This window comes from Streptomyces sp. NPDC015032 (genome assembly GCF_043080425.1).
Classification (GTDB): domain Bacteria; phylum Actinomycetota; class Actinomycetes; order Streptomycetales; family Streptomycetaceae; genus Streptomyces.
In genome coordinates this window covers 115,344-226,526 of the sequence record NZ_JBIBVN010000009.1, presented here as the reverse complement: position 1 = coordinate 226,526, position 111,183 = coordinate 115,344, and the positions used below count along the sequence as shown (strand labels likewise).

General features: G+C 71.2%; 100 protein-coding genes and 3 pseudogenes (2 of these 103 running past the window's edge). 47 read left to right on the top strand and 56 right to left on the bottom strand.

Features of this window, described 5'->3' with window-relative positions; genetic code table 11:
- Together ACF08M_RS16385 and ACF08M_RS16380 are read left to right on the top strand one after the other, a co-directional pair.
- On the top strand, positions 1-494 hold the 3' portion of the coding sequence (locus tag ACF08M_RS16385) for a DedA family protein (protein ID WP_392185929.1). Its footprint begins 175 nt before the window's first position; 494 of the gene's 669 nt are visible here — the last part of the coding sequence; the start codon falls outside the window, past its left edge; the stop codon is at positions 492-494.
- Complete coding sequence (locus ACF08M_RS16380; protein WP_392185928.1) at positions 494-1,096, top strand: phosphatase PAP2 family protein; 603 nt, start codon at positions 494-496, stop codon at positions 1,094-1,096. The genes ACF08M_RS16385 and ACF08M_RS16380 overlap by 1 nt, the downstream gene beginning before the upstream one ends.
- Positions 1,097-1,463: 367 nt before the next feature.
- On the opposite strand, the gene ACF08M_RS16375 is transcribed toward ACF08M_RS16380, so the two are convergent.
- From ACF08M_RS16375 to ACF08M_RS16345, 7 genes are all read right to left on the bottom strand, one after another.
- A complete protein-coding gene (locus tag ACF08M_RS16375; protein ID WP_392185927.1) occupies positions 1,464-2,504 on the bottom strand; it encodes an NAD(P)-dependent alcohol dehydrogenase in 1,041 nt (346 codons plus the stop codon).
- A gap of 56 nt (positions 2,505-2,560) precedes the next feature.
- Positions 2,561-3,334, bottom strand: a complete 774-nt coding sequence (locus ACF08M_RS16370) for an SDR family NAD(P)-dependent oxidoreductase (RefSeq protein ID WP_392185926.1) — start codon at positions 3,332-3,334, stop codon at positions 2,561-2,563.
- Positions 3,331-4,002, bottom strand: a complete 672-nt coding sequence (locus tag ACF08M_RS16365; RefSeq protein WP_392185925.1) for a TetR family transcriptional regulator — start codon at positions 4,000-4,002, stop codon at positions 3,331-3,333. Before ACF08M_RS16365 ends, ACF08M_RS16370 begins: the two co-directional genes overlap by 4 nt.
- Before the next feature lie 89 nt (positions 4,003-4,091).
- Positions 4,092-5,306 carry a PP2C family protein-serine/threonine phosphatase gene (locus ACF08M_RS16360; protein ID WP_392185924.1) on the bottom strand — a complete coding sequence of 405 codons (1,215 nt, stop codon included), beginning with the start codon at positions 5,304-5,306 and terminating at the stop codon, positions 4,092-4,094.
- A 179-nt stretch (positions 5,307-5,485) separates the two neighbouring features.
- Entirely contained in the window at positions 5,486-6,244 is a 759-nt protein-coding gene (locus ACF08M_RS16355) for a GNAT family N-acetyltransferase (protein WP_392185923.1), read from the bottom strand.
- A complete protein-coding gene (locus ACF08M_RS16350; protein ID WP_392185922.1) occupies positions 6,241-7,161 on the bottom strand; it encodes an NADP-dependent oxidoreductase in 921 nt (306 codons plus the stop codon). The genes ACF08M_RS16355 and ACF08M_RS16350 overlap by 4 nt, the downstream gene beginning before the upstream one ends.
- Before the next feature lie 200 nt (positions 7,162-7,361).
- The gene (locus ACF08M_RS16345; protein ID WP_392185921.1) at positions 7,362-8,273 is read right to left on the bottom strand and encodes a TIGR03619 family F420-dependent LLM class oxidoreductase; all 912 of its coding nucleotides are present in this window, start codon (positions 8,271-8,273) and stop codon (positions 7,362-7,364) included.
- Positions 8,274-8,750: 477 nt separating this feature from the next.
- On the opposite strand from ACF08M_RS16345, the gene ACF08M_RS16340 reads away from it, so the two are divergent.
- The gene (locus tag ACF08M_RS16340; protein ID WP_392185920.1) at positions 8,751-9,656 is read left to right on the top strand and encodes an RNA polymerase sigma factor SigF; all 906 of its coding nucleotides are present in this window, start codon (positions 8,751-8,753) and stop codon (positions 9,654-9,656) included.
- Positions 9,657-9,831: 175 nt separating this feature from the next.
- A complete protein-coding gene (locus ACF08M_RS16335) occupies positions 9,832-9,978 on the top strand; it encodes a hypothetical protein (RefSeq protein WP_392185919.1) in 147 nt (48 codons plus the stop codon).
- A gap of 86 nt (positions 9,979-10,064) precedes the next feature.
- Here ACF08M_RS16335 and ACF08M_RS16330 read toward each other — a convergent pair whose 3' ends face one another.
- Entirely contained in the window at positions 10,065-10,973 is a 909-nt protein-coding gene (locus tag ACF08M_RS16330; RefSeq protein ID WP_392185918.1) for an NAD(P)-dependent oxidoreductase, read from the bottom strand.
- 53 nt (positions 10,974-11,026) lie between these two features.
- Positions 11,027-11,611: an adenosylcobinamide amidohydrolase gene (locus tag ACF08M_RS16325; RefSeq protein WP_392185952.1), complete on the bottom strand. Its 585-nt coding sequence runs from the start codon at positions 11,609-11,611 to the stop codon at positions 11,027-11,029.
- Between the two features lie 723 nt (positions 11,612-12,334).
- Here ACF08M_RS16325 and ACF08M_RS16320 point away from each other — a divergent pair.
- On the top strand, positions 12,335-13,423 hold the full coding sequence (locus ACF08M_RS16320) for a PRC and DUF2382 domain-containing protein (RefSeq protein ID WP_392185917.1): 1,089 nt from the start codon (positions 12,335-12,337) through the stop codon (positions 13,421-13,423).
- 93 nt (positions 13,424-13,516) lie between these two features.
- On the opposite strand, the gene ACF08M_RS16315 is transcribed toward ACF08M_RS16320, so the two are convergent.
- The 4 genes from ACF08M_RS16315 to ACF08M_RS16300 form a co-directional block, all read right to left on the bottom strand.
- Positions 13,517-14,740: a beta-ketoacyl-[acyl-carrier-protein] synthase family protein gene (locus ACF08M_RS16315; protein WP_392185916.1), complete on the bottom strand. Its 1,224-nt coding sequence runs from the start codon at positions 14,738-14,740 to the stop codon at positions 13,517-13,519.
- Positions 14,737-15,012, bottom strand: a complete 276-nt coding sequence (locus ACF08M_RS16310; RefSeq protein ID WP_392185915.1) for an acyl carrier protein — start codon at positions 15,010-15,012, stop codon at positions 14,737-14,739. Before ACF08M_RS16310 ends, ACF08M_RS16315 begins: the two co-directional genes overlap by 4 nt.
- A 259-nt stretch (positions 15,013-15,271) precedes the next feature.
- Positions 15,272-17,143 (bottom strand): acyl-CoA dehydrogenase, encoded by a 1,872-nt coding sequence (locus ACF08M_RS16305; protein ID WP_392185914.1) that lies wholly within the window; start codon positions 17,141-17,143, stop codon positions 15,272-15,274.
- Positions 17,144-17,189: 46 nt separating this feature from the next.
- Positions 17,190-18,434 (bottom strand): beta-ketoacyl-[acyl-carrier-protein] synthase family protein, encoded by a 1,245-nt coding sequence (locus ACF08M_RS16300; protein ID WP_392185913.1) that lies wholly within the window; start codon positions 18,432-18,434, stop codon positions 17,190-17,192.
- A gap of 198 nt (positions 18,435-18,632) precedes the next feature.
- On the opposite strand from ACF08M_RS16300, the gene ACF08M_RS16295 reads away from it, so the two are divergent.
- On the top strand, positions 18,633-19,925 hold the full coding sequence (locus ACF08M_RS16295; protein WP_392185912.1) for a hypothetical protein: 1,293 nt from the start codon (positions 18,633-18,635) through the stop codon (positions 19,923-19,925).
- Positions 19,926-20,050: 125 nt separating this feature from the next.
- Here the strand turns inward: ACF08M_RS16295 and ACF08M_RS16290 are convergent, their stop codons facing one another.
- The 4 genes from ACF08M_RS16290 to ACF08M_RS16275 form a co-directional block, all read right to left on the bottom strand.
- Positions 20,051-20,983 (bottom strand): carbohydrate kinase, encoded by a 933-nt coding sequence (locus ACF08M_RS16290; protein WP_392185951.1) that lies wholly within the window; start codon positions 20,981-20,983, stop codon positions 20,051-20,053.
- Between the two features lie 596 nt (positions 20,984-21,579).
- Positions 21,580-21,843 carry a type B 50S ribosomal protein L31 gene (locus tag ACF08M_RS16285; protein ID WP_392185911.1) on the bottom strand — a complete coding sequence of 88 codons (264 nt, stop codon included), beginning with the start codon at positions 21,841-21,843 and terminating at the stop codon, positions 21,580-21,582.
- A gap of 150 nt (positions 21,844-21,993) precedes the next feature.
- Complete coding sequence (locus ACF08M_RS16280) at positions 21,994-22,881, bottom strand: ABC transporter substrate-binding protein (RefSeq protein ID WP_392185910.1); 888 nt, start codon at positions 22,879-22,881, stop codon at positions 21,994-21,996.
- Between the two features lie 240 nt (positions 22,882-23,121).
- A complete protein-coding gene (locus tag ACF08M_RS16275; RefSeq protein WP_392185909.1) occupies positions 23,122-23,997 on the bottom strand; it encodes a LysR family transcriptional regulator in 876 nt (291 codons plus the stop codon).
- 80 nt (positions 23,998-24,077) lie between these two features.
- Here ACF08M_RS16275 and ACF08M_RS16270 point away from each other — a divergent pair, with 80 nt between their 5' ends.
- On the top strand, positions 24,078-25,343 hold the full coding sequence (locus tag ACF08M_RS16270) for an MFS transporter (protein ID WP_392185908.1): 1,266 nt from the start codon (positions 24,078-24,080) through the stop codon (positions 25,341-25,343).
- On the opposite strand, the gene ACF08M_RS16265 is transcribed toward ACF08M_RS16270, so the two are convergent.
- The 3 genes and pseudogenes from ACF08M_RS16265 to ACF08M_RS16255 form a co-directional block, all read right to left on the bottom strand.
- Positions 25,333-25,650 carry a cupin gene (locus ACF08M_RS16265; protein ID WP_392185907.1) on the bottom strand — a complete coding sequence of 106 codons (318 nt, stop codon included), beginning with the start codon at positions 25,648-25,650 and terminating at the stop codon, positions 25,333-25,335. The genes ACF08M_RS16270 and ACF08M_RS16265 overlap by 11 nt on opposite strands.
- Before the next feature lie 90 nt (positions 25,651-25,740).
- Positions 25,741-26,368: pseudogene (locus tag ACF08M_RS16260) on the bottom strand (DUF3459 domain-containing protein); the annotation flags it as partial.
- A 20-nt stretch (positions 26,369-26,388) separates the two neighbouring features.
- A pseudogene (locus ACF08M_RS16255) lies at positions 26,389-26,876 on the bottom strand (GNAT family N-acetyltransferase).
- A 244-nt stretch (positions 26,877-27,120) separates the two neighbouring features.
- On the opposite strand from ACF08M_RS16255, the gene pgm reads away from it, so the two are divergent.
- Positions 27,121-28,761, top strand: coding sequence for a phosphoglucomutase (alpha-D-glucose-1,6-bisphosphate-dependent) (gene pgm / locus ACF08M_RS16250; RefSeq protein ID WP_392185906.1), 1,641 nt, complete (start codon positions 27,121-27,123; stop codon positions 28,759-28,761).
- Positions 28,762-28,867: 106 nt separating this feature from the next.
- Here pgm and ACF08M_RS16245 read toward each other — a convergent pair whose 3' ends face one another.
- Positions 28,868-30,559: a PHP domain-containing protein gene (locus ACF08M_RS16245; RefSeq protein WP_392185905.1), complete on the bottom strand. Its 1,692-nt coding sequence runs from the start codon at positions 30,557-30,559 to the stop codon at positions 28,868-28,870.
- A 380-nt stretch (positions 30,560-30,939) separates the two neighbouring features.
- Between ACF08M_RS16245 and ACF08M_RS16240 the strand changes: the two genes are divergently transcribed.
- Entirely contained in the window at positions 30,940-31,551 is a 612-nt protein-coding gene (locus ACF08M_RS16240; protein WP_392185904.1) for a TetR/AcrR family transcriptional regulator, read from the top strand.
- Positions 31,552-31,635: 84 nt separating this feature from the next.
- Positions 31,636-33,339: an acyl-CoA dehydrogenase family protein gene (locus tag ACF08M_RS16235; RefSeq protein WP_392185903.1), complete on the top strand. Its 1,704-nt coding sequence runs from the start codon at positions 31,636-31,638 to the stop codon at positions 33,337-33,339.
- 304 nt (positions 33,340-33,643) lie between these two features.
- On the opposite strand, the gene ACF08M_RS16230 is transcribed toward ACF08M_RS16235, so the two are convergent.
- Positions 33,644-34,756 carry an XdhC family protein gene (locus ACF08M_RS16230; RefSeq protein ID WP_392185902.1) on the bottom strand — a complete coding sequence of 371 codons (1,113 nt, stop codon included), beginning with the start codon at positions 34,754-34,756 and terminating at the stop codon, positions 33,644-33,646.
- 136 nt (positions 34,757-34,892) lie between these two features.
- Complete coding sequence (locus ACF08M_RS16225) at positions 34,893-35,192, bottom strand: DUF1876 domain-containing protein (protein ID WP_392185901.1); 300 nt, start codon at positions 35,190-35,192, stop codon at positions 34,893-34,895.
- A 196-nt stretch (positions 35,193-35,388) separates the two neighbouring features.
- Here ACF08M_RS16225 and ACF08M_RS16220 point away from each other — a divergent pair, with 196 nt between their 5' ends.
- From ACF08M_RS16220 to ACF08M_RS16210, 3 genes are all read left to right on the top strand, one after another.
- Positions 35,389-36,219 (top strand): PP2C family protein-serine/threonine phosphatase, encoded by an 831-nt coding sequence (locus tag ACF08M_RS16220; RefSeq protein WP_392185900.1) that lies wholly within the window; start codon positions 35,389-35,391, stop codon positions 36,217-36,219.
- 57 nt (positions 36,220-36,276) lie between these two features.
- Positions 36,277-37,296 carry an MASE1 domain-containing protein gene (locus tag ACF08M_RS16215; RefSeq protein ID WP_392185899.1) on the top strand — a complete coding sequence of 340 codons (1,020 nt, stop codon included), beginning with the start codon at positions 36,277-36,279 and terminating at the stop codon, positions 37,294-37,296.
- A gap of 596 nt (positions 37,297-37,892) precedes the next feature.
- Positions 37,893-39,440 carry an exopolysaccharide biosynthesis polyprenyl glycosylphosphotransferase gene (locus ACF08M_RS16210; RefSeq protein ID WP_392185898.1) on the top strand — a complete coding sequence of 516 codons (1,548 nt, stop codon included), beginning with the start codon at positions 37,893-37,895 and terminating at the stop codon, positions 39,438-39,440.
- 114 nt (positions 39,441-39,554) lie between these two features.
- Here ACF08M_RS16210 and ACF08M_RS16205 read toward each other — a convergent pair whose 3' ends face one another.
- Positions 39,555-40,538: a GDP-L-fucose synthase family protein gene (locus tag ACF08M_RS16205; protein ID WP_392185897.1), complete on the bottom strand. Its 984-nt coding sequence runs from the start codon at positions 40,536-40,538 to the stop codon at positions 39,555-39,557.
- A gap of 114 nt (positions 40,539-40,652) precedes the next feature.
- Between ACF08M_RS16205 and gmd the strand changes: the two genes are divergently transcribed.
- From gmd to ACF08M_RS16185, 4 genes are all read left to right on the top strand, one after another.
- Positions 40,653-41,666, top strand: a complete 1,014-nt coding sequence (gene gmd, locus ACF08M_RS16200) for a GDP-mannose 4,6-dehydratase (RefSeq protein ID WP_392185896.1) — start codon at positions 40,653-40,655, stop codon at positions 41,664-41,666.
- 289 nt (positions 41,667-41,955) lie between these two features.
- Positions 41,956-44,217: a LamG-like jellyroll fold domain-containing protein gene (locus tag ACF08M_RS16195; protein ID WP_392185895.1), complete on the top strand. Its 2,262-nt coding sequence runs from the start codon at positions 41,956-41,958 to the stop codon at positions 44,215-44,217.
- Positions 44,214-44,909 carry a hypothetical protein gene (locus ACF08M_RS16190; RefSeq protein ID WP_392185894.1) on the top strand — a complete coding sequence of 232 codons (696 nt, stop codon included), beginning with the start codon at positions 44,214-44,216 and terminating at the stop codon, positions 44,907-44,909. The genes ACF08M_RS16195 and ACF08M_RS16190 overlap by 4 nt, the downstream gene beginning before the upstream one ends.
- Positions 44,906-45,733 carry a glycosyltransferase family 2 protein gene (locus ACF08M_RS16185; RefSeq protein WP_392185893.1) on the top strand — a complete coding sequence of 276 codons (828 nt, stop codon included), beginning with the start codon at positions 44,906-44,908 and terminating at the stop codon, positions 45,731-45,733. The genes ACF08M_RS16190 and ACF08M_RS16185 overlap by 4 nt, the downstream gene beginning before the upstream one ends.
- Here ACF08M_RS16185 and ACF08M_RS16180 read toward each other — a convergent pair.
- A complete protein-coding gene (locus ACF08M_RS16180; RefSeq protein WP_392185892.1) occupies positions 45,705-46,895 on the bottom strand; it encodes a glycosyltransferase in 1,191 nt (396 codons plus the stop codon). The genes ACF08M_RS16185 and ACF08M_RS16180 overlap by 29 nt on opposite strands.
- A 105-nt stretch (positions 46,896-47,000) precedes the next feature.
- Between ACF08M_RS16180 and ACF08M_RS16175 the strand changes: the two genes are divergently transcribed.
- Positions 47,001-48,509: a hypothetical protein gene (locus tag ACF08M_RS16175; protein WP_392185891.1), complete on the top strand. Its 1,509-nt coding sequence runs from the start codon at positions 47,001-47,003 to the stop codon at positions 48,507-48,509.
- Here ACF08M_RS16175 and ACF08M_RS16170 read toward each other — a convergent pair.
- From ACF08M_RS16170 to ACF08M_RS16160, 3 genes are read right to left on the bottom strand one after another with little or no spacing between them, the layout of a single operon-like run.
- Positions 48,478-49,722 (bottom strand): hypothetical protein, encoded by a 1,245-nt coding sequence (locus ACF08M_RS16170; protein ID WP_392185890.1) that lies wholly within the window; start codon positions 49,720-49,722, stop codon positions 48,478-48,480. The genes ACF08M_RS16175 and ACF08M_RS16170 overlap by 32 nt on opposite strands.
- Positions 49,719-51,392 (bottom strand): lipopolysaccharide biosynthesis protein, encoded by a 1,674-nt coding sequence (locus ACF08M_RS16165; RefSeq protein ID WP_392185889.1) that lies wholly within the window; start codon positions 51,390-51,392, stop codon positions 49,719-49,721. Before ACF08M_RS16165 ends, ACF08M_RS16170 begins: the two co-directional genes overlap by 4 nt.
- Entirely contained in the window at positions 51,389-52,654 is a 1,266-nt protein-coding gene (locus ACF08M_RS16160) for a glycosyltransferase (protein WP_392185888.1), read from the bottom strand. The genes ACF08M_RS16165 and ACF08M_RS16160 overlap by 4 nt, the downstream gene beginning before the upstream one ends.
- Before the next feature lie 207 nt (positions 52,655-52,861).
- Between ACF08M_RS16160 and ACF08M_RS16155 the strand changes: the two genes are divergently transcribed.
- Entirely contained in the window at positions 52,862-53,311 is a 450-nt protein-coding gene (locus tag ACF08M_RS16155; protein WP_392185887.1) for an adenylyltransferase/cytidyltransferase family protein, read from the top strand.
- Here the strand turns inward: ACF08M_RS16155 and ACF08M_RS16150 are convergent.
- The gene (locus tag ACF08M_RS16150; protein ID WP_392185886.1) at positions 53,277-54,008 is read right to left on the bottom strand and encodes a CDP-alcohol phosphatidyltransferase family protein; all 732 of its coding nucleotides are present in this window, start codon (positions 54,006-54,008) and stop codon (positions 53,277-53,279) included. The genes ACF08M_RS16155 and ACF08M_RS16150 overlap by 35 nt on opposite strands.
- A gap of 175 nt (positions 54,009-54,183) precedes the next feature.
- Positions 54,184-54,876, bottom strand: coding sequence for a ribonuclease H (locus ACF08M_RS16145; RefSeq protein ID WP_392185885.1), 693 nt, complete (start codon positions 54,874-54,876; stop codon positions 54,184-54,186).
- A gap of 132 nt (positions 54,877-55,008) precedes the next feature.
- Between ACF08M_RS16145 and ACF08M_RS16140 the strand changes: the two genes are divergently transcribed.
- Positions 55,009-55,200, top strand: coding sequence for a DUF6381 family protein (locus ACF08M_RS16140; RefSeq protein WP_392185884.1), 192 nt, complete (start codon positions 55,009-55,011; stop codon positions 55,198-55,200).
- Positions 55,201-55,346: 146 nt separating this feature from the next.
- Here ACF08M_RS16140 and ACF08M_RS16135 read toward each other — a convergent pair whose 3' ends face one another.
- Positions 55,347-55,913 carry a nucleoside deaminase gene (locus ACF08M_RS16135; protein WP_392185883.1) on the bottom strand — a complete coding sequence of 189 codons (567 nt, stop codon included), beginning with the start codon at positions 55,911-55,913 and terminating at the stop codon, positions 55,347-55,349.
- Positions 55,914-55,999: 86 nt separating this feature from the next.
- On the opposite strand from ACF08M_RS16135, the gene ACF08M_RS16130 reads away from it, so the two are divergent.
- Positions 56,000-56,968, top strand: coding sequence for an antibiotic biosynthesis monooxygenase (locus tag ACF08M_RS16130; protein ID WP_392185882.1), 969 nt, complete (start codon positions 56,000-56,002; stop codon positions 56,966-56,968).
- 138 nt (positions 56,969-57,106) lie between these two features.
- On the opposite strand, the gene ACF08M_RS16125 is transcribed toward ACF08M_RS16130, so the two are convergent.
- On the bottom strand, positions 57,107-57,667 hold the full coding sequence (locus ACF08M_RS16125; protein WP_392185881.1) for a cysteine hydrolase family protein: 561 nt from the start codon (positions 57,665-57,667) through the stop codon (positions 57,107-57,109).
- On the bottom strand, positions 57,664-57,795 hold the full coding sequence (locus ACF08M_RS16120) for a hypothetical protein (RefSeq protein WP_392185880.1): 132 nt from the start codon (positions 57,793-57,795) through the stop codon (positions 57,664-57,666). The genes ACF08M_RS16125 and ACF08M_RS16120 overlap by 4 nt, the downstream gene beginning before the upstream one ends.
- A gap of 207 nt (positions 57,796-58,002) precedes the next feature.
- Here ACF08M_RS16120 and ACF08M_RS16115 point away from each other — a divergent pair, with 207 nt between their 5' ends.
- The 8 genes from ACF08M_RS16115 (at position 58,003) to ACF08M_RS16080 (ending at position 70,076) form a co-directional block, all read left to right on the top strand.
- The gene (locus tag ACF08M_RS16115; protein WP_392185879.1) at positions 58,003-58,959 is read left to right on the top strand and encodes a PmoA family protein; all 957 of its coding nucleotides are present in this window, start codon (positions 58,003-58,005) and stop codon (positions 58,957-58,959) included.
- 199 nt (positions 58,960-59,158) lie between these two features.
- Positions 59,159-60,229, top strand: a complete 1,071-nt coding sequence (locus ACF08M_RS16110; protein WP_392185878.1) for a LacI family DNA-binding transcriptional regulator — start codon at positions 59,159-59,161, stop codon at positions 60,227-60,229.
- A 263-nt stretch (positions 60,230-60,492) separates the two neighbouring features.
- On the top strand, positions 60,493-61,665 hold the full coding sequence (locus ACF08M_RS16105) for a LacI family DNA-binding transcriptional regulator (RefSeq protein WP_392185877.1): 1,173 nt from the start codon (positions 60,493-60,495) through the stop codon (positions 61,663-61,665).
- A gap of 14 nt (positions 61,666-61,679) precedes the next feature.
- Positions 61,680-63,314 (top strand): FAD-dependent oxidoreductase, encoded by a 1,635-nt coding sequence (locus ACF08M_RS16100; RefSeq protein WP_392185876.1) that lies wholly within the window; start codon positions 61,680-61,682, stop codon positions 63,312-63,314.
- 97 nt (positions 63,315-63,411) lie between these two features.
- Positions 63,412-64,521: a Gfo/Idh/MocA family protein gene (locus ACF08M_RS16095; protein ID WP_392185875.1), complete on the top strand. Its 1,110-nt coding sequence runs from the start codon at positions 63,412-63,414 to the stop codon at positions 64,519-64,521.
- A complete protein-coding gene (locus tag ACF08M_RS16090; RefSeq protein WP_392185874.1) occupies positions 64,518-65,243 on the top strand; it encodes a polysaccharide deacetylase family protein in 726 nt (241 codons plus the stop codon). The genes ACF08M_RS16095 and ACF08M_RS16090 overlap by 4 nt, the downstream gene beginning before the upstream one ends.
- Before the next feature lie 46 nt (positions 65,244-65,289).
- Positions 65,290-68,301, top strand: coding sequence for an alpha-mannosidase (locus ACF08M_RS16085; protein ID WP_392185873.1), 3,012 nt, complete (start codon positions 65,290-65,292; stop codon positions 68,299-68,301).
- 53 nt (positions 68,302-68,354) lie between these two features.
- Complete coding sequence (locus ACF08M_RS16080; RefSeq protein ID WP_392185872.1) at positions 68,355-70,076, top strand: serine/threonine-protein kinase; 1,722 nt, start codon at positions 68,355-68,357, stop codon at positions 70,074-70,076.
- Between the two features lie 14 nt (positions 70,077-70,090).
- Here the strand turns inward: ACF08M_RS16080 and ACF08M_RS16075 are convergent, their stop codons facing one another.
- The 7 genes from ACF08M_RS16075 to ACF08M_RS16045 form a co-directional block, all read right to left on the bottom strand.
- Entirely contained in the window at positions 70,091-70,732 is a 642-nt protein-coding gene (locus ACF08M_RS16075) for a hypothetical protein (RefSeq protein ID WP_392185871.1), read from the bottom strand.
- Positions 70,729-71,439 carry a hypothetical protein gene (locus ACF08M_RS16070; protein ID WP_392185870.1) on the bottom strand — a complete coding sequence of 237 codons (711 nt, stop codon included), beginning with the start codon at positions 71,437-71,439 and terminating at the stop codon, positions 70,729-70,731. Before ACF08M_RS16070 ends, ACF08M_RS16075 begins: the two co-directional genes overlap by 4 nt.
- Positions 71,440-71,553: 114 nt before the next feature.
- On the bottom strand, positions 71,554-72,528 hold the full coding sequence (locus ACF08M_RS16065) for an acetylxylan esterase (RefSeq protein ID WP_392185869.1): 975 nt from the start codon (positions 72,526-72,528) through the stop codon (positions 71,554-71,556).
- A 114-nt stretch (positions 72,529-72,642) separates the two neighbouring features.
- Entirely contained in the window at positions 72,643-75,438 is a 2,796-nt protein-coding gene (locus ACF08M_RS16060) for a hypothetical protein (protein WP_392185868.1), read from the bottom strand.
- Between the two features lie 169 nt (positions 75,439-75,607).
- Positions 75,608-76,534, bottom strand: coding sequence for a carbohydrate ABC transporter permease (locus ACF08M_RS16055; RefSeq protein WP_392185867.1), 927 nt, complete (start codon positions 76,532-76,534; stop codon positions 75,608-75,610).
- Positions 76,534-77,565: a carbohydrate ABC transporter permease gene (locus ACF08M_RS16050; protein ID WP_392185866.1), complete on the bottom strand. Its 1,032-nt coding sequence runs from the start codon at positions 77,563-77,565 to the stop codon at positions 76,534-76,536. Before ACF08M_RS16050 ends, ACF08M_RS16055 begins: the two co-directional genes overlap by 1 nt.
- A 56-nt stretch (positions 77,566-77,621) precedes the next feature.
- Positions 77,622-79,004, bottom strand: coding sequence for an extracellular solute-binding protein (locus tag ACF08M_RS16045; RefSeq protein WP_392185865.1), 1,383 nt, complete (start codon positions 79,002-79,004; stop codon positions 77,622-77,624).
- Positions 79,005-79,236: 232 nt separating this feature from the next.
- Between ACF08M_RS16045 and ACF08M_RS16040 the strand changes: the two genes are divergently transcribed.
- The gene (locus ACF08M_RS16040) at positions 79,237-81,048 is read left to right on the top strand and encodes a hypothetical protein (protein WP_392185864.1); all 1,812 of its coding nucleotides are present in this window, start codon (positions 79,237-79,239) and stop codon (positions 81,046-81,048) included.
- A gap of 394 nt (positions 81,049-81,442) precedes the next feature.
- Here ACF08M_RS16040 and ACF08M_RS16035 read toward each other — a convergent pair whose 3' ends face one another.
- Positions 81,443-82,447, bottom strand: a complete 1,005-nt coding sequence (locus ACF08M_RS16035) for an alpha/beta fold hydrolase (protein WP_392185863.1) — start codon at positions 82,445-82,447, stop codon at positions 81,443-81,445.
- 220 nt (positions 82,448-82,667) lie between these two features.
- Between ACF08M_RS16035 and ACF08M_RS16030 the strand changes: the two are divergent.
- A pseudogene (locus ACF08M_RS16030) lies at positions 82,668-82,873 on the top strand (serine/threonine-protein phosphatase); the annotation flags it as partial.
- 23 nt (positions 82,874-82,896) lie between these two features.
- On the opposite strand, the gene ACF08M_RS16025 reads toward ACF08M_RS16030, so the two are convergent.
- The 4 genes from ACF08M_RS16025 to ACF08M_RS16010 all read right to left on the bottom strand — a co-directional run bounded on the left by ACF08M_RS16025 (position 82,897) and on the right by ACF08M_RS16010 (position 87,346).
- The gene (locus ACF08M_RS16025) at positions 82,897-84,108 is read right to left on the bottom strand and encodes an aromatic acid exporter family protein (protein ID WP_392185862.1); all 1,212 of its coding nucleotides are present in this window, start codon (positions 84,106-84,108) and stop codon (positions 82,897-82,899) included.
- Between the two features lie 109 nt (positions 84,109-84,217).
- Positions 84,218-85,369, bottom strand: coding sequence for a glycosyltransferase (locus ACF08M_RS16020; RefSeq protein ID WP_392185861.1), 1,152 nt, complete (start codon positions 85,367-85,369; stop codon positions 84,218-84,220).
- 63 nt (positions 85,370-85,432) lie between these two features.
- Positions 85,433-86,392 (bottom strand): hypothetical protein, encoded by a 960-nt coding sequence (locus ACF08M_RS16015; protein ID WP_392185860.1) that lies wholly within the window; start codon positions 86,390-86,392, stop codon positions 85,433-85,435.
- Between the two features lie 123 nt (positions 86,393-86,515).
- Positions 86,516-87,346, bottom strand: coding sequence for an SDR family NAD(P)-dependent oxidoreductase (locus ACF08M_RS16010; protein ID WP_392185950.1), 831 nt, complete (start codon positions 87,344-87,346; stop codon positions 86,516-86,518).
- A 315-nt stretch (positions 87,347-87,661) separates the two neighbouring features.
- Between ACF08M_RS16010 and ACF08M_RS16005 the strand changes: the two genes are divergently transcribed.
- The 3 genes from ACF08M_RS16005 (at position 87,662) to ACF08M_RS15995 (ending at position 89,971) form a co-directional block, all read left to right on the top strand.
- Positions 87,662-87,961 (top strand): methyltransferase domain-containing protein, encoded by a 300-nt coding sequence (locus ACF08M_RS16005; protein ID WP_392185949.1) that lies wholly within the window; start codon positions 87,662-87,664, stop codon positions 87,959-87,961.
- Between the two features lie 47 nt (positions 87,962-88,008).
- Complete coding sequence (locus ACF08M_RS16000) at positions 88,009-88,248, top strand: hypothetical protein (protein ID WP_392185859.1); 240 nt, start codon at positions 88,009-88,011, stop codon at positions 88,246-88,248.
- 292 nt (positions 88,249-88,540) lie between these two features.
- Positions 88,541-89,971 carry a PP2C family protein-serine/threonine phosphatase gene (locus ACF08M_RS15995; protein WP_392185948.1) on the top strand — a complete coding sequence of 477 codons (1,431 nt, stop codon included), beginning with the start codon at positions 88,541-88,543 and terminating at the stop codon, positions 89,969-89,971.
- A gap of 150 nt (positions 89,972-90,121) precedes the next feature.
- Here ACF08M_RS15995 and ACF08M_RS15990 read toward each other — a convergent pair whose 3' ends face one another.
- Entirely contained in the window at positions 90,122-91,111 is a 990-nt protein-coding gene (locus ACF08M_RS15990; protein ID WP_392185858.1) for an Lrp/AsnC family transcriptional regulator, read from the bottom strand.
- Positions 91,112-91,427: 316 nt separating this feature from the next.
- On the opposite strand from ACF08M_RS15990, the gene ACF08M_RS15985 reads away from it, so the two are divergent.
- Positions 91,428-92,252 carry a hypothetical protein gene (locus ACF08M_RS15985; protein WP_392185857.1) on the top strand — a complete coding sequence of 275 codons (825 nt, stop codon included), beginning with the start codon at positions 91,428-91,430 and terminating at the stop codon, positions 92,250-92,252.
- A 262-nt stretch (positions 92,253-92,514) separates the two neighbouring features.
- On the opposite strand, the gene ACF08M_RS15980 is transcribed toward ACF08M_RS15985, so the two are convergent.
- On the bottom strand, positions 92,515-94,059 hold the full coding sequence (locus ACF08M_RS15980; protein WP_392185856.1) for a glutamate synthase subunit beta: 1,545 nt from the start codon (positions 94,057-94,059) through the stop codon (positions 92,515-92,517).
- Between the two features lie 271 nt (positions 94,060-94,330).
- On the opposite strand from ACF08M_RS15980, the gene ACF08M_RS15975 reads away from it, so the two are divergent.
- Both ACF08M_RS15975 and ACF08M_RS15970 read left to right on the top strand, forming a co-directional pair.
- Positions 94,331-94,486: a hypothetical protein gene (locus ACF08M_RS15975; protein ID WP_392185855.1), complete on the top strand. Its 156-nt coding sequence runs from the start codon at positions 94,331-94,333 to the stop codon at positions 94,484-94,486.
- 232 nt (positions 94,487-94,718) lie between these two features.
- Positions 94,719-95,117, top strand: coding sequence for a hypothetical protein (locus tag ACF08M_RS15970; protein ID WP_392185854.1), 399 nt, complete (start codon positions 94,719-94,721; stop codon positions 95,115-95,117).
- Positions 95,118-95,177: 60 nt separating this feature from the next.
- On the opposite strand, the gene ACF08M_RS15965 is transcribed toward ACF08M_RS15970, so the two are convergent.
- Positions 95,178-96,107 carry a TIGR03619 family F420-dependent LLM class oxidoreductase gene (locus tag ACF08M_RS15965; protein ID WP_392185853.1) on the bottom strand — a complete coding sequence of 310 codons (930 nt, stop codon included), beginning with the start codon at positions 96,105-96,107 and terminating at the stop codon, positions 95,178-95,180.
- Between the two features lie 138 nt (positions 96,108-96,245).
- Here ACF08M_RS15965 and ACF08M_RS15960 point away from each other — a divergent pair, with 138 nt between their 5' ends.
- Positions 96,246-97,487: a DUF4303 domain-containing protein gene (locus ACF08M_RS15960; RefSeq protein ID WP_392185852.1), complete on the top strand. Its 1,242-nt coding sequence runs from the start codon at positions 96,246-96,248 to the stop codon at positions 97,485-97,487.
- A 205-nt stretch (positions 97,488-97,692) separates the two neighbouring features.
- On the opposite strand, the gene ACF08M_RS15955 is transcribed toward ACF08M_RS15960, so the two are convergent.
- A complete protein-coding gene (locus ACF08M_RS15955) occupies positions 97,693-98,787 on the bottom strand; it encodes a glycosyltransferase (RefSeq protein ID WP_392185851.1) in 1,095 nt (364 codons plus the stop codon).
- A 535-nt stretch (positions 98,788-99,322) separates the two neighbouring features.
- On the opposite strand from ACF08M_RS15955, the gene ACF08M_RS15950 reads away from it, so the two are divergent.
- The 3 genes from ACF08M_RS15950 to ACF08M_RS15940 are packed head-to-tail and all read left to right on the top strand — an operon-like array spanning position 99,323 to position 101,105.
- Positions 99,323-100,138: an SDR family NAD(P)-dependent oxidoreductase gene (locus ACF08M_RS15950; RefSeq protein WP_392185850.1), complete on the top strand. Its 816-nt coding sequence runs from the start codon at positions 99,323-99,325 to the stop codon at positions 100,136-100,138.
- Positions 100,139-100,146: 8 nt separating this feature from the next.
- Positions 100,147-100,353 carry a hypothetical protein gene (locus tag ACF08M_RS15945; protein ID WP_392185849.1) on the top strand — a complete coding sequence of 69 codons (207 nt, stop codon included), beginning with the start codon at positions 100,147-100,149 and terminating at the stop codon, positions 100,351-100,353.
- Positions 100,350-101,105: a polysaccharide deacetylase family protein gene (locus tag ACF08M_RS15940; protein ID WP_392185848.1), complete on the top strand. Its 756-nt coding sequence runs from the start codon at positions 100,350-100,352 to the stop codon at positions 101,103-101,105. Before ACF08M_RS15945 ends, ACF08M_RS15940 begins: the two co-directional genes overlap by 4 nt.
- Before the next feature lie 493 nt (positions 101,106-101,598).
- On the opposite strand, the gene ACF08M_RS15935 is transcribed toward ACF08M_RS15940, so the two are convergent.
- Entirely contained in the window at positions 101,599-102,285 is a 687-nt protein-coding gene (locus tag ACF08M_RS15935; RefSeq protein ID WP_392185847.1) for an HAD family hydrolase, read from the bottom strand.
- A 578-nt stretch (positions 102,286-102,863) separates the two neighbouring features.
- On the opposite strand from ACF08M_RS15935, the gene ACF08M_RS15930 reads away from it, so the two are divergent.
- Positions 102,864-103,505, top strand: coding sequence for a ScbR family autoregulator-binding transcription factor (locus tag ACF08M_RS15930; RefSeq protein WP_392185846.1), 642 nt, complete (start codon positions 102,864-102,866; stop codon positions 103,503-103,505).
- 98 nt (positions 103,506-103,603) lie between these two features.
- Here the strand turns inward: ACF08M_RS15930 and ACF08M_RS15925 are convergent, their stop codons facing one another.
- Together ACF08M_RS15925 and ACF08M_RS15920 are read right to left on the bottom strand one after the other, a co-directional pair.
- A complete protein-coding gene (locus ACF08M_RS15925) occupies positions 103,604-104,278 on the bottom strand; it encodes a dienelactone hydrolase family protein (protein WP_392185845.1) in 675 nt (224 codons plus the stop codon).
- Positions 104,279-104,556: 278 nt separating this feature from the next.
- Positions 104,557-104,964, bottom strand: a complete 408-nt coding sequence (locus ACF08M_RS15920) for a hypothetical protein (RefSeq protein WP_392185844.1) — start codon at positions 104,962-104,964, stop codon at positions 104,557-104,559.
- A gap of 471 nt (positions 104,965-105,435) precedes the next feature.
- On the opposite strand from ACF08M_RS15920, the gene ACF08M_RS15915 reads away from it, so the two are divergent.
- The 3 genes from ACF08M_RS15915 to ACF08M_RS15905 all read left to right on the top strand — a co-directional run bounded on the left by ACF08M_RS15915 (position 105,436) and on the right by ACF08M_RS15905 (position 107,323).
- A complete protein-coding gene (locus ACF08M_RS15915; protein ID WP_392185843.1) occupies positions 105,436-106,449 on the top strand; it encodes a sporulation protein in 1,014 nt (337 codons plus the stop codon).
- Positions 106,449-106,703, top strand: a complete 255-nt coding sequence (locus tag ACF08M_RS15910) for a twin-arginine translocase TatA/TatE family subunit (protein ID WP_392185842.1) — start codon at positions 106,449-106,451, stop codon at positions 106,701-106,703. The genes ACF08M_RS15915 and ACF08M_RS15910 overlap by 1 nt, the downstream gene beginning before the upstream one ends.
- A gap of 197 nt (positions 106,704-106,900) precedes the next feature.
- Positions 106,901-107,323, top strand: coding sequence for a hypothetical protein (locus ACF08M_RS15905; protein ID WP_392185841.1), 423 nt, complete (start codon positions 106,901-106,903; stop codon positions 107,321-107,323).
- A 189-nt stretch (positions 107,324-107,512) separates the two neighbouring features.
- Here ACF08M_RS15905 and ACF08M_RS15900 read toward each other — a convergent pair whose 3' ends face one another.
- From ACF08M_RS15900 to ACF08M_RS15885, 4 genes are all read right to left on the bottom strand, one after another.
- Positions 107,513-108,328, bottom strand: coding sequence for an alpha/beta fold hydrolase (locus ACF08M_RS15900; RefSeq protein ID WP_392185840.1), 816 nt, complete (start codon positions 108,326-108,328; stop codon positions 107,513-107,515).
- Positions 108,329-108,488: 160 nt separating this feature from the next.
- On the bottom strand, positions 108,489-108,815 hold the full coding sequence (locus ACF08M_RS15895) for a DUF1048 domain-containing protein (protein ID WP_392185839.1): 327 nt from the start codon (positions 108,813-108,815) through the stop codon (positions 108,489-108,491).
- A gap of 1 nt (position 108,816) precedes the next feature.
- Positions 108,817-109,173: a DUF1048 domain-containing protein gene (locus ACF08M_RS15890; RefSeq protein ID WP_392185838.1), complete on the bottom strand. Its 357-nt coding sequence runs from the start codon at positions 109,171-109,173 to the stop codon at positions 108,817-108,819.
- Positions 109,170-109,496, bottom strand: a complete 327-nt coding sequence (locus tag ACF08M_RS15885) for a PadR family transcriptional regulator (RefSeq protein WP_392185837.1) — start codon at positions 109,494-109,496, stop codon at positions 109,170-109,172. Before ACF08M_RS15885 ends, ACF08M_RS15890 begins: the two co-directional genes overlap by 4 nt.
- A 311-nt stretch (positions 109,497-109,807) precedes the next feature.
- On the opposite strand from ACF08M_RS15885, the gene ACF08M_RS15880 reads away from it, so the two are divergent.
- Together ACF08M_RS15880 and ACF08M_RS15875 are read left to right on the top strand one after the other, a co-directional pair.
- On the top strand, positions 109,808-110,101 hold the full coding sequence (locus tag ACF08M_RS15880) for a hypothetical protein (protein ID WP_392185836.1): 294 nt from the start codon (positions 109,808-109,810) through the stop codon (positions 110,099-110,101).
- A 280-nt stretch (positions 110,102-110,381) separates the two neighbouring features.
- Positions 110,382-111,183, top strand: partial view of a transferase gene (locus ACF08M_RS15875; RefSeq protein WP_392185835.1) — the 5' portion only. The gene runs 713 nt beyond the window's last position; 802 of the gene's 1,515 nt are visible here — the first part of the coding sequence; it begins with the start codon at positions 110,382-110,384; its stop codon lies beyond the right edge, outside the window.

Sequence of the window (111,183 nt, the reverse complement as noted above, 5' to 3'; positions counted from 1 at the left end):
GCGTGCCGGGCGCCCACGGGCCGGTCGAGCTGTCGTTGCCCCAGGTGCTGATCGCCGCGGTGGCCGGTGCGCTGCTCGGTGCGCAGGCGGGGTACTGGATCGGCCGCCGCGGCGGCCGGGCCCTGCTCGCCCGCCGCCGCACCGGACGGCTGCACGAGGGCGCCGCCCGCGCCGAGGAGCTGCTCGCCCGGTACGGCCATGCGCGGGCGATCGTGCTGGCCCGCTTCGTACCCGTCGTGCGTACGGTGCTCAACCCACTGGCCGGAGCGCTCAACGTCCCCGCCGGGGTGTTCACGCTGTGGCAGGTCGTCGGCGGTGTGGTCTGGACCGTGGGTCTGGTCCTCGCCGGTTACGCGCTGGGTTCCTCGGTGCCGAACGTCGACCGCTATCTGCTGCCGATCGTCGCCGTGGTGGTCGTGGTCTCACTCATCCCGCTCGCCGCCGAACTGCTGCGCGCCCGCGGGCGACGCACCGCTGAAGGGGACAACAGCTGATGCCTCTCGCCTCCACCGCCACCTCGATCGACGGTGGCCTGTACACCTGGATCACCGAGCTGGCCCAGCGCTCACCCGCCCCCCTGGACTCCGCCGTCCGGCTCTGGTCGGACTACGGTCTGGCCCTGTTCGCGCTGCTGATGCTCGTGTCCTGGTGGCGCGCCCGCTCCGCGGGCCCCGCCCGTACCGCCATGGCGCTCTGTACCCCGTTCGTCGCGGTGGCCGCGTACATCGTCAACGACCTGGTGAAATCCGCCTTCCATGAACAACGGCCGTGCCAGACCCTGCACGTCGTGACGGTGGAGGCGTGTCCCGCGCTCGGCGACTGGTCCTTCCCCAGCAACCATGCCGCCATCGCTGCGGCCGCCGCGGTGGCCATCTGGCTGACCGACCGCAGGCTCGGGGCGATCGCTGTACCCGCCGCTCTGCTGATGGCGGCGTCCCGGGTGTGGATCGGTGTGCACTACCCGCACGATGTGCTGATCGGGCTGGTCGCGGGCGCGCTCGTCGCCTGGCCGTTGACGATCGCGGCGCGACGCTGCGCCCCGGTGGTCGTCCGGCTGAGTGAAAGCCCGCTGCGTCCCCTGGTGGCGACACGGTGACCGGCGACGCTCCAGTGGTGCCACGCGACCGGTCCACGCACCGACCGCGTCCGTCGCCCCGGACACCCGCGTCCGGTGCCGCGTCGACGCGCCTCCGTATGCGGGGGCGCTGATCGCGGACTGAACGGGGCCTGGCGCCCGCCGACTGCGGGCTCGGCACCGCGCCGTGGCCGCTGTACGGCAGACCCTGTACCCACGTGTCGGGTCTGGCACCCGGGCAGTGTCAGCAGCATCATCGGAGCGACGAATTCCATCCGCGCCGCCCTACCGGGGTGCGGTGCCCCGCCCATCGGACGTGAGGACGACCGTGCGGGCCGTCGCACTGCGCGACGGCCCACACGGTCCCGGCGGGTCGCAACCGGGGCGGTCAGCCGTTGGGAAGAATGACCGCGCGACCGTTGATCTTGCCGTGACGCAGCCGCTCGTACGCCAGCGGCGCCTCGTCCAGCGGGTAGGTCTCGACGTGGACCTCGACCGACCCGGCGCGGGCCAGGTCGAGCACCTCGGCGAGCTCGGAGCGCGAGCCCCAGTACGGCGAGGTCACCGTCGTGTTGTACGGCAGGGAGCCGAAGCCCACCGGCAGCGCACCGCCGCCGATGCCGACGATCGTGACATCCGAGTCGACGGCGGCCGCGGCCCCGGCCGTGACGACCGTCGCAGGCGCGCCGACGAAGTCGAGGACGACCTGTGCGCCGATGCCGCCGGTCAGCTCACGGACCTTCGCTGCGGCGTGCTCGTCGGAGAGCACGGTCTCGTGGGCGCCGACGGCACGGGCCAGGGCGAGCTTGTCCTCGGAGACATCCAGGGCGATGACCCGGACGGCCGTCATGGCGCGCAGCAGCTGGATCGCGACATGGCCGAGGCCGCCGGTGCCGATGACGACGGCGGTGGCACCGGGCACCAGCTTGAGCAGGGACCGCTTGATCGCGTGGTACGGGGTCAGGCCCGCGTCGGTGAGCGGCACGGCCTGGACCGGGTCGAGGCCGCCGAGCGGCACCAGGTGGCGGGGGTCGTCGACGATCATGTACTCGGCCATGGCGCCGGGCGAGCCCAGTCCGGGAGGGTTGATCCCGAGTTCCTTGGCGCGCAGGCAGTAGTTCTCCTTGCCCTCGGCGCACTTGACGCACGAACCGCAGCCCCAGGGCCCGTAGACCGCGACGGACTCACCGATCGGGAGACCGCTCACCCCGTCGCCGAGCGCGGCAACGATACCGACGCCCTCGTGGCCGAGGGTGAGCGGAAGCGGGAAGGAAAGCTGCTCCGCGGGCCGGCTCATCACGGCGATGTCGGAGTGGCAGACACCGGCGGCGGTGACCTTCAGCAGCACCTGGCCGGGTCCGGGCTCCGGGTCGGGCACGGTGACGACCTCGGGTGCCGCGCCGACGGTGCGGTATTGAACGGCCTTCATGGGGTTCTCCTCACTCTTTGTGCTTCTCTGCTCACCCCCGTTCCCCCGTCCGTCGCTCAGGAGGCGGAGTAGCCGCCGTCCACCAGGTGATAGCTGCCGTGGATGAAGGAGGCACGGTCGGAGAGCAGGAAGGCGGCGAGTTCGGCGACTTCCTCCGCGGTGCCGAGACGTCCGGCCGGGTGCAGCGAGATCAGGTGCTCGCGGGCCGGGCCGTCCGTGTTGCGCAGCAGCGGGGTGTCGATGAAGCCAGGGCCGACGGCGTTGACCCGGACGTTCTGTGCCGCGTATTCGAGGGCGGCGGTCTTGGTGAGGCCGACGACACCGTGCTTGGCGGCCACGTAGGCGGGCGATCCGGCGAAGCCGTTGGTGCCGAGGATCGACGACATGTTGACGACGGCGCCACCGCCCGCCTCGACGATCGCGGGGAGTTCGTAGCGCATCGAGTAGAAGACACCGCTGAGGTTGGTGGCGACGACCCGGTTCCAGTCCTCGACCGCGTACTCACCGGTGGGGCTGCTGGGACCGCCGATGCCCGCGTTGTTGACGGCGAGGTGCAGGGCACCGAAGGTGTCGACGGTGAAGCGCACGCCCGCTTCGACGGATGCGGGGTCGGTCACGTCCATGGCGACCGCGGCGGCCTTGGCGCCGGCGCTCTCCAGTCCGGCGACCGCCTTGCGGGCACCGGCCCCGTCGTAGTCGGCGACGACGACGGACGCGCCGCCCGCGGCCAGCCGGTGGGCCAGGGCCAGGCCGATGCCGGACGCGCCGCCGGTGACGAGGGCGGTCCTGCCGGAGAACTCCTGGTCGGCGGGGGTGGGGTGGGTGCTCATGATGATTCGTTTCCTTCCGTGGTGCTGTGCGGCGCCGGCCCGGCGGGAAGCTGCGCGAGCAGTTCTCCGGAGAGGGCGTCGAAGGCCTGCCCGACCAGTCGGGGCAGGTCGGCCGGTTGTCCGCCGCGTACCCAGGCGGCCTGGGCGGCGAGGAGCGCCCCGGCGCCCGCTGCGACCGTGACAGCGGGACGGATGTCCAGTCGCGGGTCGACTCCGAGCCGGTCCGCGACGATGACGATCGAGTCCTCCTGCGCGTCCACCCGGATGTGGTGGAAGGCTGCGTAGAGGGTCGGTTCCTGCTCGGCGAGGACCAGCAGGTCGAAGATCCGCGCGCGGCGGTGCCAGGCCTGCGCGCCGGGATCGCCGAGCCAGTCGAGGACGGCCTGCCGGTAGGCGGTGAGCGGGGGCTCGTCGGCGGGGCGTGCGCGCAGGGCGTCGTTGATCCGGCCGCCGTCGCCCCGGATCGAGTCCAGGACGGCGTCCTCCTTGCTGGTGAAGTACCGGCTGAAGGTCCGCCGGTCGACGTCCGCACGTTCCGCGATCTCCTCGACCGTCACATTCTTCAGGCCCCGGTCGAGTACGAGCTCGAACGCGGCCTGCGCCAGTGTGTCCCGGGTCCTGCGGGCCTTGCGGCTCCGTCGCTCCGGGGTCCTCCGTTCCGGATTCATAACTGCACCGTACACCGGAAAATGTCCCGTCGCGACAGAAGTCTCGACGGGACATGTGATCTGCATGACGGCTCCCCTCCCCTGCCTCTCTACCGGTGGCTGAAGACCGCTGCGGAGCGGCGGGCGCCGTGGCCGGCCGGACGGGGCCGGGATCGGCTCCCGGCCGGTGCCCGGCACAGGACGAGCGCGGCGATGTCATCGCGTCGCACACCTTCGGAGAAGGACTCCAGATCGGCGTGGAGCGCGTCCAGTACCTCGCGCGGCCCCCGCTGCGCCCACCGGCCCAGCCGGGCGTCGAGCGGATAGAAGGCGCCCGATGCGTCGCGGGCCTCGGTGACTCCGTCGGTGCACAGCAGGAGCGTGGCGCCCGGCGGGAAGTCCAGCCGTTCCGCGGCCCGTGCCGCTCCGCCGAGCTCCGCCATGCCCAGCGGAACGGAGGTACGGTGCAGCGGAACCGCCTGCGCCACGCCGTCGTGCAGCAGCCGGGGCGGCAGATGACCGCAGTTGACGGCTTCCACCCGGTCCTCCCCGTCGAAGCCGAGCACCAGGGCGGTGACGAAGCGTTCGATCTCCCCGGTCTGGGCGGAGAAGATGTTGTGCCGGGCGACCGCGTCCTCCAGCGCGTCGACCACGCCGGTCAGGGTGGGCTCGCGCATGGCCGCTTCCCGGAACGCGCCGAGCACGGCGAAGCCCGCCCCGATCGCGGCGAGCCCCTTGCCCTGGACATCCCCAATGATCACCCGGGTTCCGTAGGGCGACTGGACGACCTCGTAGATGTCACCGCCGACCAGACGGTCCTCCTCGATCGGCGTATAGATGCCGTGGGTGAGGATCTGGTCGGTCAGGATCGGCAGCGGGCGCAGAATCTGCCGCTGGAGCGCGACCGCGGCGGAGCGCAGCCTGGCTATCTCGGCAGCGTGACGGAGCCGCAGCGCACAGGATCCGACCCCCAGGAAGCAGGCCAGCACGGTGAAGGCGACGCTGCTGGTGACATCCCAGAAGGTTCCACCGGACATCAGCCGCGAGCAGACGACGACGGTCATGACCCAGGAGGCCACGCCCACGGTCTGCCGGATCGTTCCGAAGACCGAGACGAGCGCGGGCACGACGACCATCAGCGGTACGAGGTGCATCTCGTCGCCGGTCCGGATGTCGAGGACGCCGACCAGTGCGGTCAGCAGTGCCAGCCCGCCGAACAGTGCGCCGTTCCCGACCCGGGGAGCGAAGACGGCCGCCTCCCCCGCGTCCGGACCCGGGAATGTCGCCCCTCGCGTCGCCGTCCTGCGCCGGCGCCCGATCGTCACGGCCCGTTCCTCCCGGTATCTGCCTGGCCTCGCGCCGGCGTTCACCCCCAGTCCACCCTGATCACGGGGGTCGGCACACGAGGCTTACGGCCTCTGGGAGGTCGCCGAAGGTCCCGCGCCGGGAGGCGGCCGGCGGCCTTCGGCCCGGAAGTACCGGGCCGAAGGTCCTGTGATGCGGGTCAGCGCACGGCTGCCGTACGGACGCCGCCGGGCCCCGGCAGGCGGGTCGGCGGGTGCTCCGGCACGAGAGCCGAGAGGAAGGACGCCCGGCGGCGGAGCACGAATCCCAGCGATTCGTAGAGCCGCACCGCGTTGGTGTTGTCGGCGGCGGCGTGCAGGAATGGTGTTTCGCCACGCTCCCTGATCTCGTGGGCGACGGCGAGGACGAGTCCGGTGCCGAGCCCCTGGCCGCGCACGGACTCGTCCGTGCAGACGCCGCTGATCTCGCTCCAGCCGGGCGGATGCAGACGCTCGCCGGCCATCGCGACGAGCACCCCTTCACGCCGGACACCGAGGTAGGTGCCGAGCTCGACCGTACGGGGCAGGAACGGACCCGGCCGGGTGCGGGCGACCAGGTCGAGCATCTCGGGCACATCGGCGGGCCCGAGCCGGACGGCCGGTGGAAACGGAGCCGCCGCGACCCCGGCGTCGACGAGCTGGACACCTTCGGCGTGGAAGGTGATCTCCCAGCCGTCCGGCGGCGGCTCGCGGAACGCGGTGATGGCGACGGCGCCACCGGGTCCGGCGAGGGCCGCGGCGTCGGCCCAGTCGGCTCCCTCGGGCTCGTCCGGGAGCGCGGCCCAGGGGGTCACGTCCGCCGGGTAGCGCAGGACGCGGCCGCTGCGCTCGGCGAAGTGGGCGTGCGGGCCGGTCAGCGCGGCGCGGACCGGATTGTCCAGCGGATGCGCGTCACCGGCAGCGGTGTGCGGCGCGCTCACGCGGTCACCTCGATCACGATCTTCCCACGCGCGTGTCCGCTCTCCACGGAGCGCAGTGCTTCTCCCGCCCCGGAGAGCGGGAAGGTCGCGGTCACATGGGTCCGCAGGGCTCCGGTGACGACGAGGTCCGCCACCTCGTCGAGGACCGCCGCGGTGCGGGCGCGGGCGACGGCCGCCCCGCCGAGCTCCACCGCCAGTGGCTTGCCCCCGGCGCTGATCAGGCTTGCCCGGTCCGCGAGCAGCGGGGCCACGCTCCTGAGGGTGTCGCCACCGACCAGGTCGAAGATCGCATCGATGCCGTCGGGCGCCGCAGCCCGCACCCGGTCGGCCAGGCCGGAGCCGGATGCGACATGCACCGCGCCGAGCGACTCGACGAGATCCTTCTTGGCCGCGCTCGCCACGCCGACGACCTGGACACCGGCGTGGCGGGCGAGCTGTACCGCGGCCGTTCCGACACCACCTCCTGCCCCGGTGATCAACAGGGTCGCCCCGGGGGCGAGACCCAGCTGGTGCACGCCCTCGTACGCGGTCGCCGCCGCGACCGGCAGCACGGCCGCGTCGGCGAACGACAGACCGGCCGGCTTGCGCGCGGTCACAGCGACGGGAAGCAGCGTGTACTCGGCGTATCCACCGGTCACCGGATTGCCGAAGACCTCGTCCCCGATCACGAATCCTTCGGCTCCCGGGCCCACGCCCTCGACGACTCCGGCGGCCTCGCTGCCGAACACGGTGGGGAACGGCTGCGGCTCACTGCCGGGCCTGATGTACCCCGTCCGCAGCTTCCAGTCGACCGGGTTGACCCCCGCCGCCCGGACGGCGACGAGCAGCTCGCCGGGGCCGGGCACCGGCACGTCCTGTTCGACGAGGGCCTCCACCTCCGGCCCGCCGTTGCGGGTGAACACGTACGCCTTGGGCATGAGCTCCCTCTCTCCTGTTCCGTGGCGGCGGCCGTTCACGCCATCCGGGGCCGCCCGGTCACCGCTCGCCACAACAGCGGGAAGGTCCCTCCCCGTACGCGTATTCCCGCACCCGTGCGGTGTTCATCCGACCGCAATGATCCCCGCGACGGCTGACACGCCCCATCCCGCGGCCTCTCCCGCAGTGATTCAGCGGTGATTCAGCGGACTGCGCCCATGACCGGGTCCACGACCTCGTTCACCAGGAGTTCGAGGAGCCGCCGGTCGTCGCCCGCGGTGCCACGCTCGGCCGGCGTGTCCGGGTTGACGTCGAGCAGCACATGCGTGGCGCCCAGCTCGCCGAGTTCCGCCAGATCGGCCCGGATCCGGTCGACCGTGCCGTGTCCGGCCGGACGTTCACCGCCGAGGAGGGCGTCGGTGACACGGATCTGCAGCCGCGGCACGAGCGCGGGAACGGGGCGGTGGGCCCGTTCGGCCTCCTCCGTGATCACCGGCAGCCCGGCCCGGATCACTTCGAGCGGCAGCCGGTACGGGTGCCAGCCCTCGCCGAGCCGGGCGGCGCGGCGCTGGGCGGCGGCCGAGTTCCCTCCGACCCAGACGGGCAGACAGGGGGCGGATGCGGGCGCGGGCGCGGTCCGCACGCCTTCGTACGAGACGTAGTCGCCCCGGAACGTCGCCGGATCCTCGGCCCAGGCGGCCCGGATCGCGGCCAGATATTCGTCGGTGATGCGTCCGCGCTCGACGAAGGGCACGCCCAGCGCGTCGTACTCGGCCGCGGACCAGCCGATCCCCGCGCCGAGGATGAACCCGTCGGCGTTCAGGTTGTCGATGTTGGCGGCGAGCCGGGCCGTCTGCAGCGGGTGACGGTACGGGATCACGGTGACGGTCGTACCGAGCGTCAGACCGGGCACCCGCCCGGCGATGTGCGCGGCGAGCACGAACTGGTCGTAGAACGGGGCCGGATACGTCTCGTGCACATCGGGGGTGACCGCGATGTGATCGGAGATCATCGCGAAGGCGAATCCCAACTCACGTGCATCCACAGCCTGTTGGAGAAGATTTGCCGGAGTGGTACCGACACCGAAATTGAGTATGTTCACGCCGAATTTCATCAGCGAAGCCTAACAACCGAGACCTGCGCGGAACTCGCGGCGGGAAGGCCACGGATGCGGCGAAGACGGAAAACGGGAAACGGGAGACGGGAGACGGGAGACGGGAGACGACGGATCGTCACCGGGTGAGAACTGTCGCACAGATGGGGAGCGACGTCCCGCGCCCGAGGGGTGGACGGGCATCGTTCCGCAGTCGATTCACCGTCGAATTCGACTCAACTACCGCTGGATATACTCCGGTCGGCCCCGATACGCCGTCGGCTGTGGCAGTCTGGAAGCGACCGCCCCACCGGGCTCCCCCGTACCGGTGGGGCGGTTCTGCCGTCCGGCCGCCTCGCCTGCGCCGACAGGACGGGGATCAGGACGATTCCCGGCCATTGCTGCCGTGTGACCTGATCAACTTCCGCCATTCCGCATGGGAGCCGGCTACGGGGGCAGATGCCTACACCTCACCTACGACCAGGGGAGCGTGACGAGATGACGGCGCACACTGCGCGGACCGCCGGTACGGAACGAGCGGAGAGTGCAGGGGCGACACGGACGGGTGTGCCGGTCGAAACCGGCGACCTGCCATGGATCGAGGACGCGGGGAAGGTCGCCCCGGCGGACGCGCGGGACCTGTCCCGGCTGTTCTTCGACCGGCTCCAGGTCCTGGAGGAGGGAACTCCCGCCCATCAGTACGCGCGCAGCACGCTCATAGAGATGAACCTCTCCCTCGTCCGGTTCGCCGCGGGACGGTTCCGGAACCGGGGCGGCGGTGACGCGGAGGACATCGTCCAGGTCGGCACCATCGGGCTGATCAAGGCCATCGACCGCTTCGACCTCTCCCGCGAGGTCGAGTTCACCTCCTTCGCGGTCCCCTACATCACTGGAGAGATCAAACGGTTCTTCCGCGACACCAGCTGGGCGGTGCACGTCCCGCGCCGCCTCCAGGAGTTGCGGGTCGACATCGCCCGGACCAAGGAGTCCCTCGCCACCGCGCTCGACCGCGACCCCACCGTTCCGGAGCTCGCCGAACAGCTGGGGCTCAGCGAGGACGAGGTCACGGAAGGCATGGTGGCAGCCAACGGCTACACGGCCGGTTCGCTGGACATGCCGGCCGATCCGGCGGGCTCGGGACGGCGCAACTCCCCGGGACGCACGTTCGCCGACGTCCTGGGCGAACCGGACCCCGCCATGGAGACGGTCGAGAATCTGCATGCCCTCGCTCCGCTGCTGGGCGATCTCGACGACCGGGAACGTCGCATCATCGACATGCGCTTCGGCCAGGAGATGACCCAGTCGCAGATCGGCGCGGAACTCGGCATCTCGCAGATGCACGTATCGCGGCTGATCAGCAGAATTCTGCGGAAGCTCCGCAGTGGGATGTTCATCGAGGAGTGACCCGCCCGGACGACATCTCCGGCTGAGACCCGGCCTCCGGCCGAGGCTCCGCTTCCGCCCGGGCCTCCGGCCGAGGCCTCGTCCGGGACCGGGCCTCCGGCCGAGCCGCGGTCTGCCCGCACTGATCGCGGGCATCGACTCCGACCGGCTCTACCCTCCTTCGTAGCAGGCCGAGTTGGCGTCGCTGCTGCCGGGCGCGGACCGGCTCAGGACCGTGGAGTCGCCCCATGGGCACGACGGGTTCCTGATCGAGACGGATCAGGTCGGGGACCTGGTACGGGAATTGCTGCCCGGCGGGCCGGGCGGCAGCCCGGCCCGCTGATCCACCACCGCCGCCCGCCTCGCGGCCCTGCGGGGCACAACGGTGCCGGAACGGATCGTTCCGGCACCCGGACGGGCCAGTGGGACTCAGCCACCGTCCTTCTCCGGGGCACGGCCCGCGTAGTAGGTGGCGATCATGTCCTCGCCGCCGTGCCCCGCCGCTTCGGCGCGCGCGAATCGGTCGGCCGACGCGGCGACCAGGTCCAGCCGCACCCCCGACTTCTCCGCCGCGTCCAGGATGAGACGGGTGTCCTTGAGCGCCGTGGACAGGGCGAAGCTGGGGGTGAGGTCGCCGGAGAGGACGGCGGCGGACTTGCCCTGGAGATACGGGGAGTCCAGGGGGCCGCCCTTCATGGCATCGAGGAACGTCTGCGGGTCGATCTCCAGTCCCTCGGCGAGGTTGAGGCATTCCGCGATGTTGTTGACCATGGTGATCACCCAGGTGTTGACCACGAGTTTCAGCCGCGAGGCCGCTCCGGGGACCTCGGCGACCCAGACCGTGCGCTGCCCGATCGCGTCCAGCACGGGGTCCACCGTCGCCCGGACGGCGGAGGGGCCTGAGACGAAGACCGTCAGCGCGCCCTGTTCCGCCGGCTGTCGGGTACCGGAAACCGGAGCGTCGAGATAGACCAGGCCCAGGTCCGCCGCGTGCCGGGCGAGATCGGCGGTGGCCTCGAACCCGACGGTCGAACTCTGGAGGAGTACCTGGTCGGTGTGGAGCCCCGGCGACGCGGCGGTGAGCGCGGCGGCGACGGAGGGGCCGTCGTTGAGCATGGTGAGGACGACATCGGCGCCCCGTACCGCTTCCTCCGCCGTCTCCAGGACCGTGGCACCGTCGGCGGCGAGCGGCGCCGCCTTGGCACGCGTACGGTTCCAGGCACGGACGTCGAGTCCGGCCCGCAGCAGACTCCGGGCCATACCGGATCCCATGATCCCGGTTCCGAGAACGGCGACGGTCGGCCGCTGCGGGTTGGCATCGGCAGCGCTGGAGGACATGAGGGACTCCCTTGGTCGGCCGCGCCCCGGTCGGCTCGCGGCGCGGTGAGTTCTCAGGATTGCCGCAGCGCGCCTTCGAGGACGGCAGCGTGCACGGCTCTGGCGAGTCGCGCGCCCCAGCGGGAGCGCGGTCCCGCGAAGGGTTCGCCGGGACCGGGTTCCGGCGAGGGCGCGGCGACGCACACGGCGTCGGTGGGGGTTCCCGAGCAGTCGAGGCCCGCGTCCAGGAGTGCCTGGACCTTGGCCTCGGTGGCCGTGGCGACCGCGTTGACGAGTGCGGCGTCGGAGAGTGCCGTCGGCAGGGTGACGACGATGTTGACGGTGCCGGGCCTCGGCGGTTCCCCGGTGTCCCCGGCCGGGGCGGCGGCCCAGCCGCGTACACCGAGTCCGCAGGTGGCGGTCGCCGTCACTCCCTCGTCGGCGGCGACCGTGTACGCGGTGACGTCGGCGGCCGTCATCAGCCCGGCGCCGGGCCCGGTGAGGCGTTCCGCCGCGGCGATCTCCGCGAGGTGACGGTCGGGGTCCAGCCGCGGATAACCGCCGGGCACCTGGGCGTTCAGGATCCAGGCGCGCGGGCCGATGCCTCCGCCGAGCACGGCGCTGCTGCACACCCGCCATCCCGGCCCGAGCCGCCACACCAGGCGGTGGAGGTCCTCACCGTCCTCGTGCCGGGGCAGGAGTTCACCACGCTGTTCGGGCAGCCGGGCGCGTACGGAACGGATGAGGCACCCCCGGTGGCGCGGCAGGACGATGGAACGGTGATCGGTGGCCGGTCCGGCGATCATATGCGCCGCAAACTTTCAGCCCGCGACCGGTACGGTGCCGGGCCGGAGCCGTACCGGAAGTGTCCCGGTGCGGTTGCCGACGAATCCCGCATGCCGGGGCAACCCGGCTCGGGGGACGGCGAGGTCCAGTCCCGGGCAGCGGGTGAAGAGCCGCAGCAGGTCCGCCGCGCCGGTGCCGCCGGTACGCTTCGCGGGCGCTGTCCGGAGTCCGTCGGCAGGGCCTGGTCGACCGCGGCGCACTCCGCACGGGGGCGGCGTCTACCGTCCCGTGCTCCTCGATCTCACCGAAGACGCAGTCTGTCCATTCGGGGCGCTGTGCCCTGCCGCCGCCCGGCCCCGGTCCCAGGTCGGGATTCCGGGCGCACCCTCCTCACACCTCACCCGATTGGCCTAACGAAAGGGTGGCCTGCGCACCGCCGTGACAGGCGTCCAACGCCGAAGCGCCGCGCATGTGACGGCCGGCCCGTGCGGGCGGGGAGGTTGCAGCGTCCATCCGGGTGAGGCGCGATGGATATCGGACGCGCCTCCCCTGATGGATCCAGCCACAGGACGCGCCCGGGCGAGGAGGAATCGGTCATGGGAGCCGCTGACGGTTTCACGGATTCCGGAGAGCTCGACGGCCTGACGGTGTACGACGCCGAGGGCGAGAAGATCGGCAGTGTGGGCCGGGTGTATGTCGACGACAACACCGGCCGCCCGGACTGGATCACGGTGAAAACCGGCCTGTTCGGTATGAAGGAGAGTTTCGTTCCGCTCGCCGGGGCCCGTCGTGTGGGCTCCGACCTGCACATCACCCATCCGAAGGACCGCGTCAAGGAAGCCCCCGGGGTGGACGCGGACGCGCATCTGTCCGTAGCGGAGGAGGAGGAGCTCTACCGCCATTACGGCCTTGCCAGGAACACCACCGCGCGGCTCGGCGGGCAGTCGGGCACCGGCACCCCATCGGCGTCCGGAACCGGCACGACGGCCGCGGGCGCGGCGGGAGCCGCCGGAACCGGAGCCATGGGTGCGGCCGGCACCGGGCGCACCACCGGCAGGCCGACCGCGGCCGGCACCTCCGCCTCCGGTACGGACACCTCCCGCACCACCACGCCACGCACGACCGGCATGGCCGGCGCGGGCAGGCACCGCGACGCCGGGACGACCGGCACGGCCCGGCCCCTCGTAGGCGCGGGGGCGGGTTCCGAGCGTTCCGCCGCGGACCTGGGCGGCAAGGAGGAGTTGATCCGCTCCGAGGAGCAACTGCACGTCGAAACCGAGGAGTACGAGAGCGGCAGGGCACGCCTGCACAAGTACGTCGTCACCGAGAACGTGACCAGGACGGTGCCGGTGACGCACGAAGAGGTACGGGTGATCCGTGAACCGCTGCGGCCCGGCGACAGGGCGGCGGGGCCCGCGGACATCCGCGAGCAGGACGTCGAGGTCACCCTGCACGCCGAGCGCGCCACCACGCACAAGGAGACGGTGCCGGTCGAGCGCGTGCGCATGGAGACCGAGAGGGTGACCGAGCAGACGGAAGTCTCCGCCGAACTCCGCAAGGAGCAGATCGACTACGCGGACGGCAAGAGCGTCGGAGGCGGCGACCTCGGCGGCAGGGACATCCGGGGCGGGGACACCGAAGACAAGGGCATGGGCGGCGAGTTCGGCCGGGGGCGCCGCCGCTGACCCCGCACACAGCGGCGGACGCCGCGCGCCGGGAGCACGCATGAGAGGCGGGCCCGTGTCGTGCCAGGGCCCGCCCTCTCGACGCCGGCTCGCCTACGGACGCTGGAGAGCGATCACGGCGTTGTGCCCGCCGAACCCGAAGGAGTGGCTGACAGCGCGCCGGATGGGCAGCCTCAGCGGTTCTCCGGTGACGCAGTTGATGCCGAACTCGGGCGCCGGGGCGTCCAGGTTCGCGATCGGCGGTACGACTCCGCGCTGGAGCGTGAGGACGGTCAGCCCGGCCTCGATCGCCCCGGCCGCCCCCATGCAGTGCCCCAGCACGCCTTTCGGGGCGGTGACGGGCGGCCGGTGGGGGTAGACCCTGCCGATGAGGGCGGCCTCGGTGGCGTCGTTGATCGGTGTCGACGTGCCGTGCGCGTTGATGTGCTCGACGTCCTCGGCCGCCCAGCCCGCGTCGCGCAGGGCGGCCTCGGCCGCCGCCTGGGCGACCGCGCCGGACGGGTGCGGACTTGTGGGGTGGTGGGCGTCGGTGGTGGCGCCGGTGCCCGCGAGCAGCGCCCGCATTCCGGCGCCCCGGGCGGCCGCGTCGTCCGCCCGTTCCAGCACCATGACGGCGGCGCCCTCGCCCATGACCAGACCGGCGCGGTCGGCCGCGAAGGGCCGGCACCGCCTGGCCGGGTCGCCGTCCGCCCGGGCCGCGGCCCCGGACCGGGCGAACCCGGCCATGGCGGCCGGGTAGACGATCGACTCGGTGGCTCCGGCGATCGCGATGTCGCACTGTCCGGTGACCAGGAGGTCCCGGGCGACGGACAGTGCTGTGACACCGGACGAGCACGCGGTGCACGGCGCCATGCTGGGACCGGTGGCCCGCAACTGGATGGCGATCTCGGCCGCCGGCATGTTCGGAATGGTGAGCAGGACACCCGACGGCGAGACGGCGTCCGGTCCGCGCCGGTCGAGCACGACGGCCTGCTCGGTCAGTGAGGCGGAGCCCCCGCTGCTGGTGCCGACGACCACCGCGACCCTGCTGCCCTCCCACCGCGCCGGGTCGAGTCCGGCGTCGGCGACCGCCTCCCGGGCGGCGAGGACGGCGAACTTGACGTACCTCCCCATCCGGAAGGACGTCCGGCCGCCGATCGCTGCGTCCAGGTCGATCCCGTCGACCGTGCAGGCGAAATCGATCGCGCACCCTGCGAGTGCCGCGACGGTACGCACCGGTGAGACTCCGGCGCACACGCCTTCCCAGGTGGCTTCGGTGTCGTTGCCGGCCGGGGTGATCATCCCCAGGCCGGTGACGGCGATGGCGGGCCTGTTCATCGGGCGTTGCTCATCGGTGCCTCGCCGCCCGCCTGCGCCCCGCCGTCGACGGTCGCATCGATGATCCGCGTGATGTCGGCCAGGGTGGCGTCCTTGGGAAGCCTGTCGAAGTCGCCGCCGCCCACCGTCTCCCTGATGAGGACGGCGAACTCCGCGACGGCGAGGGAGTCCATCTCCAGGCTGTCCATCGTGGAATCCGGCCGGATCTCGGCGGCGGGCACTTTGAAGGTGTGTGTCAGCACCTCGGTGATCTTGGGATGAATCGTAAGCATGGGCTTCCTCTCCCTCATTCGGTACGGCTGCCGGGGACGGTGGGCGCATCGTCCCGACGCCGAATCAACTGGGTGGCGTGCCTCCAGTTACGCCTTGTGGCGAACCGATTCGGCACCGTTCTTCGCGGTTGTGCGCACCACCGGGCCAGGACGGATGCCGTACCCCAGAAGGCGATCAGCACCGCACGGACGCCGAAAGCCTCGGCCGCCTCCCGCGCCCGGCGGGTCCACGGGACCGCTTCCGCCCTGGTCACGGCCCTCACCGCTGTCCTGGAGCCGTTGTCCCGCCAGTGTGCGGCTGCCAGGAGCCCGCCGGGTCGTCGTACGCGTCGACGTAGTCGGCCCCCGCGATGGGCCAGTCGGCGAGCAACTCCCGGGGAAGCGCGAAGGAGTCGGCGAGAGCGGGCAGCCGAGGGGCCACGGCGGCGATGAGCTGGTCCACGACGTCCGGCAGACCGTTGACCTGTTCGGCCGTCAGATGTCCTGCCGCCAGCAGGTCACCGCTGTTCCTGGCGATCCAGTCGAGCGCGAACAGCCGTTGCAGTGCGATCAGTTGTTCACGGGCGGGTCCGTCCGGCAGACCGGCCACCGCGTCCGTGTACGCCTCGGCCGCCTGCCGGTGCGCGTGGGCCTCGACGCCGCGCAGGGCGGGCCCCGACGCGGCGTTCCACCGCCCCAGCGGATCGCCGTGCGGTGCGCGGCCCATCCGCTCCCTGGCCCGGCCGAGCCAGATCGCTTCCAGGGCCACCAGGAGCCTGCCGAGGAATCGGGTGTCGGTGAGATCACCGGATTCGCCGCCGGCGGGGATTCCGTTCCCGGCCGGTTCCGCGGCGAAGAGCATTTCGGCGGCCGCCTTGGCGTGGATGGCCAGGTTGTCGCCCTCGGCGGTGATGGCGCCTTCCACTCCGGTGATGAGTTCGCTCATGCCGTTGTTCTCCAGGAGCGCCTGGGCACCGCACCGTTCACGGCATTCGACGATCACGGCCCTGGCCCGCCAGGTGATCCAGCCCTTGGCCACGGCAACCAGCCGTTCCGCCTCCTCCGGCCCCGCGCCCGAGCCGTCCCCCCGCCGTTCCCAGCGGTCCAGCGTCCTGCGGTGCAGGAGGCTCATCGCGAAGACGGTGGCCATGGCCAGCGCGAGCGGGCCGTGATGGCTGCGGTGGGCGATCACCGGTACCTGCCGCGAGCCGCGCGGCCCGGAAATGTACCGGTGGCCACCGTAACGGACGGCGACGGCGAGCGTCGCGCGCGCGCAGCCGACCGCACACGCGCTCATCGAGATCTTGCCGGACGTGACGCGACCGATCGACGCAAGGAGGCGACGCCTCCGGTTGCCGATGTCACTGCTGAACCCGCCGTCGTCGCCGATCCGTCCGTGGCTTCCACCGAGCAGACCGTCGCGCCCCACGAAGACCTGGTCGAACGAGGTCAGGCAGTGGTCCACCGGGCTCCCCGTGCGCGTGGGAAGCCTGCGGACCCGTACACCGGGCAGGGCCCGTGCAGCATCGGTGAGCGGTACGAGGAAGAGGAAGACCCCGTGATCGGTGCCGTCGACGAACAGACGGGCGGCCACGAGCCCCGTCTTGGGGCCGCCCGCCGGACTGGTGTTGGGCATGAATTTCTGGGCGCCCGCGTGCGGGGTGTGCAGGACGAACCCGTCGCGGGCACGGTCGTAGGCGGCCACGGTCTCGACGGCCGCCACGTCGTTGCCGTGCGCCACCTCCGTACAGAGGAAGGTGCCGATGCTCCGCAGCCCGAGGAAGTCCGAGAGGTCGCGCCGGGCATCTTCCTCCTGGTCGAGGAGGCTGCCGAGAAAGAGGTTGTAGTGGATGCCCGCCACCGTGGCGAGTGCCGGGTCGACCGGGCCCAGCCATTCGTGCAGGGCCGCGAGAGCGCGGGGGTCGGCGGCGAGCCGGGCGCCGCTGTCGAGAGAGTCGTTGAGGACGCGCAGCCGCTCGTACGTGAGACTCAGGCGCTCCTCGGGAGTACGGCGCTCCGCGCGGCGGAACGGTTCCGTGCTGATGAGCCGCTGCCAGAAGCCGTGCTCCCGGCGGTAGTTGCCGCCGAGGAGCACAGCGGTGAGGAGGTCCGTGGACGGCTCGGCGGAGGGGCTGTGCGTCGTTGCGGTCATGAGACAAGAACGATCAGTCAACGACGAGGACACCGGGGCCTGTCCGTCACGGGACGTCCGGTTCGACACGCTGGAAGGCGAGTACGACGTTGTGCCCGCCGAACCCGAAGGAGTGGCTGAGCGCCCGCTCGACGTACTGCATGCGGGGCTCCTTGACCACACAGTCGAGGTCGAACCCGTCCGGCAGCGAGTCCAGGTTCGCGATCGGCGGGACGAGTCCCTGCTCCAGGGTCAGTACGGTGGCCACCGCTTCGATCGCCCCGCCCGCGGCGAGGGTGTGACCGAGCACGCCCTTCGGCGCCGTCACCGACGGCCGGTGAGGGAACAGTTCCGAGATGAGCCCGGTCTCCATCGCATCGTTCAGCGGGGTCGATGTGCCGTGCGCGTTGATGTGATCGATCTGGCGGGCCGCCCAGCCCGCCTCGCGCAAGGCCGCCCCCACGGCCCTGCGCGCCCCGGCTCCGTCCGGGGCCGGGGCCGTGGGGTGGTGGGCGTCGGTACCGGAACCCGTACCGGCCAGCAGGGCGCGCGGCCGCCCGCCGCGGGCGTACGCGTCGGATGCCCGCTCCAGCACCAGCACGGCGGCGCCCTCGCCGATCACGAATCCGTCCCGGTCCGCGGCGAACGGCCGCGATGCCCCCACCGGATCGCCGGTCCGCCGGGAGAGCGCGCCCATGCCCGCGAAGGCGCTCACCACCAGCGGAGTCACCACGGCCTCCGCGCCGCCCGCCACCACCACATCGCACCGGCCGCTCATCAGCAGGTCGCGGGCCACGGCGATCGCGGTGGCGCCGGACGCGCACGCCGTGGCCGGTGCCAGGCTCGGGCCATGCGCCCGCAGCGCGATGGCCACCTCCCCGGCGGCCGCGTTGGGCATCATCATCGGGACCAGCAGCGGCGACACCGCCTCCGGCCCCCCGCCGTCCAGCCTGCGAAGATTGTCGACGAGCACGGACACCCCGCCCACACCGACTCCCAGCACCACGCCCACCCGGTCGCCGTTCCACCGCTCCGATGACAGTCCGGCGTCCGCCACCGCCTGCCGGGCGGCGACCAGCGCCATCTTGACGAACCGTGCCATCCGCCACACCGCGCGTCCGCCGACGGCCTCGTCCAGGTCGATGCAGTCCACCGGACAGGCGAAGTCGACGGGCAGCCCGGCCAGTTCGTCGCACCGCCGGGCCACGGACACACCGGCGCACAGCCCCGCCCAGAACGCGTACTCGTCCGCGCCTGCGGGAGTCACCAGCCCCACCCCCGTCACCGCCACACCCATGTCGGCCCGCCCCATGTTCCGCCCCCTCCTCCGTAATCGATCACGCCTACCGGTTGTCGAACGGCAGTAGCCCCGGCGAGGATGCGCCCACTGGGCTGAACGGGTGAACGATGGGCCGAGTGGACCGATCCGGGTGGCACGTCCGGTATGCGCTTTCACCCGTCCGCAGCAGCCCACCGCGCTCTACGCTCCGGTGAGGCATCCCCTGGGGAAATGGAAGCGGAAGGTAACCGGTCAAAGTCCCCGGAGGCGCGGGCGGAACTGGAGGCGCTGCGCGCCAGGGTGGCGGCGCTGGAGGACCGTGACCCGGTCCGCCACCGGCTGCGGGCCCGTTCGCTGCTCGCCGTGCTGCTCATCCTCGTCGCGGCCGTCCTCACGCCGCTGAGCATCGTGTCCACCTGGGCGAGGAACGAAATCGGCGACACCGACAACTACGTGGCGATGATGGCTCCCCTCGCGTCCGATCCCGATGTGCAGGTCGCGGTGGCCGACCGGGTCACCGGCGCCGTCGTGAAGCACCTCGATCTGAAGACTCTGCTGGCCGATGTCGCCCCTGCGGACCGTCCGGCCGTCGACAAGGCACTCACGCGACTGAGCGGCCCTCTCACCACGGGAGTCTCGGACTTCGTCCACCGGACGGTGGAGGGCTTCGTCGCGAGCGACGCCTTCGAGACGATCTGGACCGACCTCAACCGGGCCGCCCAGTCCTCGGCCCTGAAGGCTCTGACCGGGAGCGGCGGCGGTGCGGTGAAGCTCACCCGCGACACCGTCACCATCGACCTGGCGCCCGTGATCGACCGGGTGAAACACCTTCTGGTCGACCGGGGGCTGGCGATCGCCGCGAAGATCCCCGAGATCCACACCGACTTCACGGTGCTGACCTCCGACTCGGTCGGCAGGGCGCAGAAGGGGTTCCGGGCCCTCCAGATCATCGGCTTCTGGCTGCCGCCGGTCACCCTGGTCCTGGCCGCGGGCGGAGTGCTTCTCGCGGTGCGCCGCCGTCGCGCACTGGTGACGACGGCGCTCGCGGTCGCGGCGGGTGCCGCAGTGCTCGGGCTTGCCGTGTGGCTGGGCCGCGCGTTCTATCTCGACAGTCTCCCGCCCGGGGTGTCGCAGCCGGCGGCCGGTTCCGTCTTCGACGCCCTGGCCGGCCCGGTACACACCCTGGTCCGGTCGGTGATCACGCTCGGCATCGTGGTGGCCCTCGCCGCATGGCTCACCGGTGACGGCCACACCGCCACCCGTGTCAAGGCCATGTGGAGCAGTGGCATCGGTGCCGTACGGGACGCGGCGGGTGTCACCGGTGGCCCGGTCGGCAGGTGGGTGCACCGGGCCGGGCCCTGGCTGAACTGGACGGTGGTCGTGGTGGCGTCGGCGGTCCTGGTGGCGTGGGACCGGCCGACGGGCCTGGTCACCGTGTGCGTCGTGCTGTGCGCGCTGTTCGCCCTCGCCGTGGTCGAGTTCCTCGACGACGACAGCGGACCGCGTGCGGCGGTGCCCGGGTGACGTACGGGCGTTGAGCGGTTCCTCCCGTCTTCCGGCGTCATGGTCCGGACCGTCCCGACTTCCAGGCGGGGGATCCGGAGGGGCGGTGCGGGGCCTGCCCGGCCGGCTTCCGCGCACCGTCGTGTTCAGCTCCGGGCGAGGGCCGCCTTCAGTTCCGCCTCGTCCGGCGGGTTGGCGCCGGCCCGTGCGACGGTCACGGCGGCGGAGGCCGCCGCGTGGCGCAGGACATCGGTCATGGTGGCCCGGTCCACCGAGCGCAGCCGTTCGCGGCCGTCCGCGCCGAGCAGTCCGTGGGAGGCGAGGGCGTGCAGCGTGCCCGACATGAAGGCGTCGCCCGCCCCCACCGTGTCGACCACGTCGGTGGGCAGTGCGCCGATCGTCACCTGCCCGCCGGGAAGGACGGCCAGGGCACCGTCGCCTCCTCTGGTGACGAGGACGACGGCCGGGCCGGTGGCGAGCCACCGCTCGGCGGCCTTTCCCGGATCCAGGTCCGGGTAGAGCCATTCCAGGTCCTCGTCGCTGGCCTTGACCACGTCGCTGAGCGCGACGCAGCGTTCGGCCTTCCGTACGGCCGCGCCGTGGTCTCCCATCAGTTCGGGTCGCACATTGGGGTCGTAGCTGACGGTCGCGGACGTCCGCAGCGACTCGACGGCGGCGAGTACGGTGGCCGCGCCGGGTTCCAGCACCGTCGCGAGAGAACCGGTGTGGACATGGCGGGGCGGCCGGTCCAGGGTCACCGGGGCGAGCGTCCAGGTGATCTCGAAGGTGTACGCTGCCCGGCCGTCGCTGTCCAGGGTCACGGCGGCGGACGGGGTGGGCACCGTGGCACCGTCCGTGCGGACCTCGGCCCCGGCAGCGGCCAGGTGGTCCCTGAGCAGCTGACCGTTGTCGTCCCGGCCGAGCTGGGTGAGCAGGGTGGCGCCGTGCCCGAGCCGGGCCAGGCCGTACGCCACGTTGGCCGGGCTGCCTCCCGGATGGACCTGATCGGCCGCACCCGGCAGCCGGACGATGTCGGCGACGCATTCGCCGATGACCAGCGGGTGGAATCTGTCGAGCATGAGAAGTGGGGTCTCCTGGAGTGCGGTGACGAAGGTGTCCTGGCAGGCGGTGCGACCACCGGACACATTGAGCCCGAGCCTGCCGCATGCATGGCCAGTGTCGGACACATCGATGACCGGCCGGCCGTCGGCGAACGCCTCGGTCCGCCCGCCCGGGGCCCGGACCCGCAGCGCGATGGTCGCCCCGCTCCGCGGCAGCAGGGGGCTTCGGCGCGTACGGTCGTCCGTCCGCCGTCCCTGCGCAAGAGCCGGGCCGCCCGCAGGTTCTGGTCCGGGTCGGCGACGCGTCCGTCGGCCGTGGTGCGGAGCGGGACGGATCGGGCGCCGCCGACGCCGTCCACGGCATCATGCCGACCGGCGTCCTCCGGTCTCCCCCGGCGCGGAGCCGGAAGCCGGCCTCGGTCACGGCGATCCATTCGCCGGTGGGGGCCACCGGGCCCCGGTCCCGCGTACCGCGCCGGTGGGCAGGGTGAGCGCCCGTCGTACCCGGTCCGGGTCGCCGTCGACCGGCAGCGGAAAGAGGTCCGGACACTCCCGGACGGCGGAAGTCCCCCGGCCCTGCGGGGAGGGGCGGGGGACTCGGGTCGGCCGACGGATCAGGAGGCGCCCTTGTGCCCCTCCTCCCCGTACCGGCGCTCGAACTTGGCGACCTGTCCCTCGGAGTCGACCACGCGAGCCTTCCCGGTGAAAAACGGGTGGCTCTCCGCGGAAATCTCCACGTCGATGACGGGGTAGCTGTTGCCGTCGTCCCAGTCGATCATCTGTTCGCTGGACGCGGTGGACCGGGTCAGAAAGGCGTAGCCCGCCGAACGGTCGCGGAAGACCACGGGACGGTAGGGCGGGTGCTTGTCCTGCTGCATGCCTGCTCCTGGGGACGTGCGGTGTCGGCTCGGGGCGCTCCTGGCCAGCCTTGCGAACCGGGACGCCCGGCGCGATCGCTGGCGTCCGTACGGGGCACGGCCGCGCGGGGACGGGGCGGGGCGGGGCGGCCGCGCCCCGGGCCGCGTACGTCACTGCCGGCGGATGGCGGCCTCCAGCGCGTCGGCCACGAGTGTCAGGAACCGCGCGTGGGCCTGCGGGCTGCAGACCGGCTCCGGGTTCCAGGGCAGCACCCGGGCGGCGCGGGCGATCGCCGACCACTCCTCGTTCGTCCGGAGTTCGCCGAGGGGGGTGGCGTTGGCCCGGATGTCAGCGAGCACGACGGCAGGCCGCAGGGCCGCGACGTGCGCCCAGCCGACCGTCGACCAGTTCGCGCCGGGCCCCTGGGCCGGTTCCACGAGGCCGACGCCGAGCTCGGCCAGCATGCGCAGCTCGGGCCACATGCGGGGACGGGCCAGATGCGTCCGGTCCTGCCCGGCCGGGGAGAGGGCGACCACCCGGGGCCGGTCCGGCCCGGCGGCGAGCGTGCGCAGCCGGCCCCTCGCCGCGTCCATGTCCTGGGTCGCCGTCGTGGGCTCCTCGGCGCCCAGCGACCGGGCCAGTTGTCCGAACCGGTCGCCGATCTCCGCGAGAGTGCGGGCCCGGCCGACGTCGATGACGACGACGGGGACATGCTCCTCCAGATGTTTGGCGGTGTCCGGGGCGAGCCCGTAGACCTGACCACCGCCGTAGCTGACGGCCACCACGAGGTCCGGCTCACCGCTCAGCAGGGTGTCCACATCCAGGGCGCTGCCCGCACCGAGGTAGCGGACCCCGGTCAACGGCAGCGAACCGGTCTTCGCCCTGTCCGGCTCGGCGTGGTCGTCGTGATCGGAGCCGAATATCGCGCGCGGACGTATTCCGCGGTCCCACAGCGTCGCTCCGGCCTGGACATAGGCGAGCACCCGTTCCGGACGCCGCACAGCCATCGACATCTGTCCACGATCGTCGGAGAACTGCCACACGGTCTGCTCCCTCACGTCACACGCCCCTCGCCGTCGGCCACTGCGCCCCGCATTCCGGGTCGTACACCAGTACTTGCCCAGCGAGCCCCCGGGGCACCCCCCTGCGCGGCCCGTCCTTCGCAGATGACGTGAAGACACCCGCACAGGGCGGGGGCCGGCGGCCTCCGGCGCGGATGCGAGGACCTCTGAGCGGCGGACGGGCAGGGCTTCTCGCAGAGCTGCCGCCGGTCGCTGCCGGAAGACCGGAGGGAGTTGTCAGCCGACTTCGACACCGAGTCCGGTCAGGAACGCAGCGGCCGCCGGGGTGGGCCGGAGGCGGCTCCAGACCAGCCGCTCCGTGCGGGCGGGCGCATCGCGGACGGACAGCACATGTACGCCGGCCACTTCCGCCGCGAAGGCGGCAGGCAACATGGCGATGCCGAGCCCGCTGCGGACCAGGCGGACGATGAAATCCGTGCTGCTGACCTCGAACGCCACCTCACGGGTGAGTCCCATCGCCGCGAACGCCTCCTCCGACTGGGCCCGGGCGGCGGTTCCGTCGGGGTGGTCGACGAACATCTCCTTCGCCAGCCGTTCCAGACTCACTTCGGTCCTCCCGGCCAGGGGGTGGGCCGGAGCGACGACGGCGACCAGTTCTCCCGTGGCGAGTTCGTGATCGCGCACGCCCTTCGGCCGGTAGCTCGGCAGCACGCCCAGGAACGCCACGTCGAGCGTGCCGTCCCGCACCTCCTGCACCAGGTCCTTGCTCGCCCCGTCCCGCAGCACGATGTGCACCTTCGGGTAGCGGAGATGGAAGGCCCGCAGCGCGGCCGGGATGTCGACCGCGGCGATGGTCGGGATGGCTCCGACCGCGAGACGTCCACGGACCTCCCCCACCGTGGCGGCCACCTCGGCACGGGCCCGCTCCGCCGCGTCCAGCGCCTGCCGTGCCTCCGGCAGGAACGCCTCGCCCGCCGCGGTGAGCCGCACCTGACGGCTGGTGCGGTCGAAGAGCCGGGCGCCCAGTTCCTTCTCCAGACGGGCGATCTGATGGCTCAACGCGGACTGGACGACCAGGCATCTCCTGGCGGCGCGGGTGAAGTTGCCCAGTTCCGCCACCGCGACGACATAGCGCATCTGCTGCAGTTCCATTCATCCATCGTGAACCACGATCGATGGAATGAAAAACATGTGTTGGACTCATGGATGGTGGATCCCCGACGCTGAGGGACATGGCTCATTCCACATACGGGACCCGTAACCGCGCCGTCCCGCGAACGCACTCCGATTCGCCCTCGCTCGGTCGCGGCCTGATCCTGCTGATGGCCCTCGCCGCCGGGCTCTCGGCCGCCGGCAACTACTTCGCGCAGCCGCTGCTCGACGTCATCGAGGTGAATCTGCACATCGGTGTCACCGCGGCGGGGCTGATCGTGACCGCGGCGCAGGCGGGCTATGCACTGGGGCTGATCCTGCTCGTTCCCCTCGGGGACGTCGTGGACCGCCGTCGGCTCGCCGTGAGCCTGTTCGCGCTCACCGCGTTCTTCCTCCTGGTGACGGCCGCGGCGCCCACCGGCCCGCTGCTGATCGCGGGGACCCTGCTCACCGCACTGACCTCCGTCGGGGCGCAGGTCGTGGTGCCGTTCGCGGCGACCCTGGCTGCTCCGGCGGAACGCGGCAGAGTCGTCGGGGTGGTCATGTCCGGAGTCCTGCTCGGCGGGCTGTTCGGACGGCTGGCCGCGGGTGCGCTGTCCGAACTGGGCGGCTGGCGGACCGCGTACTGGGTGAACGCGCTGCTCATGGCCGTCATGGCGATACTTCTGCACCACCGGCTCCCCCGGCTGTCCCGGCCGCACGACGCGGCCCCGATGCCCTACACCGGGCTCCTGCGCTCCACGCTGGCCCTGCTGCGGCAGGAGCCTCTGCTGCGGTGGCGGGCGGCCATCGGTGCGTTCTCCATGGCCTCGTACAGCGTGCAACTGACCGCCCTGACCTTTCTGCTGACCCGGCCCCCGTTCCGCTGGAACGCGGCCGCCATCGGACTCTTCGGGCTGCTGGGCGTGATCGGCGTGGTGGGCATGAACATCGCGGCGCGGCTGAGCGACCGCGGCCGGGTGCAGGCGGTGTCGGGGACGGCGGCCGCGCTTCTCACGCTCTCCTGGCTGCCGCTGCTGGCCGGCGAGTCCTCGCTGCTCTGGCTGGCGGTCGGGGTGATCTCGCTGAACATCGCCCAGCAGGCGGGACTCAACAGCGCCCAGAACGTGATCTACACGCTCCGCCCGGAGGCCCGCAACCGGATCAACTCCGGTTTCATGACGCTCTTCTTCATGGGCGGCGCGGCCGGGGCCGCGCTGGCTTCGGTGGTCTGGTCACGGGCGGGCTGGAGCGGAATCTGTCTCCTGGGCGGTTCGCTGGCCGCCGCGAGCCTCGTCCTGTGGGTGCTGGAACGCGTCCGGATGACCTCCGCCGCACGTCCCGGGGCCGTCGCGGTCACTCGTTGACGGCGGTCAGCAGCACCACGGCGTCCTCCAGGGCCAGCAGGCCGTGCCGCTCCTGCGGGATCGGGTGGAGTTCCCCGGCACTCAGCTCCGCGTCACCCGAGGCCGCCGTGAGGCGCACCCTGCCGCGGAGCACCTGGAGGGAGGCCGCGGCGGGTGCGTTGTGCTCGTCGAGGGCGAAACCCGAGGCGAGGGCGATGACGGTCTGGCGCAGGGGTTCCTGATGCAGCAGGCGATGGGCGCTGCGGCCGTGCGCGGAGGCGCGGGCCACGGCCAGATGCTCGTCGGCGAGGGCATTCAGATCATCCATATGCCCACTGTGCCGCAGCCCCCGTGCCCCCGCGATCCTGCCGGCCCCCGGTACGCGGAGGAGCGGGTCGCCCCCATGGGCTCCCCGCGGTCAGTTCCGCAGCCAGGCGGCCGTGTCCTGCGGAAGCCTCCCCTCCTCGTCGAGCGGGCCGCTGAGGAGGAGGACCGCCGTGTGTGCGGGCAGTTCGACGGGGTCCGCGCCCAGATTGGCGACGCACACCAATCCGCCGGTCCGGGCGAAGGCGAGCACTCCGGGCGGCGAGGGCAACCAGGTCAGCTGCCGCGCGCCGGCGCCCGCCGCGGCCCGGAAACCCGGCTCGGTCCGGCGCAGGCGCAGGGCCGCGCGGTAGAGGCCGAGCATCGACCGGGGATCGGTGCGCTGTCGGTCGGCGGCGTACGAGGGCCAGTCGGCGGGCTGGGGAAGCCACGGCTCCGCGATGGCGCCGAAGCCCGCACGGGGTGCCCGCGCCGACCACGGCAGCGGCACCCGGCAGCCGTCGCGTCCCGGGTCGGTGCCGCCGGATCGGAAGTGCATGGGGTCCTGGATCCGGTCGCGCGGGATGTCCGCCTCCGGAAGTCCCAGCTCCTCGCCCTGGTAGAGATAGGCCGGGCAGGGCCAGCGACAGCAGGGCCGCGGCACGGGCCCGCCGGGTGCCGAGCGCCAGGTCCGTGGGCGTGCCGAAGGATTTCGCCCGGAAGTCGAACCCGGGGCCGGCCCTGCTCGTTCCCCTCGGGAACGTCATGGCCGGCCGGCCGCGGTCCACCGGTATCTCACATCCGGTTCCTTCTCCTCATTGCGACTGCCGTCGTCGAATCCGACCGCGGTGAACCCGTACCGCTCGTAGAAGGCCCTGGCAGCGGTGTTGCGCCGGAAGACGTACAGGGTGAGCTCGTCGGGGGCGGTCTCGCGCGCCCTGGCCAGGAGCAGTGAGCCGATGCCCCGACGCCGTACGTCGGGGCGCAGGTACAGGTGCTCCAGCTCGGTTCCGTCGAGGGAGGCGAACCCCAGTACCTCCCGGTGCCGGTCTCGGCGATCCACACCGTCGTTCCGGGCAGGACGGCATGGGTCATCCAGGCGAGTGTGTCCTCGTCGCTGTGCACCTTCGGCAGGTAGGGCATGGCCGCGGCGCGGGAGTCGAGGAAGAGCCGGGTGAGCGGCCCCGCGTCCTCGGCGGTGGCCTCGCGCAGCAGTACGCGGCCGGCCGGTGCGGAATCGTTCTGCGCCATCGTGTGTCTCCCTGTTCGTCCGGAACCCGCGGTGTGCCGCGGTCGGCGGTGCTCCGCCCGGCATCGTGGACGAACCTATGCCGGGCCGCTCGGCGCCTCCACAGGTTTCGCGCCGGGCCTCCGACCGGCCGTTCCCCGGCGCGCCGGCCGACCGAGGCGGCGGGGCAGTCGCGGGCCGGTGCGAGCCACCCGCGAAAATGGCGCGGGGGAACCACAACGACCGACCGATACGGAGGAGTGGCAGATGCCGCACGAACGAGCTGGACAACCGGCACGGCCGGAGGATCTCACCGACGTGGCCCGGCTGGTGACCGCGTATTACACCCTGCACCCGGATCCGGCCGTCCCCGGCCAGCGGGTCGCGTTCGGCACCTCCGGTCACCGTGGATCGTCCATGGCCACCGCGTTCAACGAGGACCACATCGCGGCCACCAGCCAGGCCATCAGCGAGTACCGGGCGCGGCAGGGCACGGACGGGCCGCTCTTCCTCGGCGCCGACACCCACGCCCTGTCGGAACCGGCCCGGATCACCGCCGTCGAGGTGTTCGCCGCCAATGACGTGACCGTGCTCATCGATCCGGCCGACGGCTACACCCCGACCCCGGCGGTGTCGCACGCCGTCCTCACCCACAACCGGGGACGGACCTCGCAGCTCGCCGACGGTGTGGTGGTCACTCCGTCCCACAACCCGCCCGGCGACGGAGGGTTCAAGTACAACCCGCCGAACGGTGGCCCGGCCGGGTCCGAGGCCACCGGCTGGATCCAGGAGCGGGCCAACGAGATCATCGCGGCCGGCATGAAGGACGTACGCCGACTGCCCTATGCCCGCGCCCGGGCGGCGTCGACCACCGGGACGTACGACTTCCTCGGCAGCTACGTCACGGACCTGCCGTCCGTGCTCGACCTGGACGCGATCCGCTCGGCGGGGGTGCGGATCGGCGCCGATCCGCTGGGCGGCGCCTCGGTCGCGTACTGGGGCCGGATCGCCGAACAGCACCGGATCGATCTGACCGTGGTGAACCCCCTGACCGATCCCGCCTGGCGGTTCATGACGCTGGACTGGGACGGGAAGATCCGGATGGACTGCTCCTCGCCGTACGCCATGGCCTCGCTGATCGGGCAGCGCGACCGCTATCAGATCGCGACCGGGAACGACGCCGACGCCGACCGGCACGGCATCGTGACCCCCGACGCCGGTCTGATGAACCCGAACCACTATCTCGCCGTGGCCATCGACTACCTGTACTCCCACCGCGAGCAGTGGCCGGCCGCCGCGGGCATCGGCAAGACGCTGGTCTCCTCGGGAATGATCGACCGGGTCGCCGCCGGTCTCGGCCGTGAACTGGTCGAGGTGCCGGTCGGCTTCAAGTGGTTCGTCGACGGACTGGCCGACGGATCGCTCGGATTCGGCGGCGAGGAGTCGGCCGGGGCCTCGTTCCTGCGCCGCGACGGATCGGTGTGGACGACCGACAAGGACGGCATCATCCTGGCGTTGCTCGCCTCGGAGATCCTCGCGGTGACGGGCAGTTCCCCGTCGGAGCGCTACACCGCGCTCACCGCCCGGTTCGGTGAGCCGGCGTACGCCCGGATCGACGCGCCCGCCGACCGCGAGCAGAAGGCGGTTCTCGCACGGCTCTCCCCCGAGCAGATCACGGCCGACACCCTGGCCGGCGAACCGGTCACGGCCGTGCTGACGGAGGCGCCCGGCAACGGCGCCCCGATCGGCGGCATCAAGGTGACCACGGAGAACGCCTGGTTCGCCGCCCGCCCTTCCGGCACCGAGGACGTCTACAAGATCTACGCCGAGTCGTTCCTGGGCAGCGATCACCTCGGCCGGGTCCAGGAGGAGGCCAGGGCCGTGGTCTCGGCGGCCCTGGACGCCTGAGTCCGGCCGGAGCCGCCGGCCGCCCGTCCGGTGCGCGCCTACGGCCGGAGCAGCCCCGAGTCCGTTCGACGGCAGGCATCGGGGCGGCTCCGGCGTTGCGGCGGGGTCAGCGCACGACGTCCACGAAGACCGGGTTGGTGTAGAACCAGGTGTCGAGCCACGGGTTGCCCCGGCCCGGCTCGTGCGGCAGCGGGCCGTGCGGGTCGATCGACGCGCCGAGGAATCCCTTTCCGTGCCGCTTGCCGTCGCTGCCGCGCAGCCGCAGGTAGAACGGCTCGTCCGCGCGCCCGACCGGAATGCGCAGGGTGTACGTGCCGCGTCGGCCCGAGACGTCGGCGGTGTGCGCGAGCCGGGTGTCCGGAGCGCGCCAGTCGTCGCGGTCGGCGGCCGGGCCGCGGACCGCGCCGCGGATGACGTCGACGTGCTCCAGACGCGGCAGCACGCCGTACGGGTTGCGGCGCGAGGCTGCGGTCACCGTGACGGTGAGCGTGAGCTTCTCGCCGCGCCGGGCGCGGAGTCGGCCGCCCAGTGTGGCGCTGTTGCCGTGCTCGCCACGGACCTTGACGTCGATGCCGTCGATGAGATGTCCGTGGTCGACCCAGACCCGGCCGGCCCGCAGCCCCTCCATCACGTTCCGGTAGCTGTAGCGGGTGACGCCGACATGGGTGCGGCTGAACTGGCCCGGCCAGAAGTCGCCGCCGGGCTGCGGCTCGGTGGTGTTGTACGGGTCGGGGCGGTGGCCGGTGTTGTCGAAGTCCTGGCCGGGCGGCCAGGCGCCGTTGACCCAGGTGTCCTGGGCGACGCCGTGGACGTCGGAGTTGGAGGTGATCGTGAAGAGCTTGCCCTCCGCCAGCATCGCGTCCCACAGGCCGCCGACGGTCGCGGTCGCCCAGTCGAAGCCGCCGTAGGTGACATATGCCTCGCGCGGGTAGCCGGGCCAGGATTCGGCGGAGGGCGAATTGGTGTACTCGCCGCGGATGTTGGTGTCCGCGTGCCAGCCCGGGATCGCCCCGGCCTGGGCGCCGGGGGCGCCCTCCATGCCGATCATGATCTCGGGGGCCGCGTCACGCCAGCCACGCATCTCGTGCGGGGAGTTGATGCCGAGCCGCATGGGGTGGTTGGCGAGGACGAGGACGTCGTCGACGTACCGGGTGCGGCGCTGTTCGGCCAGCCACTTGAGGGCTTTGAGCGCGTGGGCCTCGTTCCGCGGGGTGTCGGGATGCGTCGGGGCACCGGCGGTGTAGCCGAGCAGTTTGCCGTCGAAGGCTTCCTCGAATCGGGTGAGGAGGTCGACCTCGTGCCGTCCGGGCGGCGAGAAGACGGTGCAGTGCTCGGCGCCGGGGATGTACCACTCCAGGCCCTGGAAGATCAGCATGCGCCTGTTGTCGGCGCGGGCCCGGAGGATCTCCCGGTGCTCCTGTGCGGCGCCGAACCGCGCGTGACCGATGTTGCTGTGCTCGGTGAAGACCATCCAGTCGAGACCGAACTTCTGCCCTGCCGAGGCAAGTTGGGAGAAGGTGTACTTGGCGTCATGGCTGTAGACGGAGTGGTTGTGGTGATCACCGACCAGGTAGACCAGGTCGGGGGCCCTGTCATGACCATGCCCTGGGCCGTGCCCGTGTCCATGGGGCCGGCCTCCCCCGCTGTCGGCCACCGCGGGCAGTGGCAGCGACGCGGCGGCGAAGGCCGCGCCGAACAGACCGGCGCGGCGCATCAGCGCCCGGCGGCTGAGGCCCTGGGGGTCGAGCGACTCCGAGGGAACCTGAGGGTCGGCCCATTCGGGCACGGGGTGGGACATGACGCGGCTTTCTCCTTCGTGCGGGGCGGCAACGGGTCCGGGGCCCGGATCACGGGACCGCCGCCGAGAGGATTTCCTGATCCCGGAACCGTCCGGTGAACCCGGCCTGAAGAGCGGGGGGCGCACCCGTGTCGCACCGGTGGGAGCGACCGGGGAGCGGCCGCTCGGCTTCCGGGCGGCCGGATGTGCCGGGCACACCGCCGCGATCTGCCCGAAGAGCCCTTCCGGTCCGCCCGGGAGGCCGGTCGCGGGCCGCGATCGCACCCCTCACCGCCGTGCTCCGGCCGGGGCGCCGCACGGTTTTGCGCCGGGCCCGTTGCACGGCCGGAACAACAGTGGTTGAGTGACAGAGGAAGATATGAATCGAGGTTCAGATCATCATGGCCTACCGACCCACCGCCCGCACGGAGGCGACCCGGCGCGCCCACCGCGAGCGGCTGCTGGACGCCGCGCGGCAGTTGCTGGCCGAGGGCGGGTACGCGGCGGCCGGCATCTCGGCGATCGCCGACCGCGCCGGCGTCGCCACCGGCAGCGTCTACAACCACTTCGCTTCCAAGCAGGAGCTGCTCGCGGCGGTCTTCCGCCATGTCGCGGGTCATGAGCTCAGCACGGTGCGGGAGGCGGTACGGGCGCGCAACGGGGCCGCCGGGCAGCTGCGCGCCCTGGTCGAGGTCTTCGCGTACCGCGCACTGCGCAACCCGCGTACGGCCTGGGCGCTGCTGGCCGAACCGGTCGACCCGCTCGTCGAGCGGGAGCGGCTGACCTACCGGCGCGGCTACCACACCCTCGCCGAGTCGGTCATCGCCGCCGGTATCGCAGCGGGGGAACTCCCCGCGCAGAACGCCCAGTTGTCGGCTGCCGCCGTCATCGGGGCGGTCGGCGAGGCACTGCTCGGCCCGCTGTCACCGGTCGGTGAGCGAACCGAACCGGAACCGGTCGTGGCGGGCATCACCGCGCTGTGCCTGAGAGCGGTCGGAGCCGACGGCGCCTGATCCCGGCCCCCGCGCAAAGACGCCCGTTCCCCGTCCCATCCGCATCCCGACGCCCGCCCATCGGCCCAGAACAGGAAGCCCGCGATGACCATCGCCCCGCACCGGACCGGCCTTCGGCCCGACGCCCCCGCACCGCGTCCCACCCATGAGGTCACCAACCAGGCCCCGCCGAGGAAGGATCTCGACGAGTACGGCACCAACCTGCCGCTCACGGAGGCCGTCCGGGCCTTCGGCGCCGCCTGGCACGAACCGGAGCTGCACGAGATCGGCACCCTGGTCGGCTCCGAGCGGTTCCAGAACGCCGCGGAGCTCGCCCACACCTCCCCGCCGGTCCTGCGCACCCATGACCGTTACGGCAACCGCGTCGACGAGATCGAGTTCCACCCCGCCTACCACGAGGTCATCGGCGCGGCGGTGGGCCACGGCACGCACACCGCGGGCTGGGCCGACCCGAAGCCCGGAGCGGCCGTGGCGCGGGCATCGTCGTTCATGCTCTTCGCCCAGATCGAGCCCGGCCATGGCTGCCCGATGTCCATGTCGCATGCCGTGGTCCCGGTCCTGCAGCGCGATCCGGACGTGGGACAGGACTGGCTGCCGGGCCTGCTCAGCCGGTCGTACGACCCTCGGCTGATCGCCCCGGGCCGCAAGTCCGGGCTGACGTTCGGCATGGGGATGACGGAGAAACAGGGCGGCTCCGACGTCCGCGCCAACACCACCCGGGCCGTCCCGGTGGCCTCGGACGCCGAGGGCCGGGCCCACCTGCTGACCGGCCACAAGTGGTTCTTCTCGGCCCCGCAGTCGGACGCCTTCCTGGTCCTGGCCCAGGCCGAGGCCGGACTCACCTGCTTCCTCGTACCGCGCGTACTGGCCGACGGCACCCTCAACACGGCCCGCATCCAGCGCCTGAAGAACAAGCTCGGCAACAAGTCGAACGCCTCCTCCGAGGTGGAGTTCGACAACACCTGGGCAGTACGGGTCGGCGAGCCCGGCCGCGGCGTTCCCACCATCATCGAGATGGTCAACCACACCCGGCTCGACTGCGTGCTCGGCACCACCGCAGGCATGCGCCAGTCGGTCTCCGAGGCGATCTGGCACGCCCGGCATCGCAGCGCGTTCGGTGCCCGGCTGGCCGACCAGCCGGCCATGACGGCGGTCCTCGCCGATCTGGCGCTGGAGACGGAGGCCGCGACCTGGACCTCACTGCGCCTGGCCCACGCGTACGAGGCCGACAGCGGCGAGTCCGAGGCAATGTTCCGGCGGCTGGCGACGGCCGTGGCCAAGTACTGGATCTGCAAGCGCGGTCCGCACCACGCCTACGAGGCGCTGGAGTGCCTGGGAGGTAACGGCTACACCGAGGACTGGCCGCTGGCCCGGCGCTACCGCGAGCAGCCGGTGATGGCGGTGTGGGAGGGCTCCGGCAACGTCATCGCCCTCGACGTGCTGCGGGGCATGGCCAGGACCCCGCAGTCACTGGACGCCTTCTGGGCCGAACTGGAGACCACCGCCGGAGCCAGTCCCGTGCTGGACGCTCACATCCGCCGCATGCGCCAGGATCTGGCCGCGGATCTGCGCGACCCGCTCGCCGCCCAGACCCGCGCGCGGGCGACGGTCGAGGGCATGGCGCTGGCTCTGCAGTCCTCGCTGATGCTGCGTCATGCCCCCGCGGCGGCGGCCGAGGCGTTCGTCGCCGCCCGGCTCGGCGAGGACCGCGGTCACCAGTACGGCATCCTGCCGCGCGGCACCGATGCGGCGGCGATCGTCGAACGGCACTTCGGCCTGGCCGGCTGAGAGCCTGTCGCCGCCGACGCTACCCGCCGCTCGCGGCGATGGTGGAGGACGCCCTCGGGGCCGACTGACCGCCTCGCCCCCGATGGTCAGCGGCGTCGCGGTGTCCGGGTCCTCCGCCTCCGGCGTTGTCGTCAGTCGCCGACGCTCCTTCCCCAAGCTCTCAGCTGCGTTCGAGCTGGGGAGAGCTTGGGGAAACAGCTGTCGCCGGGCGCCCGCCGGCAGAAACCCGAAGTGACACGGCCGGTGCGCCCTCTCGCGGTGGCACCGGCCTGGACAGGCAGAGCGGATGCGTACGGCGGCCGGGTCAGCCGGCTGTCGGGCGCGGCCGGTGGATCGCCCCGGACGTTTCCGCGAGCGGACTGCCCGTGCCGCCCCAGCGCAGTGCGACGATCTCCGCCGCGATCGAAACCGCCACCTCCTCGGGGGTACGCGCGCCCAGGTCGAGGCCGATGGGCGAGCGCAGTCGCACCAGTTCCGTTGCGCCGAGACCGGCCTCGCGCAGCCGGGCCAGGCGGTCCTCGTGGGTCCGCCGGCTGCCCATCACCCCGATGTACGCGGCCGGGGTGCGCAGGGCCACCTCCAGCAGCGGTACGTCGAACTTCGGGTCGTGGGTGAGGACGCACATCACAGTCCGCCCGTCGATCTCGGTGGCGCGCAGGTACCGGTGCGGCCAGTCGACGACCACCTCCGCGCCGTCCGGGAAGCGCCGGGGATCGGCGAAGACGGGGCGGGCGTCGCAGACGGTGACGCGGTAGCCGAGGAACACGCCGATCCTCGCCACCGCCGCGGCGAAGTCGATGGCACCGAAGACCAGCATCCTGGGCGGTGGGGAGAACGACTGGAGGAACACGGTGACGTCGTCCTCGCGACGTTCGCCGTGGGGGCCGTAGTGCCGCAAGCCGGTTGCGCCCTGGGCGAGTTCACCTCGTGCGTCGGCGATGACGGCGGCATCGAGTCCCCCCGCGCCCAGCGAGCCGGAGACGGTGTCCGGCCGGACGGCGAGGGCGGCCCCGCGCGGGGCGGGGCCGTCGGTCACGGTGGCGACCACCACCGGACGGTGCGCGGCGACCGACGCGGCGACCTCGCCGAAGGCGGCGTCGTGCGCGGGCGTCACGGGACGTACGAGCAGGGTGATCTCGCCGCCACAGGGGAGGCCGACCGCGAAGGCGTCCTCGTCGCTGCAGCCGAAGGTGCGGAGCTGGGCACGGCCGGTCTCCACGACCTCCTTGGCCAGTTCGAAGACCGCGCCCTCGACGCACCCGCCGGAGACGCTGCCCACGACCTCGTCGTCCGGGCCCACGGCCATCGCCGCGCCGGGGCCGCGCGGTGCGCTGCGGCTGACCGCGACGACGGTGGCGAGCCCGAACGGCTTCCCTGCGCTGTACCAGCGGCTGAGTGCCGGAAGGATCTCACGCATCGGCCGCCTCCGGGAGGGCCAGGCGCCGGACCGGCCGCAGTCGGGGCTCGGCCACGCACCGTGCACCGGCCGGCTTCATCGGCATGCGGGTCATATCCTTCCCCGGATTCCCCGGATTCCCCGGACACCCCGGCGCTCAGGCCGTGGTGTCGGACCACGCGTACGGCGGTGCGACGGGCCCGGTGGCGGGTCCGGCTCCGACCGATTCCAGTTCCTGGTCGGCGGCCTTCATCAACTGCGCGGCGATGTCCTTCATGGCACGGCTCGCCGCGAGTTCGTCGCCGATGGCGGGGACGTCCACGTCCTGCGGGTTGCAGCGGGCGACCCCGTGTCCCACCAGCGTGTCCGAGCCGGTCTCCAGCACCGCCTCCGCCCTGGTCGTACCGTCCTCCTCGGACAGACCGACACGGACCGTCCATTCCAGCGTGCGTGTCATCGCCCACCTCCTGCGGCCGCGCGCGGACTCGGTACGCCGCCACGACGCGGTCCTGCCACCAGGATCCCTCCGGCCGGGCCCGTTCGCGCGTTCCGGCTCCGTCCTGCCGGATTCACGGCGCCGGAGCTCGTCCTGCGGGGATCGCAGCGCCGAAATAGGATGTGGGGAGTCATTTCCACCGAGTGCGGAGCCGCCCATGAACCGGCGTCGTCCTCCCCGTGCGGCGAGCGCTGGCGAACTGCTCACCACCCTGCAACAGCTCACCTCGCGGGCACGCCGCGAGGTGGAACTGCAGCGGGCGCGGGTGGAACTGGCCGAGGCGCTGCAGCGCGAGATGCTCCCCTCGGCACTGCCCGCCCTCCCGGGTCTGCAGACAGCCGCCCGGTACACGCCGGCCCGCAGCGGACTGGACATCGGTGGCGACTGGTACGACGGATTCGTGCTGCCGGACGGCGCGCTGGCGTTCGCCATCGGGGATGTGCAGGGCCATGATGTCGAGGCCGCCGCTTTCATGGGCCAGATCCGCATCGCCATGCGGGCGATAGCCGCGACCGCCGCGGACCCCGGCGAGGTCGTGGGCCGGACCAATGACCTGCTGCTCTCGGTGGACTCCGGCCTCTTCGCCACCTGTACCTTTGCCCGCCTCGACCCGGTCTCCCGGGAGCTCCACAGTGCCCGCGCCGGGCACGTCGCCGCCGTGTGGGCCACCGCCGACGGACGCTCCGGTCTCGCCGACGACGAAGGGGGTCTGCCTCTGGGAATCCGGGCGGGTGAGCACTACCCGGTCACCCGGCGGCGCCTGACGAGCCCCGGCGCGTTCGTCCTGGTCACCGACGGAGTGGTCGAGGGGCCATCGTTCCCCATCGACGAAGGGCTGGACGCAGTGACCAGGCTGGTGGTCTCCCGGGTCGCCGCCGACGCCGACGAGCTGGCCGACGCGGTCCTGCGGGCGGCGGAGCGGACCGGGCACGAGGACGACGCCGCCGTTCTCGTCCTGCGCCACGGGGCGGCTCCCGACGGGGAGTGACGGCCGGGTCCGGGCCCAGCGTGTCAAACAGCCGCCACCCGTCCGGGTCGGTGTCTGATGAGATGTGTGATCCGCAGCAAGGAAAGCAGCAGCGAGAAAGCCATACGGGCGGTGTCGGCCGCACTTCCCGTCCTGGCCGTAGCCGCCGTCTACTACCTGGCCGGCGGGCTCGGTCTGATCCGCGGGGTGTACGTCCAGGGGGCGGTCGTCACCCCGCTCTGGCCGCCGACGGGCATCGCGCTGGCGGCCCTGATCTACCTGGGGCTGCGTGCCTGGCCCGGGATCGCACTGGGCTCGCTGTGCGTCATCGCCACACTGAGCGACTCGGTCTCGCTGCCCACCGTCGTCGTCGTGGCGGGCAACACCCTGGCTCCCGTCTGTTCGTACCTGATACTCCGCAAGGCCGGATTCCGCAGGGAGCTGGACCGGTTGCGCGACGGTGTCGGGCTGGTCTTCCTCGGCGCGCTCGGGGGCATGGTCATCAGTGCGACCGTGGGCACCTCCATGCTGGTGGTCGACGACAACCTGCCGCTGAGCGGTTTCTGGCCGGTCTGGACCGCCTGGTGGTCGGGGGACGCGATGGGTGTACTCGTGGTCACTCCACTGCTGCTGGTGCTGCGCAAGGTGCGGATGCCGCGAGCCACCGACCCGTGGATCGAGGCGATTGCGCTGGCAGTCGCCTCCGTGGCGGTCTCGCTGCTGGCCACCCGGACCTCACTGGCGATGATCTACCTGGTATTTCCGCTGATCATCTGGGCGGCGCTGCGTTTCCAGCTGGCGGGCAGCGCGCCGTGTGCCCTTCTGGTGTCGGTCCTGGCGGTCGTCGCGGGCACCCAGGGCGTGGGGCCGTTCGAGGGCCACACCAGCCTTCACGTGATGGTGAACCTTGCCGTGTTCAACGGTTCCGTCGCCCTGACCGCACTCCTTCTCGCGGCCGTCGTCACCGAGCAGAGCGACATCCGCCGGAGAATCCAGCGTGCCTGCGAGGAACTGGCCGACGTGGTGGACCGGCTCGCGCCGGGCAGGGCGTCGGGCAGCTGGCCGCCCCGGCCCGAGGACGAACTCGACGGCCTCTGACCCCGCCTTCCTCCTGGGAAAGCAGCCCCGCGCCGACGGCACCGGCCTTCCGGCCGATCCCGATCCCGCCGGCAGCCCGTGCCACGGGCACCGGGTCGCCGCGGGTGCCGGTGACGGTGTTGAAGGAATGCCCGATGCCGAACACGTGCTCCGCAGTCGAGGCGGACACCGTTTGCCGCAGCTCGGCCTCAAAGCGGGGCACGCTCGGCCGTCGCGCACCGGAGGTGAGGTTTCCGGCTCGGTTCCTCTCCGCGGAAGCCACCGCATGTCCCGCTTTCGCCTCTGGCCCACTGGCCTGATCCCGATGGTGCATCCTCCCGGACGATCCTGTTGGTGGAACCATGCAACCGGTGACCTACATGTCCGCACACCATCCGATTCCGGAACCCTACAAATGTGAGCAGTCACCTACAGACCAAGCGATCCAGCGCGGAACGGGACGAGTTCCGAGTCAGTGCGCATGTCTGAACTTCACTGGAACTCCAGCGAATTGGCACGTGTGTGGATATCGTGCACCGAGCGAGGGCGCATCCGTCAGTCCATGGGATCGGCGGATGCGCCCCGTTTATGGCGATGCAACTGTGACTGGGGGGTTCATGGGGCGTGTCGAGCTACCCGATTCGGACAGATCAGGACCGGTGGGGCTGGCTGGGGCGCCGCGTCCACGAACTGCTTCACATCGGCCTCGCGGCAAGGCATTTGACGATCAGTCGAGGGCGCCGGCCGTACAGCGTGAACGTCCGGGACCGATCACGGCGAAGAGAAGGACGGGCCGGCGTCTGCCGGTTGTCGTCGGCGCCGAGCTTCTCGGACTGGGGCTTCCGGCATGGCTCGTCCTGCGGGCCGGCGGACAGCCGCGGGCGGCGGTCGCGGCGGCGGTGGCGGCGCTGGCGTGGTCCGGCGTGCGGGCCGCACGCGGCCGGTACGCGGACCGGCCTCCAAACGGCCCTGCGGGGGGACTGAGCACGGCCGGCGACTGGCTGCTGCTCATCGGTGTGCTCGCCGTTCTGCGGACCCTGACGGGTGACGCGGTCGATCCCGCGACGGCGGCCGTGGCACTGCTGCCCGGCCTGCTGGCGGGCGCCGCGGTTCTGGGTCTGAGGCGGTTGCCGTGGCCGGGACGGCGGCTGCGGACCGTCCGGCGGGTACTGGTGGTCGGGGAAGCATCGAGGGTGGAACGCGCGGTGCGGCTGCTGGGTTCCCGCGCGGACCATCCGTACCAGGTCGTGGCCGCCATACCGGTGGGGGCCGCTCCCCTGGAGTGCCAGGTCCAGGTGCCGGGCCGGCTCGCACCGGCACCGGCCGAGGACGACGCGTCGACGGTGCTGGGCGGGGCGTTCGCCCATGATGCGGACCTGGCCCTGGTGGTGCCGGGGCCGCAGCTCTCCGAGGAGCGGCTGCGCCGGCTCTCCTGGGGGCTTCACGACGGCGGGCTGCCCCTGTCCGTGCTGTCGGAGCTCTCGGGCATCGCGGCCGACCGGGTACGGCCGGCCGCCGCTGCCGGGCTGACGCTGCTGCACATCGCACCCCCGCTGCGGCGGGGACCGCAGATGGTCCTGAAGGCCGTGGTGGACCGCGTCGGCGCCGCACTCGGCCTGCTGGTCCTGGCACCTGTGCTGCTGCTGATCGGGGCGGCGGTGCGGCTCGGCTCCGACGGGCCGGCGTTCCACCGCCAGATCCGGCACGGACAGCACAACCGGCCGTTCACGATGTGGAAGTTCAGGACGATGGTGGTGGACGCCGAGAGCCGCAAGCAACAGCTGCTCACGGCCAACGAGAACGACGGTCCGATGTTCAAGATGCGCCGCGACCCCCGGGTGACCGGTATCGGCCGTCTGCTGCGCCGGACGTCTCTCGACGAGCTGCCGCAACTGCTCAATGTGCTCCGGGGCGACATGTCACTGGTCGGTCCACGGCCTCCGCTGCCGGAGGAGGTGTCCCGCTACGACGAACGCGAGCTGAGGCGCCTCGCGGTCAGACCGGGGCTGACCGGTCTGTGGCAGGTCAGCGGGCGTTCGGACCTGTCCTGGCAGGAGACCGTCTCGCTCGACCTGTGGTACGTCGACAACTGGTCGGTGATCACGGACATGGGGCTCATGGCCCGGACGCTGCGCGCCGTCACCGACGGCCGTGGGGCGTACTGAGAGCGGCGGCCGTCGATGCGAGGAGTGCGGGACGACCGGCCGTGCGGGGCCGCAGCGACGGCCGGCCGTCGCGTTGCGGCGGCCGGTCCGCGCCGGTGGATCCGTCGGGTCCGCTCAGACCTGTGCGGTCCGCCGCTCCAGCCACCATGCGTACGTCCGGGCTATCCCGTCGCGCAGGCCGATCCGCGGTACGAAGCCGAGAGAGGTGAGCCGGGAGACATCGAGCAGTTTGCGCGGGGTGCCGTCGGGCTTCGACGCGTCCCATTCGATGACCCCTTGAAAACGCGTCACCTCCCTTACGATTTCGGCCAGTTCACGGATCGTCAGGTCTTCACCACAGCCGATGTTGACGGGTTCGTCGCCGTCGTAGCGCTCCAGCAGCAGGAGGCACGCCGCGGCCAGGTCGTCGACGTGCAGGAACTCGCGGCGCGGGCTGCCGGAGCCCCAGAGCGTGACCACGGGCGCCCCGTCCCGCCCCGCCTCGTGGAAACGGCGGATCAGCGCGGGAAGTACGTGCGAGGTCTCCAGGTCGAAGTTGTCGCCCGGGCCGTAGAGATTGGTCGGCATGGCGCTGATGTACGCGGCGCCATACTGCCGGCGGTAGGACTGGACCTGTACGATTCCGGCGATCTTGGCCAGTGCGTACGCCTCGTTGGTCGGCTCCAACAGACCGGTGAGCAGGGCGCTTTCGGGGATCGGCTGCGGGGCGCGCCTGGGGTAGATGCAGGACGAGCCGAGGAAGAGCAGCCGCTCGACACCGGCCGTGTGCGCTCCGGCGACGACGCTCAGCTGGATGCGCAGGTTGTCCTCCAGGAACTGCACCGGGTACGCGTTGTTGGCCAGGATTCCGCCGACCTTGGCGGCAGCCAGTACCACGGCGTCCGGGCGGACCCGGCGGAGAAACTCCTCGGTCCGCGCGGCGTCGCGCAGATCGAGGCGGTCACGATCGCGGGTGATCACCTCGTGTCCGGCGGCGGTGAGACGGCGCACCACTGCCGAGCCGACCAGGCCGCGGTGGCCCGCGACGAATACGCGGGCGCCGGATCGTAGGAGGGGGCGGACGGATTCCTGGGTAGGGCCGGGGAGATCGGTCGTCATGGCCCGGATTGTGCCAGCAGCCACCGATCGCGGTGACGTTGTGCCGCAGATCGCTCAATTTCGATATTTCGGTGAGAACCAACAGCATTTCAGACGAACACAGAGGGGGTAGTCGTGGCGAAGACCGCGCTCATCACCGGCGTGACCGGACAGGACGGTTCGTACCTGTCCGAGCTGCTGCTCGACAAGGGGTACACGGTCCATGGACTGATACGCCGCTCGTCGAGCTTCAACACCGAGCGGATCGACCACATCTACCAGGGCCCGGAGGTGGAGAACCGTTCGTTCGTCCTGCACCACGCCGACCTCGCCGACGGGGTCGCGCTGGTGAATCTGCTGCGCGACATCCGGCCGGACGAGGTCTACAACCTGGGCGCCCAGTCGCACGTCCGCGTCTCGTTCGACGCCCCGCTGTACACCGGTGACATCACGGGTCTCGGCACCATCCGCTTGCTGGAGGCCGTCCGCGCGAGCGGTATCGACACCCGGATCTATCAGGCGTCGTCGTCGGAGATGTTCGGCGCGACCCCGCCGCCGCAGAACGAGAAGACGCCGTTCCATCCGCGGAGCCCGTACAGCGTCGCCAAGGTGTATTCCTACTGGGCGACCGTCAACTACCGTGAGGCATATGGAATGTTCGCGGTCAACGGGATCCTCTTCAACCATGAGTCCCCGCGTCGCGGCGAGACCTTCGTGACCCGGAAGATCACGCGCGGGGTGGCCAGGATCAAGGCGGGTCTGCAGACCCACCTCCATCTGGGCAATCTCGATGCAGTGCGCGACTGGGGGTACGCCCCCGAGTATGTCGACGCGATGTGGCGGATGCTGCAGTGCGACGGCCCGGACGACTACGTGGTGGCCACCGGCGAGGGGGCCAGCGTCCGGCAGTTCCTGGAGTACGCCTTCGCGCACGCGGGCCTGGACTGGCGGGAGCACGTCCGCTACGACGCCAAGTACGAACGGCCCAGCGAGGTCGACGCGCTGATCGGTGACGCCGCCAAGGCCGAGGAACTGCTCGGCTGGAAACCGGCGGTGAGGTCGCAGGAACTCGCCAGGATCATGGTCGAGGCCGACATCCGCCAGCTCTCCGATCAACTCGCCGGAGCCGCCGTCCGGGTGGACCGATGAGACGTCCGGACCCCGCACACGGCGGGACCGTCGTGCCGGTCACCGGCGCGTCCGGTACTCCCCCACGCCACCCGGCCGCCGGTCACGGCCGCGCCGGGGACCGGCCCGGGCGCGACCTTTGCCCCCACCGTTCTCCGGTGGGCTTGTGTGCGTCCGCACCGGTCCGGGCCCCCGGCACGGACCACTCACTCGCCCTCACCGGCAGCGGGGCGGAGCGTCGCCGCCGCCGGTCGGACGAGGCAGGAAGGGCGGCCCTCCGGCCGCAGCTCGTTCTCACCCTCGGAGCCGAATGATGAACGGAAGTACGGGGCGCGGACCCACCGGACGCGCCCGGGCACGGGCTGCGGCCGCCGCACTCTGCCTGCTCGCCGGAGCGCTGACCGCCACCGCGTCCGGGGGCTCCCCGGCCGCGGCCCTCACCCCGCCGGTCTCACTGACCGCGGACGATCTCACCACCTGGCAGACCAACGGCATCGTCTGGTCGATGGCCGCGTCGGACGCCGGTGTCGTCTACGCCGGCGGCACCTTCTCCACCGTCCGGCCGCCAAACGCGGCCGCCGGCACCTCCGAACAGCCCTCGGTGAACTTCGCCGCGTTCGACGCGGCAACCGGTGAGCCGACCGGCTGCAAGCTGTCGTTCACCCTCTCGTCGGGGACGGCGACCGTACGTGCCCTGGCGCTCTCGCCCGACCAGAAGACCCTCTATGCCGGCGGGCAGTTCGGGGCGGTGAACGGGGTCAAAGTGAGCAACATCGCCGCCATCGACACCGCGACCTGCACCCCGCGCCAGGACTTCAAGGTCTCCGTCTCCGCGACGGTGCGGGCCCTGGCCGTCACGGCCGACACCGTCTATCTGGGCGGTGACTTCAACAACGTGGCGGGGCAGACCCGGAACAAGTTCGCCGCGGTCACCACGGGCGCGTCGCTGAAGCCGTGGAAGGCCAACACCGACGAGGTGGGCCGGGCCGTGGAGCTGACACCCGACGGCAAGCGTGTACTGATCGGTGGTGACTTCTTCACCGTCAACGGCATCACCTCGCACGCGCTGGCCGTGGTGGACGCCACCACCGGGGCCGTCGCCAAGAGCTATCCGGCCGGGTTCATTCCGAACACCTCCACGGTGCAGGACCTGACGACGGACGCCACCGGCTTCTACACCGCCAACGAGGGCACCGGAGGGGGTGTCTTCGACGGCCGGATCGCGCTGAACCTCAGCAACTTCGAGCAGCGTTGGCGGGACACCTGTCTGGGTGCCACACAAGCCGTCCTCGTCCACAAAGGCGTCCTGTACAGCGGGAGTCACGCGCACGACTGCGCGAGCATGGGCGAGTTCCCGGACCAGCCCCGCAAGCACCTGCTGGCCCAGTCCGTCGACGACCCGAAGCTGCTCCCCTGGTTCCCCGACACCAACGACGGCATCGGAGAGCCGGTCGGGCCCCGGGTGATGGCACAGACCGACAAGGGCGGCCACCATTACCTGTGGGTGGGCGGGGAGTTCACCACTGTCAACGGCTCCGCGCAGCAGGGCCTGACCCGGTTCGCAGACGGCCCCGACACCGGGGCTCCGTGGGTTCCGAACGTCAGCCTGTCCACGGTCGCCCCGGGCAAGGTGGAGGTCAACTGGCAGACGAGCTACGACGCCGACGACGGGGAGCTCACGTACCGGATCTACAAGGACGGTGCGAACACCCCGGTTTACACCACGACGGGGCGTTCGCTGTTCTGGGACCGGCCGCAGCTGAGGTGGACCGATACGGACGTCGCCCCGGGTGAGACCCACTCGTACCGGATCAGTGCCGACGACGGTACCAACACCAGCGCCAAGTCGCCCGCTCTGTCCGCCACCGTGACGTCCGCCGCCGAGAAGTACCCCGCGAGAGTGCTGGCCGACGGCGCCTCGCTGTACTGGCGGTACGACGAAGGCACGTCGACGTTCGCCAGTGACACCGGCAAGGGGCTGGACAACGGGTTCCTCCGCAACTCCCCCGCCTACCGCCGGACTCCGGCCGCCGTCGCGGGTCCGTCGACCGCGATCGGCTTCAACGGAACCAACCAGTACGCGTACAGCAACAGGCGCCATCCGCATCCGGCCAGGTTCTCGGTCGAGACCTGGATCAAGACGAAGACCACCAGGGGAGGGAAGATCATCGGCTTCGGCAATGTGACCATGCAGAACAGCACGCAGTTCGACAAGCATGTGTACATGCGCGACGACGGGCGGCTCGTCTTCGGGGTCTACAGCGGCGGCACCAGGACCATCACCACGCCGGCGGCCTACAACAACGGTGCCTGGCACCATGTCGTCGCGCTGCAGGGCACCGGCGGCATGGCGCTGTACGTCGACGGGCAGTTGCGCGCCTCCAGCGCCCGGTACACCGGAAACCAGAACTCCAGCGGATACTGGCGGGTCGGCGGGGACAACCTGAACAACTGGCCGAGCAGGCCGACGAGCAACTTCTTCGCCGGGGAGATCGACGAGACCGCCGTCTACCCGACCACGCTGAGCGGCCCGCAGGTCAGGGCCCACTACGCCCTGAGGACGGGTGGATGAGGAATCCGTTCCGGGCCGGTGCCGCCGTCGTCGTACTGACGGCGGCACTGGCCGCATGCGGCTCGTCCTCTGACGGGCACCCGGGGGCGAGCGGCGCCGGGCCGTCGGCCACGCGGACCCCTGTCACGGCCCCGTCGGCCGGTCCCGCCACCACCGCGTCCAGCGGCCCTGCGGCTCCGCGGGCGAGCGAACCGGCCCGCCTGCCCACCGATGAACTCACCCCTGCCACGGGCTCGTTCACCAGAAAGCAGAAGGAGTATCTCGTCGACCGGGTGCCCAGGGGCATGGACCCGGCGGCCGTGCTCCAGACCGGCCAGGAGACCTGCGACAGGCTCACCTACCTCGTGAAGGCCGACCGGGACGTCGCGGTCGGCGCGATCGTGACGGGCGAGATCGCCGAGGCGCAACCCGCCGTCGAACATCTCTGCCACCAGCACCGGGAGTTGGTGAAGGAGGCGGCGCGGGGGTACGCGGACGGCACCTACGAGAACGCGCAGCTCCGGCCGGGCCGCTACCACGACGTCTCCCCCACCGCGAACTGCACCTGGCAGATCACCGGGGCGAACGGCAGGAGTCTGGGATCGGGCTCCGCCGCCTCCGGGAAGCGGGCCGAGATCACCCTCCCGGAATCGGCCCGTGCCTTCACCTCCACAGGCTGCTACGCCTGGCTGCCCGAAGGAGAGCATGGATGAGCAAACTGCCGATCGCCGTGGCGATCCCCACGAAGAACGAGGGGCTCAACATCGCCGAGGCGGTGAAGTCCGTGCTCGGCCACTTCGAGGCGGTCGTCGTCGTCGACTCGCACAGTGCGGACGAGACGGCGAAGATCGCCGAGGAGTGCGGGGCCGAGGTGGTCACGTACACCTGGGACGGCGGTCACCCGCGCAAGAAGCAGTGGTGTCTGGACCATGTCCGCACGGATCTGGACTGGATCCTGCTGCTCGACGGGGACGAGCGGCTCAGCCCCGGGCTGCTGGCCGAACTGCGGCAGGTCTTCGCCGATCCCGGCACGCCGAAACCTGCCGCGTACGACATACCGCTGGGTTACTGGTTCTCCGGGAAGCGGCTCCGGCACGGCTACACCATCCGCAAACGGTCGCTGACCGACCGCACGCGCTGCCGGTACCCGGAGGTGGGAGATCTCGAAGCGCCGGGCATCGGCGAGGTCGAGGGGCACTACCAGCCGGTCGCCGAGTCAGCCGGCTCCCTCCGCAATCCGATCGAGCACCAGGATCTCGATCCGGTCACGGCCTGGTTCGAGCGGCACAACCGCTACTCGGACTGGGAGGCGTGGCTGGAGCATCACCCCGAGGTCAAGGAGCAGGTGCGGAGGGTGAAGTCCCGCCAGGGACAGCTGTTCCACAAGGCGCCCTTGAAGCCCCTGGTGTCGTTCGCGTACATGTATCTGTACCGGCGGGGCTTCCTCGACGGACGTGCGGGGTTCGACTTCGCGCTGGCGATGAGCTTCTACCGCTGGCAGATCGCGCTCAAGTCCCGTGAGGGGAAGACCGTGTGACACGGTGACCCTTCCGGCGGACCACGTCCTCGTAGGTCCGCCGGAGGGTCCGGGTCACGGTCTCGATGGTGAAATCCTCGTTGACCAGATCCCAGGCGGCCTTGCCGGCCCGGGCATTGGCCTCGGGATCGAGGAGTTCGAGGACGGCCCGGGCCACCTTGCGTGCGTTCTCCCCGTCCTCGCCGACCAGGCTGTTGATCACCCGGCCCGCGCCGGCCCGCGCCACATCGGGACCGAGTCCGCAGGTGCGGGTGATGACGACCGGAGTGCCGACCGACATCGCTTCGAGGACGGACACGCCCAGGGGTTCCTCGATCGACGGCAGTACGTACACATCGGCCTGTCGGCCCGCCGCCAGAACCTCTTCGTGGCCGAGCGGTCCCACATGGTCGAGGGAGTCCAGAACCCCGAGTTCGCGGGCGAGTTCGAGGGTCGCGGACAGCGCTCCGGTGTCGGGTCCGGCCAGCACGAACCGGGCGTCCGGGTGCTCGGCGAGAACTGCCGGCATCGCGGCGACGAAGTCCTCGGGGCGTTTGCGCTCCTGGATACGGGCGAGGAAGAGGATCGTCGGCGGCCGCCCCGGTTCGCGGGCGGGCCTGCGTTCCTGCGGGCGTACGCCGTTGACCAGCCGTACGGTCCTGGTCAACGGCACCGGTGCGGCGACGGCGTTCACATCGAGGCGTTCCGTTTCGGTGAGATGCAGCACGGCGTCGGCTTCGCGCAGCACCTTGCGCACCCCCAGCAAATCGGTCAGCCGGGCGACCCGATTCTCGGTGGGGTCGACCATGCCGTGCGTCTGGACGACCAGGGGGGTGCGGGAGGCCAGTGCGAGCAGTGCGACGGGCAGCGTCACCAGGTCGCGCATCAGGTGGACATGGACGAGGTCGGCGCCGCGCATCATGCGACGGGCGGCGAGCAGGAGTGCACCGGAGGTGATGCCGCTGACCTCGAAGACGGGGAGCAGGTGGCGGGCCTGGAAGAGGTGAACCGGCACTCCCTCGGCCTCGGGCGGCAACCGACCGCCGAAGCCGTCGCCCAGCGCCATGACGCGGGCGTCGTCGCCCCCGGCCCGCTGGGCCTTCGACAGGTTGAGTGCCACCCTTGTCGGGCCGCCGAACGCGTGGTCCGGGGTGTGCAGTGTGACGACGTGCAGGATCTTCACCAGGGCTCCCCTCGACCTCGGACGACCGTTTACAGCCTAGTCATCCAAACCTCCCAAGTGGGTTGATTCGTTAGAGTGTTCACAGGTCCACGGAACGGGGAGCACATGACGTCCGTGCGTGAGGCGGCGCCGTCCGCACCCGTACCGGAGCACGGCCCGCAAGACCCGGTCCAGCCGCCGGCGAAGCCCATGTCGTGGGCCATGCTGTCGCGTGCCCTGGCGGTACCCCTCATCCTCGGGCTGGTCTGCTTCCTGCCCGCGGTGATCGCCGCGCAGCCCGGGAGCGGGGTCCGGGACACCGCGTACTGGCTGCAACTCGTGCTGACCTGTTACGCGGGGGCCAGGCTCGCGACGATGGTTCTGTCCACGCGGCGGCGTCTGCTGCAGGGCGTGTTCTGGATGTTCGTGTACATCGCGATGGGGGTGGCACCGTTCGCGCAGGCGGTCATCGGGCAGACCCCCACCCCGATGGTCGGACCGCGGTCGGATCTGGTGACGGCCGTCGCGCTGATCCTGGTGGGGTGTGCCGCGTTCGACCTCGGGGCGCTGCTGGCCTCCCGGCGCCCGCTGCGCCGCCGGACCGCGGCGCGCTCCGGGAGCGGCCCGGCCACCGCGCACCGGGTGCGGCTCAGGCTGCTGGTGGTGCTGGCCTTCGCGGCGAGCGGTTACTACATCCTGAAGCTCGGCGGGCCCGCCGTCTTCTTCACCAGCAGGCAGGAGATCAGCGCCTCGGTCGCGGCCAGCGGGGTGGCATCGGGCCAGTCCAATGTGGGATCGGCCTTCCTCAAGGGCTTCGGTACGGTACCGGCGCTGCTGGGGCTGCTCTTCTACACGCGTCGGCTGGTGACCTCGCGCAGGGCGCGGCGTTCACCCTCGACGGTCCTGGTCTGGTGTGCGCTGCTGGTCCTCAACGTGGTCGTGAACAACCCGGTGTCCAACGCCCGTTACTGGTTCCTGACCGTACTGGTCTCATTCCTGTTCACCGCGTTCCCGAGCAGTGCGGCGATGTACCGGTCGGTGCTGGCCATGGGGGTGGTCGGGGCACTGGTGCTGTTCCCGTACGCGGACCGGTTCCGCTACGACAGCGCCGGGTACCGGCCGGTGGATTCGTCGTCGGTCTTCGAGCCGCTCGCCACCAAGGACTACGACCAGACGGTGATGTTCGCCAACACGATCACCTGGATCGACACCCGGAGCCACACCTACGGGCGCCAACTGGCGGGCTCCGCGCTCTTCTTCGTGCCCCGGTCGGTGTGGAGCGGCAAGCCGGAGGACACGGGGGTGCGCGTCGGTCAGTGGATGGGGATGAACATGACCAACCTGTCGGCGCCGCTGTGGACCGAGATCTGGGTCGACTTCGGTGCACCGGGCATGACAGGCGCGTTCGCACTGATCGGATACGCCGCCGCGCGCACCGACCGGCGTTACGCGCGCGCGGTCTCCCGGGACGGCCCCGGCAGCGTTCTGGCCATCGCCGCTCCGCTGATCGCCGGGTACTCCTTCATTCTGTTGCGCGGCCCACTGTTGCAGGCCGTCGGGAAGCAGGCGATCGCGGCTCTCTGCCTGTTGCTGATCACCGGTTTCAGGAGCCGGAGCGGACGGCGTTCGCCGTGACGGGGGCCTGGTCCATGGCAGCGCGGCGTCTCAGCCGGACCACCCGGGTCCAGGTGGCCGCGGCCTTGCAGACGGACCCCAGGCAGAGGCCCCAGGCCGCGCCCGGCACCCCGCCGAGCACATGGCCGCCGATGAGGAAGGCCACGGCGGCGAGCGAGAAGACCACCTGGATGGAGAGGGTGGTACGGGGGTCGAGCATCCGGAGGGCCAGCAGGCCGCAGGTGCCCACGGCCATCGCCGCGTACTGGCTGCCGGTCGCCGGGAGCAGGGCGGCCGCCGTGGGCCAGGTGTCGCCGAGCAGATGGCGGCCGATTCCGTCGGGCAGCAGGGCGAGTGCGGTGGCCCAGGCGGCGGCCGCGACGGCCAGGATCGCGGCGAGCAGCGCCGTGGCGCGTACCCTGCGGCGTTCGGAGGCCAGCCGTCCGAGCAGCGGCGGGCCGAAGCCGGTGGCGGAGGTGAACAGCACGTTCAGCGGTCCGAAGAGCGTCGTCGCGCCGCGCAGGGCACCGACCACCAGCGGGTTGCCGACCATGCCGAGCCCCAGTACGGAGAGCTGGCCGGCGGCGTTGCCCACGCCGAACTCCACCACGAAGCGCCGCCCCAGATGCCCGCGTCGCAGGAGGACCATGAGCCGCAGGGGCGTTCCGGCCACCCTGCGGTGCAGCAGGACGGCCGACAGCAGCAGGGCCGGCAGCGCGGACAGCCCCCAGGCGGCGACGAGCCGGGCGGCCGGGACACCATGGGGCTGCACGGCCAGCGCGCCCAGCACACAGGCCAGTCTGAGCACGTCGCCCGCCAGGGCCAGGTGCGGCAGGTGCAGGGTGGAGAAGGCGTAGCGCATGGTGTCCTGGCCCAGGACCACCGGCAGGACGAGTCCCAGCATCATCAGGGCACGTGCGGTGGCACCCGGCAGCGGCAGACAGACGGCGGCGAGCGGGACGCCGAGCCCGGCCGCGGCGAGCAGGGTGAAGGCGACCGACGACCGGCAGGCGCCGCGTATCTCGTCGCCCTCGCCGCGCCGCAGGACGAGCGGTTGACCGGTGTAGGCGCCGCATACCCCGAGCAGCACGGTGAAGACGAGGTAGACCGCCGAGAAGCGGGCGAAGTCGGCCACGGTGGAGAGCCGGGCGGCGGCCACCAGCACCAGGATGTTGGTGAGCGCCGCCACGCCCTGGTCCGCGACCGAGCAGACGATCGCGGTACGTGCCTTCATCTGTGTCCCGCGGTGGAGTCGAAGGGGCGCAGGCCGAGCGTCTCGGCGGGGTCACCGGCGCGCTCCGGGCCGCTGCCCGTTCCGTCCCGGCCGGGTCGGCCCCCGCCCGCGCGCCGTCTGGCGGCCTTCTTCCGGGCCCGGCGCTCGTGGCGGTTCCGGCCGGGGTGGAGCAGCGCTCCGAGCACGGTACCGCCGGCCGCTCCGATGATCTCGCGGATCCGTTCCAGGTCGCTGCGGTGCACCTCGTGCGGGTCGCAGACCACCACGACGCCCTCCACCCGGTCGATCAGCGCGACGGCGTCGGCGTACGACAGCACGGGCGGGGCCAGCACGATGACGACGGCGCCCGGCCGGTCGCCCTCGGCGACGATCCTTCCGACGGGCGCGGACGTCAGGGCGCGCGGCACGTTGTCCGTGCGCCGGCCCGCTATCAGGGTGAAGGCGCCCGAACCGGGTACGTCCACATTCATCCGGCTGTCCGACGGCCAGGCCCGTCGGCCTTCCGGTCCCCAGCGCGGCCGGGCTCCCCGCACGGCCGGGCCGAGGTCCCCGGCCAGGGACGGGGTGCGCAGATCGGCCTCGACCAGGAGCACGTAACGCCCCATCTCGGCGAAGGCCGCGGCCAGGTTGACCGCGGCGTCGGCGGCCTCGTCACCGGCCCCGCGCGGGGCCGCGACCAGGAGTCTGCGGCGCTCGGCGAACGACGGGTCGTAGGCGAGCCGGAAGGCGACCGCCCGGTACTCCTCGGCGAGCCGGCTCCCGCTCCGTCCGATGGCGAGCAGCCCGCCCGCGGATGCCCGCTCCCTGGGCAGGGTGCCGAGCAGCGGGGCCCCGAGCGAGCTGACCAGCTCCCGGGTGGACCGCACGGCCGGGTCGAAGACGAGGCGCACCCAGGACAGCAGCAGCCCGAGCGCGAGCCCGACGACACCTCCGAGTCCCAGTAGCAGGGGGAGTCCCGCACCGGTGGGCTCGGTGGGCGCGACGGGCTTCTTCGTCAGATAGCCGGGGGTCGTGTCCAGGGCGCGCAACTCGGAGATCTTCCGGCTCAGTTCGGAGATCGAGACCACGAGGTTGGCCCGCGCGCCGGCCACGTCGTTGCCTTTGCCGGTCTGCTCCGCGAGTTGGTCGCGCTGTTCGGTGAGCGGCTCCAGCTGGGCGCGGTAGCCGTCGACCATGTTGGCGATGCTGTCCTCGGTGCGCTGCCTGCGGATCTCCAGATAGGCGTCGGCGAGCGCCTGGGCCCGCCCCCTGGCCAGGGCAGGGGTGCGACCGGTGTACGCGAAGCGGAGCACGAGGGTGTTCGGCGGGTTGGTGACCTGGAGGCCGGACAGCAGGGTGCCGACCTCCACCCGGTCGCCCGCCCTGGCCAGGGAACCGACGGCCAGGGTCCCCACGGTGTCACTGACGGCGGTCTGCCGCTCGGAGCCGATGTTGATGCCCTTGTCGGCGGAGGCGCCCGCGGCGAAGGGGTCGGACGCGGCGGAGCGTACGACGACCTCGCCCGTCGAGGTGTAGCTCTCCTCGCCGCCGAGGGCGAGCCAGCCGCCGCCGAGCAGCCCGAGGACGACGCCGGAGGCGAGCAGTGCCCGGTAGCGCAGGAGCTGGCGGAACTGGTCCCTCAGCAGCGCGGGTTCGTCCTGGTCCTCCAGGGCCCGGATCGGGTGGGTCATCGGCGTGGTCTCCCTTGTGCGTCCGCGAGGACCTCGGTGAGCAGTGCGTCGAAGCGGGCCAGACCCGCCTCCTGGCTCAGGTGACGTGCGACGTACCGCGGTCCGTTGGCGCCGAGCCGGGCCGCCTCGGCCGGTGCCTCGACGAGTTTGCGTACGGCTGACAGCAGCGCCGCGGGGTCCTCCGGTGTGACGAGGATCCCGGCGCCGGACCGGTGGATCTCCTGCGCGGTGCCTCCCCCCTCGGCCACCGAGGCGACGACGGGACGCCCCGAGACGAAGTACGAGGTGAGCTTGGACGGGACGCTCATGTCGAGCACGGACGACCGCTGGGTCACCGCGAGCACATCGGCGGCGGCGAGGATGTCCGTGAACTCCTCGGAGTCGGCCGGCGGCAGGAAGTCGAGGTTGCGCAGGCCCGGCGCACGCGTCAGCAGCGCCTCGCGCTGGTTCCCGTCCCCCATCAGCACGAAGCGTATCCCCGGGGCGAGCCGGGCCGCGTCGACGAGGACCTCCAGGCCCTGTTTGAGTCCCATGTTCCCGGAATGCAGGACCACGGGGATGCCCTCGCTCCAGCCGAGTCGCGCCCGGGTCCGCGCCCGGTCGGCCGAAGGTGCCCGCACATGCGACCAGTTGGGGACGAGGCGGATGCGTCCCGGGTCCACGCCGTACGCGGTGACGCGCGGGACGAAGGTCTCGTGGATGACTCCGACGAGGGCGGCGCCGTGCAGCACGTACCGTTCGGCCGACGAGGCGACGGCCGCCGCCCGCTGACCGCCCCGGATACCACTCTGCGCGGCGGCCGCGCCCATCAGATCCTGCACGACCGGTATGTACGGGACACGGTGGCGGCGGGCCAGCCGGGCCCCCATGACACCGCCCGCGAGGCTGGGCATCTGGGAGATCACCGCGTCCGGCGGGGGCGAGACGGGCGGCGCCAGCAGGCCGTGCCCGAGGACCGTCGCCTCGAACGCGGCTCTGCGCAGAGCGCTCTGGCGCGGTGGCACATAGTGTCTTCGCCGATGGACGGTGACCCCGGACCGCTTCTCGGTGACCCGCCACACGCCCCGGTACCCTGCCTCGGTCCGCCAGGACGGGTAGTGCGGCATGCCGGTCAGCACGTGGGTCTCGGCCCCCGACGCGGCCCAGTGCTCGGCGAGCTGCGCGGCGTACGGGCCGATACCCGTCAGCTCCGGCGCGTAGTTCGTCGAGACGACCAGCAGCGTGCGACCCTCGAACGGTTTGTGACCGTCGGTATCGGACATGGACGCTCGCCTCCCCCGGCACCTCTGTGTTCCCCCCAAGGAACAGCCCCAAAAGCGAGCTTATCCGTTCACGTGATGCGCAAGTTGCCTTCGGAGTAAGGTCGTTGCACCATCAACACAGATACCGATATCCCGCTCCACCGGACGCCATGTCCGGACGACGACGCGGGACACGGACATCACGTTCACCGTGGGGGGAGAGAACGGATGGTGCACAGGGTCGGCTACGCGCCGGGGGTCTACGACCTGTTCCACATAGGGCATCTCAATATCCTGCGGCATGCCCGCAGTCGGTGCGACTACCTCGTCGCGGGAGTCGTCTCGGACGAGATGGCCGCGCTCGCCAAGGGCCACAAGCCGGTGATTCCCCTGCCTGAACGGCTGGAGATCGTCCGCAGTGTCCGCCATGTGGATGCGGCGTTCGTCGAGACGGTGCCCGACAAGATCGAGACCTGGCAGCAGGTCAGGTTCGATGTCATCTTCAAGGGGGACGACTGGCGGGACACGGAGAAGGGAAAGCGGCTGGAGCGCGACTTCGCCGAGGTCGGCGTGGAGGTGGTCTACTTCCCGTACACCGTGCACACCTCCAGCACCCAACTGCGCCGGGTACTGGAGACGCTCGTCAGCCGGCAGTCCGGAGCGCTTTCAGCTCCCTGAACCACTTGGCCAGGAACGCCATCAGGAACAGCGCGTGCACGGCGGCGAGCACCGCGTAGCCGATGCGGAAGGCGGTCCGGTCGCCGAGCAGCAGGAACACCAGGCAGAACACCCCGTAGTCGGCGGGCAGCAGCACCACGGCCCGCACCCGGGACACCGGGCCCGGGCCGGCGGCACCCGCAGCGGGCCGGACGGCCGCCTTGCCCAGCTGCTCGCGCAGCAGCCCGGCGCAGAAGGTCAGCACGGCCGTGAACAGAAAGCCCAGCGGCAGCAGCAGCCAGCCCTCGGACGGCAGGTCGAAGAACCGCTGGAACGAGATCAGCACGGCGGTGTGCACGAGGACCATCTTGGCGCAGTCCACGACGTGGTCCAGCCATTCGCCGTCCGGGCCTCCCCGCCCGGTCAGCCTGGCCAGCTGCCCGTCGGCCGAATCGAGGGCGAAGCCGACGGCGAGGCCCGCGTACACTGCGGCCGCGAGCCCCCAGGACGGCCGGACGAGCGCTGCCGAGGCGATGGCCGCGAAGGTGAACGCCGCACTGATCAGGGTGACTTGATTGGGTGACAGTCCGATGCGGTACGCGCCTGCCGCGAAGATCCGGCCGGCCGGCCGGTTCACGTACCGCGAGTAGAGCGACACCCCCTTTGCCGTCTTCTGCGCACTGCGCAGCTCGCGCAGAACCGTGCCGGTGCTTCCCATGCGCCCCCCAGCGTGCCGCGGTTGCCCCTGCGGCATCGGCGGAGTGCCGCGGACGCCGTCGGTCAAAGCCGCATCATGGCACGGGGACCGTGTTCCGCGCGGCCACTCCCCCAGCCCGGCCGACGGTCGGCGTCCGTCGGACCCGCGCCGGGTGCGGGCCCGACGGAACAGCCTCTCAGGCGGACGTGGTGCGGCACTCCGGGTGGCCCCAGCCGTGCGGGTTCTTGGCGATCATCTCCTGTGCCGCATAAGGCTTTCCGCAGTGGCAGCGACCGGCGAATTTCGCCCGGATCGTTCCGCCGGAGCGCGCCGGGCGCGCCGCTCCCCCCGCCTTCTTCGGCGAAGCGTTCTTGCTCCGGCCCTCCGTGGCCCGGGCGGGAGCCGGCGTCGGCAGCGGCGAACCGTGCGCGGTACCGGCCGGCCGCTGCGCCACGGCGGCCTCGCTCGCCGCCTGATCGGCGAGGGCGTTGAGCGGGTCGCCGTCCACCTGGTGGGCGGGGACATACACGAAATTCACGTCCCGGCCGGTCAACAGTGCGTCGATGCGGGTCACCAGGTCACGGTTGGCCACCGGCTTGCCGGCCGATGTCTTCCAGCCGTTGCGCTTCCACCCCGGCAGCCACTTCGTCACCGCGTTCATCGCGTACTGCGAATCCATCCGCACCTCGGTCGGCACAGACGGGTCCGTGGACTCCAACAGCTCCTGCAGCGCCGTGAGTTCGGCGACGTTGTTGGTGGCGGACCCCAACGGTCCCGCCGCCCAGCGTTCCGGTCGCCCCTGCGCATCGGCCACGACCCACGCCCAGGCCGCAGGCCCCGGATTGCCCTTCGATGCCCCGTCACACGCGGCGATGATGCTCTCGTTCATGCCCCTGATCATGCCAGCGCCGCACCACCGCCACGGCACCCGGTGACGCTGAGTGACGATTCGAGGTGCGGCGAACCGGCGGCGCTGGTTCTCTGATGGAGCCCGCTCTTCCCAACCGCACAAGGAGCGATGATGAGCGTTGCACGTGAATCCGGTGACCGTGCGCAGCAGCTGCGCGACAAGGCCCGGCAGATGAACGAGGCCGCAGAGCGCACCACCGACCCTGAGCAGCGCCAGCGGCTCCAGGACAAGGCCCGGAAACTGCAGGAGCAGATCGACCAGCAGGGCAACATGGGCACCGGGAACACCCGTCCGCCCAAGTAGTACCGGCCTCACGTAGTACCTGTCTCACACGAACGGCCGACGTCTTGCCGCTCTTCCATGAGTGAGTGGCAGGGCGTCGGCCGCCCGGTGCCCGCTGTCCCGGCACATCGGCAATATGGCGATCGTTCTCTCGTGTCCGAGCCGCTTCAGTACGGGTGCTTGTTCGCCTTGTTCACCCACGCCGCGTAGGACGTGGCCCCCAGCTCGGGGTGGAGCTGTTCGAGAGTGATGCTCCGCCGGTCCGGGGGTTTCGCGAAGTCTTCGTACTGGAAGACATCGTCGAAGCCGATCTCCTGAGTCGCCTTCCAGTCACAGCTGAAGTAGACGGTGCTGATCCGGGACCAGTAGATGGCACTCATGCACATCGGGCACGGGGCGCCACTGGTGTAGATCGTGCACCCCTGCAGCATACGAGCGCGCTCGGGCACCATGTCGGGGGAACCCTCCGGCCGAGGCACCAGCTTCAGGGTGTACGCGTTCTGGTGCTCCTCGGAAATGCTGGGCGCCTCCGGATTGAGCAGCTGAACAGCCTTGCGGATGGCCTCCACCTCACCGTGCGCGGTCGGGTCGGCCGTGAGAAGTACACGATTCTGCCCTCGGGCGATGATCTCGCCGTCGCGGGTGATCACCGCACCGAACGGTCCGCCCCAGCCGTTGTCGACGGACTCGGTAGCCAGACGAACCGCTTCGGCCATGAACTCCTTGTGTCCCATCTCAAGATCCTCCCGCGAGGGGCGGAATTTTTTGCGGAATTTCCCCCATTTGTCTGATAAATCCTTTTAGAACTAGACTACTCTGCATGAATACCCGTGCAAGCCGTGGCCCCGGCGGCAGTGCAACGGTCGTGATCTCCCAGAGAGTCCGGGCCGGCCGGGACGAGGATTACAAGCGCTGGCAGGAGAAGACCAACGAGGTCGCGCGAGGCTTCGACGGGTTCCAGGGAACGGAGTTGTACCCGCCGGCCTCCGGCGAGGAGAACGAGTGGGTCGTCGTATTCCGCTTCTCCCATGTCGAGCAGCTCACCAAGTGGCTGGACTCGCATGCGCGTCGGCAACTCCTCGACGAAGGCCGTCCGCTCTTCGATGGAACCCCCACACAAGAGGTGCTTTCCGGCGGTACACCGACCGAGGATGTCGTCACAGCGGTCGTGTCGCACGATGTACGGCCGGGGCGCGAGCAGGAATTCATGCACTGGCAGGACAAGATCCTCCGGGAACAGGAGAGGCGCCCTGGTTTCATGGGGTCGGAGCTGTTCAGGCCGGTACAGGGAATTCAGGATCGCTGGGTTGTCGCCTTCCGTTTCGACACACGCGAACACCTGGAGGAATGGCTCGGCTCCGAGGCCCGCGAAAAGCTTCTGGCGGAAGGGCGCGAGTACTTCGGTTCCTACGACGTACGCAAGATCGGATCGGCGTTCGGCGCCTGGTTCCGCTTCGGTGAGGGCGCGCAGGAAGGGGGGACTCCGCCCAACTGGAAGCAGGCCATGTCCGTGGTACTGGCCCTGTATCCCACGGTGATGATCCTGAACCTGACGGTCGGTGACTGGTTCACCCGCCTGGGAGTACCCGGGTATCTCGCTCTGTTCATCAGCAACGTACTGAGTGTCAGTGTGCTGACCTGGTTGCTGATGCCGCTGGTCACCCGAGCGCTGGCCTTCTGGCTGCTGCCCGCCAGGGCGCGATCTGCTCGTGTCCACATAGCGGGCGCCGCGCTCGTCGCAGTGTGCTACCTGGTGATCATCGCCGTCTTCGGCCTGACCACGAGTTAGCCTCGCGCTCTCGTGAGCGCGCTCGTCCATGCAAGGATTCTCAGGTGCCGTGACGGGGCGTCACGGCACGGTCAGGCCTGAAGCAGCAGCGATGCGCCGACGTGTGCCATCACACACCACTCCCTCCCCAACCTCCTGTTACCGGGATGTGGTGGCATGGAGCCAGTCGTCGACGGTGACGACGTCCGCCCATTGCGGGAACAGCTTCTCGGTGAGGAACCGGTGAACCTCGGCGTCGATGTCCAGGCAGGCGTCGGCGAGAACGGTGAGGCCGAAGTCCAGGTCGTTGGCCTGACACAGGGTGTGCAGCACCACGGCGCTGGTGGCGATGCCGGTGAGGACGAGGCTGTCGATGCCCTGCGCCCTGAGCACCACGTCGAGGTCGCTGCCCGAGAACGCGCTCGCCCGTCGCTTCGTGACCACCACCTCGCCCGGCCGGGGCGCGACATCGGGGTGGATTTCGGTGCCGGGGTCACCCTCGACATGGAGCCCGGCTCGCGCGACAGCGGTGAGTGCCCTGTTGCGCGGGCCGACCTCCGGAAACCCCGGGCGCAATGCGATGACCACGTAGATGACAGGGATGTCTGCCGCCCGGGCACCATCGATCGCCCTGCGCAGACGCGGCAGGTATCCGGAACCGTCATCGGCGATGTCCACGACGGCTCGCTGGACGTCCATCACGAGAAGGGCGCTGCTCATACGGTCTCCAGGAACGACGTCAGTTCGGCGCTGAAGTGGGCCGGGTTCTCCATGTTCGGGTGGTACACGGCCGCCGGCACTGTGGCAGTGTGCCCGCCGGGAAAGAGTTTCGCCAAGCGGCCTGCCATGGCAAGCGATGAACCGCTCGTTGCACCATCGCGAACTCAGACGTTCCTGGGCGGGGACACGGCGCACGGTCCGGCCCCGAAGGGCCGCCCAACCATGGGATGAGCAAAGAGGAGCCGAGTGCGAGTTCTTCTTCCTGTTGACGTCCGTCCGGCGGAGGGCCTACGTTTCGGTAAGCGCTTTCCAGACCCACCCGGGAGACTTGGGACATGAGCAGTCCACTGCGCGTCACGCACACCCACGGGGAGCGGATCACGGTCGCGGAGGAGCGGGGCGGCATCGATCTGATCAGCTACGTGTACCGCCCGGAGGCGGCCTGGGAGGCCCCCAAGCCGTACATCCATCCCATGCGCACACTCGCCGATAACGTTGTCAGCGATTATCGGCCCAATGATCACCGCTGGCACAAGGGCCTTCAGATGACGGCCTCCCATCTGTCCGGGCAGAACCTGTGGGGAGGCAACACCTATGTGCCCGGCCAGGACTACCAGCCGCTGCCCGAACGGGTCGGATCGATGGCACACATCGGGTTCGACGAGGTGGCGGCGGAGGCCGGACGCGCGATCATCGCGGAACGGCTGAGCTGGCGCCACCATGACGGCACGCACTGGGCGGACGAGCAGCGGCGCATCGAATTCCATGACGTGGAGTACGCCGAATCCGGCGCCGGTGCGACAGGCGCCGGAAGCAGCTGGACGCTGACCTGGTCGAGCGCGATCACCAATCGGCGCGCCGAGCCCCTGCGCTTCGGCAGCCCGACGACGCACGGCCGGGAGGCGGCGGGGTACACCGGTCTCTTCTGGCGCGGGCCGCGCGCCTTCCGGGGCGGGCAGATCCTCGGACCGGACGGCTCGGGGCCGGAGCTGATGGGCACGCAGGCACCGTGGCTGGCCTACATCGGTGAGCACGACGGCGCCGACGGGCAGGCCACGCTGATCTTCCGGCACGCCCCGGAGAACGATCACTCGGGAGAGGACGGCACCCACCCGGCGCACTGGTTCGTCCGAAACGAGCCGTTCGCGGCCGTCGCCCCCTCCTTCGCCTTCTACGACGAACTGGAGCTCGCCCCGGGCGACACCCTGGCCCGCCGCTACCGTGTCACCGTCGCCGACGGGGCCTGGGACCGGGAGCGGATCGCCGAGTACCTCGCGAGGCACCCGTGGTGAACGGGGACACGGACGGCCTCGGCCTGTACGTGGAGCCGCCACTCGACGATTCCGGCCGCGCCCGCCTGCGTGGTCCCGATTCCGCACTCGTGTCCGAGCTGTCCGCCGGGCGGCCCGGCGATGCGGTGCCGGACCGACAGGGCCGGTTCCCATTGCGTACGCAATGGGAAAACGCTTTCAGTGCAGCTATCGTAGCCCTATGCAGAGCCAGGTCAATCGACGTTCCGCCCGCCCCCGCCCGTCGTCCGCTGTGACGCTCCAGCAGGTCGCGCAGGACGCCGGGGTCTCTCTCGCCACGGCGTCGCGCGTCCTCAGCGACAGCGACCGCAACGTCACACAGGAGCTGCAGGAGCGCGTCCTGGAGGCGGCCGCCCGGCTCCGCTACGTCTCCAACGCGCCGGCCCGCGCGCTCGTGCAGTCCACGACGTCCATCGTCGGCCTGGTCGTGCACGATGTGAACGACGCCTACTACTCCGCGATCGCGGCCGGGGTCATGGAGGTCGCCCGCGACCACAAGCTCCTCGTGATGCTGGCGGGCACCTTCCACGAGCCCGGGCTCCAGGCGGAGTACGTGGCACGACTGCGGGCGCAGCGGGCCCGCGCCGTCGTCCTCGCCGGGTCGGGTTTCACCGGCAAGAACCCCGCGCTCACCCAGGAGCTGGAGGCGTTCGCGGCGCAGGGCGGCCGGGTGACCGCGGTCGCGCACCAGGACCTTCCGGTGGACACGATCCTGCCGGGAAACCGCGAGGGGGGCCGGGCGGTCGCCGAGCATCTCGCCCTGCTGGGGCACACGGAGGTCGGCGTCATCTGCGGACCGCTGACGCTGGTCTCCGTCCAGGACCGGCTGCACGGCTTCCTGGAGCGGGCTGCCGAGCTGGGCATCTCCGTACAGGAACGCCATCGCGCCGAGTCCGACTTCACCCGGGACGGCGGGCGAGCCGCGGCGGTGCGGCTGTTCCGCGGCTCCCCCGGCATCACCGCGCTCTTCGCGCTCAACGACGCCATGGCCCTCGGAGCGCTCGCGGCACTCCGTGACGACCTCGGGCGCAGTGTGCCCGCCGATGTCTCCGTCGTCGGCTTCGACGATCTGCCGGTGGCGTGCGACGTCACACCCGCGTTGACCACCGTACGACTGCCGCTCGAAGAGATCGGCCGCCGCGCGCTGCTGCTGGCCCTCGGCGACGCGACGGCTTCGCCACGCACGCTCGCCGTGCCGTCGCGCCTGGTGGTGCGGGCCAGTACGGCGCCGCCGCCCCGTACGGCCGGCTGAGGACGGCACCGGCCCCGCGCCCGCTCCCCGGCCGGACGCCGCCCCGTGAGCCGGGAGCCGACACCGGCCGCGCGTTCGTCGTCCCCGGACCGGCCGGGATCCCGGTCCGGGCCACTGGATTGACACATTGAAGCGACAAGCCGCCCGCTTGACGCACTAATTGCTGACTATTTCGCTGCAACCCTCTTGAAATAACGCGTTAATCGCCACCACACTGAGACCAACGCTGTTTGACGCGTCAAATCCGAGAGGGTGGTGGCTGGATGGGTACGTCCGGACCCAAGTACCAGCGAATCAAGGACGAGTTGCGGGCCGAGGTGGCACGTGACGAGTACGAGGCCGGCGCTCCGTTCATCACTCAGAACCAGTTGCGCGAGCGTTTCGGCGTCAGCTCCACCACCGCTGTCCGGGCGCTCAACGACCTCGTCGCGGAAGGGCTGCTGGTACGGCGCCGGGGGATGGGAACCTTTGTCGCCGATCCCTCGGACCGAACCCCGGAACCTGCCCCGGCGCGCAGGTCCGGCGTGATCGCCTGCATCATCAGCGGCCAGGGCCCTTACCAGTCCGAGGTGCTGCGCGGGGTCGAGTCCGTCTGTTCGGACCGCGGGCTGCGGCTGTTCTTCTCCGACTCCGTGATCCATATGACCGAGACGGGGCACGCCGACCACGACGCGTCCCTGGCCCGCCAGGACCAGGCGCTGCGCCAGGCCGTCGAGGACCAGGTCGACGGAATCATCCTCTACCCCGTCCAGGGGGCACCCGATCCCGACCTGCTGGACGAGATCCGGCGTCTGCACCTCCCCATGGTCCTGGTGGACCGGTATTTTCCCGGCCGCGCGATCGACGCCGTCACCGCCGACAACTACGACGTCGGCTACCGGGTCACCGAGCACCTGCTGGCCGACGGCCACAATCGCATAGCGACGCTCTGGGGCGAAACGCAGTGCACCAGCGTCCACGACCGGATGACCGGGCACAAGCAGGCGCTGCGCGCCCATGACCAGCCGCTGCTCCCCCAGTTGACCGCGCTGCGCTCCTACACGGCGCTGCCCGGGAACGAGCGCAGACAGCTGCTGACCGAGCTCCTCGCCGCGCCCGAGCCGCCGACCGCCCTGCTGTGTGCGCACGGCTTCGCCGTCGCCACCGCCGCCTCCGACCTGGCCTCGCTCGGCATCGCCGTGCCCGACGACATCGTGCTGGCCGGTATGGACGACGTGGGCCCCTACGATCTGCTGCCGCTCACCAGCTTCGCGGCCCGGCTGCCCGCCAGGGAGATCGGCAGCCGGGCGGTCGAGCAACTGGTCACCCGGATCGCGGAGCGCACGGCGGGCGAGGACCCGTACCGCAGCGCCGAGCAGATCGTGCTCCCCGTCCGGATCAGGACGCGCGAGTCCGTGCCGGTCCGGCTCCGTACCGTCGCCGCCCGCCGGCCCTGAGGGAGGAGACTCCTGTGTCCGCCGCCCCCGCACCCCGTACCCGCGAGCTCGGGACCGACGTCCTGGTGGTCGGTGCCGGCCTCGGTGGCCTCGCCGCCGCGCTGACCGCGGCCAGGTTCGGCCACCACGTCGTGCTCACCGAGGCGACCGACTGGCCCGGTGGCCTGTTCACCACCCAGGCGGTCCCGCTCGCCGACGGCCACCGCATCGAACTGGACCCCGTCTCCCCCGGATACCGCGACTTGCGCGAACGGATACGCGACTTCTACCGGCGCAACTACCCGCTGTGCCCGGAGCCGTACGCCGACCCGCTGCTGAACCCCGGGCTCAATACCACCGGTCATCTCAGCCACGAGCCACGCGCCGCACTCGCCGTCGTCCAGGAGCTCCTCGCCCCGCATCTCGCCTCGGGCCGGCTCACCCTGCTGCTCCGCCACCGCCCGGTGGCGGCCCAGGCGGACGGGGACCGGGTGGCCGCGGTCACCCTGGAGGCCGCGGACGGCGAGCTGCTGACGGTCGGCGCTCCGTACGTCGTCGACGCGACGGACCTGGGTGAGCTGCTCGACCTCGCGGGCGTCGAACACGTCACCGGCGCCGAGTCCCGTGAGGAGACCGGCGAACCGCACGCGGCCGCCGTCGCCGATCCGCTGGACCAGCAGCCGGTCTCCTGGGTCTTCGCACTCGACCACCGCCCCGGCGAGGACCACACCGTCGACCGGCCCGCCGGCTACGACCGGTGGTCCGACGCCTTCTCCTGGGACACCAGGGAACCCGGTGGTGCCCCGGCCCGCTCCGTGCCGCTCTTCCTGCACGAGCCCGACGAGGTCCCGCCGTGGGCCGCACCGCCCAACGACCGCTGGCACCAGCTGCGGGCGCTGGCCCGGAGCCGGTACCTGCCCGGCACCTTCGACAGCGACATCACCCTCGTCGACTGGGAGCAGACGGCCTACACACGGCTGCCGCTCGTCGGACGCGGGAACGAGGTACGCGCCCGTGCCGAGCGGGAGGCCCGCGAGCAGGCGCTGTCGTTCCTCCACTGGATGCAGACACGGGCGCCCCGGCACGATGGCGGGCACGGCTACCCCGAGCTGCGCCTGCGGCCGGATGCGACCGGCACGGCCGACGGTTTCGCCAAGACACCGCATATCCGCGAATCACGGCGCATCCGGGCCGAGTTCACCTTGCTGGAGCACCATCTGACCGCTGCCGCACGGGCCGGGACGCCGGGCGCCGAAACCTTCACGGACAGCGTGGGCACCCTGCGTTCCAGGATCACCTTGCATCCGGGGCGCGGTGGCGGCGCGGGCCTGGATCTGGAGTGCCTGCCGTTCCAGCTGCCGCTCGGCGCACTGCTGCCGGTACGGGTGGAGAACCTGCTTCCGGCCGGGCGGAACATCGGCGCGACGCATCTCAGCGCGTCCGCGCTCGGCGGGCACGCGGGTCAGTGGAGCATCGGCGAGGCCGTCGGCGCGCTGGTGTCGTACTGCCTGGAGCACCGGCTGCCGCCGCGCGCGGTCCGCGAGGCCGAGCACCGGCTCGCCTCCTTCCAGAGCCGGTTGAGGGAATCGCTCGGCCTCGCCCTCGACTGGCCGGACCGGCTCCGCACCGGACCCGTGACCAGCGCCGGGGCGCTCTACGCCACTCTCTGAGACCCACTGCCCTTCCTTCGGGAAGGGCATTTTCCCGACCTGCTGGAAAACGCTTACCAACCTCGGCGGCTCACACCCTCAGCCTGGACGGCCCTCTGTGACTGCAACTCCCTACCGTGTCCTGCTCGTCGGCGCGGGCAACATCGCCCGCGCCGTCCATATGCCCGCATTCCTCGAACTGCCCTCGGACTTCTCGGTGGTCGGCGCCGTCGACGCCGATGCCACCGCGGCCCGTTCCTTCGCCACCGACTTCGAGCTCTCCCACCACTCCACCGATCTCGCCGCGTCCCTCGGCGAGGTCCGCCCCGATCTCGTCGTCATCGCCTCGCCGCCCGTCGCCCACCGCGAACAGGTCGTGGCCGCCCTCGGCGCCGGGGCCTGGGTGTGGTGCGAGAAGCCGCCCGCACCGAGTCTCGCCGAGTACGACGCCATGACCGCGGCCGAGGGCGAGGGCGGCCCGTACGCCCCGATCGTCTTCCAGCACCGGTTCGGATCGGGTGCCGAGCACGCCAAGGCCCTCATCGCCTCCGGTGAGCTGGGCGCGCCGCTGGTCGCCCACTGCCAGACCACCTGGTACCGCGACGACACCTACTACGCGGTCCCATGGCGCGGGAAGTGGGCCACCGAGGGCGCGGGCCCCGCCATGGGGCTCGGCATCCACCAGATCGATCTGCTGCTGGAACTGCTCGGGGGCTGGGCGGAGATCCGGGCCATGGCGGGCAGGCTGGCCCGCGACGTCGAGACCGACGACGTCACCACCGCCACCGTCCGCTTCGTCTCGGGCGCCCTCGCCACCGTGGTCAACAGTGCCCTTTCGCCACGTCAGTTGAGCCATCTGCGGATCGACCTGCGGGACGCCACGGTCGAGCTCAACCATCTGTACGGCTACGGGAACGGCGACTGGACGTACACCCCCGCGCCGGGTGTCGAACCCGGCCGGGCGGCCGGCTGGGCCTCCCCCGCCGAGGACGTCCCGAGCTCGCACGGCGCGCAGCTCCGTTCGCTCCTGGCCGACATGCGGGCGGGCCGGCGACCCAGGGCCAGCGCCGGGGACGGCCGCCGTTCCCTGGAGCTGATCACCTCGATGTACAAGGCGGCCCTCACCGGCCGCCCCGTCCTGGCCGGCGAGATCGGGCCGGGCGACCCGTTCTACACGGCACTGCACGGCTCCGTGCCCGGCTGGGCGCCCGAGGAGCCGGGGCGATGACGGACCGCGGGGACCACCGCGTCGACCGCGCCCTGCTGCTCACCTTCGACGACCGGCATGTGCGCGAGTGGGCTGCCGCGGCACCGCTGTTCAGGCTGTACGACGCCCGCGTCACCTTCTTCATCTGCGAGCCCGACCGGCTCGACCGGGACGACGTGCGGTTGCTGCGCCGTCTCGCGGACGACGGCCACACCATCGGCTGCCACGGTATGCGGCACGAGCGCGCGCCGGAGTTCATCGCCGCGCACGGCGCGGGCGCCTATCTCGACCGGGAGGTGGTGCCCGCACTGGAGTCGCTGCGCCGCCTCGGCTTCCCGTCCCGGAGCTTCGCCTATCCGTGCAGTGCCCGTGACGCGGGTACCGACCGGCTGCTCCTCGCTCTCTTCGAGCGGCTGCGCGGCGGTGTGTCCGCCGACCGCCGCACCGATCCGTCCCTCACCGCCGAACTGCGCGTCCCGGCAGGCGACATCGCTGCCCGGCGGGTCCTCCTGGGGTGCTCGGTGGACTCCGGGCGCGGGACCGTCACGTACGGGGACGATCTGGCCGGCGTGGTGACGGCCCTGCGCCGGACCGCCGACGACGGCGGCGTCACCACGCTCTACGCCCACTGCGTCGCCGACGCCCATGAGGCCAACCATGTGACCCCGGCCCGCCTGGAGAAGCTCCTGGCCCTGGCCGACGGGATGTCACTGCCCTCCGTGGGCTTCGACGAGCTCCCATGAACAACCACCCCGTAGCACACATTCATTCAGAGGGGCCTTTTCACCCATGCATGACGACCGCACACTGACCGAGGAACGGCTCGACCGCGCCCTGCGCGAGCGCATCCGTCCCGCTGTCCATCCCCGTACGGCGCCCCTGGAATTCGAGGTCTGGCACGCTCCCGGCGAACCGGTGCCGTTCGCCGAGGCGATGGCCGGCCCCTACGAGCCCGGCGCGCTCGGCGACGACTGGGGACCGGCCTGGGGCACCAGCTGGTTCCGGGTGACCGGCCGCGTCCCGGCCGACTGGGCCGGTGAGACCGTCGAAGCGGTCATCGACCTCGGTTTCGCCCGGGACCGGCCGGGGTTTTCCGCGGAGGCGCTGGCCCACCGGCCGGACGGCAGCGTGGTCAAGGCGCTCAACCCGCGCAACACCTGGCTGCGCGTCGGCGAACCGGTCGCGGGCGGCGAGGAGTTCACGTACTACCTGGAGGCGGCCGCCAATCCGGAGATCCTGGACGGTGTCAGTGCGCTCGGCGACCGGGAGACCGCGGGCAGCGAACCGCTGTACCGCGTCGAGCGGATGGACATCGCGGTCTTCGACCAGCAGGTCTGGGAACTGGTCCAGGACCTGGAGGTGCTCGACCAGCTGATGCGGCAGCTGCCGCTCGGCTCCGCGCGCCGCTGGGAGATCCTGCGTGCGGTGGAAGGCTGTCTGGACTCGCTGGACCTGGACGCCGTGGGCGCGAGTGCGAGCGCCGCCCGGGAACGGCTCCGCCCCGTGCTCTCCTCCCCCGCGCACGCCTCCGCACACCGTCTCTCGGCGGTGGGTCACGCGCACATCGACTCGGCTTGGCTGTGGCCGCTGCGGGAGACGGTGCGCAAGGTCGCCCGCACCACCTCCAATGTCGTCGCGCTGATGGACGACCACCCGGAGTTCGTCTTCGCGATGTCCCAGGCGCAGCAGCTGGACTGGCTGCGGGAGCACCAGCCGGCGCTGTACGCACGGGTCAAGGAGAAGGCCGCTGCCGGACAGTTCGTGCCGGTGGGCGGGATGTGGGTGGAGTCGGACACCAACATGCCGGGCTCCGAGGCGCTGGCCAGGCAGTTCGTGTACGGCAAGCGGTTCTTCCTGGAGGAGTTCGGGGTCGAGACCGAGGAGGTGTGGCTGCCCGACTCGTTCGGATACTCGGCGGCCCTGCCGCAGTTGGTGGCGCTCTCCGGTTCGCGCTGGTTCCTCACCCAGAAGATCTCGTGGAACACGACCAACCCGTTTCCGCACCACTCCTTCCTGTGGGAGGGGCTGGACGGCACCCGGGTCTTCACGCACTTCCCGCCGGTGGACACCTATGTGGCCGAGCTGTCCGGCGAGGAGCTGGCGCACGCCGAGAGGAACTTCCGGGACAAGGGGCACTCGACGCGCTCGCTCGTCCCGTTCGGCTGGGGGGACGGGGGCGGTGGCCCCACCCGCGAGATGCTCGCGCGCGCCGGGCGGCTCGCGGATCTGGAGGGATCGCCCCGGGTGACGATCGAGAGGCCCGCGGAATTCTTCGCCGCCGCCGAGGCCGAGTACGAACGGCCGCCGGTGTGGCTGGGCGAGCTGTACCTGGAGCTGCACCGCGGTACGTACACCTCCCAGGCCCGGACCAAGCAGGGCAACCGGCGCAGCGAGCATCTGCTGCGCGAGGCGGAGCTGTGGGCGGCCACCGCGGCGGTACGGACCGGATTCCCGTATCCGTACGAGGAGCTGGACCGGATCTGGAAGAGCGTGCTGCTGCACCAGTTCCACGACATCCTGCCGGGTTCGTCCATCGCGTGGGTGCACCGCGAGGCGGAGGAGACGTACGCCCGGATCGCCGGGGAGCTCGAAGCCGTGATCGACGCCGCGCAGCGGTCCCTGGCCGGTGCGCCGGCCGGTGCCGGCACGGTCGTCTTCAACTCCGCCCCGCACGGCCGCGCCGGCGTGGTGGCGGGGGGCGCGGCGCCCGCGCCGGAGCAGCGGGAGCAGCCGGTGGAGGCCGAGGCGTACGACGGTGGTTTCAGGCTGGACAACGGGCTGCTGCGAGTGACCGTGGACGCGCGGGGTCTGGTGGTCTCGGTCGTCGATCTGGTGGCCGGACGCGAGACGGTCGCCCCGGGCTGCGCGGCGAATCTGCTCCAGGTCCATCCGGATCTGCCCAACCGCTGGGACGCCTGGGACGTCGATGCCTTCTACCGCAACACGGTGACCGATCTGACCGAGGCGGACGTGGTGCGCCGCAGCGGTGACGGCGTCGAGGTGGTGCGTACCTTCGGTTCGTCCCGCGTCACCCAGCTCCTGACGCTGTGTCCCGGGGCCCGGCGCCTGGACATCGACACGGAGGTCGACTGGCACGAGCAGGAGAAGTTCCTCAAGGCGGCGTTCCCGATCGATGTGCGCGCCGATCACTCCACGGCGGAGACCCAGTTCGGGCATGTCCAGCGGCCGACGCACACCAACACCAGCTGGGAGGCAGCGAAGTTCGAGATCTGCGCCCACCGCTTCCTGCACGTCGGCGAGCCGGGCTGGGGCGCGGCGCTGATCAACGACTCGACGTACGGGCACGATGTGACCCGTACGGTCCGCGAGGACGGCTCCACCACGACCACGGTGCGGCTGTCGCTGCTGCGTGCGCCCCGCTACCCCGACCCGGCCACCGACCAGGGCGTGCACCGGCTGCGGTACGCACTGCTGCCGGGGGCGACGATCGGTGACGCGGTGCGTGAGGGCTGGCAGTTCAGCCTCCCCGAGCGCCGGGTGCCGGGCAGCGCCGCGGTGGCCCCGCTGGTCTCGGTCGATGACGACGCGGTGGTCGTGACGGCGGTGAAGCTCGCGGACGACGGCAGCGGTGATGTGGTGGTCCGGCTCCACGAGGCCCACGGCGGGCGGGCCACGGCTCATCTGACGGCAGGTTTCGCACTGGCCGGGGCGAGCGTCACGGACCTGCTGGAGCGTCCGCTCGCCGAGGAGCCCGCCGAGGTGGCGGGCGGCGCGGTGCGACTGCGGCTGCGGCCGTTCCAGATCGTGACACTGCGGCTCACACCGAACGACAACATGTGAGGCGTGCGGGGCGGGTGAGCACTGCTGCGGACCCGCCCCGTACCCTCTTTTGCATGAACGCTGGGGGGCCTGTGCGCCGTGTGATCGACGACCGTTTCGAGCTGGTGAACAGGCTCGGCAGCGGCGGTATGGGCATGGTGTGGCGGGCCCATGACCTCGCGCTGCACCGCGATGTGGCGCTCAAGGAGGTACGGCCCCCGGACCCGGCACTCGCCGAGAACGATCCGGAGTCGGCCAGGCAGTTGCGTGAGCGGGTGCTGCGCGAGGCCCGCGCGCTGGCCCGGCTCGACCACCCGGGCGTCGTCACGGTCCACCACATCGTGGACGGCGGCGAACACGCCTACCCGTGGATCGTGATGGAGTTGGTGCCCGGCGCCTCGCTCGCGGAACGCCTCGCCGAGGGAACGCTCACCCCGGTCGGGGCCGCAGAGCTGGGTCGCGGGGTGCTGTCCGCGCTGCGCGCCGCCCATGCCGCCGGAATCCTCCACCGCGATGTGAAGCCGGCCAACGTACTGTTGCGGACCGACGGCAGCCCGGTACTCACCGACTTCGGCATCGCGGCGATCCGTGAGTCCACCAGTCTGACGGCGACCGGTTCCATCATCGGCTCCCCGGACTACATGGCCCCCGAGCGGATCCGCGGCGAGGAGGGCGATCCGTCGTCGGACCTGTGGTCGCTCGGCATGATGCTGTACGTCGCTGTGGAGGGCGTGCATCCGCTGCGCAGGGCGACCACGCTGGCGACGCTGGCGGCCGTGCTCGACGAGGAGATCCCGCCGCCCCGCCAGGCCGGTCCGCTGGCTCCCGTGCTGAACGCGCTGCTGACCCGGGACACGGCCGCGCGGCCCGGTCCCGAGGAGCTGGACCGGATGCTGGCCGCGGTGAGCGCGCCGGCGCCGACGCCCGGGCCGGGCCCTGCGGCGCCGCCGGACGCCGTACCGCCTCGCCAGGATCCGCCCACCCGGAGGGACGCGGCGCCGCCCGGCTACGGCCAGGCCGGCCCGACCACCGTCCTGCCCACCGCCCCCGTGCGGCGCCCGTCCGGCGCGTACGGGCCCGCTCGTCCGCCCGTCACCGCTCCCCCGCCTCCCCGGCCCGCGACGCTGGGCACCCAGGAGATCCGTCGCCGGGTCCGGCGGGGCCGCGCCGTCGCGATCAGCACGGCGCTCGCCGGAACCGCCCTGACCGGCGTCCTGGTGTGGTCGCTGGTGCCCGACTCGGAAGCAAAGGTTTCCGGCAGCTCCGCGTCCGCCTCGGACCGGACCTCGGGCGGGCCCTCGGCCGCCGAGGAGAAGGAAAGCCCGCAGAAGGCCGGGGCGCCGACCAAAGATCTGCTGACACCCTCCGCCGCGCGGTCCGTCATCGCGGCGCTCGAGCCGGTGATGGGCGGTACCAGGGTCACGTCGTTCACGCTGTACGACGTGCACGCGAGCGTCGAGGCCCCGGTCGCGAAGAACAAGGCCCTGTACGACGTCTACACCTACCGGGACGGCAAGGCCGCCCGCGAACGCGCGGGCGGCACCCTCATGCCGGGCGCCAAATCCGTTGACCTGGAGAAGTTCAACTGGGACGCCCTGCCGGGGCTGATCCGCCGGGCGGACAAGGAGCTCGGCGTCACCGAACCCACCAGCCACTACGTGGACATCGACCCGGCGTCCCCGTTCGACGGCTACCAGCCGACGCTCAGCGTCTACGTCTCGGACGAGTACGGCGGCGCCTATCTGCGGGCCGACATCAACGGCAAGGTGCTCAAGAAGTACCCGCGCAACGGCTGAGAGCCCGCGGCGGCTCAGCCGGCCAGCCGTACCAGCACCAGCAGTGCGGCCGCGATCACCACGCCCGACGCCAGCGCGCGGAACCCGGCCGGAACACCGCCGGCCCGGGACTTCACCTCGCCCGCCGGCGGGACGAGGCTCGCCGCGCGGGCCAGCCACTCGCGCGGCGGGTTGTCGGGGATGACGACCCGCCAGGGCTGCTCGGGGTCGTACTCGACGACCGCCCTGGGCCTGTGCAGCAGCCCTTGCAGGTCGAGGGGGTGACGGACCTCGATCCGGTACGGGGGCAGTTCGTCGGTCACCACGGTCAGGTCGAAGGCGAACACGGAATTCACGGCCTGCCCGTCGGCGGCCGTCCGGCCGTTCTCCTTGTTCACCGCCCTCACCCCGTTGACCACGGCGGGCGCGAAGGCGCGCGGGCCGCCGGAGCGCAGCCCGGGGGCGGCGACGCCCGATTTCATGTCCTCGGCCGCCTTGCCGTACGCCGTCAGGGCCAGGGCCGTCACGGGGAGCGCGAGCATCAGCAGCCAGCGGGGGCCGTCCACGGCGCCCTGGACGAGCGCGGCCAGCGCGAGACCGGTGCCGAGGGCGGACACCACGGTGAACAGCCTGAGGAAGCCGCGCGGGGAGGACACGGCGGAGCGCGACGTGGTCATGAGGGGCGCAGTACCTTCCGGCGGGGGATGACGACCTTGGTGTGTGCCGGGTCGTCGGGGCGGTCGGCGTCGTACAGGGCGAGGACGTCCCGCTTGAGGGCGACGCGTTCCACGATGGCCGGGACCTCGTGGCGCACCCCGGCCGTGTCGTCGAAGACCACGGTGACCTCGCCGTACTTGCGGCCCACCGACCGCCAGCCCTCCAGCACCGCGTCGGCCGTGGTGTAGCGGCGGGAGAGCCTGCGCAGCCCCGCGGTGCGCCGCAGGCTGACGGCCGCGCCCCACCATGCGGCGAGGCAGCCCGCGCCCGCGACGCACCACAGGAAGGTGAGCCATGCGGAGACGGAGAACTCACCGACCGGGAAGAAGATGTGGAAGGAGGTGGTGGTGCCGTGCTCGACCTGGCCCTCCGCCAGCGCGTCGTGCCAGCCGACGATCGCGGCGAGGGCGCAGAGCACGACCATCGCCCCGGGCGCGGCACGGTGCAGGAAACGGGTGGCGAGCAGACCGAGGACGACGGCCGAGCCGATTCCGAGGATCGGGGCCACCGACGCGAACTGGTCGCTGCCGCAGCCGCCGGTCCCGTCGCAGCTCCATCGGATGGAGACGGCTTCGTGGCTGGCGATGTACCACATCATCCACACCTGCCACGCCATCAGCGCGCAGGCGATGACGCGCAATGCCTGTGCATAGGCTTTCTGCCGCACTGTCCGCCCTCGTCCTTGCCGTTCACGGGGGCCATGCAACGCCCCCGTGGACCATATACATGCTGTCCACACTCTGTCCGTGATCCACACCACCCGGCCGGACCCCGGCAATGCTCAGCCGGCGTTCTCCAGCGCCTTCGGTACCCAGCGGAGCTGAGCGGCCTCCTGGAACATGGCGCCGCCTTCGTGCCCGTTGAACCGGTAGACCTCGATCTCCTTCTCGCCGCGGTACGCGTTGTGGGCGGCGAAGACCGTGGACGGCGGGCAGACCTGGTCCATCAGCGCGACGGAGAAGAGCGCGGGGGCGCTGCCGCGCGCGGCGAACGAGACCCCGTCGAAGTAGGACAGGGTGCGCAAGACGGTCTCCTCCTTGCCGCGGTGCATCTTGAGGTAGCGGGCGATCTCCGCGTACGGGTCGGCGTCGGTGAGGGTGACGGCCCGTCCGAAGTGGCAGAGGAAGGGCACGTCGGCGGCGATGGCCGCCAGGTCGGGGACGAGTCCGCCGACCGCGAGGGCGAGGCCGCCGCCCTGGCTGCCGCCGAGCGCGACGGTGCGGGCGGGGTCGGCGAGCGGGTGGGAGCGGGCCGCTTCCACGGCGCGTACGGCGTCGGCGTAGGCCCGGCGGTAGTAGTAGCTCTCCGGGTCCTCGATGCCGCGGGTCATGAAGCCGGCGTGGGAGGGGCCGGAGCCGACCGGGTCGGGGGTGTCGCCGACGTTGCCGCCACTGCCCTGGCCGCGTACGTCCATGATGAAGTGGGCGAAGCCGGCCAGCGGCCACATGCCCCAGCAGTGCGGCAGGCTGCGACCGCCGTTGTAGCCGTGGAACTGGACGATGAGCGGCAGCGGGCCCTCGGCGTGCGCGGGACCGCTGAACCAGCCCTTGACGGGGTGGCCGCCGAAGCCGGCGAACGTGGTGTCCCACGTGCGCATGCCGGTCAGCCCGGTATCGACAGGTTCGAAGGAGACCGCGAGGTCGTGGGAGCGGGTCTCGGCCAGGGTCTTCGACCAGAAGGCGTCGAAGTCCTCCGGTTCGTCGATCTGCGGCCGGTAGTCGCGGAGTTCGTGGAGCGGCAGGTCGAACAGGGCCATGGTGCTGGTCTCCTCGCGGTGGGACTCGGAACAGTGTGACGTGCGACAGTGGGACCGGGAGCGGCGGGACCGGGTGCTGTCAGATGCACCCGGCCCCGCCGGTTCATGGGTGGGTCAGTCGGTCAGCTGGACGGCCCGCAGGCCGGTGGCGCTCTTGGAGTTGTTGGTGATGCCCGAACCCCACTCGGACCAGCCGCGCGCCCGGCCGTCGTTGTCGATGTCGTTGACGGCGATGCCGAGTCCGATGGACGCGGTCGGCTTGCCGCTGAGGCCGAGCGAGGCCCACGGCACCGTCACCGTGTAGCTGGTGGTGGTGCCGTCCCGGGTGATCTGGGCGGTGGCACCCGGGGTCGGCCCGGCGGTCTGGCCGGACGGCGCCCGCCAGGTGTAGACCTGCGGCTTGCCGCCCACCAGCGAGGCGCCGGCCTCGACGTACTGCCTGCTGCGGCCGGGCAGCTCGGGGGTGACGGCGAACTGGATGCTGTCGCCCTGCCACATGTTCTCGGCGGTGGTGGCGGGCTGGGCCAGGACGTTGTCGGTGATCTCGCCCTTCAGCACGAGCCCGGCGTCGGTGTACTGGGGCCGGATGGTGCCGGAGAGGTCGGCCGCGCCCTGGTAGCCGCCCGCGTAGTACACCTTGCCCTGAGCGGCGATGTCGATGGGCGGTGTGGTGTCCGTACCGGCGGGCTGCACAGCGCCCCAGCCGTTCCAGGTGCCCACGGGGGTCCGGGGGCCGTCGGGGGTGCTGATGTAGGCGGCCGTCCAGTAACGGTCCCAGGGCTTGATGTTGCGCGCGTCCACGGTGTAGGAGGTGCTGGACCCGGCGCCGACCTTGAGCGGTCCGTCGACGGTGCCCCGGTCCACATGGGCGGTGCCCTCGTTCACCTGCCACTCCAGCTTGGTGAGATCGAGCGCGGAGCGGGCGCGGTTGTTGGTGACGGTGACCTTGAGCCCGGCGGCGAACGGTGCCGCCTTCTTCACCACCGGGTCGAAGGTGACCTCGGTCGGGGGCACCACCTCGGTGTCGGTGGTGACCCGGCCGAGGGTGAGCGGGCCGAGTCCGACCGTGCCGCTGATCGAACGCGCCCCCGTCAGGGCGGACGTGGGCAGCTCGACGGTCTTGCTGGTGACCTGACCGGGCTCGGCCGTCAGACCGTAGGTCTCCCCCGCCACACGGAACTGCACGGGCCACGGCACCGGGAGGTGCCCCTTCGTGCGGTCGACCTTGAGCACCGCCGTGACGGGCTCCTCCGTGTTGGTGCGCTTGGGGATTTCGAGGGAGTAGGCAGGGGCGGCGACGGACTTGACGCCGGTCACCGTGCCCTTGACGTACAGCACTTTGCCGTCGATCCCGAGCTGTACCTTGCCGCCGGACGGGGTGTAGGTCTTCGCGTGGCCCAGCTGGTCGGTGACGGTGAGCGGGCCGCCGGCCGAGAGCTCCACGGTTCCGGGTGCCGTCGCGGTGGTGTACAGCGCCCGGACGGTGTCGGTGCCGGTGCCGAAGCGGTACGAGCGGACGGCGTCGGAACCGGCGTCGTCACGGCCGGTGCAGGCGCGGCCCGCGATCTGGCGGATCAGGACGCCCTCGGTGACGACGGACGGCTTGGGCTGCCATGCCTTGACTTCGGCGGTGGGTCGCTTGAATCCACCGAAGTTGTGTTCCTTGTTCGTGTTGTCGGTGCCGTCGTTGGTGAGGTCGTACCAGTAGTAGCGGTTGGCACCCGAGGCGAAGGAGAAGATCTGGGCACGCGGCAGGTACTCGGCCTGCAGGGCCGGGGTGACGCCGTCGCCGTGGGTGGGGTACCCGTTCTCCGTGATCCACAGCGGGAAGTTCTTGCCGCCCGCCGCGTCCAGATCGGCGCGCACCTGCGGCAGCCTCGCCAGGGCTTCCTCGGGCGGCCTCGGGTAGCCGTATTCGTGGACGCTGAGCGCGTTCATGTAGTCCAGGCCACCGATCGCGTACAGCCGCTTGAGCCAGTCGGTCTGGAGACCGGCCAGGCCGCCGCCGACGACGGTGGCGTCCGGCACCTTGGCGTGCACCTTGCCGTAGCTCGCCTTGAGCAGCTTGAGGTAGCAGTCGGCGGTGATGCCGCAGGTGCCGTTGTTGAAGCCGGTCGAGTTGTACTCGTTGTAGATCTCGACCTCCTTCGTGGACTGCTGGTACTTCTCCACGATGGCGGCGGTGTACTTCCCGTAGGCCTCCAGCGCCGCGTCGGATGCCGGTGTCCGGTTGTTGTCGTACAAGGGGTTCCGGTAGGCGGAGATGGGCAGGGCGGTCAGCCCCTGCGTCTTGGCGTACGGGATGTGCTGGTCGGTGGTGTAGTTGCTCCAGGTGTACTCGCCGGCAGTCTTCTCGATGGCGCTCCAGTTGATGTCGGAGCGGATGCCGTGCATGCCCATCAGCTTGACCGAACGCAGCAGCTTCTGGTCGTCGCCGTCGTTCCACCCGTAGTGGATGCCGGTGCCGAAGCGGGGGTCCTTCTGTTCGTGGCCGGCCAGTGCGGTGAGCACGCCGAAATTGGCGGTACGGGTAGTGGCACCCGCGGTCGCCGTGAGGGTGTAGTAGCCGCTGCCGAGCTTGGTGACGTCGACGGTGGCCGTACCGCCCGAGACCGGTGCGGTGCCCGACGCGACGGTCAGGCCCTGGTCGTCGGCGGCCTTCCAGGCCACCGAGGCCTCGTCGGAGGCCAGGGTGATCTTCGCCTGTCCCCTGACGAAGATCAGGTCGGGCGAGGTGACGGTGAGGGTGCCGGCCGCGTGGGCGGCCGGAGCCGTACCGGGCAACGGCGCTGCCACCAGCAGACAGCCGAGCAGGGCGGCGGCGCCGCCCCATGCGACGGGCCGTCTGGAGCGGCCCGTTACTCTGGCCGGAACCAGTGGACCTGGCCGGATCGTGCCGTTCTTTTCCATCGAGGCATCCTCTCGATCGGATCGGCGCGGTGCGTATCGGTGGTTCCCGGGTGGTGGTGTGCTCCGTCGGCTGTACCCCGGCGGAGCACACCGGTCCGTGTGCCGTCGGCGCGCACCGCTGCCGCCGTCGGCCGCGCGGACCGGGTCCGCGCGTGTGTCCGGGTGGAACTCATCCCTTGAGGCCGGTGAAGCCTCCCCCGCCGCGTACGATCTGCCGCTGGAAGATCAGGAACAGCGCGACCGGGGGCAGGACGGCGAGCAGCATCCCGGCGATGAGCAGCGACTGTTCCGCCGTTTCCGCGAGACGCGGCAGCGCGGCGGAGATGGGCTGCTTCTCGGTGTCCGGGATGACGATCAGGGGCCAGAGGAAGTCCTTCCAGGAGTTCATGACCGTCAGCAGGGTCACCACCGCGAGGATCGGCCGCGACATGGGCAGCACGATCCGGCGGAAGATGATGAACGGGCCCGCGCCGTCGACCTTGGCGGCCTCGAAGAGTTCGCGCGGGATGCCGTCGAAGAACTTCATCACGATCAGCACGGTGAAGGCGCTGGCGGCGTGCGGCAGCCAGACGCCCCACGGGCTGTTGGCGAGCGAGATGCCGAGGCCCGGCAGGTCGAGCACGGTGAGGTAGAGCGCGACCAGGGAGATGGAGCCCGGGATGAAGAGGGTGGCGAGCACCATCCACCGCACGGGCGCCGCCCACTTGGGGCGCAGCACGGACAGCACGTATCCGCCGGTGGTGGCGACGACGAGGTGTGCGACGACCGAGCCGGTGACCAGGACCACGGTGTTCCAGAGGTACTGGCCGACCTGCAGTTCGTTCCAGGCGCGGGAGAGGTTGTCCCATTGCGCGTGGCCGGGCCAGAGCGCCAGCGGATCGCGCAGCAGCTCCTGGGTCGGTGAGACGGCGCCCTTGAACGTCCAGTAGAGAGGCGCGGCTCCGAAGGCGAGCAGCAGCAGGAGCGAGAGAGTCTGCACGGAGCGGAGCGAGACGCGTACGGAGGTCCGTCGCCGGTCGGCGTTGGATATGAGTCCGCGTCCGCTCTCCTCGGGGCGGTTCCTGCGGCGGGTGCGAAGGGGGGTCTGTACGGCCATCAGTTGCTCCAGCTCCTCGTCGCCCGCAGATAGATCGCCGAGAGCGCGCCGAGCACGAGGGCCAGCAGCACACTGAGCGCGGTCGCGGCTCCGAAGTCGCCGTTCTGGAAGGCGTAGTTGTAGATCAGCATCAGGACGGTGAGAGTGGAGTCCTCCGGTCCGCCGTCCGTCATCACGAAAGGTTCGGTGAAGACCTGCAGGGTGCCGATGATCTGGAGCAGCAGCATGATCAGGACGACCCCGCGCAGCGACGGCAGGGTGATGTGCCAGACCCGGCGCCAGATGCCCGCCGCGTCGATCTCGGCGGCCTCGTACAGTTCGGCCGGTACGGAGCCGAGCGCCGCCAGATAGATGATCACCGTGGAACCGAAGCCTGCCCAGGTGGCTTCCAGGACGATCGACAGCATGGCGGTGTCGGTGGACTGCAGCCAGGGATACGGGCCGAGGCCCACATGGGCCAGCAGTTGGTTGAACAGGCCGGCGTCCGGGTCGTAGAACACCTTCCAGAGCAGGACGGAGACGACCGGGGGAATCGCCACCGGCAGGTAGGCGAGGATACGGAACAGCGTGCCGCCGCGCCGCAGTTCGGCGATGAGCACCGCGAGGAAGAGCGGCACCGGGAAGCCGATCACCAGCGCGAGCACCGCGAAGAGCGCGGTGTTCTCGACGGCGGTCCACAGCAGCGGGTCGTCCAGCACGCGCTGGAAGTTGTCCAGGCCCACCCAGGTGGCGGGGTCCACCAGATTGGTCTGCTGGAAGCTGAGCCGCACGCTCTGGACGATCGGCCACCAGGAGAAGTAGGCGAAGCACAGCACCATCGGCAGGCCGAACAGGATGGTGGTGACACCTCCTTGCCGGGCCCAGCGGACGACACGTTGCCCGGGGCCGCCGCGCTGCGGGGAGGCGGTGCGCGGCGGCCCGCCCGCTGTCCGCGACCGGTCCGCGGAGGGGTCGGCGGAGCGCTGTTTCCGCGTCCGGTTCTTCTGGGTGCGGTTCCCGGCGGGCGCCGCAGGCGCGTGTGACCTGCTCATTGACGTCTCCTCGCCTCTCCTCGTGCTGTGCTCATGCCTGATGTGCCGGACACGCTCTAGTGCTGCGCGCGCTCCACCTGGGACTTGACCTGCGAGGCAGCCTTCTTCAGCTGCTCGGCCGGGTCTGCGTCCTGGCGGGTCAGCACGGCCTGCACGACGCTGTCGAGGGCCTTGTAGACGTTCTGCGCCTCGATGGGCGGCTCGATGGCCAGCTCGTACTCGTCGAGCGCCTTGTTGTACGGGGCGAAGTGCGCGAGCGGCACGTTGGCCAGCTTGTCGATCGCGGCCTGGACCGGGTCGTTGATGGCCGGCTGGTAGAACGGGACGGTCGGTGCACCGATGACGGCGCCGTCCTTCTTCTTGGACGCCGCGTCCTGCTCGCCGAGGGCGACGTCGTACTTGGGGGCGAGGTAGTAGAAGTCGATGAACTTCGCCGCGGCCTCACGCTGTTGCGGGGTGGCCCTGGGGCTGACCACGGCGATGGCGCCGCCGGCCAGGGTCCGCTTGCTGCTGCCGTCCGTGGGCATGGCGGCGAGCCCGATGGTCTCCGGGTCGCCCTTGTACTGCGCGATGTAGTGGCCGATGATGCTGGGCCCGGCGATCGTCATGCCGATCTTTCCGGCGGAGAAGTCCTTTTCCATGTCGGTGAGGTTGCGCAGCTGGTTCTTGCCCATCGACTGATCCGTCCAGCGCATCTCCTTGAGCACCTTCAGGGACTTCTCGGCGCCGCTGCCGGACCGGTCGAAGGTATTGGCCCACTTGCCGCCGGACTCCTCCTGCATGCTGTCTCCGAAGGAGTAGGCCATGGCGGTGAGCATCCAGCCGCCGGCGTTCTCCTTGGTCATCTGGGCGTAGCCGGTGGCATCGGTCTTCTCGGAGATCGCCTTGGCCGCGGCACGGACCTCGGGCCAGGTGGTCGGCGGCTTGTCGGGGTCGAGTCCGGCCTTCTTGAAGAGATCCCGGTTGTAGGCCAGTCCGAGTGCGTACTCCTCGGTGGGGATGCCATAGATCTTGCCGTCCAGGCCCTTCGAGGCGCCGAGCACCACCTGGTTGAAGTCCTCGCTGTGCTTCAGCCCCTTGAAGTCCGTGGTGAGATCGGCGATCTGCTTGCGCTTGATCAGGCTCGACATCTCGGTCAGCGGCACCCGGACGACCGTCTCCAGGCTGCCGCCGCCCACCTTGGTCTGGAAGCTCTGCTGGTCGTACTGGTACTCGTTCGTCTTGATCCTGATCTTGGGATGGGCCTTCTCGAACTCCGCCACCCGCGCGTTGAAGATCTTGAGCGCGGCCGCGTTGGTGGCCGGGGGGCGCCCGGAGACCGTGATGGTCACCGTGCCGTCCCCGGCGGTGTCGCTGCCGGAACCGGAACACGAGGCAAGCACGCAGACGAGCGCACCCGCGGTGACGCCCGTCAGGGCGATGCGTAGGGAGGGTCTCATCGGGGACTCCATTCGAGAGCAGACCGGAACGTGGCTGGAAAGCGTTTTCCAGCCGGGGTCACCTTGCACCGCCCGATATCGTCGCGTCAATGGGTTGGAGGCGGACTTCCGACCCGGAGGTTTACCGCATACCCCTTGCCGGAGCGTTGACGTCGGCTTAGCCTCTGGAAAGCGTTTCCCGAGCGTTGCCGGAGATCGTCGGACCGACGATCGCGAGCTGGAGGACATTCCCGTGCACCCTGCCTGGTCGGTCGCCGAGTACGACCGCGCCCTGCTGCGAGCAACCCTTGCCGAGGGCGACCGCCGCTGGGACCCCGAGGCGAACCTGCTGCAGGTCGAAGCGCCGTACAACCCCATCCACACCCACATCAAGGGTGGTCTCGCACACCCCACCCGCAACTCCCTGCAGTACGCGCTGCTCCTGCTGGAACGCGGCGGCGCGGGCGACGACGAGCGCGCCCACGACGTGATCCTGCGGATCGCCGAGCTCCAGGACCGGTCCACGGACAGTCCCACCTACGGCATCTGGGGCTACTACGCCGAGGAGCCTGCGGCGGAGATGGACCCGGCCGACTGGAACTGGGCAGACTTCCTCGGCATCCATCTGCTGCTGGTGCACGCCCGGCACGGCGACCGTCTGCCGCCCGCGGTGCTGCGTGAACTCCGGGAGTCGGTCGGGCACGCGGCGGCGTCGATCGTCCGCCGGAACGTCCACATGACGTACACCAACGTCGCCGTGATGGGCACGTTCGTCGCGCTCGCGGCCGGGAGGATGCTCGACGACGAGGCGCTGTTCGCCTACGGCAAGGACCGCATGGTACGGCTGTGCGAGGCGATCGACACCACCGGCAGCTTCACCGAATTCAACAGCCCGTCCTACTGGGGTGTCGTGCTCCAGACGCTGACCCTGATCAGGGAGCACGTCCGGGACGAGGAGGTACTGGAACTCAACGACCGTCTGCACGACCGGCTCTGGCTGCACTTCCTGGCCCGCTGGCACCCGCCGACCCGTCAGCTCTCCGGCCCCATGGCCCGCTGCTACGGCAACGATCTGGGCGTGCCGCCGTTCCTGGTGAAGGCGGTACGGGGGGTGCTCGGCACTCCGGAGATCGGCCCCATCGAGGGGGAGATGTCGGTCGGTGTCCATGCCTGTGTGGATTACCGCATGCCCTTCTGGGCGCTGCCGCGGCTGCTGGAGCTGGAGGGCGAGCGCGAGCACCGGGAGCTCTTCGTCGAGGGCCCGTCCCCGGAGACGGGAACCACCTGGCTGGACGCGGTCACCACGCTGGGCAGCATCAACCACCAGGACACCTGGCTGCAACGGCGTCCGCTGTTCGGCCATTGGGTACGCCCGGACGGAACCTCCGGGCATCTGCACGTCCATCTGGTCAAGGACGACGGCGCGGAGGACTTCGACTTCGCGTCGGGCGTGCTCTCCACCGTGCAGAGCGGCCCGCACGTGGCCTGGCTGACGGGCTTCGCCTGCCCGGCGGGCGACCGGCACCACCACCTCGACATGATCGAGCCGGGTGACACGTTCCGCGCGCGGTCGCTGCGCCTGGTGGTCGACGCGATCGGGGCACCGCCGGTGACGGAGACGTCCGCGGTCGACGGCGGGGTCGATCTCGACCTGGGTACGGCACGGCTGGGCTTCAGGCTCGCCGGGGGCGGCTTCGGCGGCCGCACACCGACGGTCCGGCTGGTTCCGCTCGACGACGGGGTACGGATCGAGGTCGTCCTCTTCGAGAGCGCGGCCCCGGTCGAGCTGGACTGGGCGACGCTCGGCCACACGTTCGCGGCGGGCTCGCTCTCCCTCGTCCCGGCCGGCGCGGAACAGGACGGGGATCCGGCGCCGGATCCCGAGGTGGACGCGTCGGGCGACTGCGCCGAGGTGCGCTGGACGACCCCGCGGGGGCACCGGCTCACGCTGCGCGGTGGCCGGTCGGTGGTCTCCCGTGAGCAGCACGCCGCGCTGTACCGCGCGACGCTGGACGGCGGGGCGGTGCCCTCGCCCCGCCTGTCGGAGTCCCGGCTCGTTCCCTGAGGTCCTCCCGTTCGGATCACGCCGGGCTCGGGGGGTGCCGGCGTGATCCGAACGGAAGTCCCCCGAGCCCCCGGGAGTACCGTTCCGGCCCGGGGCCCGGAGCGGTACTCCCCCGTCGGGAGCCGGCGCGGTCGCCGCGCTCACCGTGATCCACGGGCACGCACGGCCCGTCGAGTGATGCCGGTGACGAGCCGTCCGAGGGATCCCCGGGAAGGCCCGACGCGCGGCGAGGACGTGGGCCCGCCCTCGTGGTGAGTGCCGCCCGCCCGGCTGGTTCCGCAGGCTGCGGCGGCCCGACGCCGCTCACGGCCGGCCATGCGGGACCGGCCCGCTTCCGGGTGCCCGCCGATCCGGCTGGTCGGCGGATCAGCGGCGGACCACCGGCGAAATCCGGTCAGGGGGCCATGCCGGTCCCGCCGCCGGTGGACCGGTGCCTGCGGGCCGCCGCCACGAGGCCCGCGCCGGTCAGGACGGTTACGCCCGCGAGTCCGCCGAGACAGGCCAGGACCATGGCGCTGATGCCTGTCGGGGCCATGCCCGACTTCGCCGGTGGCCGGTCTCCGGCGGCCAGCCGGATCAGATCGGCGACGACGTCGGGGTGCGAGATCATCGCGGCATGGGAGGAGTCGACCTCGACCGTGTGCGATTTGGCGCGCTTGGCCCCGAAGCGTTCGAGATCCGGGGCTATGGCCTTGTCCCGGGTCGCGACCAGCGCCCAGGACGGGATGGTCCGCCAGGCCGCCGCCGTCGTCTTCTCCATGAACGCGGCTCCGCTGATGGGGCGTTGGGAGGCCGCCAGCACGGCCGTGGTCTCCGGCGGCACGTCCGCCGCGAAGACATGGTGGAATGCGGCGGGCCGGATGTACAGGTCGGTGCCCTCCGTACCGTCGGGCTTCCGGAACGGCACCGGCCTGAGTGCGGTGTTGAGGTCGCTGCCCGCGAATTTCGCGCCCAGTTCCGACAGTTCCTCCCCCTTGTCGGGCATGAACGCGGACACGTACACCAGCGACTTCACGTGCGGATTCCCGGCGGCGGCGTTGCCGATCACCGCGCCGCCGTAGGAATGCCCGGCCAGCACGATCGGGCCCCTGATGCTCTTCAGTACGTCGGCTATGTACGCGGAGTCATCGGTGAGTCCGCGCAGGGGGTTGGCCGGGGCCATGACCGTGTACCCGTCACGCTGCAGACGTTCCACCACGCCGTTCCAGCCCGAGGCATCGGCGAACGCGCCGTGTACCAGCACCACTGTGGGCCTGGCGCCGGCCGGACCGGCATCGCCGTCGGCTACGGCGGTTGCGGGCGCGGCAACAAGGGCGGCCGTGGTGAGCACTGCGGCGACGGTCTGCGCGCGACGCCCGGGTATCCGTTTCCGCGGGGCGAGGAGGGTGGAGGGGGACATGCTGTTCTCTCTTCGTCGTGGACCGGTTGCTGGGCTCAGCGTCGCCAGGCCCGGCCCGAACAGCGCGACACGGAAAGCAGAGGAGTGAAGACGCCCGACCGTCCGGGTGAGGGGTACGCCACACGGAGTGACGGCACGGATCAGGGCCGGCCGACCGGCCTGATCAGACGTCCGTCACGGTGCTCGGTCGTGCGAGGGGCGATGGCGGACCGGGTGGGGCGGTCCGCTGCGTATCGCCTCGGTCTATCTGGCGCGGAGGCGGAGGCGCAGATCGGAGGTGATCTCTACGCGGCCGCCCGCACCACCGACGGAACCCGTCTGATCATCGGTGACGTACGCGGCAAGGGGCTGGCCGCGATCGGCGAGGCCGCCGACATGCTGGGTGCCTTCCACGCCCTTTCCCGCCAGGAGTGGCAACTGCCGGATGACGGCCGCCGGTCCGCGCCGCCTCAGCTCCCGGGTCCTCGCAGACGACGCGACACAGCACGTAGCCAGGGGTGGCGTTCGTGCACCTGCGCCGAACGCCGGTCGAGCTCCTTGCCCAGGCGTTCGGTGCGCTTGTCGATGTCGAGCTCGTCCAGAATCCGGTCGACCTCGGCGAGCAGGGCTCCGTGCAGCTGCCACTGCCGGGGGTGTTCCTGGACGCCCGCCAGGAGCAGGTCCGCCACCCGGTCCCTGGTCACGCGGCTGAGGGCGAGCGCGTGGGCCAGTCGGTCCTCCGCCGCCTCGGCGTTCTCCGCGACCGGAGTGGTGATCAACTCCGAGAAGCTCTCGATGGCACCGGCCATCTGTCCGAACAGTTCTTTCAGGGACGCGGCCACGTCGCCGGGGAACAGCGTCTCCTCGGTACGGGCCTTGGCCAGGTCGGTCAGGGTGCGCGACAGCACCCGCAGCACCACGGCGCAGATCTCCAGGGTGTCCAGACCGGTACGCAGCACGACCCGGTACAGCAGGCCCTGCCGGACGCGTGGATTGAGCGTGAGTCCCTCCTCGGCCTGCCGGAGCGAGGCATCGACCTCCACGATGTCGTGGTCCAGCCGACGGGCCTCGTGGAGCCGGTCGGCCGCGCGCCGGACCGGGATGTGCCCCGTCACGTCCTCCCCCATCGCGCGAAACATGTGGCCCATCGCCCGGGCCAGGCTGTCGATGGAGGCGCCCGCGGACTGCACCCACACGGGTGGTGCGAAGAGCAGGTTGAACAACAGGCCCACGCCCGCGCCGATGAGTGTCTCCAGCACACGGTCCCATGCCGTGGCGGCGACCTGCGAGACGCCCAGGACGAGCATCGCGCTGATCGCCACCTCGGGTACGAACTCGTCGACCCGCACCAGCCGCCCGATGATCAGCGAGGCGAAGATCGTCAGTCCGAGGCTCCACCAGCTGAGGCCGACCAGCGCGCTGAGCGCGGTGGCGATGAGCACCCCGACGACGACCGAGTTCACCCGGCGGATCCCCGTGGTGAGGGTCGCGTAGAGGGTGACCTGTACGACGAGGAGCGCGGTGAGCGGTGCCGTGAGCGGTGCCGGATGCGGAAGGGTCCGCGCCGCCACGGCATAGGCGATGACGGCGGCTGCCGTGGAGCGCAGGGTCTGCGCCCCGACGGGTTCGGTCGTGCGCCGGACGAGCTTGATCACGGGCTCGGATACGGATACTGCTGGCATCTCTGTCCCATGCCCGCCTGCAGGCCGTCACAGCGGCTCGGCGAACCGAACCCCACCGTACGGGCGTGCCGGTGCGCGTCGAATGCGCGGGAGGCGCGGTGGTCAGGGTTCAGGTGCGCGGGTCGAGGGTGTCGATCAGCTCCCCGCACGTGGCGGTGGCCCGCGTCTCGTGGCCCAGGTTCTCGGCGCGCGCCCGGTACGAGGGTTCCTTGAGCACCAGCTCGACGGCCGACCGGATCCGGGAGATGGCCTCGGTATCGAGGACCGGCGCGCCGCCCACCGGTACGTCGGTCGAGGCGACGGCGAGTCCCGCGCCCGCCTCGGTCACCAGCCGGGCATTCGTCGGCTGGTCGGCGAAGAGGGGGACGCAGACCAACGGGACACCCGCCGCGAGGGTTCCGAAGGCCGTCCCCGATCCGCCGTGGCAGACCACGAGCGAGGCGCGGGACAGGACGTCGGCCTGCGGCACCCACGCCTCCGCGTGGACGTTGGGGGGAAACGGCCCGAGGCCCGACAGATCAGTACCGCGCCCCGCCGTGAGCAGCACCCGTACCGGCAGTTCGCTCACCGCCTCCAGCACGGCGCGGTACAGGCCGGTGGCGGTCGCCAGCGCGCCCGCCTCGGTGCCGAGGGTGAGATAGACGAGCGGGTCCTCGGCTCCGCCCCACCAGTCCGGCAGCACACCCGGCTCCGGGGTTTCGTGATAACGGTGGGTCACGGCGTACGGCGAGGGGTCCAGGGAGGCCGGCAGGCGCGTCAGGTACGTGGACGTCCGGAGCCGCTCCACGATGCCGGGGCCGTACGGGGCGAGCACGGGGCGCAGCAGCTCGTCCATGGACCCGGTGAACCGCGCGGCGGAGACCGCGACCCGGGCGTGCGGGATGCCCTGACGCCCGGCGGCCACCACCGACGCGAACTCGCACGCCTCGTGCAGCACGAGGTCGGGCCGCCACTCGCGGCAGGCCTCCTCCAGCGCGGGCAGCATCGCGGCGACGCCCAGTCGGCCGAACACCTCCCTGATCATCAGGGCCGCTCCGTCGTCCCGGGACAGTTCCAGGACGCGCGCCCTGGCCCGCCTCAGCTCGTCCTCCTTCAGCTCCCCACTGATGCGGTACGGGTGTTCCCGGGCCGCCAGGGTCGCTTCGAGTCTCGGTGCCGCGACGACGAGGACGTCGTCGCCCCGTGCCGTGCAAGCGTCGATGAAAGGAACGAGTGGGTTGAAGTGGCCCGAGCCGCCGGTCGAGGCGAAGAGTACGCGCATGGTCCGAGCCTAGGGAGGCCCGTCCCTCGCCCACAGGTCCACTTTCCGCCTGTTTCCGGCACGTCAGCTCGCGAATCCCACGTGCACATGGTCGTGGTGGGTGTCGTCGGTGAAGAACTGATGCGCCGTCGCACCCCCGGAGAGCTGGATCGGCCCGCCGACGTTGTACGAGCCGGCCATTGCCGCGTCCCGCACGAACGACTCGGTCAGCCGGCGCGGGGTGGCCGGATCGACGACCCTGTGCCCGTCGATCCGCCATACGTCGAAGGCCCGGCCCGGCGGATGGTCGCTGGGCCGGTCGGTGCCGAACACGTACAACGGATGTCCGGAGCGGAACACGGTGAGGTCCATCCGGTACGTACCGGCCAGTCGCAGCAGGGCCCGCAGCACGGCCGGGTGGATGTGCCCGCTGCGGATGTCGGCCTCCGCCGCGGGCGGGAGGCCGATCCGCGGGCTGTCCAGCACCTGCCGTGCCGCGGCGGGCAGCGAGGCGACGGCGGCTCCCGGGCGGCCCGGGTGCAGTGCCGTGACCTCCCAGCGGGGCCGCGCCCGGCTCAGTCGTACGTCGACGGTCGTGCCGCCCGCATGCCCGGGGGTCCATTGCCGGCACACCACCATCACGCTGGCCGTATCCCTCAGGATCCCGCCGTACTGCGCGTCGATCACCTGGAGCGCGGCCTCGTCCGCAGCGGGCCGCAGCGGGCCCGCCCGGTCCACCAGCGACGGTGCCGCGCCGAGAGCGGCCACCCGTCTCTTCGCCGCGGGCGTGCTCCCCTGCCCGGCGGGCCATGCGCCGATCGCCTCCACCACCTGTACGGCGCGCAGCTTCACGTCGGGCTGCACGTCGCCGCGGTCGGGGTGCCAGGCGGTGGTCGCGGGCAGCGGCGAGGGCCGAGGCAGGGGCGGAGATTCCGGCGGGGACGGGCCGGACGCCGTCCGGGAGGTCGCCGAGCAGGCCGTGGTTCCCGCGAGCAGGGCACCGGCGCCGAGCAGCAGTTGGCGTCGGCCGAGTGGTTGCCGCATGCGATGTCCCATTCCCGTTCGAGGTCCTCGTCACCGGGACCGGGACCGGGCCCCGTAGCGTGTCGATGCTCGCCGTTCTCCGCGCTGCGGGGATACGCGCGTCACGGCGGCCGTGACGCATCCTCACAGTGTCGCGACGAGCCCTCCGTCGATGACGAGGTCCGATCCGGTGACGTTGCCGGAGCGGCCGCTCGCCAGCAGCAGCACGAGGTCGGCCACTTCTTCCGGCCGGGTGAACCTCCTGGTGGCCGCCCGGTCCGCGGCACTCCGGGCGACGGCGTCCGGTGCGGTGGCGCCGGCCGCCGCGAACGTGTCCGCGATGCCTCCCTCCCCCAGCCAGAGGTCGGTGGCCACGGGCCCGGGGCTGATGGTGTTCACCCGTACCCCGTGCGGGCCGACCTCCTTGGACAGGGCCCTGCAGAAGTTGGCCAGGGCGGCCTTGCTCGCGCCGTAGTCGATGACGGAGGGGTCGGGCAGAAAGCCGGTCACCGAACCGACCGTCACGATCGAGCCCGAACCGCCCTCGATCAAGTGCGGCAGCGCGGCGCGGGTAGTGCGGACCGCGGAGAGGAAGTTGATCGTCAGCGCCCACATCCAGTCGTCGTCGCCGACCGACGCGAAGCCGCCCGTTCGCGGACGTACCGCCCCCACATTGTTGACCAGGATGTCCAGCCCGCCGAACCGGGCGACCGCTTCCTCGACCGGTTCCGCGGAGCCGTCGGGCCCGGCGAGGTCCACCTTGACGAAGTGGACGTGCCGGCCCGCCACCAGCTCGGACAGAGGTTCGGTGAGGGTACGGGAGGCGGCGACCACACACACGCTCTCGGCGGCGAGCGCCTGTGTCACGGCAAGGCCGATGCCCCTGCCCGCACCGGTGACCACGGCCACCTTGCCTGCGAGTTGCAGATCCACCACGGTCTCCTGAGGACTGTCCCGTAATCCGACGAACGGCATCGACGACGGCGAGTTCACGCGCTCCGGGTGAGGGCGAGCCGCCGGGCCCAGCTTTACCGGGGCCGACGGTGACGGCACCGCCCGGACAGCAGCGGAGTGACGCGCGCCGACTGTCCGGGTGAGCGCCATACGCGGTCGGCCGAGCGGGGCTCCGCCACGGAGTTGCTCACCGCTTGCGACACCTGTCGCTCCGGCGGCCGTGGTTGATTGACTGGCGCTCATGAACTCATCGGCGTTCGAGACCAGCGCCCCGACCCCGTCGTCCACCTCGGCCGCGTCGCGGCGACCGGCCCGGGCCGCGCCTACAAGGGCCGCATGCCCGACGAACTCCGGCTCCGGCGGGGCCACACGGTGCTCGACCTCGGCTGCGGCCCCGGCACCGATCTCGGGGTGCTCGCCGAGGCCGTCACCGCGACGGGCCAGGTGATCGGTGTCGACCACGACCGGGCCTCGGTCGAAATCGCCAGGCAACGCATCCCCGATGCGCAGCCCGTGGCTGGACCATCTCACCGGCGGCCCCTTCCTCGCGGCGGTGACGCTCTACATCGTGGTGGCCGAATCGTGAACCGCTCCCGCCGTCCGGAACCGCCGCACTGCGGAAGGCCGTCGGCGTGACACAGCTCACGACCATTCATGAGTTGCGCAACCATTAAAGTATGAGCATGGATGCCGACAACGCCGACACCCGGGCGAACCAGCAGACCGCAATGCTCGACGGCGGCCCCGCGCACGGGGTGCGGATGCGAGTCACCAGCCGACCACCGGTACTTCAGGTCACCTGGCCGTGCGACGTCGAGGCCCCGCCCGAAGGAATGCGCGTGGACGCGCTGTTCGTGTACCGGCTCGACCTCCGGTCGAAGGGCGAACCGCTGCGCTACGGCTTCGACGGGGCCAGCCCCTGAGGACCCCGGTCCGGGGCGATCGCCCCGGACCGGGGGCATGGAGGCCGGGGCCGGGGCCTGGTACGACGTCGGCGAGGCCGTTGCCTCATGGATCCGGGCCTGCCGGGCTTGAGCCAAATGGCGCATGCCCCACCTATGACCGCGGCGCAGTGGCCGGTCTGTGGTCATATGACATGAGGCTGGATGTTGACGGTATGCGCCCGCGCCGGGCGCCCGAGACGAGCGGGAGGGGAGGCCGGTGGCGCAGGATCCACAGGACGCGGCCGCCGACGAGCCGGGGAACGTCCCCTACATGTCGCTGCTCAACCTGCCGATCAGTTCCGATCTGGACCGCATCGGCGAGCAGTTGCACGCCCTGGCCCGCGCCCAGCGCAGTCTGCAGGGGCTGCTCGAGGCCGTCCTCGGCATCAGCGGTGAACTGGAGCTGCCGGTGGTGCTGCGCCGGATCGTGCGCACCGCCATGGACCTGGTCGGCGCCCGCTACGGGGCCCTGGGCGTGCTGGACGAGAGGGGCGAATCTCTTGCCGAATTCGTCCCGCTCGGCCTCAGCCCCCAGGAGCTGGCCGCCGTGTCCGGGCTGGAGCTGCCTCGTGGCCGCGGCCTGCTGGGGCACCTGATCCGCCACCCGGAGCCGCTGCGCGTGGAGAACATCGCCGACCATGCGGAGTCGTCCGGGTTCCCGCCCGGGCATCCGCCGATGCGTTCGCTGCTCGGGGTCGCTGTCACCGTTCGCGGCCGGGTCTACGGCAATCTGTATCTGTCCGACCGGCGCGACGGGAGGCCGTTCGACCGGCACGACGAGGGAATGATCCTGGCGCTCGCCGGTACCGCCGGTGTCGCGATCGAGAACGCGCGCCTGTACAACCAGGTCCGCCACAATGCCGAGCAGTTCCAGCGGCTGCTGCTGCCCCGTTTGCTGGACCTGCACCCGTTCGAGGCACGTGCGATCTACCGGCCCGCGAGCGCACCCGGGCATCTGGGCGGCGATTGGTACGACGCGGCGAAACTGCCGGACGGCTCCTGCGTCGCGGTCATCGGCGATGTCGTCGGCCACGACATGAGAGCGGCAGCCGCCATGTCCCAGACCCGCGGCATGCTGCGGGCGCTGTCGTTCGACGAGAACACCCCGCCCAATTCCTCATTGGCCCAGCTGGATCGCATCATGCACATGACTGGTGGTCAACTCGTCACCACGGCGTGCGTGGCCCGCGTCGAGCCCGCGGACCATGGCTGGACCTTGTGCTGGAGCAGCGCCGGCCACCCGCCACCCCTGGTACTGCTGCCCGACGGCACGGTGCGCTACCTGGACGAGGAGCCCGGACTGCCGCTCGGGGTGGACACCGAACTGCCCCGGCCCGGCCATTCCTTCGCCCTGCCGCCGGGCAGCATCGTCATCCTCTACACGGACGGACTTGTCGAGCGCCACGACGAGCCGCTGGACCGTGGCCTGGACTCGCTCGCCGCGACCGTCCGCCGGCACGCCCGGGCGTCGCTCGATCAGCTGTGCAGCGTCCTGTCCGACCACCATCCGGGCGACGGCCACGACGACATGGCCGCCCTCATCCTCCGCACCCCCACGACCACGGCCGAGTCCCCCTCCGGCGGTCAGGCACGGAGCCGGGAGCCGGATCCGGCAACGGGGTACGGCGGCCGACCGCGCGAGACGGATCCGGTGTACGCATCGGCGAAGCACGCGCACCCCACGCATCAACGGTTGCCCTGACGCCTGTCGGCGAGGTCGTCCATGGTTCCTGACGCAAGGATTCATGCTTGTGGTACCGCTCGTGGTGACGACGCCGGGTCGGGCGTTCGCTGTGCCGTACGTATGGCCGCTGAACCCGCGTGATGTGCGGTTCACCGTCCGGCGTTGCTCCTATGGCCCACTGTCCGGCCGGGCTCGGCCGGACGTGACGGATCCGGTGCGTTTGAGGGTGCGGACGATCGGCGCCGTCTCGACCGTGTCGATGCCCGGGAGTGTTCCGATGCGGTCGGCGAGGTAGTCGTAGAGGTGCTCGTCGTCCTGGCACAGGACGGTGGCGAGAAGGTTGGTCCGTCCGGTGGTGGCAGCGGCGTACGCCACCTCGGAGTGCAGGGCCAACGCGGCACCGGTGGCGGCGAGCCGCGCGGGGCGCACCGACATCCACAGGGCGGTGCCGGCCGGGTTGCCGAGCGTGCGCTCGTCGACGTCCAGGACGAAGAAGAGCGCTCCGGCGCTCCGCAGGTGCGCGATGCCGCGCCGCACCGTCGACTCGTGGCAGCGTGCCTCGACGGCGAGCGCGGCGTACGAGGCGCGGCCGTCACGGGCCAGCGCGGCGAGCAGGATGCGGTCGAGGTGGGTGAGGTCCACCGGCGGCGCCTGGGCGTCGGGCGGCGGGTACGCGGGGACGAGCGCGTCCTTCTGCTCCTGGCTCAGCACGGACGCGGGTCCGTCCCAGGTGGTCGGGCCGCCCTTGAAGAGCCTCAGCAGACGGTGGGCGGCCACCGAGGTGACCCCGCGGCTCGCGGGGATCTGATTCATCAGGAGCGTGTCGCGGTCGAGGTCGTTGTGTACGGCGAGGTGGCAGATGACCTCCGTTCCGCCGGAGGCGAGCTTGACCCAGCGGGTGTCCTCACGCCGGGCCAGCGCCCGGGCCAGACCGAGCGAGGCGCTGGGGACGCACTGGAGCCGCAGCGCCCACACGGACTCCCCGACGGGTCTGGGGTTGAGCCGGCCGACGACGCGCAGACCGGCCGTTTCGCACAGTCCGGCGTAGCGGCGGGCGACCATCTGGTCCGAGACGCCCAGTACCGAGGCAATCCGGCGCAGTGGCGCGCGGCCGTCAATCTTCAGTGCGTGAATGAGCTGGAGATCGATGGATTCCACGTATCCGGAGCCTATCCGGCGGGAAAACCGGCATGCGGGAGCGGACTCGTTGTGCCCGGTCGGGACCGATCCGGATCCTCGGTGTACAGGCCCGCGCGCTCACCGTAGGCGCGGAGCCGCACCCCTGCGGAGCTGCTCCAGGCGCAGCTGCCGCCGTCGACGAAGAGGAGGACGGGAGGCGTCGGCGCAACGCCGCATCCCCGACCCCATCGGGAGGGAGAGGACGAGGACGGTGAGGTGCGGAACCGATCGGAAGTGCACGGGAGTCACTGAGGCGCTCTGGTCAAGAGTGCACGTGTGGTCTATTCCTTTCCCCATGGATGGTGTGGTGTGGCTCGCCCTGAGCACGGGCGGACTCCTGGTGATGCTGAACCTGGGCGTCGGCGTCCTCGCCCTGTGGAGTCACCGCGACGGCCTGCGGGCGACAGAGCGGCTGATCGCGTCGGGCGAGCTGGACGTGTATCACGCGGCATGGCTCACCGGGCCCGGATACGAGCGGTCGGTGGCCTGGGGCAGAGAGTATGCGGCGGCCGAGACGGCCCTGCGGTCGCTGACCGCGGCGGGGCTGGTGCGGCTCAGTGAGGACGACTCGCGGCTCGTACCGGCCGCCGAGGCGGACGAGAAAAGCGCCCTGCCTCCGGAGCATCCGCTGACCGTGGAGGCGTGGCAGTTCACCTTCGGTTCGTGGTCCACCGGACACGCGGTGACGGTACGGGCGCTCGCCACCCACCCCGCGTTCCGGGCGGCCTGTGCGGCCCATGCGGAACGACTGTCCGACTATCTTCCACCACACCGCACGCGACACGACGACCGTGCCCGGCGCGCACCGCCGGCCGCGGGACTGATCGCGGCGGGGTGGGTCACGCTCAACGCCTTCCTGGTGCTGGTGCGGAGCGTCTTCGGCGAGGCCGGCACCGGGACCGAATGGAGTCCGGAGAACGTCGTCGGCGTGATCGCGGCGACACTGGCCACCGCTGCCCTCGCCGTGATCGTCCTGGTGTCTTCGCACGTCTTCGTCTGGCAGGGGTGGCAGGACCGGTGGCCCCGACGGCTGCGCGCGCACTGCCGGAACGTGATCCGGCGGGAATCCCACGGCTGGATCCCTCCGTCGCACCTTCCACGGGGCGACGACGACCGCTGAGATGTACGCCGGAGGGGCTCAGAGCCTGTCGGGTGACCTTCGATCGGGTAGCGGACGCGGTCTGGTGCGTGCGATTCCAAGGCGCCGGGATGTCCTGGGATGGGGTCTCCCCTGCTCGAACGAAGCCGAGAGCTTGGGACGGGGTCTCCCCTGCTCGAACGAAGCTGAGAGCTTGGGGAAGGAGCTACTTGGGCATTTCGGCAACGCGGGAAGCGTGCGTGCCAGGGCGTGGCCGCCCGATCAGAGGTCACCCGACAGGCTCTCAGGCGACGAGGGGCCCGTCATGGGGGCCGACGGGCGCCGGGAGCACAGTGGAGCCGCTCAGACAGCGGTCTGCCGCGGCCGCGGCGGACCGTCCCTCCGCGATGGCCCACACCACGAGGGACTGGCCGCGCCCCGCGTCACCGGCGATGAACACCCTGCCCGTCCCGGCGCGGGCCGCTCGCCTCACCCGCCCGGCCTGCTTCGCCCCTTCAGCCGTTTCAGCCGTTTCAGCCGTTTCAGCCGCGAACGTGGCATCGCGGGCGAAGTTCCCCCGGCCGTCCAGCATGAGCCCGAGCTGGCGCACGAGGGCGGTGTCCCGTTCGGGACCGAAGAAGCCGAGGGCGAGCAGGACCAGATCTGCCGGGATCACATGCTCCGTTTCCAGCCGCGGCCTTCGGCTCCCGGGCTCCGCCTCCGCCAGGCACAGCGCACGGACACGGCCGGACCGGTCGCCTTCGAAGCTGAGGGTGGCGGAGGAGAACATTCTCGGGTCCCCGCCGTCCCGTCCCCGGGCCTCCTCATGGGCGTGGGACACGCGATAGACCTTCGGGTACACGGGCCACGGCTCGGTCTCCCGCCGGGCTGCACCGGGTTCCGGATTGATGTCGACCTGCACGACGGAGGCGGCTCCCTGCCTCAGGACGGTGCCCAGACAGTCCGAACCGGTGTCCCCGCCTCCGATGATCACCACGTGTCTGCCCTCGGCGCTGACGGCCGGCACGTCGCGGTCGCCCTCCGCGACCCGGTTGGCCAGGGTCAGGTAGTCCATCGCCTGGTGGATGCCGTACAGCTCGCGGCCCGGAACGGACAGCTCCCGTCGTCCTGTGGCTCCGACGGCGATGACGACCGCGTCGTATCGTTCCGTGAGCTCGGCGGCGTCGAGGTCACCGCCGACGTCCACGCCCGTACGGAACTTGGTGCCCTCCGCCCGCATCTGGTCGATACGGCGGTCGAGGTGGCGCTTCTCCATCTTGAACGCGGGGATGCCGTAGCGCAGCAGGCCGCCGATGCGGTCGGCGCGCTCGTAGACGGCGACGGTGTGCCCGGCGCGGGTGAGCTGTTGCGCCGCCGCCAGTCCCGCAGGGCCGGAACCGACGACGGCGACGGTCTTCCCGCTGAGCCGCTCGGGCGGCTGCGGCGGGGCGTAGCCGCGCGCCCAGCTCTGGTCCGCGATCGCCTGTTCGACATTCTTGATCGTCACCGGATCGGCATTGATGGTCAGCACGCAGGCGTCCTCACACGGCGCGGGGCACAGCCGCCCGGTGAACTCCGGGAAGTTGTTCGTCGCGTGCAGTCGCTCGGCTGCTGCCCCCCAGTCGCCCTTCCTCGCGTACGCGTTCCACTCGGGAATGAGGTTTCCGAGCGGGCAGCCGCTGTGACAGAACGGCAGGCCGCAGTCCATGCAGCGCCCCGCCTGCTCGGAGACGAGCGGAAGCCGGGCCTGCCCCGCGCAGACCTCGCTCCAGTCGGTCAGCCGCTCCTGGACCGGGCGCGCCGGGACGGGCCGACGAGGGGTTCTGAGGAAGCCGTAGGGGTCGGTCATGCGCCGCCTCCGTCGCTCACTCGCGGTGCACAGGCGTTACGGCCAGACTACGCCCGCGGTCGACGGCGACCACCCGCTCCGGGGGCCGCCCGGCCGCGGCATCGCCCGCCGCGCACGTCCCCGTTGTCACCGGCGCGAGCGGCCTCCGGTTTCCCCCGGCCGCTTCTCGCGCGAGGCGACCCGGCCCGCCGGGCACGCGCAGCCCGGGCCCGCGCCCGGACCACGCGATACGCTCGTCCTGTAGGCACGCGTTCCGACCACGGAGGCGGCCATGAGCGAGAACGACGAATACCCGACGCCGTCGCAAGCAGAGGGCGAGAGGCTGGACGAGGACATGAATCCGGCCGAGGAGCGGCACCCCGCGACGATGCGGACCCAGCCGTCCCAGGCCGAGGGTGAACGCGCGACGGAGGAGATCGAGAGCTGACAGGGGCGGCAGCTGTGCGGTGGCGCTTCCCTGCCGGTGCGCTCCGAAGGGAACGCCACACGTACAGCCGCCGCGTTCAGCGCCTGCGCGAAGGCGGCCCCGGTCGACCGGGGTACGCGCAGGCATGGGCCACTGGGGTACGTACGCGTCTTCCCTACGCGAAGGAGGTCCACGCGATATGGATGGGGAACGTGCCCGTCGGTTGGTGGCAGCGCTTCGTGACCGTGGTGTGATGGCCCATCTCGTGGAGGCGGGCGTCTACGAGTTCGGAATCCGGGTCGTCCTCGACACAGCGGTCGAGGCGCTGTGGGATGTCGACGGGGCCTCGGGGCTCGACGCGGAAATCGTCGGCGACGGGGTGCTCATCGGCTTCGTACCTCATGTGCCCGGCTCGGAGAGCTTCACGGAAGAGCAGCTCGTGGAGAGCATCGCGACGACGCGGTACTCGGCGGAGGGCCTCCACCCGCCCGTCGGCACTCCGGCACCCAGGGCCACTCCCGCCCCGGCTGTCGAGGCCGCGGCCCCCGCCGGCACTCCGGCGCCCAGTCCCCCGGTCACCCCGCCGGTCGCCCGTTTCCAGCGCCGGGCCCACTGGATCCGGCGGGGAAAAGACCACGGCGCTCGGCAGTGATTCCGCTCCGGGCGGGCGATCCGCACCGGAGAGCCGGGCGGGTACGCCCTCGCGCAACCGTCAGATGCCGGCGGCTCGCACTGCCTCGTACACCTCGGTCGCCACGTCGATCAGCTCCGCGGCGTCGCGCGTCGTTCCCTGAAGATCCACCATGAACTCCGGTACGCCCGATTCGGCGTGTGCCGCCAGGTCCTCGACGATCTGCGCCACGCTCCCGTGGAAGGGCGGCCGGTCCGCACCTTCGAACGGCTTGGCGCTGTACCGGGCGTTGGCACGGGCGCAGACGTCGATCGGGCGCTCCCGGCCGCGCTCGGCGGCCACGTCCTGCACCCGCTGCCACTGCTCGGCCAGCTGAGCGGCGCCCGCGGCCACCGGAATCCAGCCGTCCGCCCGGTCCACCAGCCGACGGATGGTGCGCGCACCGTTCGCGGGCAGGTGCACCGGGATGGGGCGCACCGGTTTGGGGCCGACCACGGACGGGGCGATGGTGGTCAGCTCGCCCTCGTACGAGACGGGGTCGGGACCCCAGACGGCCGCGCACACGTCCAGCAGCTCGTCCAGGACCGCGCCACGCCGCTCGAAAGGCGCGACGGAGGCGGCGGCGTACTCGTCGAGCGACCATCCCGTGCCGAATCCGGCGATCACTCGCCCACCGCTCGCGACGTCCAGCGAGGCGAGTGAACGGGCCAGCTGGAACGGCACATGCAACGGCGCGACCAGGACGCTGGTGCCGAGCCGTGCCCGGCCGGTGGCTGCGGCGGCCAGTGCGAGCGTGACCAGCGGGTCGGCGACACTGCGGTACTGGTCGGGCCAGGGCAGCCCTGGTACGCCGTACAGCCCCTGGGTGGCGGGCTCGGGAAACAGGACACGCTCGAACACCCACAGGCTCGCGTATCCGGTCTCCTCCGCCGCGCGCGCCACGGAGGCCACATCACGGCCGATGTCGTACTGCTTCATCTGCGGGAGACCGAGACCGAGAGAGACCGGCATGTATGCACTCCTTCACGATGGCTGCGTGACAACTACCGTAAGGCACATCACTGTTATCCACGCGGTGTCCATCACGGCGTGATCGGGTTCGGCGTTACGGGCCCCGGTCGCCTTCGCCGCCCTTGGTAAAGTCCCCTGATGCGATTCGACTGGACCGGTCTCGAAGCGGCAATCAGAGAGCAGATCGTCGGCTTCGTCCACCGGATCCGCGCGGAGCATCCCGACGAACACGTCTACGGAGCGGCCGTCCATGAGTTCTACGCGGAGTCCGGCGGCACCATGGGCTGGACGCTCGTCGGCGTGGCGAGCGAGGAGAGGCTCGCCGCTGCCGCCACCGGCACGCTCGACGCCCAGGCGTTGCGATGGAGCCCGGCCGACTGGCCGTGGCAGCTCGACCCGGGCGAGACCGAGGACGAGTGGGCCCGCCGGCTGGAGGCGGCTGCGACGGCCGACGGCGGACGCCGCTGGGACGCGGTCCACACGCGCTATCTGCGTACGGCCGCCAGGGCCTGCAAGGCGGCGCGGAAGCAGTTGGTCGCCGACGGAGTCGTGGACCGGGATTTCGTCGTCGTGGCGATGGACGAGGCGTGGGAGCTCCTTCCGCTGAGCCTGACTCCAGCTCAGATTCGACGCCACTTCCCCGAGTTGGACGCCGAGCGGCGCGAGGTGGACCGGCTGGCCGCGCTGCCGCCGGAACGGCAGGTGGCAGAGCTCGTCGCCGCGGTCGAGTCGCCCGCCCCGGTGCTGTCCTCCGAGCGGGCCGTGGAGTGGCTCCGCACACTCGGTGCGGTCGCCGTCCCCGCCGTGCTGGAGCGTCTGGACCGTTCGCGCGAGAAGTGGCGCTGGGCGAAACTCCTGGCCGACATCGGTGTCGGCTCGGCCGAGGTGTTCGACGCGCTGGAACGAACCATGACGAGCAAGCGCCCGAGCGAGCCGGACCGCGCCTGGGCCGCGGCGGCGCTCGCCCGCCTCGGCCGGATGGACCTGGTGGCCACGCGGCTCGACAGCCTTCCGGAGGAGGTGGCGGCACAGGGCCTGGCCGACCCGTACACGTCCTTCCGCGACCACGGCACCCACGGCCCCCTCGACTACACGCCGCTGGAGAACGCTCTGGCGACACACCGGCGTTGGCACGACGCCGTCCTCCGGCAGCTCTCCCCGGGACGGGGCTTCTGCGCGCTCGGTCCGGACGAGGTCGAGACCGCGCTCGCCGGACTGACCTCAGCTCTGCCCGTCGTCCGGCGCCACGCGCTCGTCGCGCTGTCGCACGCACCGCTGGACACGGAGCGGCGCGGGCGCTACGCCGCCGAACTGGCACGCCTGCGCCGGGACGATCCGGACCCCCTGGTGCGCGACGCGGCGGCCCTTGCCGGTGGCTGACCGGTAGACGGCGTGCGGGACGTCGTCGTCGGGGTCGGCCGGGCTCGCCCCGAGGGCCGGTGACCGGCCGGCATCAGTCCGGGCCGGGCCCGGCATTCCCCCCTCCTGGCCCCGGCCACGGGTGCGGGCGGGTCCGGGCCGGTGCAGGCCGCGCTGACGTGGAGGGCGCGGGCGGGGCGCTCGCGGCAGGTGGTCCGGGATCGGTTCAGACCGGTCGCGCAAGGGTCTCCAGGGGCAGCACTCCCGCTCCGGAGAACAGTCCGCGGGCCGTACCGACACGTCGTTCGCGCGCGGCGCCCGGGGCGGTGAGGCGGTCCAGGGCTCGGATCAGCGCCCAGGGATCCGTTGCGCGGTCGGTGAGACCGGCTTCCGCCATCCGCCGAACGCCCTCCTGTCCGTGCCCCGGAATGGCCCGATAGCTGACCACCGGCAATCCGACGGCCATGGCCTCCAGCGCCGTCTGGCCGGCCGCGTTGTCGATGAGCGCGCGGGAGGCACCCATGAGGCCCGGCATGTCGTCGACCCAGCCCGTCGCGCGCACATGCGCGATGCCCGACAGGTCCCGCCGCAGGCGGGTGTTCGCCCCACAGAGCACGACCGGCCCGTATCCCGCCGAGGCCACCAGGCGCGCGGTCCCGGCCACGCGGGATCCGGCCCCCCAGGCCCCCGTCGAGATCAGCACGGGCGGGCGGCCCGGCGAGTCGAGGCGTCGCCGCCAGTCCGCCGCGGTCGGCGCCGGGGCGTGGAACCGGGGTGCCACCATGGCTCCCGACACGACCGCCGGACGCCGGACCGCCCGCCGTACCTGCTGCGCGAGATCGGCCGTGAGACACAGATGCAGATCGTTGCCCGGGTGCAGCCATTGGCGGTGAACGGCGAAATCGGTGATGACGACGGCGCTCGGCACCGAGAGCGCGCCGTGTGCGCGGAGTCTGCCGGTGAGCTGGGCGGCGAGGTGGAAAACGGAAACGATCACGTCCGGCCGCTCCTGTGCGACGAGACCGAGCAGCCGTTGCCGCGCAAGGGCCGCCAACGGGGAACTTCCGGGCCGGGGGCCGCCACCGGCCCGGAAGAAGGCCGCGTACAGCGCGGAATAGACGACGGGCGTGCGGCAGATGACCGTCCGGTAGAAGGAGGACAATCCGCCCCCGACGCCCGGGGGCAGCAGACCGAGGACATCGACCGTCGTCGTCCGCCCGCCGCCGCTCTCCAGTCTGCGGGCCAGTTCGGCGGCCGCCACATGGTGACCGGAGCCCATGCCGGCGCTCAGGATCAGGAAGCGTGCCGGCGCCGCGTTCATCGGCCGTACGCTCCGGGGCGTCCCTGTGCGCCGCTCGGAGCCGGGCCGCTGCGGAGGGACCTGCCCCCGTGACACCGGGGTCCCTCCGTGCGACGGGGGGCTGTGCACGGGTCCGGTGGCCCAGTCGGACGAGCAAGGGGCACGAGATCACCTCCGGGGTCGGCAGCTCTCGGAGTATCCGTCGGAACGGGCGCGGAACGCGGTTCTTTCATCCTGTCGGTGCGTTCGGTGCAGTGAGGTATGGGCTTCAGCGGTTTTACGGGAGCACCCCCGGGCTACCCCTAACCCGACCCGGCGCCCCGAGCCCCGCGTCTTCGACCTCTGAGAGCCTGTCGGGTGACCTTCGATCGGGTAGCGGACGCGGTCCGGTGCGTGCGATTCCAAGGCGCCGGGATGCCCTCGTAGCGGAGCTACTTGGGCATTCCGGCAACGCGGGAAGCGCGCGTGCCAGGGCGTGGCCGCCCGATCAGACGTCACCCGACAGGCTCTGAGGGGTGGGCCACCGTGCCGCACAGTACTGAGACAGGGAGAGGCCATGTCACGTGTTCCGCGCGTCGCACGCCGCAGCGTGCCGGGGGGCGACGCGCCGGACGGTCAGGATGTCCGGGCCGGGGTGGCCCTGGTGACGGGGGCGTCCTCGGGTATCGGGGCCGCGGTGTCGCGGCGGATCGCGGCCGAAGGGGACTGGCGGCTCCTGGTGAGCGGCCGGGACCGGAAGCGGCTCGACGGCGTCGCGGCGACGACGTGCTCAACGGCGCTGTACGCGGACCTGATGTCGCTCGACAGTACGGAGCAGCTGGTCAGGGAGGCTCTCGACACCGCCGGCCGGGTGGACCTGCTCGTCGCGGCGGCAGGGGTCGGCTGGGCCGGTCCCTTCCCCGCCATGCCGGCGGCCGCCGCCGACCGGGTCCTCACCGTGGATCTGGTGTCCGTCGTCCATCTGGTACGGCTGCTGCTGCCGCACATGCTCGCGGCGGGGCGCGGGCACATCATGCTGATCGGATCGGTGGCGGGCTCCACCGGTGTCCGCAGTGAGGCGGTCTACTCGGCGGCGAAGGCGGCACTCGCCACTTTCGCCGATGCCCTGCGCTACGAATTGAAGGGAACCGGAGTGCACATCACCCATATGGTCCCCGGTGTGGTGGACACGCCGTTCTTCGAACGACGAGGGATGCCCTACGCCCGTTCGTGGCCCCGTCCGATGGCGCCGGAACGGCTCGCCGACGCGGTCTGGGACGCCTTCACGGCGGGCCGTGACGAGGTGTACGTCCCCGGCTGGCTCCGCCTGCCGGGTTGTGTGCGCTCGGTGGCCCCCGGGCTCTACCACCGGCTCGCCGCCCGCTTCGGCTGATCTGCGACATGAACGTCCTCGCCGTGATGCCGGCGCTGTCGGAGGCTCTCGCCAACGACGCGGCGTCCGTGCTCCGGCGTCGGGCAGCCGTCGCGCAGGCGAAGTCCGAGACCGCGGGCGGCAGGCCGGCGGTGGGCTACGTGTACGCAATGTGCTGCGCCGGTGCCGACCGGCTGCCGACGGCCGGTGACGACGGAGGAACAGAGGCCCGATGAACCCCCGGCCCCCCAGGATCCCCACCGCGCTCCGTATCCCACTGGCCGTGTCGGCGCTGACGCTGGCCGCGCATGTCGTCCCCGCCGGGACGTGGCTGCCGGGTCTGCGCCGGACGTGCTTTCCGGCCCTGGCCGGCCTCGGCGACTCCCGCCATGTCGCCCTGACCTTCGATGACGGCCCGGACCCCCGCTCCACTCCGTTCTTCCTCCACGCGCTGGACCGGTCGTCCGCACGCGCCACCTTCTTCGTGCTCGGGGAGAGCCTGCTGCGCCACCCGGAACTCGGCCGCGACATCGTCCGCCGCGGTCATGAACTCGCCGTTCACGGGTGGACACACAGCCGCCCGTGGCTTCCCGCCCCCGGCCGGGACCTGCGCGAGGTCGCCGGTGCCGCCGAGGCGGTACAAAGCGTCTCGGGCGTCCGGCCGTTGTGGTACCGGCCGCCGTACGGAATCCTGACCGGCGGCCGTTGGACCGCCGCCCTGGCCTGCGGGCTCCGGCCGGTGCTGTGGTCCGCCTGGGGCCGGGAATGGGTCGACGGGTCGACGGCCGAGGGGGTGCTGACGACCGTACGCAGCGGGCTCGGCGGCGGCGGCACGGTCCTCCTGCACGATGCCGACCTGTCGGCATCGTGCAGGTGGCGGCCCGTGCTCGCGACGCTGCCGGAGCTGATCAACGACTTGCGGACCGCCGGGCTGACCATCGGCCCGCTCGCCGATCACGGCCTTGCACCACTCCGGCGCAGGGGGTGAGACCGGGACGGTCGACTCCCATGGCGGGGTCCGGGGAGATGTCCCACGGCAGCAACCGGTCCTCTGCCTCGTGCGTCAGGTCCCCGAGAACGGTCATGCTGCGGAGAACGAGTTCTGTTGTCCGTCCGGCACGGCGCACGCCCACCGACCCACCCGCAAGTCCGCCATGACAGGAGACCTTGGTACGGGCCCGACGGGCCGGCCCGGCACCGGCCGTGTCCGCCGGCCGGATCGACGAGGCCATGAACTGCTGCAACTGCTGCTGGTCTGCACCGCGCCGCTCCGGCCATCGGCTACATCGGCTTCCGACCCCCGTCCAGCAACAGGCCCCGCGGGTACAGCCCGCCCTCCACCGGCTGGACAGCACGCGCCGGCGGTGCGGACACATCCCCAGCGAAATTCCCCAACCGGCCGCGACGCACAGTGAGTTCATCCGCTCTCACACCAGCGGAAACCACCAGAACGGCCACCTGCCCAAAGACATGGCGAGGCCCTACTGGTCCCCCTCCGCCCGGACCTGGGCCCACGCCTGGAGTTCCGGATCAGCCAGCGTGTGAACCCACAGGTCGGCCCGGTCCGCCCCGGTTCCGGTCGGCCGGGGCCCCACGCCGAGCACGCGCATCCCCGCGCTCCGGGCCGACTCGATGCCCGTGACCGAGTCCTCCACGGCCAACGCGTCCTCCGGCCGCACGCCGCACAGGCGGACCGCGGTGGTGTAGACGTCCGGATGAGGTTTCGGCAGCAACCCGCCACCCGCGACGACGACATGGGCGAAATAGCTGAGCAGACCGGCCCGGGCGAGGCTGTACTCGACCACGTCCAGCGGGCAGTTGCTGGCGACGGCGAGCGGGAGGTGGCGGGCGGCGAGCCGGACCAGTGCCGCCGCCCCCGGCATGGTCACCGGGTCCTCGGCGACGAGTGCCGTGAAGTGTCTCAGGAGCGATTGCGTCATGTCGTCGGCGAGGTCCGGCTTTCCGGTCTCCCTGGCCATGAGGCTGCCGCACTCGGTGTAGTGGACGCCCTTGGCCCGCTCGGCGAATCCGGCACGCGGCTTCAGCCCGAACTCCCTGAAGACCCGGCTGCGCGCGTCCTGCCAGTGCCGCTCGGTATCCATCAGGGTTCCGTCGCAGTCGAAGACGATGGCAGCCGGGGACCAGGAGAAGATGCGATGAGGTGTCATTTCCCTGCCGTTCTCGAAGAGCGCGCCGCCCCGCGCCGTCGGCGGTCGCAGTGAGAATCAGGACTGCGGAGGGGCTCGGAGAGGCTCACTCGGCTACAGAAGATGCGGTGTCGAACGAACCCCGTCGACCACGCATGAAGGCGGTTGGATCGCCCCCGGGGTCTACAGCGACGGACATCGTCCGGTCTTTTCGGATGACCCGAGAAACATCGTGGTGACTACGTTAATTTCGTGACAGAGAAGGGCGCAATCACTATTTCGAGTGTTTGACGGCGCGCCCGCCACGGAGTACTCGCGAGGCGCACGCGACGGCCGACAGGGGCCGAAGAGAATTTGCTACCCCGTCAACTCGGTTGAACTCAAGGCGATTTGACGGTTCGCAACATGCACTGGCAGCCGACAGCCGCGCTCGAAAGCGCCAGATGAAGCGCGAATTTCCTCAATCAGCCGCACCGGCACCCAGCCGAAGAATAATAATAATCTCCGCGCATTAACGGCGCGCGGCCCCGCCAGTGCGCCCGGCGCACGACTCTCCCGGGTCAAAAGCATGGGCACTGTCGAACGAAGGTGGAACATACGTGCAGGAAAGGGCACGTGCGACCCGAAGGTCCCTGCTGGAAGCAGCAGCACGCCTTTTCGTTGAACAAGGGTACGCACGGACAAGCATCAATGAGATCAGCGACCTTTCGGGACGCACCAGCGGAGCCGTCTACTTCCACTACTCCAGCAAGGAGAAGCTCGCGCTGGCCGTCGTGCGCGAACAGTTCGCCGCCTGGCCGTTGCTCGCCGCCCGCTACACCGCCCCCGGGATCCCGCCGCTGGAGAAGCTGGTCGCCCTCAGCTTCGACATCGCCACGGCGCTGCGCGACGACGTCATGACCCGGGCCGGCGCACGCCTGTGGGCCGAGCGCCGCACCATCGACGCCGACATACCCACCCCCTTCGCCGCCTGGACGACTGCCGTCACGCGTCTTCTGGCCGAGGCCCGCGCCAGGGGCGAACTGGCCGGAGATGTCGAACCGTCCGGCACCGCCACGACCTTGGTGTGCGCGTTCTTCGGGCTGTACAACCTCACCGACGAGATGGCGGAGCACGAGGAACTCGCCGACCGTGTGCACCGGTGGTGGCTGCTGGTCCTGAAGGCATTGCAGGCACGTCCCGAACCCGCCGCTCTGGTGGCGCGGGCCCGGGCGCACAGCCGGCCCACGTCCCCCGGATGAACCTCCGGTGTCGTCCCTCGCGGGCTCACCCAAAGGACATCACGGAACAGTGGATTACGGGACAGCCCTCGGGTGGACGCGCACCGAGCACGCACCCGTCACGGTGGACTGTGGTGCCGCTCCTCCCCGTGTCCCGGACGGAGGAACCACTGACACGCTGCGTCGGCGACGGCCTCCAGAGCGCCGGGTTCCACGAACAGGTGCGTGGCGCCGGGGACCACGCAGATCCTGTGCGGCACCCGCAGTCGCTCGGCCGCCTCCCGGTTCAACCGCAGTACCTCCCGGTCGTCTCCGCCCACGATCAGCAGCACCGGGGACCGCACCCGGCCCAGCACCTCACCGGCCAGGTCGGGCCGGCCGCCACGGGATACGACGGACTGGACCCGGCCGGGCCGCTCCGCTGCCGCCACCAGCGCCGCCGCGGCCCCGGTGCTCGCGCCGAAGAGCCCCAGAGGCAGCTCCGCCGTGGCGGGCCGATCACCGAGCCAGTCGACCGCGGACACCAGACGTCGGCCGAGCAGGCCGATGTCGAACCGGTGCTGTCCCGTCACCGCGTCCACCCGCTCCTCCCGCCCGGTCAGCAGATCCATCAGCAGCGTGCCCAGTCCTGCCTGCCTCAGGGACGCGGCCACGGCTCTGTTGCGCGGACTGTGGCGCGAGCTGCCGCTGCCGTGGGCGAAGAGCACCACCCCCGTGGCCTGCGCGGGAATCCCCAGGTCACCCACGATCGCCGATCCGTCGACAGGTATGGAGACCTCTTCGGGGTTCACCATCGTGATCGCCTCCTTCGCCCAGTGCGCCGCAGCACGGTCGGACCGGATCCCGTCCGGGATACCTGGCCGAGGCTCCGCCGGCGCTCCCCCGGCGATCGGCGGCCGAGGGGGCGGCGGCGTACGGGGCCGGGTCCGGGTGGGCGATGTCGGCCTCCCGAGTGCGGCGCCGTACGGCCGCCCCGCCTTCAGATCAACGCTCCCAGAGATGTCCAGCCTTCAGACCAATGACCCCGCGGGTGCCCGATATTCAGATCCGCATGTCCATGGTCGCACGTGCCTCAGCTCTTGGGAGAGAAGCGCAGCCGCGTAGCGGCGAGCGCGCCGAGAGCCAGCAGGACGACGGAAACCCACAGGCCGGACAGGCGGTTGCCGGTGGCGTCCTCGGCGTAGCCCATGATGTAAGGGCCGACGAACCCGCCCGTGATGTCGATGGTGTTCAGGAGCGCCAGGCCGCCCGCGAGGGTCCTGCCCGCGAGCCGGGTGGCCGGGAAGTTGAACAGCAGGGGCTGGACGACGAAGAACGCCAGGCCGGTGAAGCAGAAGCCGAGCAGGGCGATGACGAGACCGGTGACGGCGGCGACGACGAGGCCGGTGGACATCATCAGCAGACCGGCCACGATGCGGTGACGCCGGGCTGACGGTGCCCGGCCGGGCAGCACCGACGACGGTCGGACAGGGCACGCCATCTCCTCGCTGTCGCCGTCGCGGTGCGCGCGGTGGGCCTCGCCGGTTCCTGACCAACGGTCACCCGGGTGCTCGCCGGGGGTTTGTCCCGCACGTGATCTCCGAACGTCTCCCCTTCCGGAGCCGTCCCGCAGGGAAGCGCAGGCCGCTGCCGACGGGTCCGGAGCACGGACCCGTCGGAGACCGATCACAGTGGCTCCTCCTCGGGCGGAATACCGCGGGTTCCTGAGTCGCCGCACCGAGCGATGACTTGGTAAGGTCACGGTAAAGGCACGGCAAAACGCGCTCGTCAAGCGGCTAACCGGACCGCCTGAGCGATCTTTTTCGGACTTTCCCGCCCTCCGAGCCCGTGGTGCTCTCGAAGCCTCGTCGCCGGCCCTATGCTTCTACACGCCTGTAGAGCGTGGCTGTCCGTCCCGATGTTTCCGGGCACCCCGCAACCCTCGTACGCATGTAAGGGAGTGAACGCCTCGATGGTGTTCAAACGACTGCTCGGCTCACTCGGTGTGGGCGGCCCCACCGTCGATACGGTCCTCACCGCCGGGGCGGCCGTCCCCGGCGGCCTCCTGTCGGGCCATGTCCAGCTCAAGGGCGGCAGCTCCGACTTCGACATCGAGCACATCACGCTGGAACTCGTCGCACGGGTGGAGGCCGAATCCGAGGAGGGGGAACGGGAGGGCGTCGTCGTCTTCGACCGCTTCACCGTCGGCGGCGGCTTCCGGCTGGCCGCGGACGAGGAGCGCAGCGTACCGTTCACGGCCGCGCTGCCGTGGGAGACGCCGATCACCGAGCTGTACGGACAGGGCCTGGGCATCGTCCTCGGCGTACGCACCGAACTGTCGGTGGCCGGGGCCAAGGACAAGGGCGACCTCGACCAGCTCGCGGTGGGCCCGCTGCCGGTGCAGGAGGCGATCCTCGAAGCGTTCGGGCAGCTCGGCTTCGGCTTCAAGTCCGCGGATCTGGAGTACGGCCGCATCGGTGGCACCAACCAACAGCTCCCCTTCTACCAGGAGATCGAGCTGACGCCGTCACCGCAGTACGCGCACGCGGTCAGCGAGATCGAGGTGACCTTCCTCGCCACTCCGGGCGGCATGGACGTGGTCCTGGAGGCCGACAAGCGCGGCGGGCTCTTCTCCGGCGGACACGACGCGCTCACCCGGTTCGCGGTCGCGCACGACGGAGTCCCTCACCAGGACTGGCGGGCACTCGTCGACGGCTGGCTGCGGCAGCTGGTCGAGCACCGGTCGTCGTACGCGGCGGCCTCCGCGTACGGACACGCCGATCCGTACGCCGGGAACCACGGCCACGGCCATGCCGAGGAGCACCACCACGACGGCGGTCGCCGCTCCGGCCCGGGTATGGGTACCGCCATCGCGGCAGGCGCGGCCGGCCTCGCGGTCGGCGTCGTCGGCGGCATGGTCGCCGCGGAAGTCATCGACGAGGTGGGAGACTTCTTCGAAGGCGACGACGAGGGCGACGACGACTGATGTTCGGAATCAGCGAACTGGCGATCATTCTGATCGTGGTCATACTCGTCCTGGGCGCCAAGAAGCTTCCCGAGCTCGCCCGTTCGGCGGGCAAGTCCGCCCGTATCCTCAAGGCCGAGGCCAAGGCCATGAAGGAGACTCAGGGCCCCGAGGGGGAAGCCCGGGTGCCTCATGTCATCCGCGGCGAGACCGTCAACCGGCAGGGCTCCGACGGTTCGAGGCCGGACGCGGGGCAGCCTCCGGGACACACCTGACGTGGTCCCGCCGCGGTCGTCCTGGCCATCGCGCACAGGGCTCGGCCGTCCGGGGGCGCTGCTGTCCGGGACACATGGATCGCGACCGGCGGTGGGAGTTGCGGTGTCCGGGACAGAACGACGGGTGCAGGACCGTCGGTTCCCCGCCTACGGTCCTGCGCCGTGGACACCGCACGGAGAGCCTTGCTGATCCGGGCGTGGTCACGCTGCTGGGGAAAGCCGGCACCGCCCGTGCGGCTGCCGAGCGGGAGACCCACGCCCGCGTGGCCCACCTGCTGACCGGCGGACGTGCGCAGGGCCTGGACGGGCTGCTGGTCGGCGACCCGAAGTGGAAGACCTCGCGCTTGCACCGGCTGGTCACCGGACCGGTGCAGGCGTCGCCCAACAGCATGGGTGGCGAGGTCGAGACGCTGAAGTTCCTGCGCGGCCTGGACGCCGACACGCCCTACTGGGAGCTGTGCACGCTGCTCGCGCTGCGTGAGGCCTGCGCGCGGGGGACGTTTATGTACCGGGCTCACGCCGGTACGGCAGCCCCGGCCGCCTACCTGTTCAAGCCCGCCCAGTGGGAGGAGCACCGGGAGGAAGAAGTTGGCAGGAGGCCACTGGGGAATCCAGGGTGACTTCCTGGGGTGAGCCGCGGTCGTTCGACGCCAGCGTGACCGAGGCCTCGATTTCGACCTGCCCGCTGCCGTGCCCCACCCTCGTACGCCAGCGATCGATAGCCGCCCGCCCCGCGCCGGAGTCCCGCCATGCCTGCTGACCGAGTGTTTGGTACGGCGTGGCTGTCGCCAGTCCGTCAGCCGCGTTTTTCAGCGCTCGCTGCTGTCGAGGGCGGCGACCTCACGTACGGCATCGGCGACGGCGCGGAAGTCCTTACGCAGGATCGCACCGTGGTTGCTGGGGACCTTCGCACTGATTTGGATGTTCGGGTTGCGTTCGGTCACCGCAGGGAGGCTGGTGCGTATCTGTTCGTGCCCACCCTGGCTGCCGAAGGACTCCCCCGAAGCAACCACATACCGCGCCGGGACAGTGATGTCGTCAAGGACGGGACCCAGATCACGCACGCGGGCGAGCTTCCCGAGCTCGATGTTGCTGTTCGCCATCTGTTCAGCGGTCATCCGCGGGGTCAGACCCGTCGGGCGCAGCAGCGGCATGAACCAGCCCCACCGCCGAAACGCTTTCCGGATCCCCTGTTCCAAGTCCTCGGTAAGCCAGTCGTACGGCTGCGCGCCCTCGACGAGGATCGCACCCATGGCACGGTCCGGATTGCGGCTGGCCCAGTGGGCCGCGACGAACGCTCCGTAGGACCAGCCCACCACCAGCGCCCGGTCCACGCCCCGGGCCGCGAGCACGGCATCGACATCCCGGACGGCGGCCTCGAAAGAGTAGTCCGCCGAACGTTGTGACTTCCTGCCGCGGGCCCGCTCGTCGTAGGTGATGTGCCGCCACCCTCTGCCCAGGTCGGCAATGACCCGCCGCCAGTACCCCTGCGTGGCGAACTGGCCGTTGAGGTAGACCACGGGGATGCCGGAACCGCCGGTGTCGGTGACGGCCAGGGCCGTATCGTCCACCGGCACCATGCCGGTCCACTTCGAATCGGTTGAGGAAGCGCTGTGGTTTGTCATGTGTTCCACCTGGTCGTGTGAGTGACGGCCTGATCGACTGCCTCGGTGGACGGGATCTGCGGCGGCTTCTGGTGGCCGGTCGGCCGGCGCCTGTTCGCGCTGCGCCGAGGCGAACGAACCGCGCGTACGGGCTGCGCCCACTGGCATGAGGCGACGGGTGCTACTTCTCGGCTGTGCCAGGTTCCCCGCTGATGGACTCCTGGTAGACGTCCGCATAGGTGCGTGAGTCCTTGACCAGGTCGTCGCAGAATGCGGCGACGTCGTTGCCGATGAGTTCCAGGACCCCCTTGCCCGCGGCGACGCCCTCCTCGAAGAAGTCGACGATCCCGGGGAGCAGAGGTCCGTCAGACAGGTCGATCGGTCCGACTTTGAACAGGTACTTCTGCATCTCCTTGTAGACGATCTGGTAGTCCGGCGGGAGCGCCTTGACCCGAGCCATGTGCGCCCGCCACTGCTTCTTGCCCTCGATGATGTCCTGGATGCCCACGTCAGCCTCCCAGCCGGCTCAATTTCCTTGCGACGTTCCTGTTCAACTGCTCGCGCCACCGGTCGCGATAGGTTCGAGCCCCTTCTCCACCGGCCAGCGCCGCGCAAAAGCCTCGGATGTCGTCGCCGAGGACCTCGTGGACGCTCTGCCCGTCCGCCGCTGTTCCTTCGAGCAGCCCCAGGGCGGCGTCGAGGATCGGCATCAGGCTGCGGCCGGTGAAGTCCCCATGAGGAAAGAGGTGGCACTTGATCTGTTCCCAGGCCGCCCGGTAGTCGTCCGGCAGGGCCTCGGCCCGGGCTTCGAACGCCTTCCAATCCCTGGTGAGATCGCTGCCTGTGATGGTCTCCCAGAAGTTCATCTCCCGCCCTCCTTGAGCCTGTCGATGCGTGATGAGACGTACTGCCATTTCGTCCAGAACTTCGCGAGTTCCTCGCGTCCGGCGTCGTTGAGTGCGTAGAACTTGCGCGGCGGACCGACCTGGGATGGCCGTTTTGTCACCTGGACGAGTTTGTTCCTCTCCAGTCGCAGCAAGATGGTGTACACCGTCCCCTCGACGACGTCGGCGAAGCCGAGCTCGTTCAGCTGACGAGTGATGGCGTAGCCATAGGTTTCCTCGCTGCCGATGATTTCGAGCACACACCCTTCGAGCGTGCCCTTCAGCATCTCCGTCAGGTCGTCCATCGCGAGTCCTCCTCAGGCCCTCTCGGTACTGCGTGCTACCGAGTACCACTATACGGTACCACCGAGTAGTAGGGATGCCAACGATCGGCGCACACGGACCGGAATTCGCGATCCGCGAAGCGAAGGAAGACTTCCGCCCACCACGAGGTGCACCATCGGCAGCATCTCCGGTGGGCGCCCTGCCCGCGGACCCGGGACCGATCTGCGAGGGCCCAAGCTCCGCAGCAGCGGCTACCTCATCGGCCCCGGCTCCGTAGTCCGCGGGGGCCCGTACGTCATCACCGCAACGCCCCGATCCTCGACCTCCCCAGGTGGCTTGCCGGCACCTCCAGCCGCCTCCGCCCGCTCCGGCGCCCGGAGTTCGGCGAACTGCTCGCCTACGCGAGCAGCGGGCCGCCGAGGCGAAGGGCAACAAGGGCGGGCGCCGCCCCGCCATCCCGGCCGACAAGACCGACGCTGTACGCACCGCGTACCCCTCGCCCCACCGCCAATTCCTCGCCCGCTGCCAGCCCCTCGACGGCATCCAGGGCGTTCCGGCGATCCCGGCACAGCGCAAGGCGCGCCGCGAGTACGAGAACCGCGTCAACGCCCTTGGCGGCGGCTGAAGGAGAGCGGGGACCACCCGCAGGTCAGGGGCTACTCCGTTGTATTTGCGGCGAGTACTACCGGGACCCCTAGAGGCCTGTGGGTTCGCGGCGCTGGAGCTCGGACGCTTTCCAGACACCCTTGTTCGCGGCCGTCAGCCGCAGGTTGAGAATCGCCCAGTGTCACAGAAGTCGGGGCTGACAGTCCGTGGGGCGAGGTGGTAGTACGGAACGCGGTCCGAGCCGGGTCGCGGTGTCGGCTGGATGGGGGTGGGCTGAGGTGTCCTCACACTTACGGGCGTTGGCCCGGCTGATCACGGCGGTCGCGATCGTCACGGCGTATGTCGCGCTGCACCTGGCGATCACCGCGGGCATGGACCTGCGGGCCTGCGACCACTTCGGCGGTGCCCCGGCACGGGCCGCTGCGTTCACCGCCGCGCTGGACCGCTATGCCGCCGGGGAGGTGTCCGCGCGCGCCGAGATCCGAGCGGGCGACACCTGGTTCAAGGAGAACGCCCCGTCGGGAGCGAGTCGCTCGGCGGTCTCCTCCGCCACCAGTGACGTCGAAAAGAGTCGGGTCTCCCTCGCCCGCGAGCGGGTCGCCGGGCTGGCGGCGGATGTCCGACGAGACCGGGAGCGGCTCGACCGGAAACTCGGCTCGTCGCGCGCGGCCGCGCTGTACTGGGCGGTGCCCGCTGTGGTGCTGCTCGGGCCGGCGTTGTGGCTGCGGCGGCGGCGCCGGTCGGGCGCCGCGGAGATCATCAAGGTGGTCAGCTGGTTCGCCCCGCGTCAGCCGTGGTGGCGGCGTCCGGTGTTCTTGCTGGCCAGTGGCGCCGGATACGTACTGCTCGCGGCGGGCGTCATCGCCGTGGGCACGGCGCAGCGGCAGGGCTACACCGTGCCACCGATGACCATGATGGGGTGGCTGGTTGGCGGCCTGGCCGCGATCGGTGCCGGGGTCCTGATCCTGCGCTACACCCGCCCCCGCTCGGCGCGCGGCGCGGCCCAGGCCCTGCTGGCCGACGGCCGCCAACCCGTGCTCTACCTGCGCAGCTTCACCGACGACGACACCGCGGCCCAGGTCGACGACTCGTCCGCGTTCG

What these genes read in the sequence shown, in the direction of transcription:
- ACF08M_RS16380 (WP_392185928.1), top strand. Translation starts at nt 494, where the DNA reads ATGCCTCTCGCCTCCACCGCCACCTCGATCGACGGTGGCCTGTACACC.
- ACF08M_RS16375 (WP_392185927.1), bottom strand. Translation starts at nt 2,504, where the DNA reads ATGAAGGCCGTTCAATACCGCACCGTCGGCGCGGCACCCGAGGTCGTC.
- ACF08M_RS16370 (WP_392185926.1), bottom strand. Translation starts at nt 3,334, where the DNA reads ATGAGCACCCACCCCACCCCCGCCGACCAGGAGTTCTCCGGCAGGACC.
- ACF08M_RS16365 (WP_392185925.1), bottom strand. Translation starts at nt 4,002, where the DNA reads ATGAATCCGGAACGGAGGACCCCGGAGCGACGGAGCCGCAAGGCCCGC.
- ACF08M_RS16350 (WP_392185922.1), bottom strand. Translation starts at nt 7,161, where the DNA reads ATGCCCAAGGCGTACGTGTTCACCCGCAACGGCGGGCCGGAGGTGGAG.
- ACF08M_RS16345 (WP_392185921.1), bottom strand. Translation starts at nt 8,273, where the DNA reads ATGAAATTCGGCGTGAACATACTCAATTTCGGTGTCGGTACCACTCCG.
- ACF08M_RS16340 (WP_392185920.1), top strand. Translation starts at nt 8,751, where the DNA reads ATGACGGCGCACACTGCGCGGACCGCCGGTACGGAACGAGCGGAGAGT.
- ACF08M_RS16330 (WP_392185918.1), bottom strand. Translation starts at nt 10,973, where the DNA reads ATGTCCTCCAGCGCTGCCGATGCCAACCCGCAGCGGCCGACCGTCGCC.
- ACF08M_RS16320 (WP_392185917.1), top strand. Translation starts at nt 12,335, where the DNA reads ATGGGAGCCGCTGACGGTTTCACGGATTCCGGAGAGCTCGACGGCCTG.
- ACF08M_RS16315 (WP_392185916.1), bottom strand. Translation starts at nt 14,740, where the DNA reads ATGAACAGGCCCGCCATCGCCGTCACCGGCCTGGGGATGATCACCCCG.
- ACF08M_RS16310 (WP_392185915.1), bottom strand. Translation starts at nt 15,012, where the DNA reads ATGCTTACGATTCATCCCAAGATCACCGAGGTGCTGACACACACCTTC.
- ACF08M_RS16305 (WP_392185914.1), bottom strand. Translation starts at nt 17,143, where the DNA reads ATGACCGCAACGACGCACAGCCCCTCCGCCGAGCCGTCCACGGACCTC.
- ACF08M_RS16300 (WP_392185913.1), bottom strand. Translation starts at nt 18,434, where the DNA reads ATGGGGCGGGCCGACATGGGTGTGGCGGTGACGGGGGTGGGGCTGGTG.
- ACF08M_RS16295 (WP_392185912.1), top strand. Translation starts at nt 18,633, where the DNA reads ATGGAAGCGGAAGGTAACCGGTCAAAGTCCCCGGAGGCGCGGGCGGAA.
- ACF08M_RS16290 (WP_392185951.1), bottom strand. Translation starts at nt 20,983, where the DNA reads ATGCTCGACAGATTCCACCCGCTGGTCATCGGCGAATGCGTCGCCGAC.
- ACF08M_RS16285 (WP_392185911.1), bottom strand. Translation starts at nt 21,843, where the DNA reads ATGCAGCAGGACAAGCACCCGCCCTACCGTCCCGTGGTCTTCCGCGAC.
- ACF08M_RS16275 (WP_392185909.1), bottom strand. Translation starts at nt 23,997, where the DNA reads ATGGAACTGCAGCAGATGCGCTATGTCGTCGCGGTGGCGGAACTGGGC.
- ACF08M_RS16270 (WP_392185908.1), top strand. Translation starts at nt 24,078, where the DNA reads ATGGCTCATTCCACATACGGGACCCGTAACCGCGCCGTCCCGCGAACG.
- ACF08M_RS16265 (WP_392185907.1), bottom strand. Translation starts at nt 25,650, where the DNA reads ATGGATGATCTGAATGCCCTCGCCGACGAGCATCTGGCCGTGGCCCGC.
- pgm (WP_392185906.1), top strand. Translation starts at nt 27,121, where the DNA reads ATGCCGCACGAACGAGCTGGACAACCGGCACGGCCGGAGGATCTCACC.
- ACF08M_RS16245 (WP_392185905.1), bottom strand. Translation starts at nt 30,559, where the DNA reads ATGTCCCACCCCGTGCCCGAATGGGCCGACCCTCAGGTTCCCTCGGAG.
- ACF08M_RS16240 (WP_392185904.1), top strand. Translation starts at nt 30,940, where the DNA reads ATGGCCTACCGACCCACCGCCCGCACGGAGGCGACCCGGCGCGCCCAC.
- ACF08M_RS16235 (WP_392185903.1), top strand. Translation starts at nt 31,636, where the DNA reads ATGACCATCGCCCCGCACCGGACCGGCCTTCGGCCCGACGCCCCCGCA.
- ACF08M_RS16230 (WP_392185902.1), bottom strand. Translation starts at nt 34,756, where the DNA reads ATGCGTGAGATCCTTCCGGCACTCAGCCGCTGGTACAGCGCAGGGAAG.
- ACF08M_RS16225 (WP_392185901.1), bottom strand. Translation starts at nt 35,192, where the DNA reads ATGACACGCACGCTGGAATGGACGGTCCGTGTCGGTCTGTCCGAGGAG.
- ACF08M_RS16220 (WP_392185900.1), top strand. Translation starts at nt 35,389, where the DNA reads ATGAACCGGCGTCGTCCTCCCCGTGCGGCGAGCGCTGGCGAACTGCTC.
- ACF08M_RS16215 (WP_392185899.1), top strand. Translation starts at nt 36,277, where the DNA reads ATGAGATGTGTGATCCGCAGCAAGGAAAGCAGCAGCGAGAAAGCCATA.
- ACF08M_RS16210 (WP_392185898.1), top strand. Translation starts at nt 37,893, where the DNA reads ATGGGGCGTGTCGAGCTACCCGATTCGGACAGATCAGGACCGGTGGGG.
- ACF08M_RS16205 (WP_392185897.1), bottom strand. Translation starts at nt 40,538, where the DNA reads ATGACGACCGATCTCCCCGGCCCTACCCAGGAATCCGTCCGCCCCCTC.
- ACF08M_RS16195 (WP_392185895.1), top strand. Translation starts at nt 41,956, where the DNA reads ATGATGAACGGAAGTACGGGGCGCGGACCCACCGGACGCGCCCGGGCA.
- ACF08M_RS16190 (WP_392185894.1), top strand. Translation starts at nt 44,214, where the DNA reads ATGAGGAATCCGTTCCGGGCCGGTGCCGCCGTCGTCGTACTGACGGCG.
- ACF08M_RS16185 (WP_392185893.1), top strand. Translation starts at nt 44,906, where the DNA reads ATGAGCAAACTGCCGATCGCCGTGGCGATCCCCACGAAGAACGAGGGG.
- ACF08M_RS16175 (WP_392185891.1), top strand. Translation starts at nt 47,001, where the DNA reads ATGACGTCCGTGCGTGAGGCGGCGCCGTCCGCACCCGTACCGGAGCAC.
- ACF08M_RS16170 (WP_392185890.1), bottom strand. Translation starts at nt 49,722, where the DNA reads ATGAAGGCACGTACCGCGATCGTCTGCTCGGTCGCGGACCAGGGCGTG.
- ACF08M_RS16165 (WP_392185889.1), bottom strand. Translation starts at nt 51,392, where the DNA reads ATGACCCACCCGATCCGGGCCCTGGAGGACCAGGACGAACCCGCGCTG.
- ACF08M_RS16160 (WP_392185888.1), bottom strand. Translation starts at nt 52,654, where the DNA reads ATGTCCGATACCGACGGTCACAAACCGTTCGAGGGTCGCACGCTGCTG.
- ACF08M_RS16155 (WP_392185887.1), top strand. Translation starts at nt 52,862, where the DNA reads ATGGTGCACAGGGTCGGCTACGCGCCGGGGGTCTACGACCTGTTCCAC.
- ACF08M_RS16150 (WP_392185886.1), bottom strand. Translation starts at nt 54,008, where the DNA reads ATGGGAAGCACCGGCACGGTTCTGCGCGAGCTGCGCAGTGCGCAGAAG.
- ACF08M_RS16145 (WP_392185885.1), bottom strand. Translation starts at nt 54,876, where the DNA reads ATGAACGAGAGCATCATCGCCGCGTGTGACGGGGCATCGAAGGGCAAT.
- ACF08M_RS16140 (WP_392185884.1), top strand. Translation starts at nt 55,009, where the DNA reads ATGAGCGTTGCACGTGAATCCGGTGACCGTGCGCAGCAGCTGCGCGAC.
- ACF08M_RS16135 (WP_392185883.1), bottom strand. Translation starts at nt 55,913, where the DNA reads ATGGGACACAAGGAGTTCATGGCCGAAGCGGTTCGTCTGGCTACCGAG.
- ACF08M_RS16130 (WP_392185882.1), top strand. Translation starts at nt 56,000, where the DNA reads ATGAATACCCGTGCAAGCCGTGGCCCCGGCGGCAGTGCAACGGTCGTG.
- ACF08M_RS16125 (WP_392185881.1), bottom strand. Translation starts at nt 57,667, where the DNA reads ATGAGCAGCGCCCTTCTCGTGATGGACGTCCAGCGAGCCGTCGTGGAC.
- ACF08M_RS16120 (WP_392185880.1), bottom strand. Translation starts at nt 57,795, where the DNA reads ATGGCAGGCCGCTTGGCGAAACTCTTTCCCGGCGGGCACACTGCCACA.
- ACF08M_RS16115 (WP_392185879.1), top strand. Translation starts at nt 58,003, where the DNA reads ATGAGCAGTCCACTGCGCGTCACGCACACCCACGGGGAGCGGATCACG.
- ACF08M_RS16110 (WP_392185878.1), top strand. Translation starts at nt 59,159, where the DNA reads ATGCAGAGCCAGGTCAATCGACGTTCCGCCCGCCCCCGCCCGTCGTCC.
- ACF08M_RS16105 (WP_392185877.1), top strand. Translation starts at nt 60,493, where the DNA reads ATGGGTACGTCCGGACCCAAGTACCAGCGAATCAAGGACGAGTTGCGG.
- ACF08M_RS16090 (WP_392185874.1), top strand. Translation starts at nt 64,518, where the DNA reads ATGACGGACCGCGGGGACCACCGCGTCGACCGCGCCCTGCTGCTCACC.
- ACF08M_RS16085 (WP_392185873.1), top strand. Translation starts at nt 65,290, where the DNA reads ATGCATGACGACCGCACACTGACCGAGGAACGGCTCGACCGCGCCCTG.
- ACF08M_RS16080 (WP_392185872.1), top strand. Translation starts at nt 68,355, where the DNA reads ATGAACGCTGGGGGGCCTGTGCGCCGTGTGATCGACGACCGTTTCGAG.
- ACF08M_RS16075 (WP_392185871.1), bottom strand. Translation starts at nt 70,732, where the DNA reads ATGACCACGTCGCGCTCCGCCGTGTCCTCCCCGCGCGGCTTCCTCAGG.
- ACF08M_RS16065 (WP_392185869.1), bottom strand. Translation starts at nt 72,528, where the DNA reads ATGGCCCTGTTCGACCTGCCGCTCCACGAACTCCGCGACTACCGGCCG.
- ACF08M_RS16060 (WP_392185868.1), bottom strand. Translation starts at nt 75,438, where the DNA reads ATGGAAAAGAACGGCACGATCCGGCCAGGTCCACTGGTTCCGGCCAGA.
- ACF08M_RS16055 (WP_392185867.1), bottom strand. Translation starts at nt 76,534, where the DNA reads ATGGCCGTACAGACCCCCCTTCGCACCCGCCGCAGGAACCGCCCCGAG.
- ACF08M_RS16050 (WP_392185866.1), bottom strand. Translation starts at nt 77,565, where the DNA reads ATGAGCAGGTCACACGCGCCTGCGGCGCCCGCCGGGAACCGCACCCAG.
- ACF08M_RS16045 (WP_392185865.1), bottom strand. Translation starts at nt 79,004, where the DNA reads ATGAGACCCTCCCTACGCATCGCCCTGACGGGCGTCACCGCGGGTGCG.
- ACF08M_RS16035 (WP_392185863.1), bottom strand. Translation starts at nt 82,447, where the DNA reads ATGTCCCCCTCCACCCTCCTCGCCCCGCGGAAACGGATACCCGGGCGT.
- ACF08M_RS16025 (WP_392185862.1), bottom strand. Translation starts at nt 84,108, where the DNA reads ATGCCAGCAGTATCCGTATCCGAGCCCGTGATCAAGCTCGTCCGGCGC.
- ACF08M_RS16020 (WP_392185861.1), bottom strand. Translation starts at nt 85,369, where the DNA reads ATGCGCGTACTCTTCGCCTCGACCGGCGGCTCGGGCCACTTCAACCCA.
- ACF08M_RS16015 (WP_392185860.1), bottom strand. Translation starts at nt 86,392, where the DNA reads ATGCGGCAACCACTCGGCCGACGCCAACTGCTGCTCGGCGCCGGTGCC.
- ACF08M_RS16010 (WP_392185950.1), bottom strand. Translation starts at nt 87,346, where the DNA reads ATGCCGTTCGTCGGATTACGGGACAGTCCTCAGGAGACCGTGGTGGAT.
- ACF08M_RS16005 (WP_392185949.1), top strand. Translation starts at nt 87,662, where the DNA reads ATGCCCGACGAACTCCGGCTCCGGCGGGGCCACACGGTGCTCGACCTC.
- ACF08M_RS16000 (WP_392185859.1), top strand. Translation starts at nt 88,009, where the DNA reads ATGGATGCCGACAACGCCGACACCCGGGCGAACCAGCAGACCGCAATG.
- ACF08M_RS15995 (WP_392185948.1), top strand. Translation starts at nt 88,541, where the DNA reads ATGTCGCTGCTCAACCTGCCGATCAGTTCCGATCTGGACCGCATCGGC.
- ACF08M_RS15985 (WP_392185857.1), top strand. Translation starts at nt 91,428, where the DNA reads ATGGATGGTGTGGTGTGGCTCGCCCTGAGCACGGGCGGACTCCTGGTG.
- ACF08M_RS15980 (WP_392185856.1), bottom strand. Translation starts at nt 94,059, where the DNA reads ATGACCGACCCCTACGGCTTCCTCAGAACCCCTCGTCGGCCCGTCCCG.
- ACF08M_RS15975 (WP_392185855.1), top strand. Translation starts at nt 94,331, where the DNA reads ATGAGCGAGAACGACGAATACCCGACGCCGTCGCAAGCAGAGGGCGAG.
- ACF08M_RS15970 (WP_392185854.1), top strand. Translation starts at nt 94,719, where the DNA reads ATGGCCCATCTCGTGGAGGCGGGCGTCTACGAGTTCGGAATCCGGGTC.
- ACF08M_RS15965 (WP_392185853.1), bottom strand. Translation starts at nt 96,107, where the DNA reads ATGCCGGTCTCTCTCGGTCTCGGTCTCCCGCAGATGAAGCAGTACGAC.
- ACF08M_RS15960 (WP_392185852.1), top strand. Translation starts at nt 96,246, where the DNA reads ATGCGATTCGACTGGACCGGTCTCGAAGCGGCAATCAGAGAGCAGATC.
- ACF08M_RS15955 (WP_392185851.1), bottom strand. Translation starts at nt 98,787, where the DNA reads ATGAACGCGGCGCCGGCACGCTTCCTGATCCTGAGCGCCGGCATGGGC.
- ACF08M_RS15950 (WP_392185850.1), top strand. Translation starts at nt 99,323, where the DNA reads ATGTCACGTGTTCCGCGCGTCGCACGCCGCAGCGTGCCGGGGGGCGAC.
- ACF08M_RS15945 (WP_392185849.1), top strand. Translation starts at nt 100,147, where the DNA reads ATGAACGTCCTCGCCGTGATGCCGGCGCTGTCGGAGGCTCTCGCCAAC.
- ACF08M_RS15940 (WP_392185848.1), top strand. Translation starts at nt 100,350, where the DNA reads ATGAACCCCCGGCCCCCCAGGATCCCCACCGCGCTCCGTATCCCACTG.
- ACF08M_RS15935 (WP_392185847.1), bottom strand. Translation starts at nt 102,285, where the DNA reads ATGACACCTCATCGCATCTTCTCCTGGTCCCCGGCTGCCATCGTCTTC.
- ACF08M_RS15925 (WP_392185845.1), bottom strand. Translation starts at nt 104,278, where the DNA reads ATGGTGAACCCCGAAGAGGTCTCCATACCTGTCGACGGATCGGCGATC.
- ACF08M_RS15920 (WP_392185844.1), bottom strand. Translation starts at nt 104,964, where the DNA reads ATGGCGTGCCCTGTCCGACCGTCGTCGGTGCTGCCCGGCCGGGCACCG.
- ACF08M_RS15915 (WP_392185843.1), top strand. Translation starts at nt 105,436, where the DNA reads ATGGTGTTCAAACGACTGCTCGGCTCACTCGGTGTGGGCGGCCCCACC.
- ACF08M_RS15910 (WP_392185842.1), top strand. Translation starts at nt 106,449, where the DNA reads ATGTTCGGAATCAGCGAACTGGCGATCATTCTGATCGTGGTCATACTC.
- ACF08M_RS15900 (WP_392185840.1), bottom strand. Translation starts at nt 108,328, where the DNA reads ATGACAAACCACAGCGCTTCCTCAACCGATTCGAAGTGGACCGGCATG.
- ACF08M_RS15890 (WP_392185838.1), bottom strand. Translation starts at nt 109,173, where the DNA reads ATGAACTTCTGGGAGACCATCACAGGCAGCGATCTCACCAGGGATTGG.
- ACF08M_RS15885 (WP_392185837.1), bottom strand. Translation starts at nt 109,496, where the DNA reads ATGGACGACCTGACGGAGATGCTGAAGGGCACGCTCGAAGGGTGTGTG.